The following is an 89,507-nucleotide window of genomic DNA, read 5'->3' as shown; positions in this document are numbered from 1 at the left end:
GCCCCAGACCTAACGGCCTGAGGCTTTCTCATTACAACGTATGGTGCACCAGGCGGGATTCGAACCCACGACCCCTGCCTTCGGAGGGCAGTACTCTATCCAGCTGAGCTACTGGTGCAATGCGGGCGCCATGATACTCATATGCATTGCGGGCGTCCATGCTGCTGAATCGTCTGCGTTTTTCGAAGCTGTTACAGGCGTTTGCTACGCTGATCAGAAAAATGAGGCAAAAACGACGTTTTCGTTCTTTTTTTCGAACAGCCTATTGTCCTTTACCCCCTTTGATCCTAGGATTCGTTTGAGATTTCAAACGCTCTTGTCTGGGTGCTGAACCGCACGAGTTCAATCAGTGCGCTATTTATGTGCTTCAGCCCGGTGAATGATTTCCCTGACGGCAGCCTATTGAGGCGCCTTTCTACAATCATAATTCGCTCCGTATTGTTACGGTGCTGTTAAGGAAAGCCGACATGCAGCTTAAAGACACCCAGTTGTTTCGCCAGCAAGCCTTCATCGATGGCGCGTGGGTCGATGCGGACAATGGTCAGACGATCAAGGTCAACAACCCGGCAACGGGCGAAATTCTGGGCACTGTGCCGAAAATGGGCGCTGCCGAAACCCGCCGTGCAATCGAAGCCGCTGATAAAGCGCTGCCGGCCTGGCGTGCACTGACCGCCAAGGACCGTGCGAACAAGCTGCGTCGCTGGTTCGAACTGATCATCGAGAACCAGGACGACCTGGCTCGCCTGATGACCATGGAACAAGGCAAGCCATTGGCCGAAGCCAAGGGCGAAATCGTTTACGCCGCTTCCTTCATCGAGTGGTTCGCCGAAGAAGCCAAGCGCATCTACGGTGATGTGATTCCGGGCCACCAGCCAGACAAGCGCCTGATCGTGATCAAGCAGCCAATCGGCGTGACCGCTGCAATCACCCCGTGGAACTTCCCGGCTGCAATGATCACCCGTAAAGCCGGCCCGGCCCTGGCCGCCGGTTGCACCATGGTGCTCAAGCCTGCTTCGCAAACCCCGTTCTCCGCGTTCGCCCTGGCTGAACTGGCCCAGCGTGCCGGCATCCCGGCTGGCGTGTTCAGCGTGGTGTCCGGCAGCGCCGGCGACATCGGCAGCGAGCTGACCAGCAACCCGATCGTGCGCAAACTGTCCTTCACCGGTTCGACCGAAATCGGTCGTCAACTGATGTCGGAATGCGCCAAGGACATCAAGAAAGTGTCCCTGGAGCTGGGCGGCAACGCGCCGTTCATCGTGTTCGACGACGCGGACCTGGATAAGGCCGTCGAAGGCGCGATCATTTCCAAATATCGCAACAACGGCCAGACCTGCGTCTGCGCCAACCGCCTGTACATTCAGGACTCGGTTTACGACGCGTTCGCCGAAAAACTGAAAGTGGCTGTGGCCAAACTGAAGATCGGCAACGGTCTGGAAGACGGCACCACCACCGGCCCGCTGATCGACGAAAAAGCGGTCGCCAAGGTACAAGAGCACATCGCTGACGCCGTCTCCAAAGGCGCCACGGTGCTGTCCGGCGGCAAGCCGATGGAAGGCAACTTCTTTGAACCGACCATTTTGACCAACGTGCCGAACAACGCGGCCGTGGCCAAGGAAGAAACCTTCGGTCCATTGGCTCCACTGTTCCGCTTCAAAGACGAAGCCGATGTGATCGCGATGTCCAACGACACCGAATTCGGTCTGGCCTCGTACTTTTATGCTCGCGACCTGGGTCGCGTGTTCCGTGTGGCTGAAGCCCTGGAATACGGCATGGTTGGCGTCAACACCGGCCTGATCTCCAACGAAGTCGCGCCGTTCGGCGGCATCAAGGCCTCGGGCCTGGGCCGTGAAGGCTCCAAGTACGGCATCGAAGATTACCTGGAAATCAAATACCTCTGCCTGGGCATCTAAGCCCGGCAAGGCATTGCTTCAAGCGCAAAGGGCACGAGAGCGCTGACCCTTTGCGCCGCTTCAAACGGAATTTTATCTGCGGCCGGGAACGCTGTAGCAGTCGATCATCGCATGCTGCCACCGTTGACTCCCCGCCGCATTTTCCTTGAACCACGCCGCCCGATGAGCGGCGAATGAGGACTTTATGAGCAAGACTAACGCTTCTTTGATGGCCCGCCGTACCGCTGCTGTTCCACGTGGTGTTGGCCAGATTCACCCGATCTTCGCCGAGTCTGCGAAAAATGCGACCGTAATCGACGTTGAAGGTCGCGAGTTCATCGACTTCGCTGGCGGTATCGCTGTGCTGAACACCGGCCACGTGCACCCGAAAATCATCGCCGCCGTGACCGAGCAGTTGAACAAGCTGACCCACACTTGCTTCCAGGTACTGGCCTACGAGCCGTACGTGGAAGTGTGCGAAAAAATCAACGCCAAGGTCCCAGGTGATTTCGAGAAGAAAACCCTGCTGGTCACCACCGGTTCCGAAGCGGTAGAAAACGCCGTGAAAATCGCCCGTGCCGCCACTGGCCGTGCCGGCGTGATCGCGTTCACCGGCGCCTACCACGGTCGCACCATGATGACCTTGGGTCTGACCGGTAAAGTCGTGCCTTACTCGGCCGGCATGGGCCTGATGCCAGGCGGCGTGTTCCGCGCCCTGTACCCGAATGAGCTGCACGGTGTGAGCATCGACGATTCGATCGCCAGCATCGAACGCGTCTTCAAGAACGATGCAGAGCCGCGTGACATCGCTGCAATCATCATCGAGCCGGTTCAGGGCGAAGGCGGTTTCTACGTTGCGCCTAAAGAATTCATGAAGCGTCTGCGTGCACTGTGCGACCAGCACGGCATCCTGCTGATCGCCGACGAAGTACAGACGGGTGCTGGCCGTACCGGTACGTTCTTCGCCATGGAACAGATGGGCGTTGCTGCCGACCTGACCACCTTCGCCAAATCCATCGCTGGCGGCTTCCCGCTGGCCGGTGTGTGCGGCAAGGCCGAATACATGGACGCCATCGCTCCAGGCGGCTTGGGCGGCACCTACGCCGGTAGCCCGATCGCTTGCGCCGCGGCCCTGGCCGTGATGGAAGTGTTCGAAGAAGAACACCTGCTGGACCGCTGCAAGGCTGTCGGCGAGCGTCTGGTCACCGGCCTGAAAGCCATCCAGGCCAAGTACCCGGTAATCGGTGAAGTCCGCGCCCTGGGTGCGATGATCGCTGTCGAGCTGTTCGAAAACGGCGACAGCCACAAGCCAAACGCTGCCGCTGTGGCATCGGTTGTGGCCAAGGCTCGCGACAAGGGTCTGATCCTGCTGTCCTGCGGCACCTACGGCAACGTTCTGCGCGTCCTGGTACCGCTGACCTCGCCGGACGAGCAACTGGACAAAGGTCTGGCGATCATCGAAGAGTGCTTCTCCGAGCTCTGATCACCGAGTGTGACCTGATCCACAAAAAACCCGCTTCGGCGGGTTTTTTACGCCCCTTGAAACGCATCCAGCGCATTAGCGCTGTATCGAAGGGCCAGCATTGGCTAAGGTTTCTGCATTGCCAGGGAGCGTTGTATGCCAGCCGTCACTTTGCCCGCCGTTCCACGCGTACTGATCGCCGAGGCTGACCCTTGGTCCCGGGACCTGCTCAAGGAAGTGCTGTTGAACGTTCGCTGCGATGCGCGGCTGGACTTGTGCGCCGACGGTCAGCACGCACTGGAGTTGCTGGCGGCTAATCCTTACGACCTGGTGATCGCTGACTGGGAGTTGCCCGGCGTCGATGGCCTGAATGTCTTGCGCAGTGTTCGCCAGCGCAAACGCAACCCGCCGCTGCCCTACATGCTGATGAGCAGTCGCAACGACAGCGCCAGTGTGCGTGAAGCTCTGCCGCTCGCACCGACGGCGTATCTGACCAAGCCCCTGAACATGGAAAGCCTGACCCGCCGCTTGCAGGATTTGCTGCTGGACGCTGGCGAAGAGGTGTCGTGTGAAGTACCGGCGCTGGCACCGGGGATGACATTGCCGGTGTTTCTGGAGCGTCGTCGCGAGCTGGCAGAGGGTGCGCCGCTGATGGCGGACGTGCAGGTAGCAGTCAAGCGCAGCCTCAATCCCAACGGCCTCGATCTGACCGTGCTCGAAGACGAAATCCGCACCGATCCGCAGGTCACTGCTGTGCTCATCGCTGCGGCCAATAGCGCGGCCCAGCATCATGGCGCGGCGGTACAGACGTTGTCCCAGGCGCTGCACCGCCTGGGCACCGGGCAGAGCATGAACCTGATCCTCGGGCTGGCACTCAAGCGCAGTGCACGGCTCAGCGATCCTTGCCTGGCCGACTACGCCGAGCGCTACTGGGAGCTGTCGTTGCACACCGCCGAATTTGCGCGGACCCTGGCGCGTTTGCTCGATCTGGATCAGGAACGCTGCTACTGCGCCGGCATGCTGCACCGTCTCGGCGATCTGGCGCTGCTTCGGTGTTTGCAGGAATGGAAGCAGGCCGGTGGTGAGCTGGATGAGTTGGAGGAGGTCGGCGAGTCGCTGGCCAAATTCGGCGCAGCTTATGGTTCGGCGCTGCGCACCCGTTGGCGTCTGCCGCTGGAGTTGCGCGAGTTGATTGCGGCGGCCTATCAGCTCGGTGGCGGGGTTTACTCGCGCGAAGCGCTGGTGATGAACATGGCGGCGCAGCTGGCGCGCCTGACCGAGCACGAGGGCATCGAGGAGCTGGCGAAGAGCCGGACGGCGCGGTTGCTCAAGATCGGCTTGCCGGAGTTGATGCGGTTGCGCAAGAAGTAAGTTTCACGCGAATTTTTGTGGGCGCGAGCCTTGTGGCGAGGGGCCTTGCCCCCGTTCGGTTGCGGAGCAGCCGTAAAACCAGCAAATGCGATTGTTCTGAAAATACCGGATCGCTCCCTCGCTACAGGTGTGAATCTTCAAAAAACAGTCAGGCCGTGACAATCCGGTTCTTGCCCTCATGCTTGGCCTGATACATCGCGGCATCGGCACGGGCAAACAGGCTCTCCACGTTCTCATCCTCGGCAATGAGGCTGGTCAGACCCTGACTCACGGTAATGCCGAATGTCTGGCCCTCATGACTGAAGCTCAATCCCTGAATCTCCCGTTGCAGGCGTTCGGCGACGTGCAGGGCCATCTGAGGCGTGCAGCCGGGAAACACCGCAGCAAACTCCTCCCCGCCAATGCGCCCGAACAAATCGCCACGCCGCAGGGCTGCACGGCCACTCTCGGCAATGCGTTGCAGCACGTTGTCGCCTTGCTGATGGCCGTAGGTGTCGTTGATCGTTTTGAAGTCATCGATGTCGAGCATCAGAAACGACAAGGGTTCGCCCTGTTGCCGTGCGTGCTCGAACGCTCGGTGGGCGCACTCGAAGAAGTGCCGGCGGTTGCTGCTTTGGGTCAGGTCGTCGGTGGTTGCCAGTCGATGCAGCTCGGCTTCCATCTGCTTCTTGTCGGTGATGTCTTCGGCGATGCCGACGATGATCACCGGTTGCCCGGGTTCCGGCTGGCGATTGATGAAGCATTTGTCGCTTATCCAGCGGACCTGGCCGTCGGGGGCGACAATTCGATATTCGCGATCTTCGACAGCGCCCCTGACCAGAACATCGGCCAGGCTGCGTTCTGCATAGTCCAGGTCATCGGGGTGGATGCTGTCGCGCCATTGATTGCTGTCGGCCAGCAGCAGATCGGCCGAGCGCCCCACGATCCGCTCGTAAGCGGGGCTGACATACAGCACCTGGCGGGTTTCCCAGTCAAACGCCCAAAGTACCGCGTTGACGCTCACCATCAGCGTACTGAACAGCTGCTCACGTTCGTTCAGGCGTGCGACTTCACCTTCGGCATGCATCAATGCCATGAGGGTTTGCGCAGCCTCGGGCCATTGCGAGGGGGATGGGTCTTTCAGGTTGTTTTTGACCATCGACACAAATCTCAAAGGACGTGCGCCGCTTGAGGTTCGACAGCGGCTACAACGAAGCCCGCCTGGAGGGCGAAGTGTTTTTGAGATAGGGGATTTGAAGCGAAGTTCCCGCTTGTTGTGGCGAGGGAGCTGGCTCCCGCCGGGCGGTACTGATGGCGGTTTCAGTCAGGTCGCAAACCAATGTGGGAGCGAGCAGGCTCGCTCCCACAGGTTTTTTGGCTCAGACAGCAGCAGGGCGCAGGGAGTAGGTTTTCAACTGGTCGGCAAAGTCACGCAGGGATTGAATCCCGCTGGCTTCTGCCTCGTGAATCCATTCCTTGATGGCGGCCAGCATGTCGTGACCATTTGAGCTGGTCTTGACCCAGATCTGCTGCAAGGCCAGGCGTTTCTCGTAAATTACCGTCAGTGCCTGGCTGTGCTCGAGCATGTTCTGAATGCGCGCATGGTGTTTGTCATCCAGCAGGCTGGTTTCACGCGAGAGCAGGCGTTTGGCCCGGCGGAACTGGTGACGGACCGAGTGATCGACCTTTTCCAGCTCTTGCTTGACCAGTGGGCCGATCACCAATTTGCGGTACTGGGCCATGATCTGGAAGCGGTTGTTGAGGATCGCCATCGCGGTGTCCATGTCCAGGCTGCCCTTGCCTTCGACGCGGTGGGCAATCGGCGCGACCCGCTGGACCTTGGCCAGACGCAGGAAGCTGAACACTTGAATCCAGGCCCAGCCCAGGTCGAATTCCCACTTCTTCACCGACAGTTTTGCCGAGTTAGGGTAGGTGTGATGGTTGTTATGCAGTTCTTCACCGCCAATCAGGATGCCCCACGGCACCAGGTTGGTCGCGGCGTCGCGGCATTCGAAGTTGCGATAGCCGACGGCATGGCCCAGGCCATTGACCACGCCGGCGGCCCACACCGGAATCCACATCATCTGGATGGCCCAGATGGTGATGCCGATGGTGCCGAACAACAACAGGTCGATAACGCCCATGATGGCGATGCCCAGCAGCGGAAAGCGGCTGTAGAGGTTGCGTTCGATCCAGTCTTCGGGGCAGTTCTTGCCGTAGATGCGCAGGGTCTCGGGGTTTTCCGCTTCGGCGCGGTACAACTCGGCGCCTTTGCGCAGGACCGTGGACAAACCCTTGATGACCGGGCTGTGCGGGTCATCGACGGTTTCGCACTTTGCGTGATGCTTGCGGTGGATGGCCGTCCACTCGCGGGTGTTCTGCGCCGTGGTCAGCCACAGCCAGAAACGGAAAAAGTGCTTCAGGCCGGCATTCAGCTCAAGGGAGCGATGGGCTGAGTAACGATGCAGATAAACCGTGACGGCAATGATCGTGACGTGGGTCATCAGCAGGGTGACTGCCACCAGTGACCAGGGCGACAAGCCAAGAAAACCTTCGTACCACATAGGCTGTAGGGCCCTCGATAAAGAAAAAACAGCCGTTGCATTATCACTAAGCCCACAGAGAAAACCAGTCGCCCTTTCAGATAAGAGTGGCTGGATGTGTCTTTAAACTATAATTCCAACCTTTTTGTAGGGACATGGATCGCCTAATGTCTGCCACCTATCGCGATGCTCTGCGTGCAGCGCTGCTTTATCTAGTGTTTTCTGCTGCCTGGCTGCTGCTGAGTGGCTATTTATTGAACAGTTTCTTCGATGATTCTCTCGAGCGTCTGCGATGGCAACTGATCAACGGTTACGTTTGGGTGCTGCTCAGCGCCGGCTTGATCTTTATCGCCCGGGCGCGGCTGCTCCGCTGTCTGGGCATCGGCGCCAAGCTGCGTGAGCGTAACGCTGATCGCGAGCGTCTGCGCCAGGCTGCTGCGGTGTTCGATTGCACGCGCGAAGGGGTGTTGGTCACCAACCTCGACGGCTTGATCGTCCACGTGAACCGGGCATTCATCGACATCACCGGTTACCACTGCAAGGACGTGCTGGGCCAAAGGCCCAGTCTGTTCAAGTCGGGGCGGCATCCTCCGGCTTTTTATCAGGCCATGTTTGCCGCACTCCACAGCGACGGAGAGTGGAGCGGGGAAATCTGGAACCGGCGCAAGAGCGGCGAGATTTACCCGCAATGGCAGACGATTCGCCTGACTCACGACGACGAAGGTCGCCCCAGTCATTACGTGGCGGTGTTTTCCGACATCAGTGCAATCAAGAAATCCGAGCACGAACTGATGCACCTGGCGCACCACGACCCGCTGACTGACTTGCCAAACCGTCTGCTGTTCACCGACCGCGCCGAACAGGCCTTGGCGTCGGCGCAGGTTCACAAGCGCGGCTGTGCGCTGCTGATGATCGATCTGGATCATTTCAAAATGATCAACGACAGCCTCGGGCATACCATCGGCGATCAATTGCTCAAGGCCGTGGCCGAGCGTCTGAGTGCCATGTTCGGTCCGGGCATTACCCTGGCGCGGCTGGGCGGTGACGAGTTCGCCGTGCTTGCGGAAAGTTGTCCGCAGCTGGTTCAGGCCGCCGCGCTGGCTCAGCGGATCATCGATGGGCTCAAGGAGCCGTTCGTTATCGATCGCCATCAGTTGTTTATCAATACCAGCATCGGCATCAGTCTGTTTCCCGGCGATGCGCTGAGCGTCGAGCAATTGTTGCGCAACGCCGACTCGGCCTTGTTCAAGGCCAAGAGCACCGGCCGCAACGGCTATGCCCTGTACACCGAAGAGCTGACGGCCCACGCTCAGCAGCGGGTCGAAATCGCTTTCGAGCTGCGTCGCGCCCTGGACCAGCAGGAGCTGCGGGTGTATTACCAGCCGGTTCACGACCTCAAGACTTCTCGCCTGATTGGCGTCGAGGCGCTGGTGCGATGGGAGCATCCGCAGCGGGGATTGGTGGCGCCGGCGGAATTCATTCCGGTCGCCGAGCGTACCGGTTTGATTGCCGAAATCGATGCCTGGGTCATGGGGCAGGCGTGTCGGCAGATGTGTCAGTGGCATCAGGACGGAGTGGCGTTGTCGTTTGTGGCGGTCAACGTTTCGTCGCGCCTGTTCGCCCGCCGCGAGCTGTACCAGCAGGTGGCGCAGGTGCTGCATGAAACCGGACTGGATCCGGCGTATCTGGAGCTGGAAGTCACCGAAAGTGCGGTGATGGAGGACCCGGAAGTCGCGTTGGAGCAGATGCATCGCCTGCGCGAGTTGGGTGTGCGCCTGGCCATCGACGATTTCGGCACTGGTTATTCGTCACTGTTGCGACTCAAGCGTTTGCCGGTGCAGAAGCTGAAAATTGACCAAGGCTTCGTGGCCGGATTGCCATGGGACGAGGATGACGCGGCCATTTCGCGGGTGATCATCGCCCTGGCCCAGAGCATGGGCATGCAAGTGCATGCCGAGGGGATCGAACAGGTTGAGCAAGCGGCTTTCCTGCTTGAGCACAGTTGCGATCTAGGGCAAGGCTACTGGTTTGGGCGGCCGGTGCCGGCAGGGCAGTTGAATTGGACGCATGCGCCGATCATCGCCTGACTTACAAAATCCCTGTGGGAGCGAGTGTGCTCCCACAGGTTTTTTGTGTGCTTGAAAGTGGGCGGTTCATCTCAAGTCCTTGTCCCGTCAAACAATGTTTTTTGGTTATATAAACATTCTTAAATAGTCTTTTTAAGAATATCCGCGCCTCTCTACTATTGGCTTCACGCCGCAAGCAGTGCCGCCACTGCCAGGCAAACCTCTCAGTTGAAGGAGCAGCCCCATGAGCGCATCCCTGCGTAGTGTCGACGGTCAAGACGAAACCACCATCCTGCGTGAAATCCAGAGTGCATTGCGCGACCTGCGCTTTGGCGCCGTGGAAATCACCGTGCATAACGCCCAGGTGGTGCAGATCGAGCGCAAAGAAAAATTCCGTCTGCAGCAGCCGGCCCACAAGCCGGGCTGAAGAAGTTCGCAGCCTGCGCCAGCTCCTGCAGAACACGCGATCACCTGCAGGAGCTGCCGAAGGCTGCGATCTTTGAACCGGCAACGCGATTCCAGAAATCCATAAAAAAAGCCAACAAACCAAGAATTCCAGGAGCTTTCACCATGTCGTCGATTCGTCATTTCGCTTTGGCCGCCCTGGCCAGCGCCCTTTTTGCCGGCTCCGCTGTTGCCAAGGACTACGAGCTGCTCAACGTCTCGTATGACCCGACCCGTGAGCTGTATCAGGACTACAACGCTGAGTTCATCAAGTCCTGGCAGAAGGATCATGCTGGCGACACGGTGAAGATCCAGCAGTCTCACGGCGGTTCGGGCAAGCAGGGCCGGGCGGTCATCGACGGCCTGCGTGCCGACGTCGTAACCCTGGCCCTGGCCGGTGACATCGACGAAATCGCCAAGCTCGGCAAAACCCTGCCGGCGGACTGGCAAAAACGCCTGCCGCAAGCGAGCACGCCGTACACCTCGACCATCGTGTTCCTGGTGCGCAAGGGCAATCCTAAAGGCATCAAGGACTGGGGCGATCTGGTCAAGAACGACGTCTCGGTGATCACCCCGAACCCGAAAACCTCCGGTGGCGCTCGCTGGAACTTCCTCGCGGCCTGGGCTTATGGCCTGAAAGCCAATGGCGGCGACGAGGCCAAGGCCAAGGAATACGTGCAGACCCTGTTCAAGCACGTGCCTGTGCTGGACACCGGTGCGCGTGGTTCGACCATCACTTTCGTCAACAACGGTCAGGGCGATGTATTGCTGGCCTGGGAAAACGAAGCCTTCCTGGCGCTGAAAGAAGAGGGCGGCGCCGAGAAGTTCGACATCGTCGTGCCTTCGCTGTCGATCCTCGCCGAGCCACCAGTGGCCGTGGTCGATAAAAACGCGGAGAAAAAGGGCAACACCGAGATCGCCGAGGCATACCTCAAGCACCTGTACAGCCCGGCTGGCCAGGAAATCGCGGCGAAAAACTTCTATCGTCCACGTGACAAGGATGTGGCCGCCAAGTACGCCCAGCAGTTCCCGAAACTGGAGCTGGTGAGCATCGACAAGGACTTCGGCGGGTGGAAAACCGCGCAGCCGAAATTCTTTAACGACGGTGGCGTGTTCGACCAGATCTACCAGGCGCAGTAATCTTAAATAGCCATCAACGAGCCCCGGATTCGACTCCGGGGCTTATTGCGTTCTCAACCAAGGACTTTTATGTCGCGTCGTATCTCCCCCGTCATACCCGGCTTCGGGCTGACGCTGGGCTACACCTTGGTGTACCTCAGCCTGATTGTGCTCATACCCCTGGCGGCGATGTTCGTGCACGCCGCTCAACTTACCTGGGAACAGTTCTGGGCAATCATCTCGGCGCCCAGAGTGCTGGCGGCGTTGAAGCTCAGCTTCGGCACCGCCCTGTGTGCCGCGATCATCAACGGCATCATCGGCACGCTCCTGGCCTGGGTATTAGTGCGCTATACCTTCCCTGGACGAAAAGTGATCGATGCAATGATCGACTTGCCGTTCGCATTGCCCACTGCCGTCGCGGGTATCGCACTGACCGCGCTGTACACACCTACCGGTCTGGTCGGTCAATTCGCAGCGGATTTGGGTTTCAAGATTGCCTATGCCCCCTTGGGCATCACCCTTGCCCTCACTTTTGTGACACTTCCATTCGTAGTACGTACCGTACAGCCAGTATTGGCCGATATTCCCCGTGAAGTGGAAGAAGCGGCCGCGTGCCTCGGTGCCAAACCGTTGCAGGTATTCCGCCATATTCTGGTTCCGGCACTGCTTCCGGCGTGGCTGACAGGGTTCGCCCTGGCCTTTGCCCGCGGGGTCGGCGAGTACGGTTCGGTGATTTTCATCGCCGGCAACATGCCGATGAAAACCGAGATCCTGCCGCTGCTGATCATGGTCAAGCTCGACCAGTACGATTACACCGGCGCTACCTCCATTGGTGTACTGATGCTGGTGGTTTCTTTCATTCTGCTGCTGCTGATCAACTTGCTGCAGCGACGCATCGAAACCCCATAAGGAGGCGGCACCCATGTCCCAATCGTCTATTGCTGCCGCGTCCTCGAACGCTGCCCGTCGTGGCAGTGCAACGTCGCGGCGAGTCCTGATCGGTCTTGGCTGGCTGATTTTTGCGCTGTTCCTGTTGCTGCCGCTGTTCATCGTGGTGTCCCAGGGCCTGAAGCTCGGCCTCGGTGCGTTCTTTTCCGCGATCTTTGAACCGGATGCGTTGTCGGCACTGAAACTCACGGTGATTGCCGTACTGATCTCGGTGCCGCTGAACCTGGTGTTCGGTGTCAGCGCCGCGTGGTGCGTGAGCAAGTACTCGTTCCGCGGCAAGAGCATGCTGGTGACGCTGATCGATCTGCCGTTCTCGGTATCGCCGGTGATCGCGGGTCTGGTCTATGTGCTGATGTTCGGCGCCCAGGGCTTGTTCGGCCCTTGGTTGCAGGATCACGACATCCAGATCGTCTTCGCCCTGCCGGGTATCGTGCTGGCGACGATTTTCGTCACCGTGCCGTTCGTGGCCCGTGAACTGATCCCGCTGATGCAGGAACAAGGCACCCAGGAAGAGGAGGCCGCGCGCCTGCTCGGCGCCAACGGTTGGCAGATGTTCTGGCACGTCACTGTGCCCAACATCAAATGGGGCCTGATCTATGGCGTGGTGCTGTGTACCGCGCGGGCCATGGGTGAATTCGGTGCGGTGTCGGTGGTTTCCGGGCACATTCGCGGGGTGACCAACACCTTGCCGCTGCACGTCGAGATCCTCTACAACGAATACAACCACGTGGCCGCGTTCGCCGTGGCGAGCCTGTTGCTGATCCTGGCGCTCTTCATCCTGCTGCTCAAGCAGTGGAGCGAAAACCGTATTAACCGCCTGCGCGCCAGCGCCGCGGAGGAATAATTCATGTCGATCGAAGTGCGTAATGTCAGCAAGAATTTCAACGCGTTCAAGGCGCTGGACAACATCAGCCTGGACATCCAGAGCGGCGAACTCGTCGCGTTGCTCGGCCCGTCCGGTTGCGGCAAGACCACGCTGTTGCGGATCATCGCCGGCCTGGAAACCCCGGATCAGGGCAACATCGTGTTCCACGGTGAAGACGTCTCCGGCCACGACGTGCGCGATCGCAACGTCGGTTTCGTGTTCCAGCACTACGCCCTGTTCCGCCACATGACGGTGTTCGACAACGTCGCGTTCGGCCTGCGCATGAAACCGAAAAACCAGCGCCCGAGCGAAAGCCAGATCGCCACCAAAGTGCACGAACTGTTGAACATGGTGCAGCTGGACTGGTTGTCGGATCGCTACCCGGAACAGCTCTCCGGTGGTCAGCGTCAGCGTATTGCCCTGGCCCGAGCGCTGGCGGTTGAGCCGAAAGTGCTGTTGCTCGACGAACCTTTTGGCGCCCTCGACGCCAAGGTCCGTAAAGAGCTGCGCCGCTGGTTGGCGCGCCTGCACGAAGACATCAATCTGACCTCGGTATTCGTGACCCACGACCAGGAAGAAGCCATGGAAGTGGCCGACCGCATCGTGGTGATGAACAAGGGCGTGATCGAGCAGATCGGCTCACCGGGCGACGTCTACGAAAACCCGGCCAGCGATTTCGTCTATCACTTCCTCGGCGACTCCAATCGCCTGCATCTGGGTGGCGACGATCACGTGTTGTTCCGTCCGCATGAAGTGTCGCTGTCGCGGCATGAACTGGAAGATCACCACGCCGCTGAAGTGCGTGATATTCGACCGCTGGGGGCGACGACGCGGGTGACGTTGAAGGTCGAAGGTCAGAGCGATCTGATTGAAGCCGAAGTGGTCAAGGATCACGACAGCCTGGTGGGGTTGGCGAAGGGCGAGACGTTGTTCTTCAAGCCGAAGGTCTGGCAGAAAGTCGCCAACATCTGACTCTGATCGAAGGAAACCCTGTAGGAGCTGGCTTGCCAGCGATCAATGACAACGCGGTGTGTTTGATGCACCGCTATCGCCGGCAAGCCGGCTCCTACAGATCCGTTCAGGCCGCCGCATTTTTGCGACTGACCCGAACACCCCCTGCCCGCGCCTCGATCTGCTCTTTCAGCTCATGCCGCATCCCCAGCATGAACGCCAGTTCGGCCACCACAAACAACGGCCCGACAATCAACCCCGTCACGTCATCGACGAACGCCGGTTTGCGTCCTTCGTAATGATGGCCGACAAACTGGATCGCCCAGCCAATCACAAACATCGCCACACCGCTGCTCAGCCACACCAGCGTGCTTTGCTGTGCAAGCACATGGCCGGTCCACACGGACAACCCGAGCAACACTGTCATCAGCACGCCCAGGCGCAACTCCAGCCGCAGGTAAAACCACGCCGACGCCAGCGCCACCAGCACCGCGGGCGAAATCCACACGCCACCCAGCGACCATTCCGGCCGGGACAGCAACACCGCGACGGCCACCACGATCAGGGGAATACCAATGAAGTGCGTGGCAATGTTGCGCGGGTCGCGGTGGTACGCGGCGTATTGACTGAGGTGGTCGACGAGGCTTTTCATTGTTGTTCTCCTGTAGGGTGATGAGATCATGCCCCGGCGCCACGTTGCGCTCTGTCAGCCAGGCGACAATCTCTAGGAGTTTTCATGGATATGCAGGACTGGCGTCCACGCCTGATGCGCGGTCAGTGGTTCAGTCAATTGCCTGTTTCCCTACAGGATAGTCTGCTGTCGGCCACCAAGGTACGACGCCTGACGCCGGGCCAGCGGCTGTTCAAACGCGGCGATCCACCCTGCGGCCTGTATGCGGTGCTGGAGGGGGCGGTACGCATCGGCGCCGTGAACGAGCAAGGCAAAGAGGCGCTGCTGAGCCTGGTGGAAGCGCCGCACTGGTTCGGTGAAATCGGTTTGTTCGATGGTCAGCCACGGACCCACGACGCATTTGGCGTGGGCCAATGCACCTTGTTGCACATCCCGCAAAACGTCCTGCTGGCCTTGCTCGACCAACAGCCGCTGCACTGGCGGCCACTGGCGCTGCTGATGAGCCATAAGCTGCGCCTGACATTCATCAACCTCGAACAACTGAGCCTGATGCCAGCCCCGACCCGGCTGGCGCACCGCTTGCTGATGATCGCCGCAGGCTACGGCGGCGAAATCGACGAACCGCGTCGCATCCTGCAACTGCCGCAGGAACAGCTTGCCGCCATGTTGTCGCTGTCGCGCCAGACCACCAACCAGATCCTCAAGGATTTGCAGGGCCAGGGGATCATCGGGCTGAGTTACGGCGAAATTGAAATCCTTGATGCCGGGCGGTTGCGGGTGTTGGCGATGGTTTGATGCCTGATAACGCGTCAGAAAATGTAGCTGGACTTCAATCATGATCTGCACTAAATACAATGCATAATTGTCTTTTTTATAAAATATGCACTGTATACGATGCATGGTGGTGAAATGGAAAACCTTGGCAAGCTGATCCGAACGTTACGCAAGGAGAGAAAACTCTCCCAGCAGGCATTGGCACAGCAATACGGAATGAGCCGGGCAACGATCTCCGGCATCGAAAACAACACCCTCCCCGAAATTGGCCTGCGCAAGGTCGAGGCGATCCTCAATGGTCTCGGTTATGAGCTGACGGCTGTGCCGCGACAGTCGAAGCGGCCGACGCTGGACACCCTGAAAAAGGTGGATTTCCATGGATGAGCCGCAGGAAAAGGATCGACTGGCGATCAGTGTTTCCAACAGTGCAGTGGGAATCCTTGGTCGCGGTCAGCTTCCTGTTGATACCGTGTTTGCTTACGCCGAAAACGCGTCAGAGCAAGACGCCGTCTCGTTGACCATGCCGGTGCGGCTGGAGAGTTACGCGTGGGAATCGGGCGTTCCACCGGTTTTTGAAATGAATCTGCCTGAAGGCGCCCTGCGTGATGAATTGACTCGTCGCTTCAGCAAGGCCGTCCGAGGGTTTGACGATTTTTCGATGCTTGCCATCGTCGGCCCGCACCAGCTCGGAAGGGTCGGCATTTCAAAAGCCCAGGGTCCGGGTGACCAGCCACCTGAAACCAGCCTGGCGGACCTTCTTGTGCATGATGGTGCGCAAGGTCTGTTCGAAGACCTCTTGCAGACCTATGGCCAGTATTCGGGGGTTTCCGGAGTGCAGCCGAAGGTACTGGTACGTGACAGCGCGTCAACCATCGATCGGCTGTCCCATCGGGGGGCCACGCATTTGGTCAAGGCCTTTCGTCCTGAGCAATACCCGGAGCTCGCTGCCAATGAATACTTCTGCATGCGGGCGGCGTTGCATTCGGGTCTTGAAGTGCCGAAGTTTGAACTCAGTGAGCATGGCAAGTTTTTGATCGTTGAACGCTTCGACCTGAATGAAAAAGGTTACCTGGGGTTCGAGGACTTTTGCGTGCTCAATGCGTGGCCATCAAAAGCCAAATACGATGGTTCATACGAAGGTGCGGCCAAGCAGATCAAGGCCTTTGTTTCTCCTCCTTTGCTCAATCAGGCATTGGAGTCGTTTTTCAAAATCGTCGCGCTTTCATCGGGTCTGAAGAATGGCGACGCGCACCTGAAGAACTTCGGTGTTTTGTACGAAGATTGCGGTGTCGATGCGGCAATCAGCCTGGCACCTGCCTACGACATCATCACTACGTCGGTCTACATCAAGGCCGATAGCATGGCGCTTCTATTGGGCGGATCGAAGGCGTGGCCGAAGTACAAGATGCTGATGCGGTTTGGCCGTTCCGCCTGCAATTTGACCGAGGGGCGTTGCAATGAATTGCTGCAACAGGTCATGCATGGGATGGCAGTGGCGATGGGCGAGATGGGCCAATACATAAAAACAAGCAGTGCCTTTTCCAAGGTTGGAGAGGCAATGCTGGAGCAGTGGAACGAGGGTATGACACGCAGCCTGGTCAAAGGCTGATCACCGCAACCCATCCCGAAACTGCCCAGGCGTCATTCCCGTCCAGCGCTTGAAGGCGCGGCTGAAGCTGCTGGTGTCGGCAAACCCGAGCAAGTAACTGATCTCGCTCAGTGACACCTGCAGGTCACGCAGGTGCAGCAGCGCTAGGTTTTCGCGGCTTTCGTTGAGCAGGGTGTCGAACCGGCAGCCTTCGTCGGCCAGGTGCCGTTGCAGGCTGCGCAGGCTCAGGTGCAACGTCTGGGCGATGTGTTCGGCGCTGGGTTCGCCTTCGGGCAGTTGTTCTTCAATGGCATCGCGGACTTTGCGTTCCCACGTCAACGGTTTGAGTTGCGCGAGGGTACGCCTGAGCACGGTTTCGTTGTGCTCGGCCAGTTCCGGGTTCGCGTCGTCGAGGTGGCTGTCGAAGTCGGTGAGGGCGAACTCCAGCCGGTCCTCATCGGCGCCGAAGTGCACCGGCGAGCGAAAGACTTTATGCCATTGCTGTGCATCCACAGGCTCCGGGCGGCGCAGGTACGTCGCCAGTGGCGCATAGTCGCGGCCGAGGCGATTGCGGCAGGTGCGCACGTAAATCGCCATGAACGCATCAATGGCTTCGAAGGCCGGCGGTGGATTGCCGATCGGCATCTTCAGGCGAAAGTGGTAGCGATCCTCGGCCCGGCTCAGCTCCAGCTCCAGGGCATCGCTGACCACCTGGTGATAACGCACGATCCGCTCGAACACTTCTCGCAGGCTGCCGCTGGCCACCAGCGCATAACCCAGCGCATGAAACGTGGTGGGGCTGACAAAACGGGAAACACGCAAACCAATCGCCGGGTCGCCGCTGACCTGCACTGCCAATTCCCACAGGCGCGTGGTGCCGGACAACGGGTAGCGGGCGTTCGGGTCGTCCATCAACTGCGGGTCGAGCCCCGCTTGCTGGCACAGGCTGGTGCTGTCGAGGCCAAGGGCGTCGAGTTGCTTGCGCAAGGCGCGGGTCCAGCTGGCGAGGGAGGTCGGTTCAGTCATGCTGATTGGCGCTTCCAGTCAACAGGTTGGCGTTCTCGGCTACCGCGTTGCGAGGCTTCGCAAGGCAGGATGCAACCATCAATAACCAGAGGATGGAAGCATGGACGGTACTTCTGCAAGTCCCCAGCGACTGAATGCAGCTCAGCGATCAGCACATATTCGCCAAGTGGTGCTGGCCAGAGGGGTTGAGCTGCGTGAGCGTTACCCGATTCTCAAGCATCAGGATGCCCTCGGCGCGGGCATTCTGGGCTTGGCGCTGACCGGCATGATCGGTTCGGCGGCGCTCTACATCACCGGGCACATGGCCTGGTGGGCGTGCCTGTTGCTCAACGCTTTTTTCGCGTCGTTGACCCATGAGCTGGAGCACGACCTGATTCACAGCATGTACTTCCGCAAACAGAAGGTGCCGCACAACCTGATGATGGGGTTGGTATGGCTGGCGCGACCGAGCACGATCAACCCGTGGATTCGCCGCCATCTGCACCTCAATCACCACAAGGTTTCCGGTACGGAAACCGACATGGAAGAGCGGGCGATCACCAACGGCGAGCCTTGGGGAGTCGCCCGTTTGTTGATGGTCGGTGACAACATGATGTCGTCGTTCATCCGCATGCTTCGCGCAAAAACATGGGCGCAAAAGTACAGCATCATTTACCGCACGCTGAAGGTCTACGCGCCGCTGGCGCTGGTGCATTGGGGCGCGTGGTACGTGTTCCTCGGTTTCCACGCCGCGAACGGCATCACGCATCTGATGGGCACGCCAATCGAATGGTCGGCGACCACGTTGTCAGTGATGCAGGTGATCGATATCGCGGCGGTGGTGATCATCGGCCCGAACGTGTTGCGCACGTTCTGCCTGCACTTCGTCAGCTCGAACATGCACTATTACGGCGACATCGAGCCGGGCAATGTGATGCAGCAATGTCAAGTGCTGAACGCATGGTGGTTGTGGCCGTTGCAGGCGTTCTGCTTCAACTTCGGCAGCAGCCATGGCATCCATCACTTTGTGGTGAAGGAACCGTTTTACATCCGCCAGTTGACCGTGCCGGTGGCGCACAAGGTGATGCGCGAGATGGGCGTGCGGTTTAATGATTTTGGGACGTTTGCGCGGGCGAACCGGTTTGTGCGCAGGGAAGAAGTACAGGGGCAGACTGTGGAGAGTGCGCGCGCTTGATGGCCTCATCGCTGGCAAGCCAGCGCCTACAGGGTTTGTCGGTGTGAATGCGATCGTCGTATCACATCGATCATTGTAGGAGCTGGCTTGCCAGCGATGGCGGTAGATCAGGCTGAATCAATCCGGCTGAAACGGCGACTCGCTCAAGATCACCCCGGTCTCATCCACATACCGCTGCCAATGCTCGATCAAGGCACTGAGCTTTTCCGGCTGACTCGACGCCAAGTCATGAATTTCCCCCGGATCACTGTCCAGGTCATACAACTGCCAGGTCGCCGGCCCTACCGGTCCCGGGATGTAGACCGCCTTCCATTGCCCCTGCCGAATGGCCCGCCGCCCAAACAATTCCCACCCGGTGACGGTGTGCTCGTCATGCACCTGTGCGGTCTCGCCCGACAGGAACCCCAGCCACGATTTCCCGCGAACTTGCGCCACGGGTTTGCCGTGCCATTGCTTGCCAGGATGGCGCACACCGGCCAGGTCCAGAATGGTTGGCGTGATGTCCATCACCGTACCAAATCCATGGCTGATCTGGCCCTTGAGCGGCAGTTGCGGATAGTGCACCAGCGCCGGAACACGGATCCCGCCTTCGGTGGTGAAGGCCTTGAACAGCCGCGACGGTGCAGTGGCGACCTGCGCCCAGTTCGGCCCGTACCAGACGTAGGAATTGGCGCGGCCAATGTTGTCCAGGCTGTTGTCGTAATGCTGGTTGAGGTAGGTCAGCAATTGCGGGCCGAATTTCGGGAAAGCCTCCAGCAGCGCGCCTTCGGCACCGTTGTCGGACATGAACAGGATGAACGTGTTGTCCAGTTGACCTTGCTGGCGCAGGTAATCGACGACGCGCCCGATGTTCCAGTCCATGCGCTCGACCATCGCCGCGTAAACCTCCATGGCCCGGGCGGAAATCTGCCGCTGCTCATCGCTCAGGGCATCCCATTGCGCGGTCAGCTGGATCAGTGGATGTGGCTCTACGTCGGCCTCGATCAACCCCAGTTTCTTGAGTTTTTCCAGGCGCTCCAGGCGCAGCACTTCGGGGCCTGCGTCATAACGGCCCCGGTATTTTTCGACCACATCGGCCGGCGCCTGCAATGGCCAGTGCGGCGCGGAAAACGGCAGGTAGGCGAAGAACGGCCGAGTCTGGTCGCGCTCCTTGAGGTATTGCAGCAGCTTGTCGCCGAAGGCGTCGGAGGAATAGAAATCCTTCGGCAGTTCATCGATGAATTGGTCGTCTTCGATGTACAGCGCCGGGGTGGATTTCAGCAGGCGTGGCGTTGTTTCATCGTAGGTCGGTTCGAAGCCGTAATGGTTGGCGGCGCCGGGCAGCAGCGAAAACGAACGCTCGAAACCCCGGGCGTGAGGCGCCAGTTCTGCGGTCAGGCCCAAGTGCCATTTGCCGCTCATCAAGGTCTGGTAACCGGCCTCGCGCAACAGCTCGGGCAGGGCGACGACGCGGTCGTTCAGGTGCCCTTCGTAACCCGGTTTGCCGATCAGGTCCGGGGTCAGTGCTTCTGCCATGGTGCCGATGCCGGCGATGTGATGGTCGGTGCCGGTCAGTAACATCGAACGGGTCGGCGAGCAGGTTGGCGCGGTGTGAAATTCGGTCAGACGCAGGCCGTTATTGGCCAGGGCATCGAGGTTTGGTGTGTTGATCTCGCCACCGAAGGCACCGAGATCGGAAAAGCCCAGGTCATCGGCCAGAATCACCAGAAAGTTGGGACGTTGCGGCATCAAAAATTTCCTTTTTCAGTAGGCAATGAAAGACAGCGGCAGGTCGCGGACCTGCACCGGGATGGGCGGCTGGTAGTGATCGTCGCTGGTGAGTTCGTGCAGCAGTTCTTCGCGCAGTTGGTGGAAGTCGAAACTGCTGCGCTGGCGCGGATGGGGCAGGGCGATGTCGACCACTTGCTTGATCCGTCCGGGACGCGGCTCCATCACCACCACGCGGTCGGCGAGAAAGATCGCTTCCTCGACATCGTGGGTGACCAGGATGGTGGTGATTTTTGCCCGGGCGCGGATCGCCAACAGTTCGTCCTGCATCTGCTGGCGGGTCAGCGCATCGAGGGCGCCGAAGGGCTCGTCCAGCAGCAGAATCCGTGGGCTCGCCACCAGACCGCGAGCAATCGCCACGCGCTGGGCCATGCCGCCGGAGAGCTGATGCGGATAGGCGCGGGTGAAGTCGCTCAGGCCCACCAGGTCGATGAAATCATCGATGCGTTTTTTCTTTTGCGCGGCACTCAACGGCTCATTGACCAAACCCAGGCCGATGTTGTCGGCCACGCTCAGCCACGGGAACAACCGATGCTCCTGAAAGACGATGCCGCGTTCGCCGCCGATGCCGCTGACGGCTTTTCCGTCCACCGTGATCTGCCCGCGAAACTGCGTATCGAGGCCCACCAACAGCCGCAGCAAAGTGGATTTGCCGCAACCGCTGGAGCCGACGATGGCGACGAACTCGCCCTCGGCAATGTCCAGGTTGAATTCGCGAATGGCTTCCAGTTCGAAGCCGTCGACGTCGAAGGTTTTGCCCACGTGATTGAAACTGACAATCGGTGCGTTCATGCGTGTCTCCAGCGGGTGGCGCGGATTTCCAGGCGTTGGCCAATGAGGTTGAGCAGGGCGCCAGTCAGGCCCACCAGCAGCATGCCGGCCATGATCAGGTCCATGCGCAGCAGTTGCTGGGCGCCGATCATCTGGCTACCGATGCCGCCGTTGGACGGCATGAAATATTCGGCGCCGATGGTGCCGAGCCAGGCGTAGATCAGGCTCAACCTGAGCCCGGCGAAAATCCCCGGCGCAGCGCCCGGCAGCACCAATCGGCGCAGACGTTGGCGCAGGTTCAGACGCAGCACCTGAGCGGCTTCGTTGAGTTGCGGTGAGAGGTTGGCGACGCTGCGTTGAGTGGCGATGAACAGCGGGAAAAAAGCGGCGAGGGCGACGAACACCCACTTGGCCAATTCGCCGAGACCGAACCATGCGGTGAGCAACGGCACCCAGGCGAAAATTGCAATCTGCCGGATGGCGGCGAGGGTCGGGCCGAGCACGCGTTCACTGATGCGCGACAGTCCCAGCAGCAGTCCAAAGGCAAAGCCGAGCCCGCCACCGAGCAGTAATCCGCCAAGGGTTCGGCCCAGGCTCAGGGCCATGCCACCGATCAACGTGCCGTCGAGCAAACCGCTCCAGGTGGTCTGCAGGACCGCCAGCGGGCTGACCAGAATGTTTGCATCGACCCACTGCTGATCCGAGGTCAATTGCCACAACGCCAACAGCGCCAGCGGCAGCAGCCACGGTTGCAGGCGTTGCCAGCCTTGATAACGCGGGCCGCGACGGATCTCGGCGGTGGCCGGGTGCGGCCAGTGCACCAGTTTCCTGTCCAGCAGGCCGATGCCACGGTCCATCGCCACGCCGATCACACCGATCACCACGATGCACACGAAGACAATGTCGAGCATGAAAAGCTGTCGCGCCCAGACCATCAGGTAGCCGATGCCTTCGCTTGAGGCGAGCAGTTCCACGGCGAGCAACGACGTCCAGCCCGCTGCCAACGCAAGTCGCACACCGGCCATGAATGCCGGCAAGGCCGCAGGCAGTACCAGTCGCCGGATCAGCAGTCGCGGCGGCAAGCGCAACACGGCGGCGGCCTCGCGCAGTTTCGGTTGCGCATCCCGCACGCCGACCAGCGTGTGCAAGGTCACCGGCACTACGATGGCCTTGATCAGTACCACCAGTTTCAGCACTTCGCCGATGCCGAAAAACACCATGAACAATGGAATCCAGGCCAGCGTCGGGACCTGCGCCAACCCGGCGAACGTCGGGAACACCAGGCGCTCCAATCGAGGACTGAAACCCAGCGCCGCACCCAGCACAGCGCCGGCGCTGATCCCGGCCAACAGCCCCCAGAACAAGCGTTGCAGGCTGATCCATAAATGGCTCCACAACTCGCCTTGAGACAACTCAACGGCGCTGCTCCAGACCAGTGACGGTGTGGGCAGGATCTGCTCGCTCATCCAATGATTTCGACTGGCCAACCACCACAGGCTGAACAGGGCGGTTGGCAACAACCATGGCAACAAACGTTGGCCCAGGCTCGGCCACGTTCGCTGGTGTTTGAGCGATGGCGCAGGCAGCGGCAGGCTGAGAAGGGAAACACGGGCCATGGGTGACCTCCGTTGTCGGGTGAAGATCAAAAGATCGCAGCCTTCGGCAGTCCTACAGCGATCGACACCCCCTCTGTAGGAGCTGCCGAAGGCTGCGATCTTGGCGATTTCGTTTTTGGTTAACGGTTATATAAATAATCTTATCAATGCTATTTGGAGATAAGAGAGCCCATTTATGGCTTGCCATTACGCTCGTATCCAATGCATTCGAAGAATATTTTTAATGCCGGTTACGCATACCTGGTCGAGAGGCCCGGAAGCATTGATATAGATCGTAATGATCTAAAAATGTGAATTATTAGTATTTTAGTGTGTGGTTCATATCAGCCTAGTTTCAGCTCCTCAACGCCCGTTGCCCCAAGGAGCTGCACCCATGAACCTTCCTTTCAAACGCGTTATCAGCCTTTTCGCCGCACCGGCCCTGGCGGGTTTACTGGCCTTCACGGCCAATGCCGGCGAACTCAAGGAAATCCGCATCGCCGTGCCGGACCTCAGCGCCGGTACCCAGCACAGCGGGGGTGGAGTCGTGGACGTTTTGCGAGATCAACAGATCTTCGAAAAGGCCTTCGCCGAACAGGGCATCAAGATTCAATGGAGCTTCTTCAAAGGCGCGGGACCGGTGATCAACGAGGCGTTCGCCAACGGCCAGGTCGATCTGGCGTACCTCGGTGATCTGGCGGCCATCATCGGCAAGTCCAATGGTCTGGACACCCGGTTGCTCAGTGCGACCGCTCGGGACGTGAAGCACTATCTGGGCGTGGTGCCGGGGTCGGGGATCAAGACCCTGCAAGACCTCAAAGGCAAACGTGTGGCGATTTTTCGTGGCACCGCCAGCCAGCTGTCGTTTGATGCGGCGCTGGCCAGTCAGGGCTTGAGCGAGAAAGACGTGAAAGTCATCAACCTCGATTTCAATGCAGCAGTCGCGGCACTGGCGGCGAAGCAGATCGATGCGTCCTGGAGCGGTTCGGGCCTGACGGCGCTGCAAGCCAAAGGCCTGGCGGAACTGCCGCTGAACACCAAGGACCTCGGCGGTGCCGGCAGTGTGCAGGCGGTTTTGTTGGGCACCGGGAAGTTTGTCGATGCACATCCTGAGGTCGTGGCGAAACTGCTCAAGGCTCAACAGCAAGCGGTGGAGTGGCTGACCCAGGACAGCAACAAGGATGCCTACATTCAGTTGGTCTCGGGATTGGCGAGTTATCCACCGGTCATTCTTTCTCAGGACTTGAAGGATCAGAAACTGAGCGAGGTTTTCCAGTCGTCGCTCGATCCGGTGTTCCTCGGCAAATTGCAGGATTCGGTGGATTTGGCTTCGCAGCAGAAGTTGATTCGCAAGCCGTTCAAGGTCAGTGATTGGGTGGCGCCGGAGCTGGCGGCGGCCAAGCTCTGAATCTTTAGCGCCCATTCGGCCGCTTTCGCTGGCAAGCCAGCTCCCACAGGTGTTTCTGGTGTTCACAAAATTTGCGCTCACTGGAGCTCCCTGTAGGAGCTGGCTTGCCAGCGATGAGGCCCTAAACCGCAACAGCCATCTGCTGCCGATCCACCGCCACCAACGTCTCAATCATCGCCCGCGCCGCCGGCGACAACCGGAACCCGGAGCGGCTGACGATCCCGCAACGCGCATTCATGCTCTCAATGTTCTGCGGCAGATTGCGCCAGTGCAGCAACACCAGTGAACCCTGAGCAATGTCTTCGACAAACGCCTCCTCGGTGCCCACACCAATCGCATTCGATTGCAGCACGATTTTCACCAGTGCCGGGAAATGCTCGGTCTCGATGCTCGGGGAAAAATCCACCCGCCCACTGAGGTTCGCCAGCAACTTGCGAATGCCCGGCGGGATCATCGTGGCCGCCAGCGGATAGTCGAACATGTCGTTGGTCGACAGGCTCTCCTTGGCCAGCAGCGGATGCCCCGGCCGGCAGAAAAACACCCCGCGCTTGGGCGTCAGTGCCTGGGTCTGGAAGTTCGGGTCGGACTCGAAATGGCGGATGTCGGCGATGAAGAATTCGATCTCCTCGCGGCTTAGGGCACGGCTGAGTTTTTCCCAGTTATCCACCTCAAAACAGGTGCGCACTTTCGGGTGTGCATTGATGAACTGCGCCACGGCATCCGGTACCAGTTTGACTGCCGGCGCCGGGCCGCAACCGAAGCGCAATTCGCCGGCATCGAGCTTGGTCATCTGCGTCACTTCAGCGCTGAGCAGCGCCGCGCCTTGCACCAGGCTGCGGGCGTGTTGCAGCACCATCAAGCCTTCGGGCGTGGGTCGCAAATCCTTGTTGCCACGGTCCACCAGGACGCAGCCGAATTCGTGTTCAAGCCCTTGAATGGCGCGGCTGAAAGCGGGCTGTGTAATGCCCATGGCCTCGGCGGCCCGAACAAAACTGCGGTGTTCGTCGAGGGCGATGAAGTAACGCAACTGGCGAAGATCCATATGCTTTTCCGGCATCCTAAAAATAGCTCGAAGGCATTTGCGACGAGGGTTGACTGAGGTTTTAAATGCAACCTCTTATTCCGTCAACGAAGCATGTAGTTATCTATTAGATCTAAATAGAATATAGATAGAGCAGTGTTTCGCGGCCGGTCAACCGCAAGCAGTCCGATGAGGGTCTACCCATGAGCAATGCCGCTTTAGCTGTAAAACCCGCTGTTCACGCGCTGGAAATCCATCCGGTGGCTGGCCGCATCGGCGCCGAAATTCGTGGCGTACACCTGTCGGGCGACCTGGATGCCGCCACGGTGGAAGCCATTCAACAGGCGCTGCTGCAATACAAAGTGATCTTCTTCCGCGAGCAGACCCAGCTCGACGATCAGCGCCAGGAGGCGTTCGCCCACTTGCTCGGCGAGCCGGTGGCGCACCCGACCGTACCGGTGCGTGAAGGCACGCGTTTTCTGCTCGAGTTGGACGGCGCAGAAGGCCAGCGCGCCAGCTCCTGGCACACCGACGTGACCTTCGTCGAGGCCTACCCGAAAGCGTCGATCCTGCGCTCGGTGGTCGCCCCGGCTTTCGGCGGCGACACCCTGTGGGCCAACACCGCCACCGCCTATGACGGGTTGTCGGCGGAGCTGCGGGAGCTGGCCGACAAACTGGTCGCCGTGCACAGCAACGAATACGACTACGCGGGGGGCAAGCCAGACGTCTCGGCCGAGAAGCTGGAGCGCTATCGCAAGATCTTCACCTCGACCGTCTACGAGACCGAGCACCCGGTGGTCCGCGTGCACCCGATCAGCGGCGAGAAAAGCCTGTTGCTGGGGCATTTCGTCAAACGCATCAAGGGCTATTCACAAGCCGATTCGGCGCACCTGTTCGGGCTGCTGCAAAGCCATGTGATCCGCCAGGAAAACATCGTGCGCTGGCGCTGGCAGGCCGGTGATGTGGCGATCTGGGACAACCGCTCCACCCAGCATTACGCGGTGGATGACTACGGGACCCAGGCGCGCATCGTGCGCCGCGTAACGCTCAAGGGTGAAGTGGCGGTGGGAGTGAATGGGCAGGTCAGTCAGACCGTGAAAGGGCCGGATATCGGCAGCGTTTGAGCTGACGCCATCGCCAGCAGGCTGGCTCCCACAGGGGATTTGTGGCGTACGCAAAAACCAATGTGGGAGCCAGCCTGCTGGCGATGGCGGCCTGGCAAGCAATACAGAATTTCTTTTGATCGGGAAACCCGCCTTATGAGTCCGTTGCACTTCGCCTCAACCTCTTCACCCCAACGGCTCAAACGCCTGCCTCTCGCACTGTTGCTGGCCGGTAGCGCCAGTTGGACCCAAGGCTATGCAGCCGATAGCGCCACCCCTGAAACCACCCCAAAAAAATCCGCCACGGCTGACAGCGCACAACTGGAAACCGTGACGGTCACCACTCGCCGCCGTGAGGAAAGCTCGCAGGATGTACCAACGCCAATGAGCGTGGTCAGCGGCCAGAACCTGGAGGCCCAGCGGGTCTATCGCATCCAGGATTTGCAGCAACTGGTGCCCAGCGTCAACGTCGCCTATATGCATGCGCGCCAGTCCAGCGTGTCGATCCGCGGACTGGGCAACAACCCGGCCAGCGATGGCCTGGAAGGCAGTGTCGGCCTGTACATCGACAACGTTTATCTCGGTCGGCCAGGCATGGCGGTGTTCGACCTGATGGACATCGAACAGCTCGAAGTGCTGCGCGGTCCGCAAGGCACTTTGTTCGGTAAAAACACCACGGCCGGCGTGATCAACATCAGCACCCGCGCACCGACGTTCACCCCGGAGCGCAGCATCGAAACGTCGGTGGGCGAAGATGGCTACTTCCAGACCAAGGGCACGATTTCCGGCCCGTTGAATGACGAACTGGCAGGACGTTTTTCCGCGTATCGCACCCGCAGCGACGGCGACATCAAGAATGAATACGACGGCAACGACTTGAACGGCGGCTCGCGCGAAGGCTTCCGAGGGCAGTTGTTGTTCAAGCCCAACGAGGCGTTCAACCTGCGTTGGATCGGCGATTACAACGAGGAAGATTCCAGCGCCGGGACCCGTGTGTTGTACAACACCGGCCCAACCATCAATGGCACCAACCTTTATCAGGCGCGGGCCAACGCAGCGGGCGCGACACTGGTCGACGGCACGCACCGCAAGGTCAACCTGAACAACGAACAGCACGTCACCGTGCATCAGAGCGGCACGTCGGTCGAGGCCAACTGGGCGTTGCCAAGTGACTTCACCCTGACCTCGATCAGCTCCTATCGCTGGTGGAATTTCACCCCGCGCAATGACGACGGCCTGAACGTATCCGCCTTCTACAACGCCGGCGTTTCGGTGGAGGATAAGCAGTATTCCCAGGAGTTTCGCCTGGCATCGCCCTCGGGCGGTTTCTTCGACTACGTGGTCGGTGCCTACTACTTCGGCTCCGACCTGGACAATAAATCCTTCACCTATTACGGACCGCAAGCGGACATCTGGAGCGGCACGCCTAACGGAGCGCTCAACAACATCAACAGTGTCGGCAACGGGCACATCAAAACAGACAGCTTTGCGCTGTTCGCCCAAGGCACCTGGCACCTGACCGAACGCCTGGATTTCACCGCCGGGGTACGCGGCACCTATGAGGAGAAAAATGCCTGGGTCACCCGTGATGCGCCTGTGGGTGGTACGGCGGTCAGCGGTGCGGCAGCCACCGCGAGACGTGGTCGTGCGGGGGTATACGATTCCGGCGATCTGAATCAGTACAGCTCCAGCCCTTCCGGTTTGTTGAACCTCAGCTACCGCCTCACCGACGACCTGCTGACCTACGCCACGCTGTCCCACGGCGAGAAATCCGGTGGGGTCAACCTGGCCGTGGGCACGGCGCCGGTGGCCGGTGCGGACTCGTTGCTGATCGGCACCGAGCGCGCCAACAACGCCGAGCTCGGTTTCAAGAGCACGCTCTGGGACCGTCGCCTGCAACTCAACGCCAACGTGTTCTGGACCCAGGTCAACGGCTACCAGACCAACGCCTACGACGACGCCAACCGCGTGCAATACCTGACCAACGCCGGTTCCGTGCGCTCGCGTGGTGTGGAGTTCGAAAGCACCCTGATTCCGCTGCGCGGCCTGACGTTGAACTTCAACGGTTCGTACAACGACGTCAGCTACCTCTCGTACAAGGACGCACCGTGCCCGCCGGAAGTCAGCCTGGCGCCGGGGGCTCCAGCGTCTTGCGATCTCACCGGGCATCAAGTGGTCGGCGCTTCGAAATGGATCGGCAACGCCAACGGCGAATACAAATGGAACCTGAGCAACGGCTTCGAAGAGTACGTCACCGGCAGTTACGCCTTCCGTTCCAAAGCGGTGGGCACGGTGGAGGATTCCGACTACGGGCAGATCCCGAGTTATGCGGTGATCAACCTGTCCACAGGCTTGCGCGGTGACTTCAAACAGGGTCAATGGGACGTGTCGCTGTGGCTGAAAAACGCCTTCGACAAAACCTACTACACGACGCTGTGGACGGCTGCCAACGGTGGTTACGAAGGCCTGCTGGGCACGCCGCGCACGTTGGGTGTGACCGGTCGATACGACTTCTGACGGCGAAACACCATGCCTTGGAGGAATACTTTTAATGCAGACAAGGCATTGGTTTTTCGCCTTCGGGCCAGAGCCCTTGAACGACGGGGGCTGGCGCTGGAACGATATTCTCAATATTCGATATCGATCTAACCATAACTTTAAAGATTACTTTAAGAGCTAAGCGATCCGGCCAATGATGGGTTCACCGAGGCGTCGTCGGGGGATGTACAGCACGACGTTTCGGTGATTCGCAAAGAGACCGCAGGGAGTCAAGCAATGGGCAATGTTCAGACCGCCGCCAGTGCACACGAAGTGTTGTGGCGCCAGGCACAGGGTGGCGAGTTGGTCGACCTCGGTCGGCCGCACCGTGTGCCCCTGGGTCAGTTGCGTTTGCAACGTGCACCGAAGGGAATCCTGAGTCGTCGGGAAACGATCCTGCTGGGCGTGCTGGCGTTGCTGGTGCATGGCGCGGTGATCTATTGGGTCAATCAGCAGCCGACCCCGGCATTGCCGATCGTGCCGCCGGAAATTCCGCCGATGACCATTGAGTTCTCGCGTCCGGCACCGCCCGTGGTCGAGCCACCGCCGCCGCAACCGGTTCAGCCAGTGGTCGAACCGCCGCCACCCGTGCAGGACGAACTGGCCGTAAAACCGCCACCGCCCAAACCGGTGCCCAAACCGAAACCTGTTGCCAAACCGATCGCAAAACCGGCCCCGAAAGCCGCAGAGCAACCTCCGGCGCCGCCGCAACCGGCAGCACCCGTTGCGGCCCCGGCGCCACCGGCTCCGCCCGCACCGGCGCCCGTGACACCGGCCTCCGCGAACGCGGGCTACCTGAAAAATCCGGCGCCGGAATATCCGTCGCTGGCCCAGCGTCGCGGTTGGGAAGGCACGGTGTTGCTGCGGGTGCATGTACTGGCCAGCGGTAAGCCTGGCGAGATCCAGATTCAGAAAAGCAGCGGCCGCGATGCCCTCGACGAAGCGGCCTTGAGCGCGGTGAAACGCTGGAGTTTTGTGCCGGCCAAGCAGGGTGATGTTGCTCAGGACGGCTGGGTCAGCGTGCCCATCGATTTCAAGATTCATTAAACCGAAACCAAATTCGCGCGAAACGTTTACACGAGGACTTCACCATGACGTTACTGGCATCTCCACTTGAATCCATCGAAAGCGCGGTGATCTGGCTGCTGGTGGTTTTTTCCGTCGCGACCTGGGGCTTGGCATTGCTCAAGGGTGTGCAGTTCGGTCGCCTCAAGGCGCAGGATCGCAGGTTTCATAAACAGTTCTGGGCGGCGTCGAGTCTCGATTCGGCCGCCGAGTTGAGCGAGACCCATCCCGGCGCTGCGGCGCGGGTGGCTCAGGCCGGTTATGCCGCGATCCAGGTCGGCGAGGCGCCGCAAGCAGCGGATCTGAGCCAGGCGATCAATCACCAGGACCGTCTGGAGCGAGCGTTGCGTCAGCAGATCGTGCGTGAGCGCCGGTCATTGGAAACCGGGCTGGCGGTGGTCGCGAGTATTGGCAGTACCTCGCCGTTCATTGGTTTGTTCGGCACGGTGTGGGGAATCATGGAAGCGTTGAAAGGCATCAGTGCAGCGGGTTCGGCGAGCCTGGAAACGGTGGCCGGACCGATTGGTGCGGCGCTGGTTGCTACGGGCGTAGGGATCGCCGTCGCAGTGCCCGCAGTGCTGGTTTACAACTACTTTTTACGGCGTCTGAAACTGACGGCGGCGGACCTGGATGACTTTGCCCATGACTTCTACAGCCTGGCGCAGAAGAGTTCGTTCCGCGTGTTGATTCACCCGACGGCGCACAAGGTTGTGGCCCAGGGCGGCGCGCAGAAAGTGAAGGAGGCGTCCTGATATGGCCTTCTCCACGCAAGACAGTGATGAGGTGCTGAGTGAGATCAACGTAACGCCGTTGGTGGATGTGATGCTGGTGCTGCTGGTGGTGTTCATCGTCACCGCGCCGCTGCTGACCAACGCGATACCGATCAACCTGCCCAAGACCGAGGCGGTGGCACCGGTCGAACAGAAGGACCCGTTGGTGGTGAGCATCGACGGCGCCGGCAAGCTGTTTATCAACAAGGATGAAATCCAGCCCGACTTGCTGGAGTTCAACCTCCAGGCGGCCAAGGCCAAAGACCCGGACGTGCGCGTGCAATTGCAGGCCGATGATGGGGTGAATTACGGCGAAGTGGCGCGGGCCATGGCGTCGATCGAGCGGGCAGGGATTACCAAGCTGTCGGTGATTACCGCGCGTTAACAGAATTTTGCTTTCCGGGGCCGTCTCCTTGGCAGGGTGCGGCCCTTTTTTTTATGTCCGGCAAACTCTGTAGGCGCTGGCTTGCCGGCGCTGGCGTCCTTCCAGCCGGTAAATTGCTGCCTGACCTACCGCATTCGCTAGCAAGCCAGCTCCTACAAATCATTAATCTAATATTCCTTTAAGATCTTAATAAATAGCTTCTTATTCCTTAACGAATATAACTCTCCTCCCTATACTCGACCGGGAACAGACACGCAGCAGGAGAGCTCCCCCATGCGCAACGAATCCATTCGCTACCTGATTGTGCCGGGCTGGCAAGGATCGCCAGACGATCATTGGCAAAGCCACTGGCAAAACAGCCTGCCGAACAGTGCGCGGGTGGAGCAGGCCGACTGGCTGACGCCGCGTCGTGAAGACTGGGTGGCGGCTTTGGCCGAGGCGATTGCTGCCGACAGCACGCCGGTGATTCTGATCGCCCACAGCCTGGGTTGCATCACCGTCGCGCACTGGGCGGCGACAGCGCCAGTGCAATTTCTGCGTCAGGTACGTGGGGCGTTACTGGTTGCACCGGCGGACGTCGAACGCCCGGCCTGCGCACCGGCCTTGCGCAATTTCGCGCCGATTCCAACCGATCTGCTGCCCTTCCCGAGCCAGGTCGTCAGCTCCGACAACGACAGCGCCGTCAGCGCGCCGCGCGCGCTGGAACTGGCACGCAACTGGGGCGCCGAGGCGGGGATTCTGGCAGGGGCGGGGCACATCAACGTCAAGTCCGGCCACCAGCGTTGGGAGCAGGGGTTTGCCTATCTGTATCGCCTGCAAAACCGCATGGAACATCACGCTCTGCGCCGCGCTTGAGTCTTTCTTTTCATTGAATCGCCCCCGTCTCCCGGCGGTTTTGGGCGGGAGTCTGCCATGAGTTTTGAAACGTTCGGTCAGCCCTTGCTGACCTTTCCCGATGCAGAAAAAAGTCCCCTGAGCATTCGCGCCAAGGCGCTTGTGTTCGTCGATCCACGTTCCCGCCAACTGCGCGAGGACCTGGAGCAATTGGCACCACGCTCGATCTCGGTACTTATCCGTGGCGAAACCGGTACCGGCAAAGAGTTGCTCGCACGGCATATCCATCGCGCCAGCGATCGCGGCGGTTTGTTCGTGTCGGTCAATTGCGGCGCCATCAGCCCGACGTACGCCGACGCCGAACTGTTTGGCTACGCCGGGGGCAGCTTCAGCGGTTCGGCGAGCAGCCGCGCCGGGTGGTTTGGCTCGGCCAATGGCGGCACGCTGTACCTGGACGAAATCGGTGACTTGCCGCTGCCGATCCAGATCAAACTGCTCGCAGCCCTGGAAAACCACGAGGTCACCCGCGTCGGCGCCCATCAGCCGAGCCCGGTGGACGTGCGCCTGGTCGCGGCCACCAGCATCGATCTGGCCCAGGCCGTCGCTGCCGGAAAATTCCACGAGCGGCTTTTTCACTACCTCGGCGAAGGCCAACTCGAACTGCCGGCGCTGCGCGAACGCACCGGCGACATCCTGTCGCTGGCCGAGTATTTCCTCGGCATCTACAGCCAGCGCCTCGACTTGCCGGTGCCGCTGATCAGCGAGGCGGCGCAACGGGTGCTGGAGCGCCACAGTTGGCCGGGCAACACCCGGGAACTGGAAAACATCATTCACTTTGCGCTGCTGGTAAGCACCGGGGATGAGATTTTGCCGGAGCATTTGAATTTGCCGGAGCTCTCGATTTCTCTGGAGCAGATCGAGAGTCAGATCCGGCAGATTCTCGACAATGGCTCTGTCGCTGACCAGGCAGCCTTGAAACAGTTACTCAAAAACACCGGGCTTTCGTAGGAGCAAGCTTGCTCGCGATCGCGGCGACGCGGTTTTTCTGAACGGACGCCATCGCCAGCAAGCCGGCTCCTACAAAGGAAGATGTGCGAGTTAGAGTTTTATGAACAAAATGGAATATGAAGCTGAATAAACGTTATTGTTCGGGAATAAAAAATCCCGGTATTGTCCGCATCACGCCAGCGATAGCACTTCACTGGCACTCTCATCTTCAAGCCGTCGCCACAAGCGACTGTGATTTTCGATAAGGACACTGCATGAAAAAGGTTCTGTTGTTCACCGCACTGGCGGCCGCCCTGACCTCGGGCCTGGCACAGGCCGGCGAGAAACTGGTGGTTGCCGCGACCCCGGTGCCACACGCCGAGATTCTCGAGCTGATCAAGCCCGCCCTCGCCAAAGAAGGCGTGGACCTGGAAATCAAAGTCTTCACCGACTACGTCCAACCGAACGTGCAGGTCGATCAGAAGCGTCTGGACGCCAACTACTTCCAGACCCTGCCGTACCTGAAAAGCTTCAACGAAGGCAAAGGCACTCACCTGGAAACCGTGATCGGTGTTCACGTGGAACCATTCGGTGGCTACTCGAAGAAAGTCAAAAGCCTGGCTGAGCTGAAGGACGGCGCCACCATCGCCATCCCGAACGAAGGCAGCAACAGCGGCCGCGCCCTGATCCTGCTGCAGAAGGCTGGCCTGATCGAATTGAAAGACCCGAAAAACGCCCTGGCCACGCCGAAAGACATCGCCAAGAACCCGCACAACTTCAAGTTCAAGGAACTCGAATCGGCCATGCTGCCGCGCGTGCTGGATCAGGTCGACCTGGACATGATCAACACCAACTACGCGCTGGAAGCGGGTCTGAACCCGGCTAAAGACGCTCTGGTGATCGAAGGTGCCGATTCGCCTTACGTGAACTTCCTGGTGGCCCGTCCGGACAACAAGGACAGCGTTGCCATCCAGAAACTGGCCAAGGCCCTGACCAGCCCGGAAGTGAAAGCCTTCATCGAGAAGAAGTACAGCGGCGCGGTTCTGCCGGCGTTCTGATTCGCGAAGCAAACCCCTTCAAGGTTTCAAACGCCGACGGCTGATTTAGCGTCGGCGTTTTTTTATGGGTGTTTGATTTAATGGTGGCGTGAAGCTTTTGTGGCGAGGGAGCAAGCTCCCTCGCCACAAAAAACAAACATCAGATCCTGCAACAAATCTTTCAGACCGCCCTGGTCTTCATCGCCCTGCGCAACGCCATCAATAATTTAACAACGTCCTGCGGATCCAGCCGTTGCGGCACGGTTGCCTCTGCCATTTCTCTCATCCTTGTGATTGCCCGGCCGGGGAGTCTGGCCAAAAGCGGTCCGTCCTTGGAGTGGGATCTCGAAAAAAAGATCCTTCCTACGGTGCCAGGGAAAATAGTCGTCTTCCATCGTTCCGGCAAATCGCTCAGGTCGGCGACACCTAGCAGTTCTGCTAGGTGTCGACATGGCGGTGAGGGTGCAATCTCTGCTCAAAGACAGGAGGACTCATCCGATGAACGCTACGGAAAAGACCACATACCGCTACGACGCTCTGGATCGTCTGGTTGAACTGGCACCGTTTGGGCTGGATAACGTGACCCGTTTCTACCGCGGAGAACATTTGGCAACGCAACTGCAAGGGAACGGCGGGCATAGTGTTTTTCAACACGGCACGCAGTTGCTGGCAGTGCAATCGCGTGAGGGGCCCAGCATCAACAGCCAGTGGTTGGCCACGGATCAGCAGCGTTCCGTACTGCGGGCGGGTCCCGAATCTCAGGCTTATGCGCCTTACGGTCATCGTCGGGTCGAGGGTGGTCCAGGCAGTCTTCTGGGCTTTACTGGCGAAGTGATCGACCCGGTCACTGGCGATTACTTGCTGGGCAACGGGCACCGAGCGTTCAACCCGGTACTGATGAGGTTCAACAGCCCGGACAGCTTGAGTCCGTTTGGGCGGGGCGGGTTGAATCCGTACGCGTATTGTTTGGGGGATCCGGTGAATTTCAGTGATCCGACGGGGCGGTTTGCCGATATCGCCAGGCTGATCACAAGCGTCCTGGGCGTGTCGAATACAGCGCTGGGCCTGTCCCGTGTCATCCCTTCCTTTAATGTGGCCAAGGACGCCTTGAGATTTGGAGCCGCGAAGAAGTTGCCATTCAGACAGACTTTTACGGCCGTCAGTACCGTCACGGCCAGTGCTGTGGTAGTCACCACTGGCCTGGTAGGGGTAGGCAGTGCCATTGCGGGAGTGATCGGAGACACTGAGGCAAGCAAAATTCTGGGGTATGTCGCTTTAGGGCTGACAGGCATCGCGATAGCATCGAGAGTGGGTACTTACTGGGCGGCGAGCAAGGCTGGGACTGAAGCTGCCTTGGTGAACTTTGTGAAGAACAAGGGGGTTATCGCCGTGGCACCGTCTTCTACGCCCCGGCCTTCCTTGTCGCCTTCGTCGTCTTTCGAGCCCTCCGCTCCGCCACAGACACCTGGCATGTTCAGTTCAAACGACAGACATCGAGGTATTAAGCGATCTCTCGACGAAATGCATGCCTCGGACTGGAACCGGCCAACTCTGGAGCCCAGGCGTCAGCGGCCGCAGTCCAATCTGAACAAAAAAATTCGCATGACCTGATCGCCTGAAGTGAAGATTTCAATCCGGCCAACTCCACACCGGCTCATCCAACATCCGTTGCCCCACAATCCCGGTCTGCCCGAGGTTCTTCTCCAGCACGATGCAGTTGCAGTCCGGGTCCTCCTGCAATGCCGAGATCAACCGTCGGGCATGGGACACCACCCACACCTGGCACTGCTCGGACGCGCGAATGATCAAGCGCGCCAACGCCGGCAGCAGGTCCGGATGCAGGCTGGTTTCCGGTTCGTTCAGCACCATCAGCGTCGGCGGGCGTGGCGTCAGCAAAGCTGCGACCAGCAGCAGATAACGCAACGTCCCGTCCGACAATTCTGCCGCCGACAACGGGCGCAACAACCCCTCCTGATAAAACTCGATAGCGAAGCGCCCGCCCGGCAGAGGTTCGATGGCCAGCCGTGCACCGGGAAACGCATCACTGATCGCCGCCCACAACGTCTCCGGATCGCCGATTTCAATAATGGTCTGCAAGGCCGCCGCCAGATCACGCCCGTCGTGGTGCAGCACCGGTGTGCGCGTGCCCAACTGAGGTTGTCGCGCGGGCGCATCGGCGTCGCTGCGAAAGTGATCGTAAAAGCGCCAGCGGCGGATGAACTCGCGCATCTCCAGCACTTCTGGCGAACTCCGCAGGCTGCCGACCTGATCGAACAGGCTGTCGAACGCCGGCGTGTGTTGCGCCAGCACGTCCCAACTGCGATTGGCGCGGGTGCGGATCATCGGGCCGTCGCGATCCACCAGCAGGCTCGCAGGGCGATAGAACGCTCCGGCCCACAGGCATTCGCGCTTGATTTGCGGGTCGAGGCTGAAGCGTGACGGGATGGGTAACGTGTGGTTGGGCAGCATGAAATGCCCATTGGAATCGGGTAGGCCCAGGCTGATCGAATAGCCAAAGTCTTCACCGGCAAAACCCAGGCGCAGGCGTTTCACACCTTGGCGCACCGAGGCTTCGATCGGTACTTCGCCATTGCGCATGCGTCGGGTGATGGTTTCCGGCCCGGCCCAGAACGTCGAATCCAGGCCACCTTCGCGGGCCAGCGCATTGACCACGCCGCCCTGAGCGGTTTCCGCCAGCAGTCGCAAGGCGCGGTAAAGGTTGGACTTGCCGCTGCCGTTGGGGCCGGTGATCAGATTCAGCCGGCCCAACGGGATCACCAGTTTGTTGATCGAGCGGTAATTGGCCACGGCGAGCGTCTGGAGCATGTGGATTCCTGAAACGGTATCAAACGAGGCGTTCATTGTCGGGTAGGCGCAGGCGTCTATGGCAAGTGTTTTCGGCAGAACCTGCTTCGAACTTTTTCTTAATAAGACGCTCGTGCAAGGTCCAGAGTCTGTTCTAAGCTCTGTGTCGTGTTGTATCTGAAAAAGGCCAAGGAGTGTGCATGGTGGTTCCCGGATTGAAAGTGGTAATGGCCTTGAGTGTCGTCATGCTGCTGACGGCTTGTGAAGAGAAAAAACCGGTGCAGGAGTACCTGCCACGGGTGTTTGTGCAAGTCGTCAAGCCGGAAGATTTTGCGGCCTCGGTCACCCTCACCGGTGACATTCAGGCGCGTGTCCAGACTGAGCTGTCGTTTCGCGTGGGTGGCAAGATCATCCAGCGCTCGGTCGATGTCGGTGACCGGGTGACCGCCAAGCAAGTGCTGGCACGGCTCGACCCCAAGGATTTGCAGACCAGTGTCGATTCGGCCCAGGCGCAAGTCGTCGCCGAACAGGCGCGGGTGACGCAAAGCGCGGCGGCGTTCGTGCGTCAGCAAAAGCTCCTGCCCAAGGGCTACACCAGCCAAAGCGAATACGACTCGGCCCAGGCCGCCTTGCGCAGCAGTCAGAGCGCATTGAGCGCAGCGCAGGCGCAACTGGCCAATGCCAAGGATCAGTTGAGCTACACGGCGCTGATCGCCGATGCGCCGGGTGTGATTACCGAGCGCCAGGCCGAAGTCGGCCAAGTCGTCCAAGCGACCATGCCGATCTTCAGCCTGGCCACCGACGGCGACCGCGATGCGGTGTTCAATGTCTATGAATCACTGCTGGCCGAGAAGCCGAAGGACCAGACCATTGTCCTCAGCCTGCTCGACAACCCGGCCATCAAAACCACCGGTACCGTGCGTGAAATCACGCCGGCGGTGTCGGCGCAGTCCGGTACCGTGCAGGTGAAAGTCGGCCTCGATAAATTGCCCGAGGGTATGCAATTGGGTTCGGTGGTCAGCGCCACGGCCCGGGGATCAGGCAAGTCGGTCGTGGAATTGCCGTGGTCTGCATTGACCAAGAACATCAGTGAACCGGCCGTCTGGATTGTCGACGACAAGGGTCAGGCACAGTTGCACTCGGTCACCGTCAGCCGCTATCTGACCGGCAAGGTCATCATCGGTGATGGTTTGAAGGGCGGTGAAAAAGTCATTGTGGCGGGTGGGCAATTGTTGCACCCAGGCATGGAAGTCGAGATTGCCGAAAACACTTACAAGGATTTGAGCTGGGAGGCCAAGCCATGAAGCCTTTATGGGCGTTGTCCATCGGGCTGCTGCTGAGCGCCTGTTCCGAAAGCAAGCCGCCACCGGAGCCTGTGCGCCCGGTGCTGTCGATCAAGATCAAGGCGTTGAACGAAGAGGATCTGGGGCGCTTCGCCGGCAGCATTCAGGCGCGCTACGAAAGCAACACCGGGTTCCGCGTGGGCGGTCGGATCGCCAGTCGTAATGTCGATGTGGGAGCCGAGGTCGAGAAGGGCACGCTGCTCGCCACCCTCGATCCATCCGACCAGCAGAATCAGTTGCGTTCGGCCCAGGGCGACCTGGCGAAAATCCAGGCGCAACTGATCAATGCCAAGGCCAGTGCCATGCGCCAGCAAGCCCTGTTTGATCGTGGCGTTGGCGCACAGGCGCAGCTGGATGACGCCATGACCAACCTGAAAACCACCCAGGCGTCGCTCGATCAGGCCCGCGCGGCCGTCAATCAAAGCAAGGACCAATTGAGCTACACCGAGCTGCGTGCCGACCATAAAGCCGTGGTCACGGCGTGGAGCGCCGAGGCCGGGCAAGTCGTCTCAGCCGGGCAACAAGTGGTCACCCTGGCACAACCGGATATCAAAGAGGCGGTGATCGACCTGCCGGATACGCTGGTCGATCAGCTGCCCAGTGATGTGGTGTTTCTGGTCGCGGCACAACTCAATCCAGGCATCAACACCACCGCGACCATTCGCGAAATCGAACCCCAGGCGCAAAGCGCCACGCGCACCCGGCGTGCCCGTCTGACCCTGGCCGAAACGCCAGAAGGCTTTCGCCTGGGCACGGCGATCAGCGTCACCTTGAGCACGGCGATCAAGCCGCGCATCGAACTGCCCGTTTCCGCGTTGCAGGAGGTCGATGGCAAACAGCGCATCTGGGTGATCGATGCACAGAACAAAACCGTCTCCCCCCGGGATGTCAGCGTGATCAGCCGCACCGCCAGCACTGTAGTGCTGGCCGGCGGGGTGAAGAACGGTGAACGGGTGGTGAGTGCCGGTGTACACAGCCTCAAACCAGGGCAGGCAGTTAAAATCGACGAGGACAGTCAATGAAAGGGCCTTTCAACCTCTCCGAATGGGCTCTCAAGCATCAGTCGTTCATCTGGTATCTGATGTTCGTCGCATTGCTGATGGGTGTGTTCTCTTACTTCAACCTGGGGCGTGAGGAAGATCCTTCATTCACCATCAAGACCATGGTGATCCAGAGCAAATGGCCGGGGGCGACACAGGAGGAAACCCTCAAGCAGGTCACCGACCGAATCGAGAAAAAGCTCGAAGAGCTCGACTCGCTCGATTACGTGAAAAGCTACACGCGCCCCGGCGAATCGACGGTGTATGTGTACCTGCGCGACACCACCAGTTCCAAGGACATTCCGGAGATCTGGTACCAGGTACGCAAGAAGATCAACGACATCAAGTACCAGTTCCCGCAAGGCATACAGGGGCCGTCGTTCAACGACGAGTTCGGTGATGTCTTCGGTTCGATCTACGCCTTTACCGCCGACGGCCTGACCCAGCGTCAGTTGCGCGACTACGTCGAACAGGCGCGCATGGAAATTCGCGGCGTGCCGGGGCTGGGCAAGATCGAAATGGTCGGCCAACAGGACGAAGTGCTGTACCTGAACTTCTCCACGCGCAAACTTGCAGCACTGGGCATCGATCAGCTTCAAGTCGTGCAGAGCCTGCAAACCCAGAACGCCGTAACGCCGGCGGGGGTCATCGAGGCCGGGCCGGAGCGGATCTCGGTGCGCACTACAGGGAAGTTCGCTTCGGAGAAAGACCTGGCCGAGGTCAACCTCAAGCTCAACGACCGCTACTATCGACTGGCGGACATTGCTGAAATCAAACGCGGCTACGTTGATCCCGCCGCGCCGGAATTCCGCTTCAACGGCAAACCGGCCATCGGGCTGGCCATTGCCATGCAGAAGGGCGGCAACGTCCAGGCGTTCGGCAAGGCCTTGCACGCTCGTATCGACCAGCTGACCGCCGACCTGCCCGTGGGTGTCGGCATCCACAACGTTTCCGATCAGGCCGTGGTGGTGGAAGAAGCCGTCGGCGGCTTTACCAGCGCGTTGTTCGAAGCGGTGGTGATCGTGCTGTTGGTCAGCTTCGTCAGCCTTGGCGTGCGCGCCGGGCTGGTGGTGGCGTGCTCGATCCCGCTGGTGTTGGCGATGGTGTTTGTGTTCATGGAATACAGCGGCATCACCATGCAGCGGATCTCCCTCGGTGCACTGATCATCGCCCTCGGCCTGCTGGTGGACGATGCGATGATCACCGTGGAAATGATGGTCACGCGCCTGGAAATGGGCGAGACCAAGGAGCAGGCGGCGACGTTCGCCTACACCTCCACGGCGTTCCCGATGCTCACCGGTACGCTGGTGACGGTGGCGGGTTTCGTGCCGATCGGCTTGAACGCCAGCTCGGCGGGCGAGTACACCTACACGCTGTTTGCGGTGATTGCCTGCGCGATGCTGGTGTCGTGGGTGGTGGCGGTCTTGTTTGCGCCGGTCATCGGCGTGCACATCCTCAGCACCAAGGTCAAATCCCACGAAGGCGAACCGGGACGCATCGGCAAGGCTTTCAACGGCGGGCTGCTGTGGTGCATGCGCAATCGCTGGTGGGCCATCGGCTTTACCTTGCTGTTGTTCGCGTTGTCGGTGTTCAGCATGCGTTTTGTGCAGAACCAGTTCTTCCCGTCCTCGGACCGCCCGGAAATCCTGGTGGACCTGAACCTGCCGCAAAACGCCTCGATCGACGAAACCCGCCGGGCTGTCGATCGCCTCGAAGCCACGCTCAAGGACGATCCGGACATCGTGCGCTGGAGCACCTACATCGGTCAGGGCGCGATTCGTTTCTACCTGCCACTGGACCAACAACTGCAAAACCCGTTCTACGCGCAGTTGGTGATCGTCAGCAAAGGCGAGAGTCGCGAGGCCATGATGCAGAAGCTGCGTGAGCGTCTGCGCAACGACTTTGTCGGCATCGGCAGTTACGTGCAGGCACTGGAAATGGGCCCGCCGGTCGGGCGTCCGATCCAGTACCGGATCAGCGGCAAGGACATCGACCAGGTGCGCCGACATGCCATCGACCTCGCCACTGAGCTGGACAAGAACCCGCACGTTGGCGAGATCATCTACGACTGGAACGAACCGGGCAAAGTCCTGCGCATCGACATCGCACAGGACAAGGCGCGGCAGTTGGGGTTGTCTTCCGAAGACGTGGCCAACCTGATGAACGGCATCGTCAGCGGCCATGCGGTGACTCAGGTCGACGACGACATCTACCTGATCAACGTGGTCGGTCGTGCGGTGGATTCCGAACGCGGTACGCCGGAAACCCTGCAGAACCTGCAAATCGTCACGCCGAGCGGCACGTCGATTCCATTGCTGGCGTTTGCCACTGTGCGTTACGAGCTGGAGCAGCCGTTGGTATGGCGACGTGATCGCTTGCCGACCATCACCATCAAGGCGGCGATACGCGACGAGATCCAGCCGACGGACCTGGTGAAAATCCTCAAACCGTCGATCGATGCTTTCGCCGAAAAACTGCCGGCGGGCTACAAAGTCGCTACGGGCGGTACGGTGGAGGAAAGCGGCAAGGCCCAGGGCCCGATTGCCAAGGTCGTGCCGTTGATGCTGTTCATGATGGCGACCTTCCTGATGATCCAGTTGCACAGCGTGCAGAAGCTGTTCCTGGTGGCCAGCGTCGCACCGCTGGGGCTGATCGGCGTGGTGATTGCGCTGGTGCCGACCGGTACGCCGATGGGCTTCGTGGCGATCCTCGGGATCCTGGCGCTGATCGGTATCATCATCCGTAACTCGGTGATTCTGGTGACCCAGATCGATGAGTACGAGAAGAAGGGCTATGCGCCGTGGGATGCGGTGGTGCAGGCCACCGAGCACCGACGTCGGCCGATTTTGCTGACCGCTGCGGCGGCGAGCCTGGGGATGATCCCGATTGCCCGGGAAGTGTTCTGGGGGCCGATGGCCTACGCGATGATCGGCGGGATCGTCATCGCCACCTTGCTGACGCTGCTGTTTTTGCCGGCGCTGTATGTGGCCTGGTACAAGATTCGCGAGCCGAAGAAAGAGGTGCAGTAAAGGCGAGCGCTTCGCGCTCATCGCGAGCAGGCTCGCTCCCACAGGTTGACCGCGTCGCTACAGACAACGCGATCCACTGTGGGAGCGAGCCTGCTCGCGATGGCGTCCGAACTGACTACGCAGCTTTACGCCAGACACTCGCCAACCAAGGCTGCTGCTCCCGCGGCAGCCCCGCTGGCCGGTAGTAATGCTCCAACTCCACAAACCCCGCCTCGGTCAGCAACTGTTGCCACGCCGCCAGGTCGTGATACGACCCATAACGCGGCCCGTTCCAGCCTTCCTGATTCTCGCCACGAGGATTGGAGCTGAACAACACCCCACCCGGTTTCAGCGCCCCGCGCAATTGCTTCAACACTCGAGGTAATTCCTGACGCGGAATGTGAAACAGCACCGCATTGGCAAAAATTCCGTCGAAGCGTTCGGCCGGCAGATCGAGCTTCAGAAAATCCTGTTGCCAGACTTCGCAACCGCTGTCCTCACGGGCCATCTGTGCAAATTTTTGCGAACCGTCGAGGCCGACGGCCCGATGGCCCATGCGGGTAAAGGTCTGCAAATCGCGTCCCGGCCCGCAGCCAAAATCGAGAACGTCGAAAGGCGCCTCGCCCTGAAGGTGTCGCAACAGGGCAGCGATGTTCTGGCTGACGTCGTGATCGCGGGTGCCTGCACGGAAGTCTTCGGCGACCGCGTTGTAATGACCCAGAGTGGTGGAGGTGATCTGTTCGAGGTCGTCGGGTGTTTGCTTCATGGTCGGCTGCGCAGGAAAAAGGAGATGTGTTGACTATAAGCGCTTTCGCGCTTTGAAAGATCGCAGCCTGCGGCAGCTCCTACAGAGCCTGAGTCGGACCTGAATTCTGTAGGAGCTGCCGCAGGCTGCGATCTTTTGATCTTCACTCAGCCCTTCTTCATCCCCAAACACTCAATGGAGTGATCGACCATCGCCTTGGCAATCTCCAGCAAATGCCAGATCGAATACACCATCGCCCGGTCGGCGCCCTTGAGTTGATCGCCACACTGATACGCCGTAACCGAAGCACAACGCAGCAAATCGGCGACATAGAGTTGGGTGTCTTCAAAGCTCACCTCTTTGCTGACGTTGTAGAAACGCATTTCATCCGGTGGTGCGGGTTGCTTGCCGGTGAGGTGGAAATCGATGGCGCGGTAAAGCGCGGAACGATCCCTGAGAGGGTCTTCAGTGACGGTTTCGTTGGTAGGATTTTCGGGAGGCGGATCGGGAACGGATCGTTTCATTGGTAAAACTCCTAGAGGAAATTGGTGCCAACCGATATCGCGACTAAACGAACAGGGGTGGCGGCTGCACACAGGTTAGTCGACCGGCCTCCAGGCATACCGGCGCACCCGAGGGTGCCCTGCGCACAGCCACCATAGTTCAGGCAATAAAAAACACCTGAGATGAGGTGACGCCGTGCGCCTAGAGAAATCCGGGCGACTAAACCCGATCACTGATAAGCAGTGACGGACCGAGACTAGCCACCGGATTTGGCAGGCGCAAGCGAGCGAAATGATCTAGGAAATGTCCTGCAAAGGAAAGGGAACAGGCCTTCGGAATCGCTGATTTTCCTGTACGAAAACTTCCCGCTGGAAGTATGTGATCACCTGTGGCGAGGGAGCTTGCTCCCGCTCGATTGCGCAGCAATCGTAAAATCTGACACCCGAATTTCACTGACACACCGCACTGAAGGGTTTGGGGCTGCTGCGCAGCCCAGCGGGAGCAAGCTCCCTCGCCACACAAGCACGGCGTCGTCAGCGCTTGTTCAACCCCCGAGCCAACCGATCCCCACCCAACTGAATCGCCGCCACCAACACCACCAGCAACACAATCACCGTCAGCATGATCTGGCTATCAAAGCGCTGATACCCATACCGATAGGCAATGTCGCCCAACCCGCCCGCACCAATCGCCCCGGCCATGGCTGAGGAGTTGATCATCGTCACCAGCGTGATGGTGAACCCACCAACAATCCCCGGCAGCGCTTCAGGCAACAACACATGCCAAACGATGTGCCAACGCCGGCATCCCATCGCCTGCGCCGCTTCGACCAAACCGTGATCGACCTCTCGTAAACTCACTTCAGCAATGCGCGCAAAGAACGGTGTCGCCGCAATGGTCAGTGGCACCACTGCCGCCCACACGCCGTAAGTGGTGCCGACGATCAATCGCGTGAACGGAATCAGCGCCACCATCAAAATCAGGAACGGAATAGAGCGAAACAGGTTCACGAACGCGCCCAAGGCCCGGTTCAGCGCTGGCGCTTCGTAGATGCCACCCTTGGAACTGGTGACGAGGATCACCGCCAACGGAATACCCGCCAACAGCGCGATCAACGACGACACGCCGACCATCAAAAACGTGTCGATGAAACCTTGCAGCAAGCGATCAAACCACATAACCCAGCACCTCCACCTGTTGCGCCCACTGGCCGGCGCGCTGACGCAATGCCTCGGCACCCAGCGGCGAGCCGCTCACCGCCAACAACAACTGCCCCAGAGCATGCCCCTGAATCCGTTCCACTCCCCCTTGCAGCAGTCGCACGCGACCACCGAGTGCGCTGAACAACGCGGCCAGGTCCGGCTCGTCGCGTTGGCTGCCGGTGAACTGCAAGCGCAGGACCACGGCGGCATCGGCGGTTTTTGCCTGTGGGTGCAAACGGCTTTGCAGCTCCTCAGGCAATGCGTGTTGTAACGGCGCGAGTAGCGTCTTGCTGACGTCATGTTGCGGATTGCCGAACACTTCCCACACCGGCCCTTGCTCGACAATGCGCCCGTGTTCCAGCACCACGACGCGATCACAGATATCGCGGATGACCGCCATCTCGTGGGTGATCAACACGATGGTCAGGCCCAGGCGCTGGTTGATCTCACGCAGCAGGCCGAGGATCGACTGTGTGGTCTCCGGGTCCAGCGCCGAGGTGGCTTCGTCGCACAGCAAAATGTCCGGATCATGCACCAGCGCGCGGGCGATGCCGACACGCTGTTTCTGCCCACCAGACAGCTGTGCCGGGTAGGCCTTGTGCTTGGATTGCAGACCCACCAGTTCCAGCAGCTCGCGGACTTTCTGCTCGCGTTTTTCTTTCGGCACCCCCGCGACTTTCAACGGCAATTCGACGTTCTGCCAAACCGTCTTGGCCGACATCAGATTGAAGTGCTGAAAGATCATGCCGATGCGCCGACGCAGCGCCACCAAGCGGTTTTCATCGAACTCGCCGATGTCGACCTGATCGATCAGCACCCGACCACTGCTCGGTTGTTCCAGACGGTTGATGGTGCGGATCAGTGACGACTTGCCGGCGCCGCTGCGACCGATGATGCCGAACACTTCACCGCGCTGGATCGCCAGGTCGATGCCATGCAACGCGGCCACCGGGCCTTGCTGGCCGCTGTAGGTTTTGCCCAGATTGATGAAGCGCACATGGGCGCGATTGAGCTCGGGATGCAGCTCCGTTTGTGCAGCGTTTGCAGGCTCTGGAATCTCCAGTCGCCGTTGGATCGCGGCGGTCATGCTCAGCTTTCCCAACCGGCTTGATAGAGTTTGCCGTGGGCCTTATCCAGTGCTGCGCGAACGGCCGGGGAATGCTGGTAGATGTCGACGAACTTGATCAGGCGCGGGTCGGTTTTGCTTTTCGGCTGGATCACGAACTGGATCACGTATTCCTTGTGATCGAGTCCATCGAACAGCAGCGCGGAGCCGGCGTCGAAGGTCTTCGATAGGCGAATGTAGGCCGGGTAACCCTGGACCAGATCGGCGTCGTCGTAAGCACGCACCAGTTGCACCGCTTCGACCTGGAGGATTTTGATTTTCTTCGGGTTGGCGATGATGTCTTCTTCGGTGGCTTTGTAGCCGACACCGGGTTTAAGCGTGATCAGCCCCGCCTTGGCCAGCAACTGCAAACCGCGACCGCTGTTGATCGGGTCGTTGGCGATGGCGACGCTGGCGCCTTCTGGCAGCTCGTCGAAGCTTTTGTATTTCTTCGAGTAGAGACCGACGTTGTTGATGATCCCGGGCGCGAACGGCACCAGGTCAAAACCTGCGGCAGCCTTGGCGTTCTCCAGGAACGGGATGTGCTGGAAGTAGTTCACGTCGATATCGCCTGAGGCCAGGCTGACGTTCGGTGCGATCCAGTCGCTGAACTCCACCAGTTCGACTTTCAGGCCTTGTTTGTTGGCTTCTTCGACGGCGGCTTCCAGAGGAATGGCGAAAGCCGCGGTGGTGCCGATTTTCAATGGCGCGTCGGCGGCGAAGGTCACGGAGCTGAAGAGGCCGAGGGCCAGGGCCAGTGCTTTGACTGGGTGAGAGAGGTGGTTCTTTTTCATGATGAGTTATCCAGTCAGTGCATAAGGTTTGTGTTGTTTGGTCGGGCCTCATCGCTGGCAAGCCAGCTCCTACAGTGGATTTATGGCGTTCACAAAACCCTGTAGGCGCTGGCTTGTCGGCGATTCTTTTAACGGCGAAACGCCGAACCGGTGTGTTGCTCAGGCAAATGCGCCCCTTCGTGAAACAGCTTTTGCCGCAAAGTGCCATTGTCATAAGCGGTCTTGTACGACCCCCGGCGCTGCAACTCCGGAATCACCAGCTCGATGAAATCCAAATAGCTTTCCGGCGTGACAATCCGTGTCAGGTTGAAGCCATCCAACCCCGTCTCGGCGATCCACGACTCCAGCTCATCGGCCACCTGCTCGGGCGAACCCACCACGGTGATGTAGCGACCACCGAGAGCGTGTTGTTCCAGCAATTTGCGTCGGGTCCAATCGTTGTTTTGCAGGTGCTTGGTCGCGGACTGAATGGCGTTGCTCTTCACGTACTGGATCGGTTCGTCGATTTCATATTGGGAAAAATCGATCCCGGTGGACGCCGAGAAGTGCGCCACGCCGGCTTCGGCACTGGCGTAGCTCAAGTATTCGGCGTGCTTGGCCCAGGCCAGCTCTTCGGTTTCGTCAACGATCACGTTCAGGCCCATGAACACCTTGATGTCGTCAGGGTTGCGCCCCGCTGTGATGGCGCTGGCGCGGACCTTGTCCACCTGAACTTTGGTCGATGCCTTGGTCTGGCCGCTGATGAACACACACTCGGCATGTCGCCCGGCGAACTGCAAACCGCGATCCGAACTGCCCGCCTGAAACAGCACCGGCGTGCGTTGCGGCGACGGCTCGCAGAGGTGATAACCCTCGACCTGATAGAACTCGCCTTTGTGCTCGACCTTGTGCACTTTGTCCGGCTGCGCATAGATCCGCTGCTGCGGATCGTTGAGCACCGCGCCGTTCTCCCAACTGCCTTCCCAGAGTTTGTAGAGCACTTGCAGGTACTCGTCCGCCTGGTCGTATCGGCGGTCGTGCTCGACCTGTTCGCTCAGGCCCATGGCTTTGGCAGCGCTGTCGAGGTAGCCGGTGACGATGTTCCAGCCCACGCGGCCGCGACTCAGATGATCGAGCGTCGACAGGCGCCTGGCGAACAGGTAGGGCGGTTCGTAAGTGAGGTTGGCGGTCAGGCCGAAACCGAGGTTTTTCGTCACTGCCGCCATCGCTGAAACCAGCAACAACGGGTCGTTGACCGGCAACTGGATCGACTCTTTGAGCGGTACATCCACCGAGTTTTGGTAAACGTCGTAGACCCCGACGATGTCGGCAATGAACAGGCCGTCGAACAAGCCACGCTCGAGCAATTGCGCCAGTTCGGTCCAGTATTCGAGGGTGTTGTACCGGGTCGACGTGTCCCGTGGATGCGTCCATAAACCGTGATTGATGTGCCCGATGCAGTTCATGTTGAACGCGTTGAGCAGGATTTTCTTTTTGGCCATCAGATGGTCCCCCGCAGTGGCGGGTTTTCATCGTTGAGGTAGTAGTTGCCGATGGCGTGGTATTTCCAGCGCACCGGGTCGTGCAGGGTATGCACGCGGGCGTTGCGCCAATGGCGGTCCAGTCCGTGTTCGCGCAGCGTCGCCTGGCTGCCGGCCAATTCGAACAGCGTGCTGCCGGCAGCGAGCGAGATTTCGGTGCTGATGGCGCGGGCTTCGGCAACGGCAATCGACGCGGCGGCGACAGTGTCGGCGTTGGTGTCGGCCTGGGCCTTGTCGAGGAATTCGCCCGCGCGTTCCAGCAGCGCTTCGGCGGCGTGCAGGCGAATGCTCAAGTGGCCGAAGCTCTTGAGGGTCAGCGGATCGTCCGTGGCGTTTTCGTGGGTGGCGTCGATCCACGGTCGGGTTTTCGTGCGCACGAAATGCAACGCATCTTCATACGCGGCGCGGGCGATACCAGTGTCGATGGCGGCATGGAGAATCTGCGCCAACGGGCCGACTGGTGTCGGGCGCTCGAAAGCGCTTTGGAACGGGATGACGTCTTCGGCAGTGACATGGACGTCTTCGAACACCACCGAACCGCTGCCGGTGGTGCGCTGGCCGAAGCCGCTCCAGTCATCAATCACGGTCAGGCCTTTACTGTTACGCGGTACGAACGCCAGTTGCTGCACGCCGTTTTCATCCACCACTGAAGTCGGAATTCGCTGGGCGTAAATCGCTCCCGTGGCGTAGAACTTGCGACCGTTGATGCGAAAACGGTTGCCGTCACGCGTCAGGCTGGTTGTGCGGTCGTGGGCGGTTTTGGTGCCGAGTTCGGCCAAGGCATTGCCGAAGCGCTGGCCGGCCAGGACTTCTGCATAAAGACGTTTTTTCTGCTCGTGACTGCCGTTTACGCGCAGCACTTCCAGTGCATAGAAATGGTTCTGCGGGATCTGCCCGAGCGAGCCGTCAGCCTGTGCGATCAGGGCGATGACCTTGGCCAGGATGACGTTGGAAACCCCTGCACCACCGTATTCTTTCGGCACGCTGATGCCCCATAGGCCGGAGCGCGAAAACACTTCCAGTTCCGGGTGTGGCAAACGACGCTCGCGGTCGCGCAGGGCGCTGTCACGCTTGAAATCTTCGGCCAGGTCGCTGGCGACAATCAGGGCTTGTTCATCGCTGGTGATGACCGCGACGTGGTGAGAACTTGTCATGTGTTTCTCCAGATGTCTGGTCGTCAGATCCAGGAATGACGGGCCGGCAACGTGCCGTTCAGGCGATAGGCGCCCACCGCGTAATACTTCCAGCGCACCGGATCGTGCAGCGTGTGCACCCGGGCGTTGCGCCAGTGACGGTCGAGGTTGAATTCGGCGAGGGTCGCGCGGCTGCCGGCCAGTTCGAAAAGCTTTTCGCTGGCCTGCAACGAGATCTCGGTGGTCAGCACTTTGGCTTCGGCCACGGCAATCGAGGCGCGGGCGGCGGACTCGGCGGTGAAGGGCGCGGCGCTGACCTGATCAAGCACCTGCCCGGCCTTGCGCAACAGGGCTTCGGCGGCGTGCAGTTCGATTTTCAGTTTGCCGATGTCGGCGATCACATACAGGTCATCGCTGGCCCGTTCGACCTTGGCGTCGATCCACGGCCGGGCGCGTTTTTTCACGAAGTCGATGGCATCGTCGATGGCGCCCCGGGCGATGCCAGCGTCGATGGCGGCCTGGATCAACTGCGAGACGGCGCCCTGGATATTCGGCGTGTCATTGATGCGCCAGTTATCCACCACCAATTCGGGATCGGCCTGCACGTTGTTGAGCAAAATCGTGCCGCTGGCGGTGGTGCGCTGACCGAAGCCCGACCAGTCATCAACGATGCGCAAACCCGGTGTGCCGCGACGGATGAACGCCAGCACTTGTCTGCCGTCCTCGTTCAATGCTTTGACCGCGACCCAATGGGCGAACAGTGCGCCCGTGGAGTAGAACTTCTGGCCGTTGAGGACGCCGTCAGCGGTGATGCGCGCTTTCAGTTCCAAGGTGTTTTTGGTGCCGCGTTCCGGCCCCGCATTGCCGATGCGCCAGCCGTCGAGCACGCTTTTGAACAGCTGTTGTTTCTGCGCTTCGGTGGCGCTGCCAAGCACCAGGTTAAGAATGCCGAATTGGTTTTGCGGGATCTGCCCAAGCGCCGGGTCTGCCGCGGAAATGATCGCGAACACCTCGGCCAGGGTGACGAACGAAACCTGGGGGCCGCCATACTCACGGGGAATGGAAATACTGCCCAGGCCGCTGCGGGTGAACTGTTCGATTTCAGACCATGGCAGCTTGCGCTGCTGGTCACGTTTGGCCGCTTGCAGGCGGGCGACCTGCGCCAGCTCGTGGGCAGCCTTGATGGCTTGGGCATCGTTGCGCAGGACTTGCGCGGGCAACAACAACGGGATGATGTCCAGGTCACTCTGGACGATTGCATCTGCCAGACTGGACATCAGCGCCACTCCTTGGCAACACGCAATGCCCTGGCGATCTGCACTGGGGTGATTGTGTTACGGACCATACCTACCTCACATCTTATGAAAGCGCCGCTTGTGGCCGCGCATGAAAACAAGGATGTCCGGTGGTCCGGTTCATATACCCTAAACGTGTATAAATATTTTATGAACTAACTTTTAGGAATATGGATAGAAGGGTTACCAGCGAGATGAACGCAACCCCTGTGGCGAGGGAGCTTGCTCCCGTTCGGCTGCGAAGCAGTCGTAAAACCAGCTAATGGGTCGGAACGGGGGAAATTCATTAGAAGGTTTTGGAGGCGCTTCGCACCTCAACGGGAGCAAGCTCCCTCGCCACAGAACCTGCCTTCATTACTTGCGGGATTCGGCAGCCTTGAGGGGCTGTTTCTTCGGGACTTTCAGATAAGGATTGGCACAACCAATCTTCAGCACACGTGCCGGCGCCCAGCGAGAGTTATTGCCCACCCGGTCGAGGATGCAATACGTCACTTCCAGCCGCAGGTCTTCACCGGCTTCGAGAATGATGGCCGGCGGCACCCAGACCTGAATGGGCTGGCCCACATCACTCGCCTTGAGCCTTGGCAGATCCATGCGCGCATCACCCCAGCGCAAGGTGATTTCGTCATCGATGGCCATGTTCAGGTACGGCTCAATGGTCAGTGGAACACCGCGTTTGATCTGATTGGCGTTGACCCCCTGACGGCGAATCGCCTCGGGAATGCTGACCGGCGCGAGGCTTTGATTTTCATCGCCGCACAATGGGGAGGGCTGGCCGCCAGGGCAGTCGAGTTTGATCTGCACTTGCCTGCTGGCTGATACCGCCGGCGCTTGGCCGACCTGCATGATCCGGTAGTGAATGCGCGAAGTACCGTTGGTGACGAAGCTTTCCGGGACTCGTAGCTGTACCGATTGCCCGATATCGCTGGGTGTCAGGGCTCTGGAGGCTACGTAGCAGTTGTCCCAGAACAGTTCGATCAGATCCCCTTTGTCCATGCCGGGGTAGGGTGCCACGTCGATCAACAGATGCGCCGCGCAGGTGATGTTGATACCGGTCTTGTGAGATTGCGCCAGGGTCGGGGCCACGGGCCCGGGTTTGTTCGAGGTGCTTTTCATGGAGTCTCCTTGAAGTCTTGCAACGAAGTCCGTTTCTGGAAAAACAAAAAAACGTAAGTATCGAACAGCAAAACATTTCATTACTTTGAGTTGGAATAATGATTAAGCGTTGTGAGTGTCGCGGCAGGAGACTAGATAAGAGTGTGCTGGAATAAGTGTCAATAAGAATTATGGGTTAAGGCGGGAGAGGGTAGTTATTCAGAAAGTTCCTACGCTGGAAGGTTAATAAGCCTTGGGTCTGTGTCGAATATGCCTGCTAAAACCCGCTGGAATCGGGTTTTTCATAGCAAAGCCTAAGCCCCTGTAGGGGCTCGTCATACAGCGATCAATAGCGTGATTGAATGGTTGTTTGAATATAAATATGTACCGCTTGCGCTGACAAAAAGTTGTCTGGCGTTCGCGTACATTTATTTGGGTTTGAAAAGGTTTGTTGGCGGTGGGTGTAACTTCCATCCATGGAAGTTATCCGGTGTTGCGCAGGTTTGTTAGTTGTGGGCGTTGTTCAAGAACTTGCTGAGAAACTGTTTTGTCCGTTCTTCTTTCGGGTTGGCAAACAGCGCCTTGGCTTCGCCTTGTTCGACGATGACGCCTTTATCGAAAAACACCACGCGATTGGCCACGTCCCGGGCAAAGCCCATTTCGTGGGTGACGATCACCATGGTGCGATTTTCTTCGGCCAGGCCACGAATGGTCGCGAGCACCTCGCCCACCAGCTCCGGGTCGAGCGCCGAGGTCGGTTCATCGAACAGGATCACTTCCGGTTCCATCGCCAGCGCCCGGGCAATCGCCACGCGCTGTTGCTGACCACCGGAGAGACGACGCGGGTAAGCGTCTTCCTTGCCGGCCAGGCCAACCTTGGCCAACAGCTTTTTACCCAGGGCAACGGCATCGGCGTGCGCGATCTTCTTGACGATGATCGGGCCTTCGATAACGTTTTCCAGGGCAGTGCGATGGGGGAACAGGTTGAAGTTCTGGAACACGAAGCCCACATGCTGGCGCAAACGACGCACCAGGCTCTGCTGCTGGTTCAGGGGGCGGCTGGTATCGATTTCGATATCGCCGACCTTGATCCGGCCGCTGGAAGGCTCCTCCAGAAAATTCAGGCAGCGCAGGAAGGTGGTCTTGCCCGAACCGCTAGGGCCGATGATCGCGACCACCTCGCCTTCCTTGACCTCAAGATCAATGCCGTTGAGCACCACTTGACCCTTGAACTGTTTTGTCAGTTTTTCCACGACAATCATCGGGTCAGGACTCCTGGTCGTGCCGATTGACCCGCGCTTCCAGCTGGTTCTGCAGGTGCGATAGCACGGTTGCGAGAACCCAGTAGATCAGTGCGGCGGCAAGATACATGGTGAAGATTTCGAAGGTGCGGGCGGTGATCAGTTGCGCCTGGCGGAACAGTTCCGGCACCTGAATGGTGGCGGCCAGCGCGGTGTCCTTGACCAGCGAAATGAAGCTGTTGCCCAGCGGTGGCAATGCCGTGCGCATGGCTTGCGGCAGGATGGCCCGACGCAACGTCTGTGCACGGGTCATGCCGATGCTGGCCGCTGCTTCCCATTGGCCGCGTTCGATGGAGCTGATCGCGGCACGCAGGATTTCACAGGCGTACGCGGCCATGTTCAGCGAGAAGCCGATCAGGGCCGCCGGCAGCGGATCCAGTTCCACACCCAACTGCGGCAAGCCGTAATAGATCACGAACAATTGCACCAGCAACGGCGTGCCACGAAAGAACGACACGTAGATGCGGGCAATCCAGCTCACCAGCTTGAAACGCGACAGGCGCATCAGCGCCAGGCCAAACCCCATCACCAGGCCGAAGAACATCCCGCCCAGGCTCAGGATCACCGTGTAGTACGCGCCCTTGAGCAGAAAGGGCGCGGAGTCCAGTGCGAGTTGAAAAGCTTCTTCCATTATTGAGTGACGTCAGCGTTGAAGTATTTTTCCGAGAGCTTTTTCAGGGTGCCATCGGCACGCAGCTTTTCGATTGCCTTGTTCACCGCGGCCAACAGTTCTGGCTCGCCTTTGCGCAGGGCGATACCGGCTTCCTGACGGGAGAACGCTTCGCCGGCGGCGGTGGTGTCCTTGGCTTTCTTGGCGTATTCGAGCGCAGCGAGGCGGTCGATCAGAATGGCGTCGATGCGGCCGACACGCAGGTCCTGGAACTTGGTCGGATCATCTTCGTAGGTGCGGATGTCAGCCGTCGGTACGTTTTCTTTTACCCACTGTTCGTAGTTGGTGCCCAGGCCGACGCCGACTTTTTTGCCACCCAGGTCGGCGGCAGTCTTGATGTTCAGCTCGGCGGCCTTCTTCGTCAGCACCAGCGCCTGAATACCGGAAACGGTGTAAGGCACGGAGAAGTCGTACTTCTTCTTGCGCTCTTCGGAGATGGTCACCTGGTTGATCACTGCGTCCAGACGCTTGGATTCCAGCGCCGCGAGGATGCCGTCCCATTTGGTCGGTTGCAGTTTGACTTTAACGCCCAGCTCTTTGGCCAGGGCTTCGGAGAACTCGACTTCGAAGCCGGCCAGTTTGCCGTCGGCATCGACGAAACTGAACGGTGGATAAGTGCCTTCAAGGCCGACGTTGATCACGCCTTTGTCCTTGATTTGTTGCAGCTGCTCACCGGCAACCGCCTGGCCAATCAGGCCGGCGCTCAGTGCCAGGCCGAGTGAACCCACCAGCAGATTTCGACGTAGTGCGGAAAAATTCATGACAAGCCCCTGTGTTTTCTTATGGAAGACGCATTAGGAAAGTTGGCAAATTCGGGATTTGGACGACTGCGATATCGTGCCCTAAAGCAGCTTATGCGTCTCGCTGCAAATTCGCCTGCGGCGTGACTATAAGATGACGTGGTTAGATTGGAAAATAATAAATATTCTATTTGTTATGCGTTAAATGAATATATGGGTAGTCCATTGTGGCGAGGGGGCTTGCCCCCGTTCGGCTGCGCAGCAGTCGCAAATAACCTACAACCGAGACTTAACTGAAACACCGCATCGCAGGTTTCAGGGGGGGCTTTGCACCCCAACGGGGGCAAGCCCCCTCGCCACAAAAGCCCCACTCCACAAATGTGCGTCAACCCGTCAGAAAATCCTTATAGGCAAACAACGCCGGTGCGCCACCGGTGTGCAGGAAGATAATCGGACCTTCATCGAAACGCTGACGTCCGATCCCGTCGAGCAACCCGGCCATCGCCTTGCCAGTGTAGACCGGGTCGAGCAACAGGCCTTCCTGGCTTGCCAAAAGCTTCAACGCCGCCAGTGTCCCGGCATTCGGCTCGCCATAGCGCGGGCCGAAGTACTCGTCCCACAACTCGACGTTGAATGCAGCCGGCAGGCTCACGCCCAGCAGTTCGGCGGTGCGCTCAGCCAGGCCCTGGACCTTCGGTCGCTGGTCTTCTTCGCTGCGCGAAACCGTGACGCCAATCACTGGCAAGTCCGGCAGCGCTTCGCTCAAGGCCAGTGCCAGACCGCTGTGGGTCCCGGCGCTACCCGACGCCAGGACCACGGCGGCGAAGGTCAGGCCGGTGTCCTTGATCTGTTCGGCCAGTTCCAGCCCCGCACGCACGTAACCCAGCGCACCCAAGGCATTGGAACCCCCGATCGGCACCAGATACGGTTTTTTGCCGTTGCTGCGCAGCCGATTGGCGAGGGCCTGAAGTTGCTCGTCAGCGTTGTCGAGATTTTCCACCAGCTCGACCTTGGCAGAGAACAGGTCGAGCAGCAGGCGGTTACCGTTGCCGGTGTAGTTGCTGTCGTCGGTGCCGAGCGGGTTTTCCAGCAGGGCCACGCAGCCGAGGCCAAGTTTTGCGGCAATCGCGGCCGTCTGGCGCACGTGATTGGATTGCAGTGCGCCGGCGGTAATCAAGGTGTCGGCGCCTTGGGCGAGGGCGTCGGCGGCCAGGTATTCGAGTTTGCGCAGCTTGTTGCCACCCATGGCCAGCGTCGTCAGGTCATCGCGTTTGACGTACACATCGCGGCCCAGCCACGTCGACAGGCGTTCGAGTTTTTCCAGGGCGGTGGGCTGACCGAGCAGGTCGAGACGATTAAAACGGGCGAGCTGTTGTTTGATCATGGGTCCGTACTGGCGGTGAAAGATCTCAGGACTATAGGCACGCCGATTTGTCGCGGCAACCGTCAATCACTTATAGCCAAACGAACTGACCACAGCACAATTGGTTCTTAATTTGCCTTGCGACCCTTGCCGTAAAGTAGGCGCCGTCAGTGCGGCCAGACAGTCCGGCCGCCCGTAAGGAGTCTTTTACCGTGAGTGAGCGATCCAGCCATTGGCAATTGCAGACCATCGTCAGCCAGCTGCGCACGGCACGTGAACAGTGGCGAGCACAAAACGGCCGGGCCAGCGGCGAGCAGGGTGGTCGCGAGTTGCCCTCCCGGGCGGCCATGGCGGAGATTCTCGAAGCCTTGTGTGGTGCATTGTTCCCGATGCGTTTGGGGCCGGTGGACTTGCGTGAGGAAAGTGAAGACTTCTATGTCGGCCACACACTGGATGTGGCGCTGAATGCCTTGTTGGCCCAGGCGCGACTCGAACTGCGTTATGCCGCGCGCCACAGTGCCCAGGCCGAGACGGAAGTCGAAGCCAGGACCATTCAGATCATTCAGGATTTCGCTCTCGCGTTGCCGGGGTTGCGCAGCCTGTTGGATACCGACGTGCTGGCGGCCTATCACGGTGACCCGGCGGCGCGCAGCGTCGATGAAGTGCTGTTGTGCTACCCGGGCATCCTGGCGGTGATTCACCATCGACTGGCTCACCATTTGTATCGCGCCGGGTTGCCGCTGCTGGCACGGATCAGCGCGGAAATCGCCCACTCGGCCACTGGCATCGACATTCACCCTGGCGCGCAGATCGGCCGCAGTTTCTTCATCGATCACGGGACCGGCGTGGTGATCGGCGAGACCGCGATCATCGGCGAACGCGTGCGGATTTATCAGGCGGTGACTTTGGGCGCCAAGCGCTTCCCGGCGGATGAGGACGGTCAGTTGCAGAAAGGCCAGCCGCGGCATCCGATTGTCGAGGATGACGTGGTGATTTATGCCGGCGCGACGATTCTGGGGCGGATCACCATCGGTCAGGGTTCGACCATCGGCGGCAATGTCTGGTTGACCCGCAGCGTTCCGGCGGGCAGCAACCTGACCCAGGCGAATCTGCAGCATGATGATGGGGCGCAGAAGTAAGGATGTAACAGCTGTAGGAGCTGTCGAGTGCAACGAGGCTGCGAGGTTTTCCAAGCGCGCCGCCAACCAAAATCAAAAGATCGCAGCCTGCGCCAGCTCCTGCAGAACACCTCTAAATTCCGCGTAATGCCCTTCCTTGAGCTAGCGTACAACCAGTACCGCCGAGCCCTGCGATTAGTCCTTAGCCCCCTATGTATGTTTAACTTGAACGTTCATTCAAGTTAAACCGGTGGTTCGCCGCCCGCTCACAACAGGAGGCTTGCCTTTGCTGAGTCCGATTTCTACAGCCACGTTTTATCCCCCCGAGGTGCACCGCTCATGAGTGCATCGTCCCTCCCACCAAGCGGCCTGGTCCGCATGAATCCGCCGGTTTTCTACTTCTCGGCGAGCTTCATTCTGTTGTTTGGCGTTGTTGTCATCGCCATGCCCGAGCAAGCCGGGGCCTGGTTACTGGCGGCGCAAAACTGGGCGGCCAACACGGTCGGCTGGTATTACATGTTGGCGATGACCCTGTATCTGGTCTTCGTGGTGGTCACCGCGTTATCGGGCTACGGCAAGATCAAACTCGGTGCCGACCACGACGAGCCCGAATTCAGTTACCTGTCCTGGGCCGGCATGTTGTTCGCCGCCGGGATCAGCATCACGCTGTTTTTCTTCTGCGTGTCCGAACCGCTGACCCACATGCTCCAACCGCCCCAAGGCGAGGCGGGCACGGCGGATGCGGCGCGACAGGCGATGCAGATCCTGTTTCTGCACTGGGGCCTGCATGGCTGGGGTGTGTTCGCCTTTGTCGGCATGGCGCTGGCGTATTTTGCCTATCGACATAACCTGCCATTGGCCCTGCGTTCGGCGCTGTACCCGCTGATCGGTAAACGCATCAACGGCCCCATCGGTTACGCCGTGGACGGTTTCGGCATCATCGCCACGGTGTTCGGTCTTGGTGCCGATATGGGCTTTGGCGTACTCCATCTCAACTCGGGTCTGGACTACCTGTTCGGCATCGCTCACACGCAGTGGATTCAAGTCGGGCTGATCACGCTGATGATGGGCGCAGCGATCATCGTTGCCGTATCAGGCGTCGATAAGGGCGTGAGGGTCATGTCCGACATCAACATGCTGCTGGCCTGCGCACTGCTGCTGTTCGTGTTGTTCGCCGGGCCGACGCAGCATTTGCTCAACACGTTGATCCAGAACCTCGGCGACTACCTCGGCGCGTTGCCGATGAAGAGTTTCGACCTTTACGCCTATGACAAACCCAGCGACTGGCTGGGTGGCTGGACAGTGTTCTACTGGGCCTGGTGGATTGCGTGGTCGCCGTTCGTGGGCCTGTTCATCGCACGGATTTCCCGTGGCCGCACCATCCGTGAATTCGTCTTCGGCGTGCTGCTGATTCCGCTCGGCTTCACCCTGGCGTGGATGTCGATCTTCGGCAACAGCGCCATCGATCAGGTGCTCAACCACGGCATGAGCGCGCTGGGCATGTCGGCCATCGATAACCCGTCGATGACCCTTTACCTGCTGCTGGAAACCTACCCGTGGAGCAAAACGGTCATCGCCATTACGGTGTTCATCAGTTTCGTGTTCTTCGTGACCTCTGCCGATTCCGGCACCGTGGTGCTGTCGACGCTGTCTGCCAAGGGCGGTAATCCGGACGAAGACGGGCCGAAATGGTTGCGGGTGTTCTGGGGTGCGATGACTGCGCTGGTGACCAGTGCGCTGCTGTTCTCCGGCAGTATCGATGCGCTGAAGTCGGCGGTGGTTCTGACGTCGCTGCCGTTCTCGCTGATCTTGCTGCTGATGATGTGGGGACTGCACAAGGCGTTTTATCTGGAGTCGCAAAAGCAGATTGCGCAGATGCACTCGTTGGCGCCGGTGTCCGGCTCACGGCGTGGCAAGGGCGGTTGGCGTCAGCGCCTGAGCCAGGCGGTGCATTTTCCGTCGCGTGATGAGGTTTATCGTTTCCTCGATACGACGGTGCGTCCGGCCATTGAAGAAGTGTCTGCCGTGTTCATCGAAAAAGGTTTGCACGTAGCGACACACCCGGACCCGGCCAACGACAGCGTCAGCCTGGAAATCGGCCATGGCGATCAGCATCCGTTCGTCTATCAAGTGCAGATGCGCGGCTACTTCACGCCGTCGTTTGCCCGTGGCGGCATGGGTTCCAAGCAGCTCAACAATCGCCGTTACTACCGCGCCGAAGTGCATTTGAGCGAAGGCAGTCAGGACTACGATCTGGTCGGCTACACCAAGGAGCAGATCATCAACGACATCCTCGACCAGTACGAACGGCACATGCAGTTCCTGCATCTGGTGCGCTGATCGGGGGGCAGGGCGTCGAGGCCAGTCAGGTCTCGGCGCTCAGCACCATGAACAACACCAGCGCCGCCACCGGAATGCTGAACACCATTGTGCCGATCCCCAATTCCGTGCTCAGCGACTGGCCGGCCGTCACCATGCCAATGGCACCATTGATGACCGTCAACGCCAGCCACAGGACGACGAAACTGTAGGTCAGGGTCTGCCGGCTGAAGCCGAGTTTCTCGCCGATGAACAGCATCATCGCGAGCAGGGCCAGGCCGAAGGTGATGATGATCGTCGTGTGCATGCTTGCTCCATCCTTGCGATAGGTATCGCCGGTTTGATGCCATGGCAACTTTGTGCCTGCCGAGTGCGATTGTGCAAGTGCGCCGTCGGTCTGGGGTGAAGGTCAGGCTCGGCTTGTTCGGCCAATATTTTACTGAGTGTGTATGGTGTGTATTGTTGTCAAGCCTTGGCGCTTAAAGTAGACAGCCGTTGATGTCGAAAAAGGCGAAGGACATGCGAAGTCGGGAAATGATCAGGATGATCGAAGAAGATGGTTGGTATCTGGTGGCGGTGAAAGGTAGTCATCATCAGTACAAACATCCTGATTCGGAGCTGCCAAAAGGAACGATCAACAGCATATTGAAACAGGCGGGGCTGAAATGACACCCGTCAACGGATATGAAAGTCCCGACAGGGACACATCACAGGAAGGAATCATCGAGATGAAATTTCCGGTTGTTCTGCACAAGGATGCCGACTCTGATTACGGAGTAATCGTCCCGGACGTGCCGGGTTGTTTCTCGGCGGGTGGTACGGTGGCGCAGGCGCTCGAAAACGTGAAGGACGCGCTGTCTCTACATTACGAGGGTTTGGTTGCCGACGGTGATCCGTTGCCGCAGGTGCAGGAAATCGACGCGCACCTTGATAATCCCGATTTTGCTGGTGGGGTTTGGGCAGTGGTCGATTTTGACATCACGCCCTATTTCGGCAAGTCGGTGCGCTTCAATGCCACGCTGCCAGAGCAACTGCTCGAGCGTATCGATCAGACCGTCAGACGGGATCAACGGTACAGTTCAAGGTCTGGCTTTTTAGCCGCAGCGGCCCTGCGGGAATTGTCGGCATAGCGGTGGGTAAAGCCGGTTTACCCAGGAAACCGGCTCAATATTTACCTGAAAAACGGCACATCCCCCAACACCGTCGCCCGCTGCATCACCCGCCGTGCCGGGCGGTAGTCGTCTACCGCGTAATGCTGGGTTACGCGATTGTCCCAGAACGCGATGTCGTCCTGTTGCCAGCGCCAGCGGATGGTGAATTCCGGGCGTGTTGTATGGGCGAACAGGAACTTCAGAATCGCTTCGCTCTCGGTTTCCGACAGCTCGTTGAGCTTCGAGGTGAAGCCTTCGTTGACGAACAACGAGCGGCGTCCGCTGACCGGATGCGTGCGGATCACCGGGTGCGACAGTGGCGGGTTCTTGCGCCGGGCTTCTTCCCATTGGGCCAGCGCCTCTGGCGTGTTGCCGTAGCGCTCCAGCGGAAATGAACGGGTGAAGTCGTGGGTGGCGGTGAGCCCTTCGAGCAGGTTTTTCAACGGTGCCGACAAGGCTTCATACGCTGCGATACCGCTGGCCCATAACGTGTCGCCACCGAACTCCGGCAGCAGTTTGGCGCTGAGTACCGCGCCCATGGCCGGGGTCGGCAGGAAGGTTACGTCGGTGTGCCAGATGGCGTTATCGCGCACGTCGGTGACGGCGGTGTCGAGGATCAGCACTTCGGGTTGCTCAGGCACGTTCGGGTAGATCGGGTGAATGTGCAGGTCGCCGAAATTGGCGGCGAATCGTGCCTGTTGCTGTGGGGTGATTGGCTGATTGCGGAAGAACAAAACCTGATGTTTGAGCAGTGCCTGTTCGATGGCATCGCGCTGTTCCACATTCAGCGGCTGACTGATGTCGATGCCACTGATCTGGGCGCCGAGGGCGGAGCTTAAAGGGGTGATGGACAACTGACTCATGATGATTCTCTTCAATCCGGTTTACCAACTGTAGGAGCGAGCTTGCTCGCGATCGCGGTGCATCAGTCAAAGCATCGTCGTCTGATGATCAGCAATCGCGAGCAAGCTCGCTCCTACAGGGTTGTTCAATTTTCAGTGAGCCTGGCCGTGCCACGGCACCAGTTTGCGTTGCAAGGCGCGCAGGCCCATTTCCATGGCGAAGGCAATCAGTGCGATCACCAGAATGCCCAGCACCACCACATCGGTGACCAGAAACTGCGCGGCCGACTGCACCATGAAGCCCAAGCCGCTGGTGGCGGCAATCAGTTCGGCGGCGACCAGCGTCGACCAGCCCACACCCAGGCCAATGCGCACACCGGTCAGAATGTCCGGCAAGGCACTTGGCAAAATGACGTGGCGAATCAACTGCGCCCGAGTCGCTCCCAAGGACTGCGCGGCGCGCAACTTGGCCGGGTCGACGGTGCGCACACCAGTGGAGGTAGCGATGGCAATCGGGGCGAAAATCGCCAGGTAGATCAGCAAGACTTTCGACAACTCACCGATGCCGCACCAGATCACGATCAGCGGCAGATAGGCCAGCGGTGGAATCGGGCGGTAGAACTCGATCAACGGATCGAGCACGCCACGAGCAACACGGTTGGCACCGATGGCAATGCCCACCGGCACGGCGGTCAGCACTGCGAAACCGAGGCCCAGGCCAATGCGGCCGAGGCTCGCGCCCAAGTGCTGCCACAACGTCGAATCCATGTAGCCGCTGGTCACCAGCAGCCAGCCTTTTTGCAGCACGGCGGACGGTGGCGGCAGGAACAGCGGTTCGATCAAACCGCTCGCGGTGACGGCCCACCAAATGAAAACGAGGGCGGCCAGCGTCAACAGGCTGATCCAGCGAGTGCTCAGGCTGCGACGGACCGGACTTGTCGTAGCGCCGGGTTTGATCGCCGTCGCTGCGGGGATTTCGTAGCTGCTCATGCGCGCTCCTGCCGCTGGGCGGCGCTGCGTTGGGAGAACACTTTGGCGAGTACGTGTTCGCGGGTTTCGATAAAGCGTGGGTCGGATTTGATCGAGCGAGCCGACTCACCGGCGGCGTAGCGCTGACCGAAGTCGAGGCTCAAACGCTCGACGATTTGCCCAGGATTGGGCGCCAGCAGAATCAGGTCGGTGGCGAGGAAAACCGCTTCTTCAATGTCGTGGGTGATCAGGAACACGGGTTTGGCTGTGCGCCGCCAGACTTGCAGCAGCAGCTCTTGCATCTGTTCACGGGTGAAGGCATCGAGGGCGCCGAAGGGCTCATCCATCAGCAACACACGCGGGTCGGCGGCGAGGGCGCGGGCCAGGCCGACACGTTGTTTCTGGCCACCCGAGAGTTGCCAGATCCGGCGGCTCTCAAACCCGGAGAGGTCCACCAGCGCGAGCATTTCCCGGGCGCGGATTTCGCGTTTGTCCCGGGCGATGCCGGCCAGTTCCAGGCCGAAGCCGACGTTGGCCAGCACGTCCTGCCAAGGCAGCAGGGCATCGTCCTGGAACACTACACCGCGTTCGGCGCTCGGGCCTTTGACCGGTACGCCATCGAGGGTGATGCGCCCGGCACTGGGCTCGACGAAACCGGCAATCAGGTTCAACAACGACGTCTTGCCACTGCCGGACGGGCCGAGGGCGACCAGCAATTGCTGGGGCCCAAGGCTCAGGGAAATATCCGCCAGCACCGGTTCCGGACTGCCGGGGTACTGTGCGCTGATGCGCTCCAGCTGTAGCAAGGCCATCGCAAATCTCCCGATCAGTTGGTAATGAACTTGGCGCTGACGTACGGCGCGTAGTCCGGCAGCACGGCCTCGACCTTGCCTTGTTCCTTGAGGAACGCGGCGGTGTCGGTGATGGCCTTGGTGGTCGGCGCGCCGAGGGTGATCACCTGATCAGCCGCCAGCGGGTAGACGTTGCCTTGCAACAGCAGCGGAATGTCGCTGGCCTTGGCGCCGGACAGTTTCACCAACTTGTCGACGTTGCTTTGATTGGCGAGCCAGGCTTGCGGGTCTTTGCGGTAGTCGGCGTAGGCATCGAGGGTCACTTTGGCGAACGCGGTGACGATTTCCGGGTGCTTCTCGGCGAAGTCCTTGCGCACGATCCAGGCATCGAACGTCGGTGCGCCGAACTTGGCCAGTTCACCGGAGGTGATCAGCACTTTGCCGTTCTCCTTGGCGACACCCAACGCTGGGTCCCACACGTAAGTGGCGTCGATGTCGCCGCGTTTCCAGGCGGCAATGATCGCGGGCGGCGCGAGGTTGAGGACGGTCACTTTCGAGGGATCGATGTTCCAGTGCTTCAGTGCGGCCAGCAGGCTGTAATGCCCGGTGGACACGAACGGCACGGCGATTTTCTTGCCGATCAGGTCTTGAGGGGTCTTGATCCCGGAACCGTCGCGGGCGACCAGGGCTTCGGCGGCGCCGATCTGGGTGGCGATGAGGAAGGTTTCTACCGGCACTTTGCGGGTGATGGCGGCAGTCAGGGGGCTGGAACCGAGGTAGCCGATCTGCACGTCGCCGGAGGCGATGGCGGCAATGATGTCGGCGCCGTTATCGAATTTTCGCCAGCTGATATCGGCCTTGGTGGCCTTTTCGTAACTGCCGTCGGCCTGGGCGACTTTCGCCGGATCAACGGTGGTCTGGTAGGCGACAGTGAAGTCGGTCGCCTGGGCAAAAAAGCTCGCGGTAGCCAAGGAAGCGGCCGCCAGCAAGCGAAGGGGGAAAGTCAGTTTCATCAGAAAGCTCCTTGTCAGGCGACCGAATGTCGGCGTGAGAAAGAGACTAAATGATCTAAGAATTCGAAAATAAATAACTTTTTCGAATTAGCTTATGAGAGGAAAATTGAGAAGCGACCGCTTCGCGGTCAATCGCTAGCAGGCTAGCTCCCACAGGGTTCAAGGGTGTTCACACAATTGCGCGAACACTGAAAGTCCTCTGTGGGAGCTAGCCTGCTGGCGATAAGGTCCGCAGGACCTTCCGAGGTTAGTTACTGATCGCCAGAATGCTCGCCTGGTACGCCCCGACAAACACATCGAAATCGCCGACTTCGTTCTGTTCCAGCTCAACCTGATCAGCCAGCGACGAACGCGCCCGCGCTTCAAATTTCGCCTGTTGCTCAGCTGGCAATGGTTCGCTGCGGAAGAACTCCGCATGGGCCTGGCTCTGGCGCAGGGAGAACTGGGCAAAGCTCTCCTTGTGCTCGGCCATCGACGCGAGCACCTGGGCCGATGGCGTCAGGGACGGGTCCTGGACCTTGGCCATCTGAGCGTCCAGCGCCTTGCTGTGGGCATCGCCGCCATGGCTCTGATCAAGCAGGGCGGCCAGTGGTGCAATGTTTTCCAACAACTGGCCAGCCCACTCTTTCAGGTCGACCGGTTGCCCGTCGCGTTGCAGTTGCAGGCCCGGACGGCGCCCTTCCTTGACCACGCTGAGGAAGTTTGACGTCGCGTTGCCGCAATTGGTGTTGGTCAGCAGCGGGCTGTCGTTCAGCGCGCAGTACAGCAGGAACGCATCGAGGAAGCGCGACTCGGTAAGGTCGATACCCATTGGCAGGAACGGGTTGATGTCCAGGCAGCGCACTTCGACGTACTGGATGCCACGGGCCATCAGCGCCTGAATCGGTCGCTCACCGGTGTAGGTCACGCGTTTCGGACGGATGTTGGAGTAGTACTCGTTTTCGATCTGCAGGATGTTGGTGTTGAGCTGAACCCACTCACCGTCCTTGTGCGTACCGATCTCGACGTATGGCGCATACGGCGTGGCGACTGCTTTGCGCAGGCTGTCGGTGTAGCTGTTCAGATCGTTGTAGCACGGCGTCAGGCCGGCCTGGGCGTTGCTCTGGTAACCCAGATCGCTCATGCGCAGGCTGGTGGCGTATGGCAGGTACAAGGTGTGCGGGTCCAGTTGCTCCAGCTGATGCGAGCGACCGCGCAGGAAACCGGCGTCCAGCGCTGGCGATGCGCCGAACAGGTACATCAGCAGCCAGCTGTAACGGCGGAAGTTGCGGATCAGCGCGATGTAGGACGACGACTGAAAATCGCGATCCGTGCCGACAAAACCTTCGGCCTGCTTGAGCAGCGGCCAGAGCTTTTCCGGCAGGGAAAAGTTGTAGTGGATACCGGCAATGCATTGCATGGTCTTGCCGTAACGCAGCGCCAGGCCCTTGCGGTACACGTACTTGAGCTGCCCGATATTGGACGTGCCGTAATAGGCGATCGGGATGTCTTCCTCGGCCGGCAACGGGCACGGCATCGAGGGGCTCCACAGGTACTCGTTGCCGAGCTTGCTGTAGGCAAAGCGGTGAATGCTGTCCAGGCTCGCCAGCGTATCGGCCGGGTCGGGCAGGGCCGGGGTGATGAACTCCAGCAGCGACTCGGAATAGTCGGTGGTGATCAGTTCATTGGTCAGCGCGGAACCCAATTCTTCCGGGTGCGGCGTTTGCGCCAGGCGACCTTCGCCAGTCACGCGCAGGCATTCACGTTCGATGCCGTGAAGGCACTGTTCGAGCAGAGAGAGGTTAGCGCGCTCGCCAAGCAGGGCCAGGCGGCGGTTGAGAAGTTCGCTCAAGTTGGATTCCTTCACGCGTCAGTCGCCCCAATATGGGGGTGGGCAAGACGGTCTACAAGGGTGAAGTTAAAACTGGCGTTTTCGCCTGGTTTTTGCATCGAGCAGCCGTGACCCCTGTAGGAGCGAGCATGCTCGCGAAGAAGGCAGGGGCGCCGCTGAGATCCTGGCAGCCCTGGTTATCGTTGACCTTCTTCGCGAGCATGCTCGCTCCTACAGGTTTCTTAGCGCCGAAATTAACTCAAATCGATGACATCTAGCTACAGGACAGCGAACGTGCCTTGTGCTTTTGCGACCAGTTTGTCGCCTTGCATCACATCGGCTTCGACCACCAACGTGCGGCGGCCCGGGTGGATCACCCGCGCCGTGCACATCACCTCACCGTCCGAGACGGCGCGGATGTAGTTGATCTTGCACTCGATGGTTGCGCTCTGCTGGTCAAAGCCGTGGGTGCTGGAACAGGCCAGCCCCATGGCAATGTCCACCAGGCTGAACAAGGCCCCGCCGTGCAGCTTGCCACCGCGATTGCGCAGCTTCGGTTCCAGGCCCAGGGCAACTTGCGCGACCCCGGTTTCCAGGCTGTGCAAACGACAGCCCAGCAGCTTGAAAAAGGCGCTTTCGGTGTAACCGGCGGGGATCTCCATCAACGTTTCTTCAACTGCTTGGCGTTGGCGAACAGCGAAGCCATGGCGTTGTTGCTCGGTGCTGCCGCCGTGGATTCCTTGCGTGGTGCAGTGTTCTGGGATTGGCGCGGCGCCGAACCCGGACGTGCGCCACGAGCGCCGTCGATTTTCTCGCCTGGGGTGTCGCTCATGCGCATCGACAGGCCCACGCGTTTACGCGGGATGTCGATTTCCATGACCTTCACTTTCACCACGTCACCGGCCTTCACCGCTTCGCGCGGATCCTTGATGAACTTCTCCGAAAGTGCAGAGATGTGCACCAAACCGTCCTGATGCACGCCGATGTCGACGAACGCGCCGAAGTTGGTCACGTTGGTCACCACACCTTCGAGAATCATGCCCAGTTGCAGGTCCTTGAGGTCTTCGACACCTTCCTGGAACTCGGCGGTCTTGAACTCGGGACGCGGGTCGCGGCCGGGCTTTTCCAGTTCCTGAAGGATGTCGGTGACCGTTGGCAGACCGAAGGTTTCGTCGGTGTATTTCTTCGGATCCAGACGCTTGAGGAACGCGGCATCGCCGATCAGCGAACGGATATCGCGGTCGGTTTCAGCGGCAATGCGCTGAACCAGCGGGTAGGCTTCCGGGTGAACCGCCGACGAGTCCAGCGGGTTTTCGCCGTTCATGACACGCAGGAATCCAGCGGCCTGTTCGAAGGTTTTCTCGCCCAGACGTGCGACTTTCTTCAGTGCGGCACGAGTCTTGAATGCGCCGTGCTCGTCACGGTGGCTGACGATGTTTTGCGCCAGGGTCGCATTGAGGCCGGAGATCCGTGCCAGCAGGGCCACGGACGCGGTATTCACGTCCACGCCGACGGCGTTCACGCAGTCCTCGACCACGGCGTCCAGGCCGCGTGCCAGTTTCAGCTGCGATACGTCGTGCTGGTACTGGCCGACACCGATGGATTTCGGATCGATCTTCACCAGCTCAGCCAGCGGGTCTTGCAGGCGACGGGCAATCGACACCGCGCCACGGATCGACACGTCCAGGTCCGGGAATTCCTTGGAGGCCAGTTCCGATGCCGAGTAAACCGATGCACCGGCTTCAGAGACCATGACCTTGGTCATCTTCATCGCCGGGTATTTTTTGATCAGCTCGGCGGCGAGCTTATCGGTCTCACGGCTGGCGGTGCCGTTGCCGATGGCGATCAGGTCCACCGCGTGTTTGGCGCACAGGGCGGCAAGAATCGCGAGGGTCTGGTCCCACTTGTTGTGCGGCACGTGCGGGTAAACCGTGGCGTGATCCAGCAGCTTGCCGGTGGAATCGACCACCGCGACCTTGCAGCCGGTACGCAGGCCCGGGTCGAGGCCCAACGTGGCGCGCGGGCCGGCCGGGGCCGACAGCAGCAGGTCGTGCAGGTTGTGCGCGAACACGTTGATCGCTTCGGTTTCCGCGCCATCGCGCAGTTCGCCCAACAAGTCAGTCTCCAGATGGGTGTAGAGCTTGACCTTCCAGGTCCAGCGCACCACTTCGCCCAGCCATTTGTCGGCGGCGCGGTTCTGGTTCTGAATGCCGAATTGCTGGCCGATCATGCCTTCGCACGGGTGCATGGCGCCCGGCAGCTCATCGCCGACTTTCAGCGCGGAGCTGAGAATGCCTTCGTTGCGGCCACGGAAAATCGCCAGGGCGCGGTGCGACGGCATGCTTTTGAGGGGTTCGTCGTGTTCGAAGTAGTCGCGGAACTTGGCGCCTTCCTCTTCCTTGCCGGCAATCACGCGGGCACTGAGGGTGGCTTCCTGCTTGAGGTAGTTGCGCAGCTTCTCCAGCAGGCTGGCGTTTTCGGCGAAGCGTTCCATCAGGATGTACTTGGCGCCTTCGAGGGCGGCCTTCACATCGGCCACGCCTTTTTCGGCGTCGATGAAGCGTGCGGCTTCGGTTTCCGGGCTCAGGGACGGATCGTTGAACAGGCCGTCCGCCAAGTCGCCGAGGCCGGCTTCCAGGGCGATCTGGCCCTTGGTGCGGCGCTTTTGCTTGTAAGGCAGGTACAAGTCTTCGAGGCGGGTCTTGGTGTCGGCAAGCTTGATGTCGCGCTCGAGTTGCGGGGTCAGCTTGCCTTGCTCTTCGATGCTGGCAAGGATGCTGATACGCCGTTCGTCGAGTTCTCGCAGGTAGCGCAGGCGCTCTTCCAGATGACGCAGCTGCGTATCGTCGAGGCTGCCGGTCACTTCTTTCCGGTAACGGGCGATGAAGGGAACGGTAGAGCCTTCATCGAGTAGCGCGACGGCCGCTTCGACCTGTTGTGGGCGTACACCGAGTTCCTCGGCAATGCGGCTGTTGATGCTGTCCATAAAACCACCTGACAAATTGTGAAAGCAGGCTCGCAGGCGCAGAGATAGGGCCTCGGCGAGTCTGGTTGAGCGGCCTGGCCTGCGCCGCTACCTGGATCAAAAGGTAACCCGTTGACCCGTGAAATCGAATAATTACTGCCGGTGCGATGAAAATAAAAAGCGGCTGCCCGGTGTAACGATCAGACGTTGCCTGACACAAAAGGCCGCGCATTATAACCAGCGTTAAGGCATTCGGGGCCATCGTGGTGTGCAGGCGCAAAGGCCGGTTTTCTGGCGCTGGAGGAAAAATCTGCTAACAATGCACACGGTGCGCACAACGGCAGCTACGCCATAATGCGCGCCGAGATCAAAGGAGCATCCAATGAGCAGCACTGCAAACATTGCTGAAGGCGAAAAAATTCTTATTGTTGACGACGATCCGGGCCTCAGCAGCCTGCTGGAACGTTTTTTCGTCAGCAAGGGCTATCGCGCCCGCGCCGTACCGAACACTGAGCAAATGGACCGCCTTCTGGCACGCGAAGTGTTCAACCTGGTCGTCCTCGACCTGATGCTGCCCGGCGAAGACGGCCTGACCGCCTGCCGCCGCCTGCGCAACGCGAACAATCAGATTCCGATCATCATGCTCACCGCCAAGGGCGATGAGCTGAGCCGCATCAAGGGCCTCGAACTGGGCGCCGACGATTACCTGGCCAAGCCGTTCAACCCCGATGAGCTGATGGCACGTGTCAAAGCCGTCCTGCGTCGTCAGTCGGCACCGGTGCCAGGCGCGCCGGGCAGCGAAGACGAAAGCGTGACCTTCGGTGACTATGAGCTGTCCCTGGCCACCCGCGAACTCAAGCGCGGTGAAGAAGTGCACATGCTCACCACCGGTGAGTTCGCGGTACTCAAGGCACTGGTAATGAACGCCCGTCAGCCGCTGACCCGCGACAAGTTGATGAACCTGGCCCGTGGCCGCGAATGGGATGCCCTGGAGCGTTCCATCGACGTGCAGATCTCCCGTCTGCGCCGGATGATCGAACCCGATCCATCCAAACCGCGTTACATCCAGACCGTCTGGGGTGTGGGTTACGTGTTCGTTCCGGATGGCGCCGCCACCAAGTGATCGGCGATTTGTAGGGGCGGGTTGTGCGGGCAAGTCAGTCAAATGACATTGCCCGCAGACTCGCGATCTGCAATGTGCGAGCATCCCTCGCTCCTGCAAGTGTGTAACGGTTATCCATGAAAACCCCCATTTGGTTCCCCCAGAGCTTCTTCTCCCGCACCCTTTGGCTGGTGCTCATCGTCGTGCTGTTTTCCAAGGCGTTGACCCTGGTTTATCTGCTGATGAACGAAGACGTGCTGGTGGATCGTCAATACAGCCACGGCGTCGCCCTGACGCTGCGCGCCTATTGGGCCGCCGATGAAAACAACCGTGACAAGATTGCCGAAGCCGCGACCCTGATCCGGGTGGTGGGCGCGGGTGTTCCGGAAGGCGAACAGCACTGGCCTTACAGCGAGATCTATCAGCGGCAGATGCAGGCAGAGCTGGGGGCCGACACCGAAGTGCGATTACGCATGCATTCGCCACCGGCGCTGTGGGTCCGGGCACCGAGCCTGGGCGACGGTTGGTTGAAAGTGCCGTTGTACCCGCATCCGTTGCGCGGCCAGAAAATCTGGAACGTGCTTGGCTGGTTCCTGGCTATCGGTTTGCTGTCCACGGCGTCGGCGTGGATCTTCGTCAGCCAGCTCAATCAACCCCTGAAACGTCTGGTGTATGCCGCACGGCAACTCGGCCAGGGGCGCAGCGTGCGCCTGCCGATCAGTGACACGCCGAGTGAAATGACGGAGGTGTATCGCGCCTTCAACCAGATGGCAGAAGACGTCGAGCAGGCGGGTCGCGAGCGAGAGCTGATGTTGGCCGGGGTCTCCCACGATTTACGCACGCCGTTGACCCGATTGCGCCTGTCGCTGGAGTTGATGGGCGACCGCACCGACCTGACGGACGACATGGTGCGTGACATCGAAGACATGGATGCGATTCTTGACCAGTTCCTGGCGTTCATTCGTGACGGACGCGACGAGACGGTGGAAGAGGTTGACCTGAGCGATCTGGTCCGCGAAGTCGCCGCGCCGTACAACCAGAACGAAGAAAAAGTGCGCTTGCGCCTGGAGCCGATCCAGCCGTTTCCGCTGCGGCGTGTATCGATGAAACGTCTACTCAACAACCTGATCGGCAACGCCCTTCATCATGCCGGTAGCGGTGTGGAAGTGGCGGCGTATGTCTCCGGTGACACCGCCGCACCGTACGTGGTGCTGAGCGTCATGGACCGAGGCGCCGGGATCGATCCGTCGGAGCTGGAGGCGATTTTCAACCCGTTCACTCGGGGCGACCGTGCCCGGGGTGGCAAGGGCACCGGATTGGGGTTGGCAATTGTGAAGCGGATTGCTTCGATGCATGGCGGCAACGTTGAACTGCGCAACCGTTCGGGCGGCGGGCTGGAAGCGCGGGTGCGGTTGCCGCTGGGGTTGATGTTGCCGCGGGATGCGGTTTAACGGCTGAAAAGATCGCAGCCTGCGGCAGCTCCTACAGAGCAACGTGTACCCCTGTAGGAGCTGCCGCAGGCTGCGATTTTTTGCTTTATCCCTTGCCTTTGGTCCGGGTCATATTCGGCCCGCCATTCTTCTCCAGATGCTCAATGATGATCCCGGCCACGTTTTTCCCGGTGGTGGTCTCAATCCCCTCAAGCCCAGGCGACGAGTTCACTTCCATCACCAGCGGTCCGTGATTGGAGCGCAGGATATCCACGCCCGCCACCGCCAGGCCCATGACCTTTGCCGCACGCAATGCGGTCATGCGTTCTTCCGGCGTGATCTTGATCAGGCTCGCACTGCCACCACGGTGCAGGTTGGAGCGGAACTCGCCGGGCTTGGCCTGACGCTTCATCGCGGCAATGACTTTGTCACCGACCACGAAGCAGCGAATGTCGGCGCCACCCGCCTCCTTGATGTACTCCTGAACCATGATGTTCTGCTTGAGGCCCATGAACGCCTCGATCACTGATTCCGCCGCCGTGGCGGTTTCACACAGCACCACGCCGATGCCTTGGGTGCCTTCCAGCACCTTGATCACCAGCGGTGCACCGTTGACCATTTCGATCAGATCGGGAATGTCGTCCGGCGAGTGGGCGAACCCGGTCACCGGCAAGCCGATGCCCCGGCGTGACAGCAATTGCAACGAACGCAGTTTGTCCCGCGAGCGGGCGATGGCCACCGATTCGTTGAGTGGAAACACCCCCATCATTTCGAACTGGCGCAACACCGCACAGCCATAAAACGTGACCGACGCACCAATCCGCGGGATGACCGCATCAAAACCTTCAAGCGGTTTGCCACGGTAGTGGATCTGCGGCTTGTGACTGGCGATGTTCATGTAGGCGCGCAGGGTGTCGACCACCACCATTTCATGGCCGCGTTCAGTACCGGCTTCAACCAGGCGGCGGGTGGAATACAGACGCGGGTTCCGCGACAGCACAGCGATCTTCATGCAACACCTGTGGAGGAGGTAGATACCGGGAACACCGGCTTGTCTTGTACATATTTAATGCCCGGATTGACCACCAACTGGCCGTCGATCAGGGCTTTGGAACCGAGCAGCAGGCGATAGCGCATGGACTTGCGGCAAGCCAGTGTGAACTGGACTCGCCAGACCCGGTCACCCAGCGCCAGGGTGGTGCTGATCACGTATCGCACCTGCGCATGACCGTTGGAGCTTTTAATGGTTTTCATCGTCACCAGCGGCGCTTCGCAGCGGCGGTGGCGCAGTTGCACCATGGTGCCCAGATGCGCCGTGAAGCGCACCCATTGCTCACCGTCACGCTCGAACGTCTCGATATCGGTGGCATGCAGGCTGGAGGTGCTGGCGCCGGTGTCGATTTTTGCCCGAAGACCGGCAACCCCCAAATCAGGGAGCGCCACCCACTCGCGCAGACCGACAACGGTCAAATGGTCAAATGTCTTCAAAATGGCTCAGTCGGTGGAAACCGCGGTGGCCTCAGGCGGCCGAGTTCGCGGTATTCACGCAGAATAATGGGTAAAAGGCGACAGATATTCGCTGCCCGGTTTTCCAGCCTCGCGGGGGAGGTTATGGAATGTCAGCATTGTAGTCCGGGACGACGAAATTCTTGGCACGAGAGAAACGGTAGTACAGTTCACCAATATTTCAGAGTGAGGACATTCCATGGCACAAAAAAGCGAAGAGGATGACAAAGTCCGCCTCGACAAATGGCTGTGGGCTGCACGTTTTTACAAGACCCGTGCCTTGGCCAAGGCGGCGATTGAAGGCGGCAAGGTGCATTGTCGAGGCGAGCGTTGCAAACCGGGCAAGGAGCCGCGCATCGGCGACGAATTTGTGATTCGTTCCGGTTTCGAGGAGCGTACGGTGGTGGTCCAGGCGTTGTCGATCGTGCGCCGTGGCGCACCGCAGGCACAAACCTTGTATGCCGAAACCCTGGCCAGCATCGCCAAGCGCGAAGAGGCCGCGGCGCAACGCAAAGCAGGCGCCTTGGGCGTGAGCACCGACGGCAAGCCGAGCAAGAAGCAGCGCCGGGATCTGTTCAAGTTTCGTGGCAGTAGCAACGACGACTGAAGTTCGCAGCCTGCGATCTTTTCAAGAGCTTTCATTCTTGCAATCAGGCGATTGCGCATCCATATCAGGTGAGTTGCGCAGATCGCCGCTCGTCGAAAATTACCCACGACGCCGAACCTGTAGGCCATAAACAGATTGGCCGCAATCCGTTGGTGCATGTTCCACCTCCCTTGGATCAGCTCCGGATTGTTCATAAAATGTCTTCATTGGCGGAACATTGCGCGCCCAAAGGGGTGGCGCAGGTAAACTTCCTTGCTCCCGTCATCTTTTTCATCACTTCAGATACCCAGACCTATGACCGACCAAGCGGATAACGACTTCACCCAACGCTTCATCTTCGATGACAGCGACACCCGTGGCGAGCTGGTCTCGTTGGAGCTCAGCTACGCCGAAGTCCTGGCCAAACACGCCTACCCGCAGCCTGTCGCGCAATTGCTCGGAGAGCTGATGGCGGCCGCATCGTTGCTGGTCGGCACATTGAAGTTCGATGGCTTGCTGATTCTGCAGGCACGCTCCGAAGGCCCGATTCCGCTGTTGATGATCGAGTGCTCCAGCGAGCGCGACATCCGCGGCCTGGCCCGTTACGAGGCGGACCGCATCGCCCCTGACGCGACCCTGGCTGACTTGATGCCGGATGGTTCGCTGACATTGACCGTCGACCCGAAACGGGGTCAGCGCTACCAGGGCGTCGTCGATCTGGATGGCGAAACGTTGTCCGATTGTTTCACCAACTACTTCGTCATGTCCCAGCAGATTGGCACCCGCATCAAGCTCTGCGCCGATGGCCGTCGTGCCCGTGGCCTGTTGCTGCAACAACTGCCCGCCGACCGTTTGAAAGACGACGACGAACGCGCCGCCAGCTGGCAGCACATCACCACCCTGGGCGGTACGCTGACCGCCGATGAGCTGCTGAGCCTGGACAACGAAACCGTGCTCCACCGCCTCTATCACGACGAGCAGGTGCGTCTGTTCGACGTGCAGAAGTTGCGTTTCCGCTGCAGCTGCTCGCGCGAACGTTCGGCCAATGCACTGGTCAGTCTGGGTATGGAAGACGCGCAGCAATTGGTCGTCGAACACGGTGGCAACATCGAGATCGATTGCCAGTTCTGCAACCAGCGCTACCTGTTTGATGCCGCCGATGTCACTCAATTGTTCGCCGGCGCGGGCATCGAGACGCCGTCGGATACCCGTCACTAAAACGGTTCAGCGCAGGTAAATTCACTGGCAAGTGCCGGATTAACGCCGTTACGACAGGAGGGGCCTACTTTTTTTGGCCTTTTCTGGCATAATCCGGCCCACTTTTTTCGCGGTAGTAGTGCACGACTTTCTACTACAAAAACGTTTGGAGCACTCGGCCACTGGCCGACGGGGAACCTCATGACGCAAGCCAATAACGCCGTGTACACCGATCTGAGTGTTGATGATCTGGTTAAAGAAGCCCTCAACCGCGGTGAAGGCGAGCTTGCCGATACCGGCGCACTGGTTGTTCGTACCGGTCACCGTACCGGCCGTTCGCCAGTCGACCGTTTCATCGTTGAAGAGCCATCCACTTCGGCCGCCATTGCCTGGGGCCCGATCAACCGCAAGTTCCCGGCCGACAAGTTCGATGCCCTGTGGGACCGCGTTGAGGCATTCAACAACGCGCAAGAACACTTCGTTTCCCACGTGCATGTAGGTGCCGCTTCCGAGCACTACCTGGCCGTGAAGATGACCACCCAGACTGCCTGGCAGAACCTGTTCGGTCGTTGCCTGTTCATCAACCCTGCCCAGTACAACCCGGCTGGCCGTGATGAATGGCAAGTGCTCAACGTTGCCAACTTCGAATGCGTGCCAGAGCGTGACGGCACCAACTCCGACGGTTGCGTGATCCTCAACTTCGCACAGAAGAAAGTGCTGATCGCCGGCATGCGTTACGCCGGTGAGATGAAGAAAGCGATGTTCTCGGTGCAGAACTTCCTGCTGCCGGCCGCTGACGTACTGCCTATGCACTGCGCCGCCAACATCGGCGAAGAAGGCGACGTGACCCTGTTCTTCGGTCTGTCCGGCACCGGCAAAACCACCCTGTCCGCCGACGAAAGCCGTTACCTGATCGGTGACGACGAACACGGCTGGGGCGAAGGCGTGGTGTTCAACATCGAAGGCGGTTGCTATGCCAAGTGCATCGACCTGTCCGAGAAGAACGAGCCGGTTATCTGGAAAGCCATCAAGCACGGCGCAGTCCTGGAAAACGTCGTTATCGACGATGCCAAGCACGCCGACTACGCCGATGTCAGCCTGACCCAGAACAGCCGCGCCGCCTACCCGCTGGAGCACGTTGCCAAGCGTTCCGAGCAGAACCTCGGTGGCGAGCCGAACGCTGTGATCTTCCTGACCTGCGACCTGACCGGCGTACTGCCGCCAGTGTCGATCCTCAACGAAGAACAAGCGGCTTACCACTTCCTGTCCGGCTACACCGCACTGGTGGGCTCGACTGAAATGGGTTCGGGCAGCGGCATCAAGTCGACCTTCTCCACCTGCTTCGGCGCACCGTTCTTCCCGCGTCCGGCTGGCGAATACGCAGAACTGCTGATCAAGCGCATCCGCGGCTTCGGCTCCAAGGTCTACCTGGTCAACACCGGCTGGACCGGCGGTGGCTACGGCGTCGGCAAGCGCTTCAACATCCCGACCACCCGTGCCGTGATCGCAGCGATCCAGAGCGGCGCGCTGATCGGTACCGAGACCGAGCACCTGGACACCATCAACCTCGACGTGCCAGTGGCCGTACCGGGCGTTGAGACTGGCCTGCTGAACCCACGCAACACCTGGGAAGACAAAGCCTCCTACGACGAAGCCGCCAAAGCACTGGCCGGCCTGTTCATCGAGAACTTCAAGAAGTTCGAAGTGAGCGACGCGATCAAGGCTGCGGGTCCTAAGCTGTAAGTGTTGGTTTGAGCTAACGAAAAAGCCGCCCTTCGGGGCGGCTTTTTTGTGCGCAAAATTCGGTTTTTAGCGGGCAAGCCAGAATGCCTCGGGCCGTTACAGGCCTTCGAGCTCATCCGTGTCCCAGCGTTGGGCCTTGATGGCCTGGTAGAGCATGCCGATGGTCAATGACACCTTCTCACCGCGACCTTTGGCTTTGCGCTTTAGATTCACATCAGGGCCGGCAGGCTGGAAATAGCGGTAACTGTCGAAATCCACGAAGTCGATTGCGAAATGGTTTTCCAGGGTTTCGATCAGGTGCTGGGCGTCTGTTCCGTTGCACCCCAAGTCGAAGTTGATCGAGGTGCTGAGGCTTATGGTTTTGCGCTCGGGGAAGCCGAGTTCTTCGTGCAGCAGTTGCAGGAGTTGCTGCATCACGTGGTCGTCGGGGAGGTCGGGGGCGAGGTTCATGGCGGAGCGTCCGGTTGGGCCTGGATGGATCTTATTGGTCGTTGGACATGAGGGGAAGGATTGAAACCGGTGTTTATCGCTCAGGATTTCGTTCATCTCCTGAACGCAATCCATTAGCTCATCGAAAAATCTGCTCATGGCTGCCTCGTATGCTCGATGGCGACTTCAATGCTTTGTTTTCCGTTGCAGCAGATCTTACTGCTTGATCGCTCCTGCGTAATACGTAGGCGCGATCTGCAGATGACGTCAGGCCGGCGCTTTCCAGTTCAGCATGCGTTGCTGGGCGGCTTCGAGGATGTCTTGCGGGTTGGCCTCTGTGTCGATGATCAGGGGCGGGGTGTCGGTTAAGTTCGTTTTGAGTGGACGATATCGATTTTGAAATGGATTTAGTGTGGCCACTGAAGAAAACCTCTAGTAAGTGGAAATGTGCGTTCTCTCTTATTCGAGTGACCAAGCCCGAGTCGCTGATTTGGCAGCGACAGTCCGGACTATAGGTTTGAGTCACTGGTTGGCGATAGCCGACAAGGTGTCTTCTTTTGTAGGACCTTGCCGAAGCTTTGATAGGGCATTGCTGACGGACTTATCCACAGTGCACCGCGTTATCGTTCATCGCGAGCAGGCTCGCTCCTACAGGGGGTGTGGTGTTCTTCAGACGGTGAGTTTCGGCAGGCGTTGCCGGGCGATGTCGAGCAGGTCGTTGCCGTCCTGAGTCAGCAGATACAGGGCACTGACGATTTTCGGGATGTCGCTCGCGTCGGCCTGTTTGAAGCAAAGGCAATACAAGGTTTCCAGCAGGTCGCTGGCGGCGCGGATGCGCTGGCGGGCGGCATCGAGGATCTCGTAGGGATCGGCCTCGGTGTCGATGACCAGCACCGGGGTTTCGCTGTAGCTGGATGTAAGTGACTGGTAGCGTTCGGTCGTTGTGTTCAGCGGGGGCATTGATGTCGGTCCTGTGAGAAATCGGAGGTCACTCCGGCAGGCCGCCACAGTATCTTCAGCCGCGCAAAAACTATGAAGAGAGCGGCGCATCAGAGCAATACGGCCGCTATCGACAGGTTTTGTAGGGCGTTTACACCGATAGGGGAATGCTCCTACGCCCCCCATTGGTTTGATTGATGAACGCTTTTTCGGGTAACGATTCCTACGAGCTGAGCAGAAAAAACTGTTGGATGCGTCGACGATCAGGATTCAATCGGTCCCAGGTGCGGGAAGACGTCGCGATGCTGCTTCAAGATCCAGTAATCCTCGACCATAGGCTTCGCTGTTGGCGTAAAGACCTGTCCGGTTTGCAGTTTCCAGCACGTGGTCGCGAACTTGCTGTGTGCTCATTTCAGGGTACAGGCTCTGCACGGCTGCCAATGCGCCACTGACCAATGCGGCGGCGGGGGACGTGCCAGCGGTTTGCACGTATTTACCGTCCTTGCCTGTGGTCAACAAACCTTGACCAGCACCCGAATCCCCACCGGGAACGGCGATGCACCATGCCGCAGCTACGCCACAGTAATTGGATTTACCATTGATGGCACTGCCGTCGTTTTTCAACGCTACGACCGCGATCCAGCCTTTTTCCAGTTCAGGGATGGCAAGGGGCAAGCCCGGTTCTGCCAAAGGCTCTCGTTTGAGTTCATTGCCGGTTGGAAACACAAATACGGCACCTTCTTGAACCAGTTGCCGAGCCTTCACCAGCGAGTCTGGCATGACCTGGCTGTAACGCGCTTCAGTGAGTTCCGTCGCTGGAATGGCATTGGCCCAGGAGTTGTTGAAGATCCGCGCGCCGCTGTCAAAACCTGACTGCCAGGAGCGGGCAATTTCACTGTCAAAGAAAAAGGGTTCGTTATCGTCGCCGAAACGGAAGGGGATCAATTGCGCATTGAATGCGACGCCGTGCATGCCATGGTCATCCTTGTTGGCGGCGAGAATACCGGCCATCTGGGTGCCGTGACCGACGCGGTCAAATGTCCCCGGCCGGTTCTCAACATAATCAAACCCGGGGGCACCCACCCTGCCTTCAAACTCTGCAAGTTCGGCGTTCAGGCCTGAGTCAATCAAAGCGAGGGTCACACCCTGCCCGGTGCCGCCGCGTGCGTAGAGGCGTGACGCCTGCACGACCGCCAACCCCTTTTGAGCGTGATACTCAGGTGTCTCGAATGTGTCGGGCGCAATTGTGGTTTTTTCGGGAACAGTCAGGCATCCGCTGAGCAGCACAGGCATGGCCAATAGGAGCGCAAATTGAAAAGCATAGGGTTGGAACATGATCGGTCCTTCGAAAGGGGGCGCCCGTTTCAGTCCTCTTCAGTGATGAAAACGTCGCGCAGAATCTGGTTGGTCATAGAACATACCTGCGCCGCACTGGGGGCGTGAGATGGCAAAAGGCTCTGTGTGTTTCAACCTGTGGCGCGAGCGGGAGCGGGTTATGGCTGTATCATCCCGTATCGTTTTTACCCCCGACCTTTTCTCGACTCACTGCGATCGCCGACTAGGCTTTGCTCATCGCAGCGGTCAACGGAGTGACAGCTTATGCACAACACCCTGGAACAGGTTTTCGGTTATCCACAGTTTCGGCCCGGTCAGGAAGCGGCGGTCAGCGCGGTGCTGGCGGGGCGCTCGGCGGCGGCCATTTTTCCCACCGGTTCCGGCAAATCCCTGTGCTATCAATTGTCGGCCGTGCTGTTGCCACACCTGACGCTGGTGGTCTCGCCGTTGCTGGCGTTGATGCAGGATCAGTTGGCGTTCCTGCAACGTCATGGCATCGCTGCGGGCAGCATCGATTCGGCCCAGAGTCGCGATGACGCCAGCGACGTGATGGCCCGCGCCAAGTCCGGTGAATTGAAGATTCTGATGATTTCGGTTGAGCGCCTGAAGAACGAGCGCTTCCGCAATTTTCTTCAGCAAGTGCCGATCTCGCTGTTGGTGGTGGACGAGGCGCATTGCATCTCGGAATGGGGTCATAACTTCCGTCCGGATTACCTCAAGCTTCCGGACTACCAACGGCAGTTCAATATCCCGCAGGTGCTGCTGTTGACGGCAACGGCGACACCCAAAGTCATTGTGGATATGCAGACAAAATTCGCCATTGCCGCTGACGATGTCGTCACCACGGGTTTCTATCGACCCAACTTGAATCTGCTGGTGGAGCCTGTGCGGGGTCAGGACAAGCGTCGTCGCCTCGTCGAGTGGATGGCTGAGCGCCACGGCCAACCGAGCATCGTGTACGTCACGTTACAGAAGACCGCCGAGCACATTGCCGAGCACCTCAATCGTAATGGCATTCAGGCCGAGGCTTATCACGCCGGTTTGCCCCACGACCAGCGCGACGGTATCCAGAAACGCTTCATGGGCGGGCAGTCCGGTTGCATCGTCGCCACCATCGCCTTCGGCATGGGCATCGATAAAAGCGACATCCGCAACGTGGTGCATTTCGACCTGCCCAAATCCATCGAAAACTACAGCCAGGAAATCGGCCGCGCAGGACGCGATGGCCAGCCGTCCGATTGCCTGGTACTGGCCAACCGCGACAGCCTCAACGTGCTGGAAAACTTCGTCTACGGCGATACGCCTGAGCTGGATGGCATCCGCCATGTGCTCGACGAACTGCAAGCTTGCGCCCCGGAAGGACAATGGGAGTTTTTGCTGGGACCGCTGGCCGACCAGAGCAACATCCGTCAGCTCCCGCTCAAAACCTTGCTGGTGCAGTTGGAGCTGCGTGGAATTATTGCCCCGCGCTATGCCTATTACGCGGAGTACCGATTCAAGTACTTGCTGGAACCCGATGCCTTGCTGGCACGTTTCGAGGGTGAGCGCAGGGATTTTGTCGCAGCCATTATCCAGACCTCCAGCCGTGCCAGAACCTGGGCCACGGTGAATTTCGACGCGCTGTATGAACATCATCAAGCCGAGCGAAATCGAGTGGTCAAAGCACTGGATTACTTTCAGGAAAAGGGTTGGGTCGAGCTGGAAAGCAAGCAGATGACCGAGGTCTACAGCCTGCTGCAAAGCGGTTTTGACAGTGCCGCGTTGAGCGAGGAACTGCACGCCTGCTTCAGCCGACACGAACACACCGAGATTGCACGGATTCACGCGATGCTGGATCTGTTCGCTACCGAACGCTGCCTGGGTTATCGCCTGGCCGAGTACTTCGGTGACGAAAATGCGCCACAGCAATGCGGGCATTGTTCGGTGTGTCACGGGCATGTGGCGCGGTTATCGGCACCACCGGCGTTGCCGGCGCTTGTGGATAAAAACTTCGAGGCGTTGTGTGGCAATTTTATCCACAAGCACGAGCAGCACACGGGCAGCGCACCCTCGGCTGAACGCACGACAAGATTCTTGTGCGGTATCAGCGTGCCGCTGTTCACCAAGCTCAAGGCGCGGGCGATTCCGGGGTTTGCGGCGTTGGAGGATTATCCGTATGCCGAGGTGCGGGCGTGGGCCGAGCGGCATCTGTAGCAGGCCACATCCATCCGCTGAATGTTGCTCATCACAGGAATAAATTTCAAAAAAACGTTGTGGCTGACTATGGTGGGGGCTGTCTTAGGATCGCCAACAAGAGAACACAATATGAGCCAGACGCCGACGAATATTCAGCGCGCAGCCGTGATTGGCGCGGGCACCATGGGCCGAGGCATTGTCATGTGCCTGGCCAACGCCGGGGTAGCAGTGCAATGGGTTGATAACAATCCACAGATGCTCGAGCAGGCATTGGTCACCGTAGCAGACACCTACGCCCACAACGTGCGGCAGGAGCGAATCGATCAGGCTGAAGCAGACGCTCGTATCGCTCGGGTCACTGCCGCCGCCGATTACGCGGCCATTCGCGATGTTGATCTGGTCATCGAGGCGGTGTACGAAAACCTTGAGCTCAAGCAGAAAATCTTCCGCGAGCTGGACGGTCTGCTCAAGCCCGAAGCCATTCTGGCGAGCAACACCTCGGCACTGGACATCGACGCCATTGCGGCGGTGACTCGCCGGCCGCAACAAGTCCTTGGCCTGCATTTTTTCAGCCCGGCACACATCATGAAACTGCTGGAAATCGTCCGTGGCGCCCAGACTGCACCGGCGGTCATCGACGCTGCGCTGGCACTGGGCAAACGCATGGGCAAGGTCAGCGTGGTGTCGGGCAACTGCGACGGTTTCATCGGCAACCGCATGCTCAATACCTATGTGCTGGAGGCGCGAAAAATGCTGCTGGAGGGGGCTTACCCCTATCAGGTGGATGCGGCGCTGCAAGGTTTCGGTTTCGCCATGGGGCCGTTCCGCATGTTCGACGTGGTCGGTGTCGATTTGCAGTGGCGTTCCCGACAACTGTCCGGTGTCGGTCAGGATGCACCTGAGGTTCAGGTGGATAACCGGTTGTGCGAGATGGAGCGTTTTGGTCAGAAGAGTGGCAACGGCTATTACCACTATGAGCCGGGCAGTCGTCAGGCCGAACATGATCCTCTGGTCGATGCGTTGGTGCTGGAAGTCAGCGAAGGGCTGGGGTTCCAGCGTCGCGAGATCAGCCAGGAAGAGATTCTGGAGCGCTGCTTGCTGGCACTGGTCAACGAAGGGGCGAAGATCCTTCAGGAAGGCATCGCCGGATCGGCCCACGATATCGACCTGGTTTACCTCAACGGGTACGGTTTCCCGGCAGACAAGGGCGGGCCGATGGCCTGGGCGGATCAGCAGGGGTTGGCGGATATTCACCGGCGCTTGATAGACCTTGAGACACGCCAGGGTGATCACTGGAATCCGGCGCGGGTGATTGGTGAGCTGGCAGCGGCTGGCAAGGGCTTTGCTGACAAGTGATTGATGTGGCGCCCGCGAGGACGCCTTCGCCAGCAGGCTGGCTCCCACAGTTGATCCAGGTTGCCCGCAGATTTTGGCAATGTGCGAGCCTGCTCGCGATGAGTTCAACTCGGTTTTTCGCCGTAGACTGGCGAACCCACTCAGGAATCAACACTGATGCCTCATCGCACCGAGTACCCGCACTTCCAGCCCGTCACCACGCGCTGGCATGACAACGACGCCTACGGTCACGTCAACAACGTCACCTACTACAGCTTTTTCGACACCGCGGTGAACACCTACCTGATCGAAGTCGGTGGTCTGGATATCCACGATGGCGAGGTGGTGGGGTTCGTGGTGAGCTCAGCCTGCGATTACTTTGCGTCCATCGCTTTCCCGGACCGGATCGAGATCGGTCTGCGGGTGGGCAAGTTGGGCAACAGTTCGGTGCAATACGAACTGGCCGTGTTCAAGCAGGGAGAAGACGAGGCCTGCGCGGCGGGGCGCTTCGTGCATGTGTTTGTCGATCGTGGGTCGAATCAACCCGTGGCGATTCCTGCAGGGTTGCGCGGGGCGCTGGAGCGTCTGGTGGTTCAGTAAGGCAAAAAAAATCGCAGCCCTTGGGCTGCGATTTTTGTTGTACTCACCAGCGAGGCGCTCGAGGCGTTAGTCGCGGTGGTACTTGTGGTGCTTGCGATGACCATAGGCATGGCCACGGCCCGGATGGCCGTCACGGTAGTAACGACGGTCATTATGGCTGCGATACGAACGATGATCGTCGTCGTGATCATTATCATTGTCGTACTCTTTGCCCATGTAGTTACCCAGTGCGCCACCGGCACCGCCGCCCGCTGCGGAGCCGATCAGGCTGCCGGTGGTGCCGCCCACGCTGCGGCCGACCACGTTACCGCCCGCAGCACCCAACGCACCGCCAATGGCGGCTTCGCCACGACTGTGTTTGTTTGCGCCGACTGCGCTACCACCCGCGCCACCCAGGGCAGCACCGATGGTGGAACCTGTATTGCCGCCTAACGACTGACCGACGACCGAGCCTAGAACCCCGCCCAATGCGCCGCCCACACCAGCTTCGGTGGTGCCGCCAGCAGAGGCAATGCCACTGACCAGGCCAAGGGACAACAAGAGAATCGAGGAGTACTTCATGGGGGAACCTCAAGGGGATGACGATGCGATCCTGAGGCTCCGAATTGTGCGTGACAATCGAAATCCGACGAATAACACGACTTGTATACAATTGTGCAAGTTACTGTTTTCTGGATGGAACTTAACTTTTTTTCGCCGGTCTTTTACTTATTCCCGAAGGCTGTTTTCATTTGAAAACGGCCTTTTTTGTGGGCGATTGAAATGTTTTTGCGTGGCCCATCAAGAATTTAAAAGATCGCAGCCTTTGGCAGCTCCTGCAGGGATTGCCGAAGGCTGCGATTTTTTAATTTTGCGTTACGCCGACCGGGCCATAATCAACCCTGAGTCACTCGCCGCCTCCAGGCGGATCGCCACGAACTTCGACGTCGGTGTATGGCTACCATCACCGATGCTTTCCAGTGGCACCAACGGGTTCACTTCCGGATAGTACGCCGCCGCTTGCCCGGCCGGGATGTCGAATGCCAGCAGCGTGAAGCCTTTCACCCGGCGCTCGACGCCATCGTCCCAGATCGAAACGATGTCGGCCTTCTGACCAGGCTTGAAGCCCAGGCGGATGATGTCGGCTTCGTTGACGAACAATACATCGCGTTGTCCCTTCACGCCGCGATATCGGTCATTAAGGCCATAGATCGTGGTGTTGTACTGATCGTGGGAACGCATCGATTGCATGATCAGGTCCGGCAGCACGCCGGTGGCGCGGGTGCGCTCGTGGACCAGATCCTTGGGCAACCTGTTGGGTTTGAAAGTGGCCCGGCCCGACGCGGTGTTCCATTTGCGCGCACCGGCGCTGTTGCCGAGGTAGAAACCGCCCGGGTGCTTGATCTTCTCGTTGAAGTCTTTGAAGTTGGGGAGGGTGTCGGCGATCAGGTCGCGGATGCGGCCGTAGTCGGCCACCAGCCAGTTCCAGTCCACCGGATGGCTGCCCAGCGTCGCAGCAGCGATCCCGGCGAGGATCGCCGGCTCCGAGCGCATCTGGTTCGACAGCGGCTGCAACTGGCCGTTGGAGGCGTGGACCATGCTGAAGGAGTCTTCGACGGTCACCGCTTGCGGGCCTTCGAACTGGATATCGATGTCAGTCCGGCCCAGGCACGGCAGGATCAGCGCGTCTTTGCCGTGGGTCAGGTGGCTGCGGTTGAGCTTGGTGCTGATCTGCACGGTCAGGTCGCAGTTTTGCAGCGCCTGGAAGGTCCGTGGGCTGTCCGGGGTGGCTTGGGCAAAGTTGCCGCCCAGGCCGATGAAGACTTTTGCCCGGCCTTCGGCCATGGCGTGAATGGCCTCGACCACGTTGTGACCGTGGGCGCGCGGTACCTTGAACTGGAAGCGATGCTCCAGCGCGTCGAGAAACGCCGCTGGCGGACGCTCATTGATGCCCATGGTCCGGTCGCCCTGCACGTTGCTGTGGCCTCGCACCGGACACAGGCCGGCGCCCGGTCGGCCGATGTTGCCGCGCAGCAGCATCAGGTTGGCGATTTCCTGAATGGTCGCCACCGAATGACGATGCTGAGTGATGCCCATGGCCCAGCACATGATGACGTTCTTGCCCTTGGCATACATGCGTGCTGCTTGCTCGATCTCCTCGAGGGTCAGGCCGGATTGCTCGATGATCTGTTCCCACGGGGTGTCATCGATGGTCGCCAGATAATCCAGCACGTTGACGCTGTGTTCATTGAGGAAGTCGTGATCGAACACCGCCGGGGCGCCGGTCTTTTGCGCGTCGCGTTCCCACAGCAGAAGGAATTTCGCCATGCCGCGCATGATCGCCATGTCGCCGCCGAGTGCCGGTCGGAAGAAGGCGGTGTTGGTCGGCTTGTCGCGGTTGGTGAGCATTTCGATCGGATGCTGCGGGTGCTGGAAGCGCTCCAGCCCGCGCTCCTTCAGCGGATTGATGCACACCACTTGCGCGCCGCGATTCACCGCTTCACGCAAGGGTTCGAGCATCCGCGGGTGGTTGGTGCCGGGGTTCTGGCCCCAGACGAAGATTGCATCGGCGTCTTCAAAGTCGTCGAAGGTCACGGTGCCTTTGCCGACGCCAACGCTCTGCGCCAACGCGACACCGCTGGCTTCGTGACACATGTTCGAGCAGTCAGGGAAGTTGTTGGTGCCATAGGCGCGCACGAACAGCTGGTACAAAAAAGCCGCTTCGTTGCTGGCGCGGCCCGAGGTGTAGAACTCGGCCTGATTGGGGCTCGCCAAGCCGTTCAAGTGTTTGGCGATCAGGGCGAAGGCGTCGTCCCAACTGATTGGCTTGTAGCGGTCGGTTTCGGCGTCGTAGCTCATTGGCTCGGTCAGGCGACCTTGATATTCGAGCCAATAGTCGCTTTGTTCCAGCAATGAGGTGACGCTGTGTTTGGCGAAGAACTTGCCATCGACACGGCGTTTGGTCGCTTCCCAGTTCACCGCTTTGGCGCCGTTCTCGCAGAACATCACCATGCCCTTTTCCGGCGAATCGCCCCAGGCGCAACCGGGGCAGTCGAAGCCACCGTTCTGGTTGGTCTTGAGCATTATGCGGAGATTTTTCAGCGCGTTGTCGCTGGTCATCCAGGCCTGGGCCACACTGATCAGCGCACCCCAGCCACCGGCCGGACCTCTGTAGGGCTTGTAGCGAGGGACGGGTTTCTGGTCGGCTTGGCGGTGTTGACTCACGCTTGGTTCTCCATCGCGGGACTGTAGACCCGCGGCGCATTCTTTTGCGGCAGGTGAATGAGATTGAGGTTGTGGCGCCGGGCCCATTGCACGGCAAGGCCGGTGGGTGCCGACAGGCTGACCAGCGTCTGAATGCCGGCGCGCAGGACTTTCTGGATCAGTTCGAGGCTGCAACGGCTGGTGACGATCGCCAGCCCGCCAGCGGTCGGGATCTTTTGTCGGATCAGGCCGCCGATCAATTTGTCGAGGGCGTTGTGCCGACCGATGTCTTCACGGCCCAGCAGCAACTCGCCCTGGTCATTCATGAACACCGCCGCATGCACTGCACCGCAATGCTGGCCCAGCGGCTGGAACGCTCCAATGCGCTGGCGCAGTCCGTCGAGCCATTCGGCGGGTGGCAGCGGCGCGCCGGGTAAAACTTTCAGGTCCGGCAATGCCTGCTCGACCGCCTCCACGCCGCACAACCCGCAACCGCTGGTGCCGGCCAGTTGCCGACGCTGTTGCTTGAGGTTCCAGAAGGCGCGATTGGCGATGGTCACTTGCGCGTATTGCGCCGACCCCGAGCCACTGAGTTGCAGGTCATAAATGTCCGTGGCGTCCTCGATGATGCCGCTGCCCAGGCTGAAGCCGACAATGAAGTCTTCCAGATCTGTGGGCGTCACCAGCATGACCGCCTGGCTGATGCCGTTGAAGGCAATGGCCAGCGCCACTTCTTCGGCCAGCGCGGTGCTGGCCGATTCCGAGTACTCAAGATTGCTGTAGCTGTATGTCTGGCTTGCGGCGGGCGCGGGCGTTTCGAGGGCAGGCGCCGCGCAGGCAGGGCGCTTGGTGTTCATGGCATCACCGACGGTTTGATCAGCTTTAAGACTAGGCGTGACAACATGTCGCGTCTAATCGCTATTACTGATCTACCGATAGATGCGCTCGATCAAGCTCGGCCAGCGATTGCGGATAAATCGCGAAACAGGCTTGCGCGAGCATGCTGGATGTCGATCTTCGCTCCAGGCGGGAAGCGGCGTCATTGGTCGGGTTGAATTCGCAAAGGGCGACTGTGGTCTAGGCTTTGATGTCTGGAACCCAAACCCAAGGAGAGTGAAACATGAGTCTTTTCAGCTTTATCAAAGAAGCAGGCGAGAAGCTTATTGATCTACTGACGCCGGGCAATGCCAATGCCAGTGAGCAGTTGAAGGAACACATCAGCAAGGTTGGCCTGGGTAATCCGAATGTACAGGCGACGGTCGACGGCGACAAAGTCACCGTGACCGGTGAAGTCGCGAGTCAGGAGGAGAAAGAAAAGATCCTGCTGGCATTGGGCAACATTGCCGGGGTTGGCAGTGTGGATGATCAGATCACTGTGACAGGACCGGTGGTCGCTGCCGCGCGTTTTGTGGTGGTGAAAAAAGGCGACACCCTCAGCGCGATTTCCCTGAGCGTGTATGGCAATGCCAACCAGTACAACAAAATCTTCGAGGCCAACAAGCCGATGCTGTCGCACCCGGACAAGATCTATCCGGGGCAGACACTGCGAATTCCCGAGTAACACAAAACCTGTGGCGAGGGAGCTTGCTCCCGCTGGAGTGCGAAGTACTCCCAATTTGGTCAATGCGTTCTCTCTGATAGATCGCATCAGCTGAATGGCGACTGCTGCGCAGCCGAGCGGGAGCAAGCTCCCTCGCCACATTGACCGTGTCAGGTCTACAGCCCTGCAATCAAATCCCGATAATCCTCAACCGCCGCAAACTCTGCGGTGTCCTTCGGCCCTTTGCGGCTGTCGGGTTCGCGTACGGCCAGCAAATGCGCCACACCAAAATCCCGTGCACTGCGCAGAATCGGCAGGGTGTCGTCGATAAACAGGCTGCGCGCCGGGTCGAAATCGATGTCGGCTTGCAAGGCGTCCCAGAACTGTGGGTTTTCTTTGGGGAAGCCGTAATCGTGGGAGCTGATCAGGCGCTCGAAGTACGGTGCCAGCTCGATTTTTTCCAGCTTCAACGACAGCGAATCACGATGGGCGTTGGTGATCAGCACCACGCGTTTGCCGGCCTGCTTGATCGCGGCGAGAAAAATGTCTGCGTCCGGGCGCAGGGCGATCAGATGGGCGGTTTCCAGTTTCAGGTCGCGCACGGGTAATTTCAGTTCGGCACTCCAGAAATCCAGGCAGTACCACTGCAACTGGCCGGCATTGCGTTCGAACAATGGCTGCAACTCCAGTTCAGCCATGGCCCGGCTGACGCTGTGTAACTCTGCATAGCGTTGGGGCAAATGTTCGAGCCAGAAATGGTTATCGAAATGCAGGTCCAGCAACGTGCCGTCCATGTCCAGCAGAACGGTATCGATGTCGGACCAGGGTAGTGAAGGCATGGCAACTTCTCGGGCGGTAGAAAGATTTCTGGCGTAAACAATCGGGAAAGCCGCGTTATAGTACCGCGTTCACGCCAAGGAGCTTTGCATGCGCCAGAAACCCACCATACTCGCCCGCGAAATTGTCGCCACCAGTCGATTGTTCTGCGTGGAAGAGCTGAAGCTGCGCTTTTCCAACGGCGTGGAGCGCACGTATGAGCGCCTTGTCGGCAAGGGGGCCGGGTACGGCGCAGTGATGATCGTGGCGATGCTGGATGCCGAACATGCGGTATTGGTCGAGGAATACTGCGGCGGTACCGATGAATATGAGATGTCCCTGCCCAAGGGCTTGATCGAGCCGGGCGAAGACGTGCTGGCGGCGGCTGAACGTGAACTCAAGGAAGAGGCCGGTTTCGGCGCGCGTCAGCTTGAGCACTTGACCGAGTTGTCATTGTCCCCCGGCTACATGAGCCAGAAAATTCAAGTGGTGTTGGCCACCGATCTGTACGAAGAGCGCCTGGAGGGTGACGAACCCGAGCCGATGGGCGTGAGCAAGGTCAACCTGCGCGAGTTGTCGGCCTTGGCGCAGAATCCGCAATTTACCGAAGGCCGTGCCTTGGCGGCGCTGTACCTGGCCCGTGACCTCTTGACCCAGCGTGGAGCGTTTCAGTGACGAACTTTTCTCATCCATTGATGGCGCCGATTGTTGAGCTGGCGTTGCAGGCGGGCGATGCGATCCTGCCGTTCTGGCGCACGGGCACGGCCGTCACCGCCAAGTCGGATGACTCCCCGGTGACCGCGGCGGATCTGGCAGCCCACCACCTGATTCTCGCGGGC

Annotated in this window: 80 protein-coding genes and 1 tRNA gene (1 of these 81 running past the window's edge); 41 read left to right on the top strand and 40 right to left on the bottom strand. The window is 59.6% G+C overall.

All coding sequences use genetic code 11. The features are described from left to right. Positions 1-41: 41 nt before the first annotated feature. Positions 42-118 (bottom strand) — tRNA-Arg (locus QYH43_RS03955). A gap of 349 nt (positions 119-467) precedes the next feature. Between QYH43_RS03955 and gabD the strand changes: the two genes are divergently transcribed. From gabD to QYH43_RS03940, 3 genes are all read left to right on the top strand, one after another. After that, a complete protein-coding gene (gene gabD, locus QYH43_RS03950; protein WP_095060565.1) occupies positions 468-1,910 on the top strand; it encodes an NADP-dependent succinate-semialdehyde dehydrogenase in 1,443 nt (480 codons plus the stop codon). A 184-nt stretch (positions 1,911-2,094) separates the two neighbouring features. Beyond that, positions 2,095-3,372 (top strand): 4-aminobutyrate--2-oxoglutarate transaminase, encoded by a 1,278-nt coding sequence (gabT, locus tag QYH43_RS03945; protein ID WP_095060567.1) that lies wholly within the window; start codon positions 2,095-2,097, stop codon positions 3,370-3,372. A 135-nt stretch (positions 3,373-3,507) separates the two neighbouring features. Continuing rightward, the gene (locus QYH43_RS03940) at positions 3,508-4,722 is read left to right on the top strand and encodes a response regulator (RefSeq protein WP_301156381.1); all 1,215 of its coding nucleotides are present in this window, start codon (positions 3,508-3,510) and stop codon (positions 4,720-4,722) included. 148 nt (positions 4,723-4,870) lie between these two features. Here the strand turns inward: QYH43_RS03940 and QYH43_RS03935 are convergent, their stop codons facing one another. Then, the gene (locus QYH43_RS03935; protein ID WP_095151706.1) at positions 4,871-5,860 is read right to left on the bottom strand and encodes a sensor domain-containing diguanylate cyclase; all 990 of its coding nucleotides are present in this window, start codon (positions 5,858-5,860) and stop codon (positions 4,871-4,873) included. A gap of 220 nt (positions 5,861-6,080) precedes the next feature. Continuing rightward, positions 6,081-7,265, bottom strand: coding sequence for a delta-9 fatty acid desaturase DesA (desA, locus tag QYH43_RS03930; protein ID WP_301156380.1), 1,185 nt, complete (start codon positions 7,263-7,265; stop codon positions 6,081-6,083). Between the two features lie 146 nt (positions 7,266-7,411). Between desA and dibA the strand changes: the two genes are divergently transcribed. From dibA to QYH43_RS03900, 6 genes are all read left to right on the top strand, one after another. Beyond that, positions 7,412-9,331: a phosphodiesterase DibA gene (dibA, locus tag QYH43_RS03925; protein WP_301156378.1), complete on the top strand. Its 1,920-nt coding sequence runs from the start codon at positions 7,412-7,414 to the stop codon at positions 9,329-9,331. Positions 9,332-9,554: 223 nt separating this feature from the next. Beyond that, complete coding sequence (gene oscA, locus QYH43_RS03920) at positions 9,555-9,737, top strand: sulfur starvation response protein OscA (RefSeq protein ID WP_095060577.1); 183 nt, start codon at positions 9,555-9,557, stop codon at positions 9,735-9,737. 143 nt (positions 9,738-9,880) lie between these two features. Further along, positions 9,881-10,894, top strand: coding sequence for a sulfate ABC transporter substrate-binding protein (locus QYH43_RS03915; protein WP_095060579.1), 1,014 nt, complete (start codon positions 9,881-9,883; stop codon positions 10,892-10,894). A gap of 69 nt (positions 10,895-10,963) precedes the next feature. Beyond that, positions 10,964-11,782 (top strand): sulfate ABC transporter permease subunit CysT, encoded by an 819-nt coding sequence (gene cysT, locus QYH43_RS03910; RefSeq protein ID WP_095060581.1) that lies wholly within the window; start codon positions 10,964-10,966, stop codon positions 11,780-11,782. A gap of 13 nt (positions 11,783-11,795) precedes the next feature. Next, positions 11,796-12,665 carry a sulfate ABC transporter permease subunit CysW gene (cysW, locus tag QYH43_RS03905; protein WP_095060583.1) on the top strand — a complete coding sequence of 290 codons (870 nt, stop codon included), beginning with the start codon at positions 11,796-11,798 and terminating at the stop codon, positions 12,663-12,665. 3 nt (positions 12,666-12,668) lie between these two features. Further along, positions 12,669-13,658, top strand: coding sequence for a sulfate/molybdate ABC transporter ATP-binding protein (locus QYH43_RS03900; RefSeq protein WP_095060585.1), 990 nt, complete (start codon positions 12,669-12,671; stop codon positions 13,656-13,658). Positions 13,659-13,764: 106 nt separating this feature from the next. Here QYH43_RS03900 and QYH43_RS03895 read toward each other — a convergent pair whose 3' ends face one another. Then, complete coding sequence (locus tag QYH43_RS03895; protein WP_095060587.1) at positions 13,765-14,289, bottom strand: DUF962 domain-containing protein; 525 nt, start codon at positions 14,287-14,289, stop codon at positions 13,765-13,767. Positions 14,290-14,373: 84 nt separating this feature from the next. Between QYH43_RS03895 and QYH43_RS03890 the strand changes: the two genes are divergently transcribed. The 3 genes from QYH43_RS03890 (at position 14,374) to QYH43_RS03880 (ending at position 16,651) form a co-directional block, all read left to right on the top strand. Beyond that, entirely contained in the window at positions 14,374-15,063 is a 690-nt protein-coding gene (locus QYH43_RS03890; protein WP_095151708.1) for a Crp/Fnr family transcriptional regulator, read from the top strand. Positions 15,064-15,177: 114 nt separating this feature from the next. Continuing rightward, positions 15,178-15,426, top strand: coding sequence for a helix-turn-helix domain-containing protein (locus QYH43_RS03885; protein ID WP_095060602.1), 249 nt, complete (start codon positions 15,178-15,180; stop codon positions 15,424-15,426). Beyond that, positions 15,419-16,651, top strand: coding sequence for a type II toxin-antitoxin system HipA family toxin (locus QYH43_RS03880; protein WP_301156376.1), 1,233 nt, complete (start codon positions 15,419-15,421; stop codon positions 16,649-16,651). The genes QYH43_RS03885 and QYH43_RS03880 overlap by 8 nt, the downstream gene beginning before the upstream one ends. Here the strand turns inward: QYH43_RS03880 and QYH43_RS03875 are convergent, their stop codons facing one another. Further along, positions 16,652-17,656 (bottom strand): AraC family transcriptional regulator, encoded by a 1,005-nt coding sequence (locus QYH43_RS03875; protein ID WP_095060593.1) that lies wholly within the window; start codon positions 17,654-17,656, stop codon positions 16,652-16,654. A 100-nt stretch (positions 17,657-17,756) separates the two neighbouring features. Between QYH43_RS03875 and QYH43_RS03870 the strand changes: the two genes are divergently transcribed. After that, positions 17,757-18,830: a fatty acid desaturase gene (locus tag QYH43_RS03870; protein WP_095060595.1), complete on the top strand. Its 1,074-nt coding sequence runs from the start codon at positions 17,757-17,759 to the stop codon at positions 18,828-18,830. A 117-nt stretch (positions 18,831-18,947) separates the two neighbouring features. Here the strand turns inward: QYH43_RS03870 and QYH43_RS03865 are convergent, their stop codons facing one another. Genes QYH43_RS03865 through QYH43_RS03855 form a run of 3 tightly spaced genes read right to left on the bottom strand, consistent with a single transcriptional unit; the run spans position 18,948 to position 22,984 of the window. Then, positions 18,948-20,558: an arylsulfatase gene (locus tag QYH43_RS03865; protein WP_301156375.1), complete on the bottom strand. Its 1,611-nt coding sequence runs from the start codon at positions 20,556-20,558 to the stop codon at positions 18,948-18,950. Positions 20,559-20,573: 15 nt separating this feature from the next. After that, complete coding sequence (locus QYH43_RS03860; protein ID WP_095060598.1) at positions 20,574-21,389, bottom strand: ABC transporter ATP-binding protein; 816 nt, start codon at positions 21,387-21,389, stop codon at positions 20,574-20,576. Beyond that, positions 21,386-22,984, bottom strand: a complete 1,599-nt coding sequence (locus QYH43_RS03855; protein WP_301156373.1) for an ABC transporter permease — start codon at positions 22,982-22,984, stop codon at positions 21,386-21,388. Before QYH43_RS03855 ends, QYH43_RS03860 begins: the two co-directional genes overlap by 4 nt. Positions 22,985-23,357: 373 nt before the next feature. On the opposite strand from QYH43_RS03855, the gene QYH43_RS03850 reads away from it, so the two are divergent. Then, positions 23,358-24,371, top strand: coding sequence for an ABC transporter substrate-binding protein (locus tag QYH43_RS03850; protein ID WP_095058189.1), 1,014 nt, complete (start codon positions 23,358-23,360; stop codon positions 24,369-24,371). Positions 24,372-24,492: 121 nt separating this feature from the next. On the opposite strand, the gene QYH43_RS03845 is transcribed toward QYH43_RS03850, so the two are convergent. Next, the gene (locus QYH43_RS03845) at positions 24,493-25,413 is read right to left on the bottom strand and encodes a LysR family transcriptional regulator (protein ID WP_095058190.1); all 921 of its coding nucleotides are present in this window, start codon (positions 25,411-25,413) and stop codon (positions 24,493-24,495) included. Positions 25,414-25,595: 182 nt separating this feature from the next. Between QYH43_RS03845 and QYH43_RS03840 the strand changes: the two genes are divergently transcribed. The 9 genes from QYH43_RS03840 to QYH43_RS03800 all read left to right on the top strand — a co-directional run bounded on the left by QYH43_RS03840 (position 25,596) and on the right by QYH43_RS03800 (position 35,722). Continuing rightward, the gene (locus tag QYH43_RS03840; protein WP_301156371.1) at positions 25,596-26,516 is read left to right on the top strand and encodes a TauD/TfdA family dioxygenase; all 921 of its coding nucleotides are present in this window, start codon (positions 25,596-25,598) and stop codon (positions 26,514-26,516) included. Positions 26,517-26,651: 135 nt separating this feature from the next. After that, on the top strand, positions 26,652-29,012 hold the full coding sequence (locus QYH43_RS03835; RefSeq protein WP_301156369.1) for a TonB-dependent receptor: 2,361 nt from the start codon (positions 26,652-26,654) through the stop codon (positions 29,010-29,012). Between the two features lie 258 nt (positions 29,013-29,270). Then, a complete protein-coding gene (locus tag QYH43_RS03830; RefSeq protein WP_301156367.1) occupies positions 29,271-30,080 on the top strand; it encodes an energy transducer TonB in 810 nt (269 codons plus the stop codon). Between the two features lie 44 nt (positions 30,081-30,124). Further along, positions 30,125-30,850 carry a MotA/TolQ/ExbB proton channel family protein gene (locus QYH43_RS03825; protein WP_095058194.1) on the top strand — a complete coding sequence of 242 codons (726 nt, stop codon included), beginning with the start codon at positions 30,125-30,127 and terminating at the stop codon, positions 30,848-30,850. 1 nt (position 30,851) lies between these two features. Continuing rightward, positions 30,852-31,253 (top strand): biopolymer transporter ExbD, encoded by a 402-nt coding sequence (locus QYH43_RS03820; RefSeq protein ID WP_010565408.1) that lies wholly within the window; start codon positions 30,852-30,854, stop codon positions 31,251-31,253. Between the two features lie 273 nt (positions 31,254-31,526). Then, positions 31,527-32,108, top strand: a complete 582-nt coding sequence (locus QYH43_RS03815) for an alpha/beta hydrolase (RefSeq protein WP_095058195.1) — start codon at positions 31,527-31,529, stop codon at positions 32,106-32,108. A 57-nt stretch (positions 32,109-32,165) separates the two neighbouring features. Beyond that, a complete protein-coding gene (locus QYH43_RS03810; protein WP_301156365.1) occupies positions 32,166-33,095 on the top strand; it encodes a sigma 54-interacting transcriptional regulator in 930 nt (309 codons plus the stop codon). Positions 33,096-33,349: 254 nt separating this feature from the next. Further along, positions 33,350-34,132 carry a MetQ/NlpA family ABC transporter substrate-binding protein gene (locus QYH43_RS03805; protein WP_095058197.1) on the top strand — a complete coding sequence of 261 codons (783 nt, stop codon included), beginning with the start codon at positions 33,350-33,352 and terminating at the stop codon, positions 34,130-34,132. Between the two features lie 477 nt (positions 34,133-34,609). Further along, on the top strand, positions 34,610-35,722 hold the full coding sequence (locus QYH43_RS03800; RefSeq protein ID WP_301156364.1) for an RHS repeat-associated core domain-containing protein: 1,113 nt from the start codon (positions 34,610-34,612) through the stop codon (positions 35,720-35,722). 18 nt (positions 35,723-35,740) lie between these two features. Here QYH43_RS03800 and QYH43_RS03795 read toward each other — a convergent pair whose 3' ends face one another. Then, positions 35,741-36,937 carry an AAA family ATPase gene (locus tag QYH43_RS03795; protein ID WP_301156363.1) on the bottom strand — a complete coding sequence of 399 codons (1,197 nt, stop codon included), beginning with the start codon at positions 36,935-36,937 and terminating at the stop codon, positions 35,741-35,743. 179 nt (positions 36,938-37,116) lie between these two features. Between QYH43_RS03795 and QYH43_RS03790 the strand changes: the two genes are divergently transcribed. From QYH43_RS03790 to QYH43_RS03780, 3 genes are read left to right on the top strand one after another with little or no spacing between them, the layout of a single operon-like run. Beyond that, on the top strand, positions 37,117-38,220 hold the full coding sequence (locus tag QYH43_RS03790; protein ID WP_095058200.1) for an efflux RND transporter periplasmic adaptor subunit: 1,104 nt from the start codon (positions 37,117-37,119) through the stop codon (positions 38,218-38,220). Then, positions 38,217-39,281 carry an efflux RND transporter periplasmic adaptor subunit gene (locus QYH43_RS03785; protein WP_301156360.1) on the top strand — a complete coding sequence of 355 codons (1,065 nt, stop codon included), beginning with the start codon at positions 38,217-38,219 and terminating at the stop codon, positions 39,279-39,281. Before QYH43_RS03790 ends, QYH43_RS03785 begins: the two co-directional genes overlap by 4 nt. Further along, positions 39,278-42,328, top strand: coding sequence for an efflux RND transporter permease subunit (locus tag QYH43_RS03780; RefSeq protein ID WP_301156358.1), 3,051 nt, complete (start codon positions 39,278-39,280; stop codon positions 42,326-42,328). Before QYH43_RS03785 ends, QYH43_RS03780 begins: the two co-directional genes overlap by 4 nt. Positions 42,329-42,443: 115 nt before the next feature. Here the strand turns inward: QYH43_RS03780 and QYH43_RS03775 are convergent, their stop codons facing one another. From QYH43_RS03775 to QYH43_RS03715, 13 genes are all read right to left on the bottom strand, one after another. Continuing rightward, on the bottom strand, positions 42,444-43,073 hold the full coding sequence (locus QYH43_RS03775; RefSeq protein ID WP_301156357.1) for a bifunctional 2-polyprenyl-6-hydroxyphenol methylase/3-demethylubiquinol 3-O-methyltransferase UbiG: 630 nt from the start codon (positions 43,071-43,073) through the stop codon (positions 42,444-42,446). Positions 43,074-43,219: 146 nt separating this feature from the next. After that, positions 43,220-43,576: a hypothetical protein gene (locus QYH43_RS03770; RefSeq protein WP_301156355.1), complete on the bottom strand. Its 357-nt coding sequence runs from the start codon at positions 43,574-43,576 to the stop codon at positions 43,220-43,222. Between the two features lie 513 nt (positions 43,577-44,089). Further along, positions 44,090-44,734, bottom strand: coding sequence for a methionine ABC transporter permease (locus tag QYH43_RS03765; protein ID WP_095058205.1), 645 nt, complete (start codon positions 44,732-44,734; stop codon positions 44,090-44,092). After that, positions 44,724-45,845, bottom strand: a complete 1,122-nt coding sequence (locus tag QYH43_RS03760; protein WP_301156354.1) for a methionine ABC transporter ATP-binding protein — start codon at positions 45,843-45,845, stop codon at positions 44,724-44,726. The genes QYH43_RS03765 and QYH43_RS03760 overlap by 11 nt, the downstream gene beginning before the upstream one ends. Positions 45,846-45,847: 2 nt before the next feature. Further along, a complete protein-coding gene (locus QYH43_RS03755; RefSeq protein ID WP_301156352.1) occupies positions 45,848-46,657 on the bottom strand; it encodes a MetQ/NlpA family ABC transporter substrate-binding protein in 810 nt (269 codons plus the stop codon). A 128-nt stretch (positions 46,658-46,785) separates the two neighbouring features. Beyond that, complete coding sequence (locus QYH43_RS03750; protein WP_301156350.1) at positions 46,786-48,138, bottom strand: LLM class flavin-dependent oxidoreductase; 1,353 nt, start codon at positions 48,136-48,138, stop codon at positions 46,786-46,788. Beyond that, entirely contained in the window at positions 48,138-49,331 is a 1,194-nt protein-coding gene (locus QYH43_RS03745) for an SfnB family sulfur acquisition oxidoreductase (protein WP_301156348.1), read from the bottom strand. The genes QYH43_RS03750 and QYH43_RS03745 overlap by 1 nt, the downstream gene beginning before the upstream one ends. A 23-nt stretch (positions 49,332-49,354) precedes the next feature. Then, positions 49,355-50,587 (bottom strand): SfnB family sulfur acquisition oxidoreductase, encoded by a 1,233-nt coding sequence (locus QYH43_RS03740; protein ID WP_301156347.1) that lies wholly within the window; start codon positions 50,585-50,587, stop codon positions 49,355-49,357. A 372-nt stretch (positions 50,588-50,959) separates the two neighbouring features. Further along, positions 50,960-51,721 carry a hypothetical protein gene (locus tag QYH43_RS03735; protein WP_301156346.1) on the bottom strand — a complete coding sequence of 254 codons (762 nt, stop codon included), beginning with the start codon at positions 51,719-51,721 and terminating at the stop codon, positions 50,960-50,962. A gap of 485 nt (positions 51,722-52,206) precedes the next feature. Beyond that, positions 52,207-52,962, bottom strand: a complete 756-nt coding sequence (tcyN, locus tag QYH43_RS03730; RefSeq protein WP_095058211.1) for an L-cystine ABC transporter ATP-binding protein TcyN — start codon at positions 52,960-52,962, stop codon at positions 52,207-52,209. A gap of 4 nt (positions 52,963-52,966) precedes the next feature. Further along, the gene (tcyL, locus tag QYH43_RS03725) at positions 52,967-53,632 is read right to left on the bottom strand and encodes a cystine ABC transporter permease (protein ID WP_095058212.1); all 666 of its coding nucleotides are present in this window, start codon (positions 53,630-53,632) and stop codon (positions 52,967-52,969) included. Beyond that, entirely contained in the window at positions 53,632-54,432 is an 801-nt protein-coding gene (gene tcyJ, locus QYH43_RS03720; RefSeq protein WP_095058213.1) for a cystine ABC transporter substrate-binding protein, read from the bottom strand. Before tcyJ ends, tcyL begins: the two co-directional genes overlap by 1 nt. A gap of 364 nt (positions 54,433-54,796) precedes the next feature. Continuing rightward, the gene (locus tag QYH43_RS03715) at positions 54,797-55,795 is read right to left on the bottom strand and encodes a D-cysteine desulfhydrase (protein WP_301156344.1); all 999 of its coding nucleotides are present in this window, start codon (positions 55,793-55,795) and stop codon (positions 54,797-54,799) included. 191 nt (positions 55,796-55,986) lie between these two features. Here QYH43_RS03715 and epsC point away from each other — a divergent pair, with 191 nt between their 5' ends. Together epsC and betT are read left to right on the top strand one after the other, a co-directional pair. Further along, positions 55,987-56,913 (top strand): serine O-acetyltransferase EpsC, encoded by a 927-nt coding sequence (epsC, locus tag QYH43_RS03710; protein WP_218429580.1) that lies wholly within the window; start codon positions 55,987-55,989, stop codon positions 56,911-56,913. A gap of 357 nt (positions 56,914-57,270) precedes the next feature. Next, positions 57,271-59,232, top strand: coding sequence for a choline transporter BetT (betT, locus tag QYH43_RS03705; RefSeq protein WP_177408810.1), 1,962 nt, complete (start codon positions 57,271-57,273; stop codon positions 59,230-59,232). Between the two features lie 25 nt (positions 59,233-59,257). Here betT and QYH43_RS03700 read toward each other — a convergent pair whose 3' ends face one another. Next, positions 59,258-59,518: a hypothetical protein gene (locus QYH43_RS03700; protein ID WP_095058217.1), complete on the bottom strand. Its 261-nt coding sequence runs from the start codon at positions 59,516-59,518 to the stop codon at positions 59,258-59,260. A gap of 212 nt (positions 59,519-59,730) precedes the next feature. Here QYH43_RS03700 and QYH43_RS03695 point away from each other — a divergent pair, with 212 nt between their 5' ends. Together QYH43_RS03695 and QYH43_RS03690 are read left to right on the top strand one after the other, a co-directional pair. After that, on the top strand, positions 59,731-59,880 hold the full coding sequence (locus QYH43_RS03695) for a type II toxin-antitoxin system HicA family toxin (RefSeq protein WP_095058218.1): 150 nt from the start codon (positions 59,731-59,733) through the stop codon (positions 59,878-59,880). 59 nt (positions 59,881-59,939) lie between these two features. Beyond that, on the top strand, positions 59,940-60,341 hold the full coding sequence (locus tag QYH43_RS03690) for a type II toxin-antitoxin system HicB family antitoxin (RefSeq protein ID WP_301156392.1): 402 nt from the start codon (positions 59,940-59,942) through the stop codon (positions 60,339-60,341). A gap of 41 nt (positions 60,342-60,382) precedes the next feature. Here QYH43_RS03690 and tauD read toward each other — a convergent pair whose 3' ends face one another. The 7 genes from tauD to QYH43_RS03655 all read right to left on the bottom strand — a co-directional run bounded on the left by tauD (position 60,383) and on the right by QYH43_RS03655 (position 68,773). After that, positions 60,383-61,225 (bottom strand): taurine dioxygenase, encoded by an 843-nt coding sequence (gene tauD / locus QYH43_RS03685; protein ID WP_095058220.1) that lies wholly within the window; start codon positions 61,223-61,225, stop codon positions 60,383-60,385. A 132-nt stretch (positions 61,226-61,357) separates the two neighbouring features. Continuing rightward, positions 61,358-62,194: a taurine ABC transporter permease TauC gene (gene tauC / locus QYH43_RS03680; protein ID WP_095058221.1), complete on the bottom strand. Its 837-nt coding sequence runs from the start codon at positions 62,192-62,194 to the stop codon at positions 61,358-61,360. Then, positions 62,191-62,985, bottom strand: a complete 795-nt coding sequence (tauB, locus tag QYH43_RS03675) for a taurine ABC transporter ATP-binding subunit (protein ID WP_301156341.1) — start codon at positions 62,983-62,985, stop codon at positions 62,191-62,193. The genes tauC and tauB overlap by 4 nt, the downstream gene beginning before the upstream one ends. Before the next feature lie 14 nt (positions 62,986-62,999). Next, positions 63,000-63,977, bottom strand: a complete 978-nt coding sequence (gene tauA / locus QYH43_RS03670; protein ID WP_095058223.1) for a taurine ABC transporter substrate-binding protein — start codon at positions 63,975-63,977, stop codon at positions 63,000-63,002. Positions 63,978-64,224: 247 nt separating this feature from the next. After that, on the bottom strand, positions 64,225-65,808 hold the full coding sequence (gene gshA, locus QYH43_RS03665; RefSeq protein ID WP_301156339.1) for a glutamate--cysteine ligase: 1,584 nt from the start codon (positions 65,806-65,808) through the stop codon (positions 64,225-64,227). Positions 65,809-66,065: 257 nt separating this feature from the next. Next, complete coding sequence (locus QYH43_RS03660) at positions 66,066-66,449, bottom strand: PaaI family thioesterase (protein ID WP_301156338.1); 384 nt, start codon at positions 66,447-66,449, stop codon at positions 66,066-66,068. Then, on the bottom strand, positions 66,449-68,773 hold the full coding sequence (locus tag QYH43_RS03655; RefSeq protein ID WP_301156337.1) for a Tex family protein: 2,325 nt from the start codon (positions 68,771-68,773) through the stop codon (positions 66,449-66,451). Before QYH43_RS03655 ends, QYH43_RS03660 begins: the two co-directional genes overlap by 1 nt. 361 nt (positions 68,774-69,134) lie before the next feature. Here QYH43_RS03655 and ompR point away from each other — a divergent pair, with 361 nt between their 5' ends. Together ompR and QYH43_RS03645 are read left to right on the top strand one after the other, a co-directional pair. After that, on the top strand, positions 69,135-69,875 hold the full coding sequence (gene ompR / locus QYH43_RS03650) for a two-component system response regulator OmpR (RefSeq protein WP_095058227.1): 741 nt from the start codon (positions 69,135-69,137) through the stop codon (positions 69,873-69,875). A gap of 116 nt (positions 69,876-69,991) precedes the next feature. Beyond that, on the top strand, positions 69,992-71,305 hold the full coding sequence (locus QYH43_RS03645; protein ID WP_095058228.1) for an ATP-binding protein: 1,314 nt from the start codon (positions 69,992-69,994) through the stop codon (positions 71,303-71,305). A gap of 85 nt (positions 71,306-71,390) precedes the next feature. On the opposite strand, the gene rimK is transcribed toward QYH43_RS03645, so the two are convergent. Beyond that, on the bottom strand, positions 71,391-72,296 hold the full coding sequence (gene rimK / locus QYH43_RS03640) for a 30S ribosomal protein S6--L-glutamate ligase (protein WP_007972871.1): 906 nt from the start codon (positions 72,294-72,296) through the stop codon (positions 71,391-71,393). Beyond that, the gene (locus tag QYH43_RS03635; protein WP_301156391.1) at positions 72,293-72,712 is read right to left on the bottom strand and encodes an ATP-dependent zinc protease; all 420 of its coding nucleotides are present in this window, start codon (positions 72,710-72,712) and stop codon (positions 72,293-72,295) included. The genes rimK and QYH43_RS03635 overlap by 4 nt, the downstream gene beginning before the upstream one ends. A gap of 277 nt (positions 72,713-72,989) precedes the next feature. Here QYH43_RS03635 and QYH43_RS03630 point away from each other — a divergent pair, with 277 nt between their 5' ends. From QYH43_RS03630 to QYH43_RS03620, 3 genes are all read left to right on the top strand, one after another. After that, the gene (locus QYH43_RS03630; RefSeq protein ID WP_095058229.1) at positions 72,990-73,397 is read left to right on the top strand and encodes a S4 domain-containing protein; all 408 of its coding nucleotides are present in this window, start codon (positions 72,990-72,992) and stop codon (positions 73,395-73,397) included. A gap of 294 nt (positions 73,398-73,691) precedes the next feature. Further along, complete coding sequence (hslO, locus tag QYH43_RS03625; protein ID WP_301156332.1) at positions 73,692-74,594, top strand: Hsp33 family molecular chaperone HslO; 903 nt, start codon at positions 73,692-73,694, stop codon at positions 74,592-74,594. 180 nt (positions 74,595-74,774) lie between these two features. After that, positions 74,775-76,316, top strand: coding sequence for a phosphoenolpyruvate carboxykinase (locus QYH43_RS03620; RefSeq protein ID WP_095058231.1), 1,542 nt, complete (start codon positions 74,775-74,777; stop codon positions 76,314-76,316). A gap of 96 nt (positions 76,317-76,412) precedes the next feature. Here QYH43_RS03620 and QYH43_RS03615 read toward each other — a convergent pair whose 3' ends face one another. The 3 genes from QYH43_RS03615 to QYH43_RS03605 form a co-directional block, all read right to left on the bottom strand. Further along, positions 76,413-76,766: a DUF1493 family protein gene (locus tag QYH43_RS03615; RefSeq protein WP_095058232.1), complete on the bottom strand. Its 354-nt coding sequence runs from the start codon at positions 76,764-76,766 to the stop codon at positions 76,413-76,415. 648 nt (positions 76,767-77,414) lie between these two features. Further along, entirely contained in the window at positions 77,415-77,705 is a 291-nt protein-coding gene (locus QYH43_RS03610; RefSeq protein ID WP_095058236.1) for a hypothetical protein, read from the bottom strand. A gap of 249 nt (positions 77,706-77,954) precedes the next feature. Then, positions 77,955-79,019 carry a S8 family peptidase gene (locus QYH43_RS03605; RefSeq protein ID WP_301156329.1) on the bottom strand — a complete coding sequence of 355 codons (1,065 nt, stop codon included), beginning with the start codon at positions 79,017-79,019 and terminating at the stop codon, positions 77,955-77,957. 264 nt (positions 79,020-79,283) lie between these two features. Here QYH43_RS03605 and QYH43_RS03600 point away from each other — a divergent pair, with 264 nt between their 5' ends. From QYH43_RS03600 to QYH43_RS03590, 3 genes are all read left to right on the top strand, one after another. Then, positions 79,284-81,212 carry an ATP-dependent DNA helicase RecQ gene (locus QYH43_RS03600; protein ID WP_301156327.1) on the top strand — a complete coding sequence of 643 codons (1,929 nt, stop codon included), beginning with the start codon at positions 79,284-79,286 and terminating at the stop codon, positions 81,210-81,212. A 111-nt stretch (positions 81,213-81,323) separates the two neighbouring features. After that, entirely contained in the window at positions 81,324-82,550 is a 1,227-nt protein-coding gene (locus QYH43_RS03595) for a 3-hydroxyacyl-CoA dehydrogenase (protein ID WP_095058239.1), read from the top strand. 156 nt (positions 82,551-82,706) lie between these two features. Then, positions 82,707-83,129, top strand: a complete 423-nt coding sequence (locus QYH43_RS03590) for a thioesterase family protein (RefSeq protein ID WP_095058240.1) — start codon at positions 82,707-82,709, stop codon at positions 83,127-83,129. 66 nt (positions 83,130-83,195) lie between these two features. Here the strand turns inward: QYH43_RS03590 and QYH43_RS03585 are convergent, their stop codons facing one another. The 3 genes from QYH43_RS03585 to fdhD all read right to left on the bottom strand — a co-directional run bounded on the left by QYH43_RS03585 (position 83,196) and on the right by fdhD (position 87,169). Next, positions 83,196-83,690 carry a glycine zipper domain-containing protein gene (locus tag QYH43_RS03585; RefSeq protein WP_095058241.1) on the bottom strand — a complete coding sequence of 165 codons (495 nt, stop codon included), beginning with the start codon at positions 83,688-83,690 and terminating at the stop codon, positions 83,196-83,198. A 294-nt stretch (positions 83,691-83,984) separates the two neighbouring features. Continuing rightward, a complete protein-coding gene (locus tag QYH43_RS03580) occupies positions 83,985-86,333 on the bottom strand; it encodes an FdhF/YdeP family oxidoreductase (protein ID WP_095058242.1) in 2,349 nt (782 codons plus the stop codon). Continuing rightward, positions 86,330-87,169: a formate dehydrogenase accessory sulfurtransferase FdhD gene (fdhD, locus tag QYH43_RS03575; RefSeq protein WP_095058243.1), complete on the bottom strand. Its 840-nt coding sequence runs from the start codon at positions 87,167-87,169 to the stop codon at positions 86,330-86,332. The genes QYH43_RS03580 and fdhD overlap by 4 nt, the downstream gene beginning before the upstream one ends. A gap of 263 nt (positions 87,170-87,432) precedes the next feature. On the opposite strand from fdhD, the gene lysM reads away from it, so the two are divergent. Further along, the gene (lysM, locus tag QYH43_RS03570) at positions 87,433-87,873 is read left to right on the top strand and encodes a peptidoglycan-binding protein LysM (RefSeq protein WP_095058244.1); all 441 of its coding nucleotides are present in this window, start codon (positions 87,433-87,435) and stop codon (positions 87,871-87,873) included. 155 nt (positions 87,874-88,028) lie between these two features. Here lysM and yrfG read toward each other — a convergent pair whose 3' ends face one another. Continuing rightward, positions 88,029-88,691, bottom strand: a complete 663-nt coding sequence (gene yrfG, locus QYH43_RS03565; RefSeq protein ID WP_301156323.1) for a GMP/IMP nucleotidase — start codon at positions 88,689-88,691, stop codon at positions 88,029-88,031. Between the two features lie 88 nt (positions 88,692-88,779). On the opposite strand from yrfG, the gene nudE reads away from it, so the two are divergent. Continuing rightward, the gene (gene nudE, locus QYH43_RS03560; RefSeq protein WP_095058246.1) at positions 88,780-89,343 is read left to right on the top strand and encodes an ADP compounds hydrolase NudE; all 564 of its coding nucleotides are present in this window, start codon (positions 88,780-88,782) and stop codon (positions 89,341-89,343) included. A 20-nt stretch (positions 89,344-89,363) separates the two neighbouring features. Continuing rightward, positions 89,364-89,507 carry the start of a 3'(2'),5'-bisphosphate nucleotidase CysQ gene (cysQ, locus tag QYH43_RS03555; RefSeq protein ID WP_301156390.1) on the top strand. The gene runs 663 nt beyond the window's last position, so 144 of the gene's 807 nt are visible here — the first part of the coding sequence; its start codon is at positions 89,364-89,366; its stop codon lies off the right edge, out of view.

It is taken from the genome of Pseudomonas sp. C32, assembly GCF_030417915.1.
GTDB lineage: Bacteria > Pseudomonadota > Gammaproteobacteria > Pseudomonadales > Pseudomonadaceae > Aquipseudomonas.
This window is presented reverse-complemented; position numbering and strand designations above follow the sequence as displayed.

What these genes read in the sequence shown, in the direction of transcription:
- gabD (WP_095060565.1), top strand. Translation starts at nt 468, where the DNA reads ATGCAGCTTAAAGACACCCAGTTGTTTCGCCAGCAAGCCTTCATCGAT.
- gabT (WP_095060567.1), top strand. Translation starts at nt 2,095, where the DNA reads ATGAGCAAGACTAACGCTTCTTTGATGGCCCGCCGTACCGCTGCTGTT.
- QYH43_RS03940 (WP_301156381.1), top strand. Translation starts at nt 3,508, where the DNA reads ATGCCAGCCGTCACTTTGCCCGCCGTTCCACGCGTACTGATCGCCGAG.
- QYH43_RS03935 (WP_095151706.1), bottom strand. Translation starts at nt 5,860, where the DNA reads ATGGTCAAAAACAACCTGAAAGACCCATCCCCCTCGCAATGGCCCGAG.
- desA (WP_301156380.1), bottom strand. Translation starts at nt 7,265, where the DNA reads ATGTGGTACGAAGGTTTTCTTGGCTTGTCGCCCTGGTCACTGGTGGCA.
- dibA (WP_301156378.1), top strand. Translation starts at nt 7,412, where the DNA reads ATGTCTGCCACCTATCGCGATGCTCTGCGTGCAGCGCTGCTTTATCTA.
- oscA (WP_095060577.1), top strand. Translation starts at nt 9,555, where the DNA reads ATGAGCGCATCCCTGCGTAGTGTCGACGGTCAAGACGAAACCACCATC.
- QYH43_RS03915 (WP_095060579.1), top strand. Translation starts at nt 9,881, where the DNA reads ATGTCGTCGATTCGTCATTTCGCTTTGGCCGCCCTGGCCAGCGCCCTT.
- cysT (WP_095060581.1), top strand. Translation starts at nt 10,964, where the DNA reads ATGTCGCGTCGTATCTCCCCCGTCATACCCGGCTTCGGGCTGACGCTG.
- cysW (WP_095060583.1), top strand. Translation starts at nt 11,796, where the DNA reads ATGTCCCAATCGTCTATTGCTGCCGCGTCCTCGAACGCTGCCCGTCGT.
- QYH43_RS03900 (WP_095060585.1), top strand. Translation starts at nt 12,669, where the DNA reads ATGTCGATCGAAGTGCGTAATGTCAGCAAGAATTTCAACGCGTTCAAG.
- QYH43_RS03895 (WP_095060587.1), bottom strand. Translation starts at nt 14,289, where the DNA reads ATGAAAAGCCTCGTCGACCACCTCAGTCAATACGCCGCGTACCACCGC.
- QYH43_RS03890 (WP_095151708.1), top strand. Translation starts at nt 14,374, where the DNA reads ATGGATATGCAGGACTGGCGTCCACGCCTGATGCGCGGTCAGTGGTTC.
- QYH43_RS03885 (WP_095060602.1), top strand. Translation starts at nt 15,178, where the DNA reads ATGGAAAACCTTGGCAAGCTGATCCGAACGTTACGCAAGGAGAGAAAA.
- QYH43_RS03880 (WP_301156376.1), top strand. Translation starts at nt 15,419, where the DNA reads ATGGATGAGCCGCAGGAAAAGGATCGACTGGCGATCAGTGTTTCCAAC.
- QYH43_RS03875 (WP_095060593.1), bottom strand. Translation starts at nt 17,656, where the DNA reads ATGACTGAACCGACCTCCCTCGCCAGCTGGACCCGCGCCTTGCGCAAG.
- QYH43_RS03870 (WP_095060595.1), top strand. Translation starts at nt 17,757, where the DNA reads ATGGACGGTACTTCTGCAAGTCCCCAGCGACTGAATGCAGCTCAGCGA.
- QYH43_RS03865 (WP_301156375.1), bottom strand. Translation starts at nt 20,558, where the DNA reads ATGCCGCAACGTCCCAACTTTCTGGTGATTCTGGCCGATGACCTGGGC.
- QYH43_RS03860 (WP_095060598.1), bottom strand. Translation starts at nt 21,389, where the DNA reads ATGAACGCACCGATTGTCAGTTTCAATCACGTGGGCAAAACCTTCGAC.
- QYH43_RS03855 (WP_301156373.1), bottom strand. Translation starts at nt 22,984, where the DNA reads ATGGCCCGTGTTTCCCTTCTCAGCCTGCCGCTGCCTGCGCCATCGCTC.
- QYH43_RS03850 (WP_095058189.1), top strand. Translation starts at nt 23,358, where the DNA reads ATGAACCTTCCTTTCAAACGCGTTATCAGCCTTTTCGCCGCACCGGCC.
- QYH43_RS03845 (WP_095058190.1), bottom strand. Translation starts at nt 25,413, where the DNA reads ATGGATCTTCGCCAGTTGCGTTACTTCATCGCCCTCGACGAACACCGC.
- QYH43_RS03840 (WP_301156371.1), top strand. Translation starts at nt 25,596, where the DNA reads ATGAGCAATGCCGCTTTAGCTGTAAAACCCGCTGTTCACGCGCTGGAA.
- QYH43_RS03835 (WP_301156369.1), top strand. Translation starts at nt 26,652, where the DNA reads ATGAGTCCGTTGCACTTCGCCTCAACCTCTTCACCCCAACGGCTCAAA.
- QYH43_RS03830 (WP_301156367.1), top strand. Translation starts at nt 29,271, where the DNA reads ATGGGCAATGTTCAGACCGCCGCCAGTGCACACGAAGTGTTGTGGCGC.
- QYH43_RS03825 (WP_095058194.1), top strand. Translation starts at nt 30,125, where the DNA reads ATGACGTTACTGGCATCTCCACTTGAATCCATCGAAAGCGCGGTGATC.
- QYH43_RS03820 (WP_010565408.1), top strand. Translation starts at nt 30,852, where the DNA reads ATGGCCTTCTCCACGCAAGACAGTGATGAGGTGCTGAGTGAGATCAAC.
- QYH43_RS03815 (WP_095058195.1), top strand. Translation starts at nt 31,527, where the DNA reads ATGCGCAACGAATCCATTCGCTACCTGATTGTGCCGGGCTGGCAAGGA.
- QYH43_RS03810 (WP_301156365.1), top strand. Translation starts at nt 32,166, where the DNA reads ATGAGTTTTGAAACGTTCGGTCAGCCCTTGCTGACCTTTCCCGATGCA.
- QYH43_RS03805 (WP_095058197.1), top strand. Translation starts at nt 33,350, where the DNA reads ATGAAAAAGGTTCTGTTGTTCACCGCACTGGCGGCCGCCCTGACCTCG.
- QYH43_RS03800 (WP_301156364.1), top strand. Translation starts at nt 34,610, where the DNA reads ATGAACGCTACGGAAAAGACCACATACCGCTACGACGCTCTGGATCGT.
- QYH43_RS03795 (WP_301156363.1), bottom strand. Translation starts at nt 36,937, where the DNA reads ATGCTCCAGACGCTCGCCGTGGCCAATTACCGCTCGATCAACAAACTG.
- QYH43_RS03790 (WP_095058200.1), top strand. Translation starts at nt 37,117, where the DNA reads ATGGTGGTTCCCGGATTGAAAGTGGTAATGGCCTTGAGTGTCGTCATG.
- QYH43_RS03785 (WP_301156360.1), top strand. Translation starts at nt 38,217, where the DNA reads ATGAAGCCTTTATGGGCGTTGTCCATCGGGCTGCTGCTGAGCGCCTGT.
- QYH43_RS03780 (WP_301156358.1), top strand. Translation starts at nt 39,278, where the DNA reads ATGAAAGGGCCTTTCAACCTCTCCGAATGGGCTCTCAAGCATCAGTCG.
- QYH43_RS03775 (WP_301156357.1), bottom strand. Translation starts at nt 43,073, where the DNA reads ATGAAGCAAACACCCGACGACCTCGAACAGATCACCTCCACCACTCTG.
- QYH43_RS03770 (WP_301156355.1), bottom strand. Translation starts at nt 43,576, where the DNA reads ATGAAACGATCCGTTCCCGATCCGCCTCCCGAAAATCCTACCAACGAA.
- QYH43_RS03765 (WP_095058205.1), bottom strand. Translation starts at nt 44,734, where the DNA reads ATGTGGTTTGATCGCTTGCTGCAAGGTTTCATCGACACGTTTTTGATG.
- QYH43_RS03760 (WP_301156354.1), bottom strand. Translation starts at nt 45,845, where the DNA reads ATGACCGCCGCGATCCAACGGCGACTGGAGATTCCAGAGCCTGCAAAC.
- QYH43_RS03755 (WP_301156352.1), bottom strand. Translation starts at nt 46,657, where the DNA reads ATGAAAAAGAACCACCTCTCTCACCCAGTCAAAGCACTGGCCCTGGCC.
- QYH43_RS03750 (WP_301156350.1), bottom strand. Translation starts at nt 48,138, where the DNA reads ATGGCCAAAAAGAAAATCCTGCTCAACGCGTTCAACATGAACTGCATC.
- QYH43_RS03745 (WP_301156348.1), bottom strand. Translation starts at nt 49,331, where the DNA reads ATGACAAGTTCTCACCACGTCGCGGTCATCACCAGCGATGAACAAGCC.
- QYH43_RS03740 (WP_301156347.1), bottom strand. Translation starts at nt 50,587, where the DNA reads ATGTCCAGTCTGGCAGATGCAATCGTCCAGAGTGACCTGGACATCATC.
- QYH43_RS03735 (WP_301156346.1), bottom strand. Translation starts at nt 51,721, where the DNA reads ATGAAAAGCACCTCGAACAAACCCGGGCCCGTGGCCCCGACCCTGGCG.
- tcyN (WP_095058211.1), bottom strand. Translation starts at nt 52,962, where the DNA reads ATGATTGTCGTGGAAAAACTGACAAAACAGTTCAAGGGTCAAGTGGTG.
- tcyL (WP_095058212.1), bottom strand. Translation starts at nt 53,632, where the DNA reads ATGGAAGAAGCTTTTCAACTCGCACTGGACTCCGCGCCCTTTCTGCTC.
- tcyJ (WP_095058213.1), bottom strand. Translation starts at nt 54,432, where the DNA reads ATGAATTTTTCCGCACTACGTCGAAATCTGCTGGTGGGTTCACTCGGC.
- QYH43_RS03715 (WP_301156344.1), bottom strand. Translation starts at nt 55,795, where the DNA reads ATGATCAAACAACAGCTCGCCCGTTTTAATCGTCTCGACCTGCTCGGT.
- betT (WP_177408810.1), top strand. Translation starts at nt 57,271, where the DNA reads ATGAATCCGCCGGTTTTCTACTTCTCGGCGAGCTTCATTCTGTTGTTT.
- QYH43_RS03700 (WP_095058217.1), bottom strand. Translation starts at nt 59,518, where the DNA reads ATGCACACGACGATCATCATCACCTTCGGCCTGGCCCTGCTCGCGATG.
- QYH43_RS03695 (WP_095058218.1), top strand. Translation starts at nt 59,731, where the DNA reads ATGCGAAGTCGGGAAATGATCAGGATGATCGAAGAAGATGGTTGGTAT.
- QYH43_RS03690 (WP_301156392.1), top strand. Translation starts at nt 59,940, where the DNA reads ATGAAATTTCCGGTTGTTCTGCACAAGGATGCCGACTCTGATTACGGA.
- tauD (WP_095058220.1), bottom strand. Translation starts at nt 61,225, where the DNA reads ATGAGTCAGTTGTCCATCACCCCTTTAAGCTCCGCCCTCGGCGCCCAG.
- tauC (WP_095058221.1), bottom strand. Translation starts at nt 62,194, where the DNA reads ATGAGCAGCTACGAAATCCCCGCAGCGACGGCGATCAAACCCGGCGCT.
- tauB (WP_301156341.1), bottom strand. Translation starts at nt 62,985, where the DNA reads ATGGCCTTGCTACAGCTGGAGCGCATCAGCGCACAGTACCCCGGCAGT.
- tauA (WP_095058223.1), bottom strand. Translation starts at nt 63,977, where the DNA reads ATGAAACTGACTTTCCCCCTTCGCTTGCTGGCGGCCGCTTCCTTGGCT.
- QYH43_RS03660 (WP_301156338.1), bottom strand. Translation starts at nt 66,449, where the DNA reads ATGGAGATCCCCGCCGGTTACACCGAAAGCGCCTTTTTCAAGCTGCTG.
- QYH43_RS03655 (WP_301156337.1), bottom strand. Translation starts at nt 68,773, where the DNA reads ATGGACAGCATCAACAGCCGCATTGCCGAGGAACTCGGTGTACGCCCA.
- ompR (WP_095058227.1), top strand. Translation starts at nt 69,135, where the DNA reads ATGAGCAGCACTGCAAACATTGCTGAAGGCGAAAAAATTCTTATTGTT.
- QYH43_RS03645 (WP_095058228.1), top strand. Translation starts at nt 69,992, where the DNA reads ATGAAAACCCCCATTTGGTTCCCCCAGAGCTTCTTCTCCCGCACCCTT.
- rimK (WP_007972871.1), bottom strand. Translation starts at nt 72,296, where the DNA reads ATGAAGATCGCTGTGCTGTCGCGGAACCCGCGTCTGTATTCCACCCGC.
- QYH43_RS03630 (WP_095058229.1), top strand. Translation starts at nt 72,990, where the DNA reads ATGGCACAAAAAAGCGAAGAGGATGACAAAGTCCGCCTCGACAAATGG.
- hslO (WP_301156332.1), top strand. Translation starts at nt 73,692, where the DNA reads ATGACCGACCAAGCGGATAACGACTTCACCCAACGCTTCATCTTCGAT.
- QYH43_RS03620 (WP_095058231.1), top strand. Translation starts at nt 74,775, where the DNA reads ATGACGCAAGCCAATAACGCCGTGTACACCGATCTGAGTGTTGATGAT.
- QYH43_RS03615 (WP_095058232.1), bottom strand. Translation starts at nt 76,766, where the DNA reads ATGAACCTCGCCCCCGACCTCCCCGACGACCACGTGATGCAGCAACTC.
- QYH43_RS03610 (WP_095058236.1), bottom strand. Translation starts at nt 77,705, where the DNA reads ATGCCCCCGCTGAACACAACGACCGAACGCTACCAGTCACTTACATCC.
- QYH43_RS03605 (WP_301156329.1), bottom strand. Translation starts at nt 79,019, where the DNA reads ATGTTCCAACCCTATGCTTTTCAATTTGCGCTCCTATTGGCCATGCCT.
- QYH43_RS03600 (WP_301156327.1), top strand. Translation starts at nt 79,284, where the DNA reads ATGCACAACACCCTGGAACAGGTTTTCGGTTATCCACAGTTTCGGCCC.
- QYH43_RS03595 (WP_095058239.1), top strand. Translation starts at nt 81,324, where the DNA reads ATGAGCCAGACGCCGACGAATATTCAGCGCGCAGCCGTGATTGGCGCG.
- QYH43_RS03590 (WP_095058240.1), top strand. Translation starts at nt 82,707, where the DNA reads ATGCCTCATCGCACCGAGTACCCGCACTTCCAGCCCGTCACCACGCGC.
- QYH43_RS03585 (WP_095058241.1), bottom strand. Translation starts at nt 83,690, where the DNA reads ATGAAGTACTCCTCGATTCTCTTGTTGTCCCTTGGCCTGGTCAGTGGC.
- fdhD (WP_095058243.1), bottom strand. Translation starts at nt 87,169, where the DNA reads ATGAACACCAAGCGCCCTGCCTGCGCGGCGCCTGCCCTCGAAACGCCC.
- lysM (WP_095058244.1), top strand. Translation starts at nt 87,433, where the DNA reads ATGAGTCTTTTCAGCTTTATCAAAGAAGCAGGCGAGAAGCTTATTGAT.
- yrfG (WP_301156323.1), bottom strand. Translation starts at nt 88,691, where the DNA reads ATGCCTTCACTACCCTGGTCCGACATCGATACCGTTCTGCTGGACATG.
- nudE (WP_095058246.1), top strand. Translation starts at nt 88,780, where the DNA reads ATGCGCCAGAAACCCACCATACTCGCCCGCGAAATTGTCGCCACCAGT.